The 111,983-nt window shown below is 61.2% G+C and carries 108 protein-coding genes and 2 pseudogenes (2 of these 110 running past the window's edge); 52 read left to right on the top strand and 58 right to left on the bottom strand.

The window, feature by feature from the left end:
• From ubiD to KHP07_RS10925, 4 genes are all read right to left on the bottom strand, one after another.
• A protein-coding gene (gene ubiD, locus KHP07_RS10940) for a 4-hydroxy-3-polyprenylbenzoate decarboxylase (RefSeq protein ID WP_003176824.1) crosses the window boundary here: on the bottom strand, positions 1 to 161 show its 5' portion. 1,306 nt of this gene lie to the left of the window's left edge; 161 of the gene's 1,467 nt are visible here — the first part of the coding sequence; the start codon lies at positions 159 to 161; the stop codon falls past the left edge of the window.
• Between the two features lie 156 nt (positions 162 to 317).
• Complete coding sequence (rho, locus tag KHP07_RS10935) at positions 318 to 1,577, bottom strand: transcription termination factor Rho (RefSeq protein WP_016973082.1); 1,260 nt, start codon at positions 1,575 to 1,577, stop codon at positions 318 to 320.
• Positions 1,578 to 1,811: 234 nt separating this feature from the next.
• Entirely contained in the window at positions 1,812 to 2,141 is a 330-nt protein-coding gene (trxA, locus tag KHP07_RS10930) for a thioredoxin TrxA (protein ID WP_015886460.1), read from the bottom strand.
• 121 nt (positions 2,142 to 2,262) lie between these two features.
• Entirely contained in the window at positions 2,263 to 2,958 is a 696-nt protein-coding gene (locus KHP07_RS10925) for a FadR/GntR family transcriptional regulator (protein ID WP_214497186.1), read from the bottom strand.
• A gap of 255 nt (positions 2,959 to 3,213) precedes the next feature.
• Between KHP07_RS10925 and KHP07_RS10920 the strand changes: the two genes are divergently transcribed.
• Genes KHP07_RS10920 through KHP07_RS10905 form a run of 4 tightly spaced genes read left to right on the top strand, consistent with a single transcriptional unit; the run spans position 3,214 to position 6,056 of the window.
• Positions 3,214 to 3,999 (top strand): transporter substrate-binding domain-containing protein, encoded by a 786-nt coding sequence (locus tag KHP07_RS10920; RefSeq protein ID WP_078050658.1) that lies wholly within the window; start codon positions 3,214 to 3,216, stop codon positions 3,997 to 3,999.
• Positions 4,000 to 4,016: 17 nt separating this feature from the next.
• A complete protein-coding gene (locus KHP07_RS10915) occupies positions 4,017 to 4,685 on the top strand; it encodes an amino acid ABC transporter permease (protein WP_017736949.1) in 669 nt (222 codons plus the stop codon).
• Entirely contained in the window at positions 4,682 to 5,332 is a 651-nt protein-coding gene (locus tag KHP07_RS10910; protein ID WP_099493185.1) for an amino acid ABC transporter permease, read from the top strand. The genes KHP07_RS10915 and KHP07_RS10910 overlap by 4 nt, the downstream gene beginning before the upstream one ends.
• Positions 5,319 to 6,056, top strand: coding sequence for an amino acid ABC transporter ATP-binding protein (locus KHP07_RS10905; RefSeq protein WP_065938032.1), 738 nt, complete (start codon positions 5,319 to 5,321; stop codon positions 6,054 to 6,056). The genes KHP07_RS10910 and KHP07_RS10905 overlap by 14 nt, the downstream gene beginning before the upstream one ends.
• On the opposite strand, the gene KHP07_RS10900 is transcribed toward KHP07_RS10905, so the two are convergent.
• The 4 genes from KHP07_RS10900 to KHP07_RS10885 all read right to left on the bottom strand — a co-directional run bounded on the left by KHP07_RS10900 (position 6,028) and on the right by KHP07_RS10885 (position 10,541).
• Positions 6,028 to 6,561, bottom strand: a complete 534-nt coding sequence (locus KHP07_RS10900; protein WP_078050661.1) for a DUF1120 domain-containing protein — start codon at positions 6,559 to 6,561, stop codon at positions 6,028 to 6,030. The two genes, KHP07_RS10905 and KHP07_RS10900, sit on opposite strands and share 29 nt — an antisense overlap.
• The gene (locus tag KHP07_RS10895; RefSeq protein WP_214497185.1) at positions 6,551 to 9,052 is read right to left on the bottom strand and encodes a fimbria/pilus outer membrane usher protein; all 2,502 of its coding nucleotides are present in this window, start codon (positions 9,050 to 9,052) and stop codon (positions 6,551 to 6,553) included. Before KHP07_RS10895 ends, KHP07_RS10900 begins: the two co-directional genes overlap by 11 nt.
• 7 nt (positions 9,053 to 9,059) lie before the next feature.
• A complete protein-coding gene (locus tag KHP07_RS10890; protein ID WP_352152399.1) occupies positions 9,060 to 9,749 on the bottom strand; it encodes a fimbria/pilus chaperone family protein in 690 nt (229 codons plus the stop codon).
• A 132-nt stretch (positions 9,750 to 9,881) separates the two neighbouring features.
• Positions 9,882 to 10,541: a DUF1120 domain-containing protein gene (locus tag KHP07_RS10885; RefSeq protein WP_214497183.1), complete on the bottom strand. Its 660-nt coding sequence runs from the start codon at positions 10,539 to 10,541 to the stop codon at positions 9,882 to 9,884.
• Positions 10,542 to 10,988: 447 nt separating this feature from the next.
• On the opposite strand from KHP07_RS10885, the gene ppx reads away from it, so the two are divergent.
• Complete coding sequence (gene ppx / locus KHP07_RS10880; protein ID WP_033897523.1) at positions 10,989 to 12,491, top strand: exopolyphosphatase; 1,503 nt, start codon at positions 10,989 to 10,991, stop codon at positions 12,489 to 12,491.
• 136 nt (positions 12,492 to 12,627) lie between these two features.
• Here the strand turns inward: ppx and ppk1 are convergent, their stop codons facing one another.
• Together ppk1 and hemB are read right to left on the bottom strand one after the other, a co-directional pair.
• A complete protein-coding gene (gene ppk1 / locus KHP07_RS10875; protein WP_078050664.1) occupies positions 12,628 to 14,850 on the bottom strand; it encodes a polyphosphate kinase 1 in 2,223 nt (740 codons plus the stop codon).
• An 18-nt stretch (positions 14,851 to 14,868) separates the two neighbouring features.
• Positions 14,869 to 15,882, bottom strand: coding sequence for a porphobilinogen synthase (gene hemB, locus KHP07_RS10870; protein WP_078050665.1), 1,014 nt, complete (start codon positions 15,880 to 15,882; stop codon positions 14,869 to 14,871).
• Between the two features lie 207 nt (positions 15,883 to 16,089).
• Here hemB and KHP07_RS10865 point away from each other — a divergent pair, with 207 nt between their 5' ends.
• Positions 16,090 to 16,740: a DedA family protein gene (locus KHP07_RS10865; protein WP_078050666.1), complete on the top strand. Its 651-nt coding sequence runs from the start codon at positions 16,090 to 16,092 to the stop codon at positions 16,738 to 16,740.
• On the opposite strand, the gene KHP07_RS10860 is transcribed toward KHP07_RS10865, so the two are convergent.
• Positions 16,721 to 17,956 (bottom strand): sterol desaturase family protein, encoded by a 1,236-nt coding sequence (locus KHP07_RS10860; protein WP_214497182.1) that lies wholly within the window; start codon positions 17,954 to 17,956, stop codon positions 16,721 to 16,723. The two genes, KHP07_RS10865 and KHP07_RS10860, sit on opposite strands and share 20 nt — an antisense overlap.
• Before the next feature lie 117 nt (positions 17,957 to 18,073).
• Here KHP07_RS10860 and elbB point away from each other — a divergent pair, with 117 nt between their 5' ends.
• On the top strand, positions 18,074 to 18,739 hold the full coding sequence (gene elbB / locus KHP07_RS10855) for an isoprenoid biosynthesis glyoxalase ElbB (protein WP_099493190.1): 666 nt from the start codon (positions 18,074 to 18,076) through the stop codon (positions 18,737 to 18,739).
• A gap of 233 nt (positions 18,740 to 18,972) precedes the next feature.
• Here the strand turns inward: elbB and KHP07_RS10850 are convergent, their stop codons facing one another.
• Positions 18,973 to 19,428 (bottom strand): YaiI/YqxD family protein, encoded by a 456-nt coding sequence (locus tag KHP07_RS10850; protein ID WP_214497181.1) that lies wholly within the window; start codon positions 19,426 to 19,428, stop codon positions 18,973 to 18,975.
• A 2-nt stretch (positions 19,429 to 19,430) separates the two neighbouring features.
• Complete coding sequence (locus KHP07_RS10845; RefSeq protein WP_100491902.1) at positions 19,431 to 21,326, bottom strand: FTR1 family protein; 1,896 nt, start codon at positions 21,324 to 21,326, stop codon at positions 19,431 to 19,433.
• Positions 21,327 to 21,591: 265 nt separating this feature from the next.
• On the opposite strand from KHP07_RS10845, the gene KHP07_RS10840 reads away from it, so the two are divergent.
• The 4 genes from KHP07_RS10840 to KHP07_RS10825 are packed head-to-tail and all read left to right on the top strand — an operon-like array spanning position 21,592 to position 24,735.
• On the top strand, positions 21,592 to 22,986 hold the full coding sequence (locus KHP07_RS10840; protein WP_078050671.1) for a COG3014 family protein: 1,395 nt from the start codon (positions 21,592 to 21,594) through the stop codon (positions 22,984 to 22,986).
• Between the two features lie 10 nt (positions 22,987 to 22,996).
• Positions 22,997 to 23,368, top strand: a complete 372-nt coding sequence (locus tag KHP07_RS10835; protein WP_099493192.1) for a YcfL family putative periplasmic lipoprotein — start codon at positions 22,997 to 22,999, stop codon at positions 23,366 to 23,368.
• Between the two features lie 35 nt (positions 23,369 to 23,403).
• Positions 23,404 to 23,991 carry a penicillin-binding protein activator LpoB gene (gene lpoB, locus KHP07_RS10830; RefSeq protein ID WP_214497180.1) on the top strand — a complete coding sequence of 196 codons (588 nt, stop codon included), beginning with the start codon at positions 23,404 to 23,406 and terminating at the stop codon, positions 23,989 to 23,991.
• Between the two features lie 3 nt (positions 23,992 to 23,994).
• Complete coding sequence (locus KHP07_RS10825) at positions 23,995 to 24,735, top strand: penicillin-binding protein activator LpoB (protein ID WP_078050673.1); 741 nt, start codon at positions 23,995 to 23,997, stop codon at positions 24,733 to 24,735.
• Between the two features lie 137 nt (positions 24,736 to 24,872).
• Here KHP07_RS10825 and KHP07_RS10820 read toward each other — a convergent pair whose 3' ends face one another.
• From KHP07_RS10820 to KHP07_RS10810, 3 genes are all read right to left on the bottom strand, one after another.
• Positions 24,873 to 25,505 carry a LysE family transporter gene (locus tag KHP07_RS10820; protein WP_028618426.1) on the bottom strand — a complete coding sequence of 211 codons (633 nt, stop codon included), beginning with the start codon at positions 25,503 to 25,505 and terminating at the stop codon, positions 24,873 to 24,875.
• A gap of 88 nt (positions 25,506 to 25,593) precedes the next feature.
• Complete coding sequence (locus KHP07_RS10815) at positions 25,594 to 26,166, bottom strand: mechanosensitive ion channel family protein (RefSeq protein WP_025857438.1); 573 nt, start codon at positions 26,164 to 26,166, stop codon at positions 25,594 to 25,596.
• Positions 26,166 to 28,076 carry an ATP-binding cassette domain-containing protein gene (locus KHP07_RS10810; protein ID WP_214497179.1) on the bottom strand — a complete coding sequence of 637 codons (1,911 nt, stop codon included), beginning with the start codon at positions 28,074 to 28,076 and terminating at the stop codon, positions 26,166 to 26,168. Before KHP07_RS10810 ends, KHP07_RS10815 begins: the two co-directional genes overlap by 1 nt.
• A 50-nt stretch (positions 28,077 to 28,126) precedes the next feature.
• Here KHP07_RS10810 and KHP07_RS10805 point away from each other — a divergent pair, with 50 nt between their 5' ends.
• Complete coding sequence (locus KHP07_RS10805) at positions 28,127 to 28,594, top strand: TIGR02444 family protein (RefSeq protein WP_078050675.1); 468 nt, start codon at positions 28,127 to 28,129, stop codon at positions 28,592 to 28,594.
• Between the two features lie 428 nt (positions 28,595 to 29,022).
• Here the strand turns inward: KHP07_RS10805 and KHP07_RS10800 are convergent.
• Positions 29,023 to 29,829, bottom strand: a pseudogene (locus KHP07_RS10800) (AlgP family protein); the annotation flags it as partial.
• A gap of 192 nt (positions 29,830 to 30,021) precedes the next feature.
• On the opposite strand from KHP07_RS10800, the gene KHP07_RS10795 reads away from it, so the two are divergent.
• Positions 30,022 to 30,699 carry an FKBP-type peptidyl-prolyl cis-trans isomerase gene (locus KHP07_RS10795; RefSeq protein WP_214497177.1) on the top strand — a complete coding sequence of 226 codons (678 nt, stop codon included), beginning with the start codon at positions 30,022 to 30,024 and terminating at the stop codon, positions 30,697 to 30,699.
• A gap of 54 nt (positions 30,700 to 30,753) precedes the next feature.
• On the opposite strand, the gene KHP07_RS10790 is transcribed toward KHP07_RS10795, so the two are convergent.
• The 7 genes from KHP07_RS10790 to KHP07_RS10760 form a co-directional block, all read right to left on the bottom strand.
• Positions 30,754 to 31,212: an Rsd/AlgQ family anti-sigma factor gene (locus KHP07_RS10790; protein WP_078050678.1), complete on the bottom strand. Its 459-nt coding sequence runs from the start codon at positions 31,210 to 31,212 to the stop codon at positions 30,754 to 30,756.
• Positions 31,213 to 31,421: 209 nt separating this feature from the next.
• Positions 31,422 to 31,943, bottom strand: coding sequence for a disulfide bond formation protein B (locus KHP07_RS10785; protein ID WP_099493195.1), 522 nt, complete (start codon positions 31,941 to 31,943; stop codon positions 31,422 to 31,424).
• A 236-nt stretch (positions 31,944 to 32,179) separates the two neighbouring features.
• Positions 32,180 to 33,421: a heme biosynthesis protein HemY gene (locus KHP07_RS10780; RefSeq protein WP_100491896.1), complete on the bottom strand. Its 1,242-nt coding sequence runs from the start codon at positions 33,419 to 33,421 to the stop codon at positions 32,180 to 32,182.
• Between the two features lie 5 nt (positions 33,422 to 33,426).
• Entirely contained in the window at positions 33,427 to 34,539 is a 1,113-nt protein-coding gene (locus KHP07_RS10775) for a uroporphyrinogen-III C-methyltransferase (protein WP_214497176.1), read from the bottom strand.
• An 18-nt stretch (positions 34,540 to 34,557) separates the two neighbouring features.
• Positions 34,558 to 35,316 carry a uroporphyrinogen-III synthase gene (locus KHP07_RS10770; RefSeq protein WP_214497175.1) on the bottom strand — a complete coding sequence of 253 codons (759 nt, stop codon included), beginning with the start codon at positions 35,314 to 35,316 and terminating at the stop codon, positions 34,558 to 34,560.
• Positions 35,313 to 36,254, bottom strand: coding sequence for a hydroxymethylbilane synthase (gene hemC, locus KHP07_RS10765; protein WP_214497174.1), 942 nt, complete (start codon positions 36,252 to 36,254; stop codon positions 35,313 to 35,315). Before hemC ends, KHP07_RS10770 begins: the two co-directional genes overlap by 4 nt.
• Before the next feature lie 138 nt (positions 36,255 to 36,392).
• Positions 36,393 to 37,139, bottom strand: coding sequence for a LytR/AlgR family response regulator transcription factor (locus tag KHP07_RS10760; RefSeq protein ID WP_078050682.1), 747 nt, complete (start codon positions 37,137 to 37,139; stop codon positions 36,393 to 36,395).
• A 505-nt stretch (positions 37,140 to 37,644) separates the two neighbouring features.
• Here KHP07_RS10760 and argH point away from each other — a divergent pair.
• Positions 37,645 to 39,039 (top strand): argininosuccinate lyase, encoded by a 1,395-nt coding sequence (argH, locus tag KHP07_RS10755; RefSeq protein ID WP_078050683.1) that lies wholly within the window; start codon positions 37,645 to 37,647, stop codon positions 39,037 to 39,039.
• A 93-nt stretch (positions 39,040 to 39,132) separates the two neighbouring features.
• Here the strand turns inward: argH and KHP07_RS10750 are convergent, their stop codons facing one another.
• Complete coding sequence (locus tag KHP07_RS10750; protein WP_078050684.1) at positions 39,133 to 39,792, bottom strand: glutathione S-transferase family protein; 660 nt, start codon at positions 39,790 to 39,792, stop codon at positions 39,133 to 39,135.
• A 125-nt stretch (positions 39,793 to 39,917) separates the two neighbouring features.
• Here KHP07_RS10750 and KHP07_RS10745 point away from each other — a divergent pair, with 125 nt between their 5' ends.
• From KHP07_RS10745 to KHP07_RS10735, 3 genes are all read left to right on the top strand, one after another.
• Positions 39,918 to 40,202: a hypothetical protein gene (locus KHP07_RS10745; RefSeq protein WP_010207441.1), complete on the top strand. Its 285-nt coding sequence runs from the start codon at positions 39,918 to 39,920 to the stop codon at positions 40,200 to 40,202.
• A gap of 96 nt (positions 40,203 to 40,298) precedes the next feature.
• Complete coding sequence (locus KHP07_RS10740) at positions 40,299 to 40,553, top strand: TIGR02647 family protein (protein WP_010207442.1); 255 nt, start codon at positions 40,299 to 40,301, stop codon at positions 40,551 to 40,553.
• Between the two features lie 167 nt (positions 40,554 to 40,720).
• Positions 40,721 to 43,561, top strand: a complete 2,841-nt coding sequence (locus tag KHP07_RS10735; RefSeq protein WP_214497173.1) for a class I adenylate cyclase — start codon at positions 40,721 to 40,723, stop codon at positions 43,559 to 43,561.
• On the opposite strand, the gene rnk is transcribed toward KHP07_RS10735, so the two are convergent.
• From rnk to cyaY, 3 genes are all read right to left on the bottom strand, one after another.
• On the bottom strand, positions 43,558 to 43,971 hold the full coding sequence (gene rnk / locus KHP07_RS10730; RefSeq protein ID WP_010207444.1) for a nucleoside diphosphate kinase regulator: 414 nt from the start codon (positions 43,969 to 43,971) through the stop codon (positions 43,558 to 43,560). The genes KHP07_RS10735 and rnk overlap by 4 nt on opposite strands.
• 131 nt (positions 43,972 to 44,102) lie before the next feature.
• Positions 44,103 to 44,321, bottom strand: coding sequence for a DUF1289 domain-containing protein (locus tag KHP07_RS10725; protein ID WP_015886498.1), 219 nt, complete (start codon positions 44,319 to 44,321; stop codon positions 44,103 to 44,105).
• 2 nt (positions 44,322 to 44,323) lie between these two features.
• Positions 44,324 to 44,656, bottom strand: a complete 333-nt coding sequence (gene cyaY / locus KHP07_RS10720; protein WP_033897501.1) for an iron donor protein CyaY — start codon at positions 44,654 to 44,656, stop codon at positions 44,324 to 44,326.
• Positions 44,657 to 44,894: 238 nt separating this feature from the next.
• Here cyaY and lptM point away from each other — a divergent pair, with 238 nt between their 5' ends.
• Genes lptM through KHP07_RS10690 form a run of 6 tightly spaced genes read left to right on the top strand, consistent with a single transcriptional unit; the run spans position 44,895 to position 49,480 of the window.
• The gene (gene lptM, locus KHP07_RS10715) at positions 44,895 to 45,065 is read left to right on the top strand and encodes an LPS translocon maturation chaperone LptM (protein WP_010207449.1); all 171 of its coding nucleotides are present in this window, start codon (positions 44,895 to 44,897) and stop codon (positions 45,063 to 45,065) included.
• Positions 45,066 to 45,074: 9 nt separating this feature from the next.
• Positions 45,075 to 46,322 (top strand): diaminopimelate decarboxylase, encoded by a 1,248-nt coding sequence (gene lysA / locus KHP07_RS10710; RefSeq protein WP_099493200.1) that lies wholly within the window; start codon positions 45,075 to 45,077, stop codon positions 46,320 to 46,322.
• A 3-nt stretch (positions 46,323 to 46,325) separates the two neighbouring features.
• Entirely contained in the window at positions 46,326 to 47,156 is an 831-nt protein-coding gene (gene dapF, locus KHP07_RS10705; RefSeq protein WP_099493201.1) for a diaminopimelate epimerase, read from the top strand.
• A 13-nt stretch (positions 47,157 to 47,169) separates the two neighbouring features.
• Positions 47,170 to 47,886, top strand: coding sequence for a DUF484 family protein (locus KHP07_RS10700; RefSeq protein ID WP_099493202.1), 717 nt, complete (start codon positions 47,170 to 47,172; stop codon positions 47,884 to 47,886).
• Positions 47,887 to 47,888: 2 nt separating this feature from the next.
• Entirely contained in the window at positions 47,889 to 48,788 is a 900-nt protein-coding gene (gene xerC, locus KHP07_RS10695) for a tyrosine recombinase XerC (RefSeq protein WP_214497172.1), read from the top strand.
• Positions 48,785 to 49,480: an HAD family hydrolase gene (locus KHP07_RS10690; protein WP_099493203.1), complete on the top strand. Its 696-nt coding sequence runs from the start codon at positions 48,785 to 48,787 to the stop codon at positions 49,478 to 49,480. Before xerC ends, KHP07_RS10690 begins: the two co-directional genes overlap by 4 nt.
• 169 nt (positions 49,481 to 49,649) lie before the next feature.
• On the opposite strand, the gene sutA is transcribed toward KHP07_RS10690, so the two are convergent.
• The 4 genes from sutA to glnK form a co-directional block, all read right to left on the bottom strand.
• Complete coding sequence (sutA, locus tag KHP07_RS10685; protein WP_015886504.1) at positions 49,650 to 49,976, bottom strand: dormancy-specific transcriptional regulator SutA; 327 nt, start codon at positions 49,974 to 49,976, stop codon at positions 49,650 to 49,652.
• A 103-nt stretch (positions 49,977 to 50,079) separates the two neighbouring features.
• Positions 50,080 to 50,505: a secondary thiamine-phosphate synthase enzyme YjbQ gene (locus KHP07_RS10680; protein WP_010567185.1), complete on the bottom strand. Its 426-nt coding sequence runs from the start codon at positions 50,503 to 50,505 to the stop codon at positions 50,080 to 50,082.
• Between the two features lie 211 nt (positions 50,506 to 50,716).
• Positions 50,717 to 52,054 (bottom strand): ammonium transporter, encoded by a 1,338-nt coding sequence (locus KHP07_RS10675; RefSeq protein WP_078050692.1) that lies wholly within the window; start codon positions 52,052 to 52,054, stop codon positions 50,717 to 50,719.
• A gap of 34 nt (positions 52,055 to 52,088) precedes the next feature.
• Positions 52,089 to 52,427: a P-II family nitrogen regulator gene (gene glnK, locus KHP07_RS10670; protein ID WP_002555808.1), complete on the bottom strand. Its 339-nt coding sequence runs from the start codon at positions 52,425 to 52,427 to the stop codon at positions 52,089 to 52,091.
• Positions 52,428 to 52,848: 421 nt separating this feature from the next.
• On the opposite strand from glnK, the gene KHP07_RS10665 reads away from it, so the two are divergent.
• The 3 genes from KHP07_RS10665 (at position 52,849) to KHP07_RS10655 (ending at position 55,999) form a co-directional block, all read left to right on the top strand.
• A complete protein-coding gene (locus tag KHP07_RS10665) occupies positions 52,849 to 53,109 on the top strand; it encodes an accessory factor UbiK family protein (RefSeq protein ID WP_078050693.1) in 261 nt (86 codons plus the stop codon).
• 77 nt (positions 53,110 to 53,186) lie between these two features.
• A complete protein-coding gene (locus KHP07_RS10660; RefSeq protein ID WP_352152401.1) occupies positions 53,187 to 54,428 on the top strand; it encodes an MFS transporter in 1,242 nt (413 codons plus the stop codon).
• A 74-nt stretch (positions 54,429 to 54,502) separates the two neighbouring features.
• On the top strand, positions 54,503 to 55,999 hold the full coding sequence (locus tag KHP07_RS10655; protein ID WP_214497171.1) for a YifB family Mg chelatase-like AAA ATPase: 1,497 nt from the start codon (positions 54,503 to 54,505) through the stop codon (positions 55,997 to 55,999).
• 47 nt (positions 56,000 to 56,046) lie between these two features.
• Here the strand turns inward: KHP07_RS10655 and KHP07_RS10650 are convergent, their stop codons facing one another.
• Positions 56,047 to 58,023 carry a methyl-accepting chemotaxis protein gene (locus KHP07_RS10650; RefSeq protein ID WP_099493206.1) on the bottom strand — a complete coding sequence of 659 codons (1,977 nt, stop codon included), beginning with the start codon at positions 58,021 to 58,023 and terminating at the stop codon, positions 56,047 to 56,049.
• 177 nt (positions 58,024 to 58,200) lie between these two features.
• Entirely contained in the window at positions 58,201 to 59,121 is a 921-nt protein-coding gene (locus KHP07_RS10645) for a LysR substrate-binding domain-containing protein (protein WP_078050717.1), read from the bottom strand.
• Between the two features lie 149 nt (positions 59,122 to 59,270).
• Between KHP07_RS10645 and KHP07_RS10640 the strand changes: the two genes are divergently transcribed.
• Entirely contained in the window at positions 59,271 to 60,674 is a 1,404-nt protein-coding gene (locus KHP07_RS10640) for a NorM family multidrug efflux MATE transporter (protein WP_214497170.1), read from the top strand.
• A gap of 125 nt (positions 60,675 to 60,799) precedes the next feature.
• Here the strand turns inward: KHP07_RS10640 and KHP07_RS10635 are convergent, their stop codons facing one another.
• Entirely contained in the window at positions 60,800 to 62,464 is a 1,665-nt protein-coding gene (locus KHP07_RS10635) for a putative bifunctional diguanylate cyclase/phosphodiesterase (RefSeq protein ID WP_078050719.1), read from the bottom strand.
• A gap of 255 nt (positions 62,465 to 62,719) precedes the next feature.
• Between KHP07_RS10635 and rep the strand changes: the two genes are divergently transcribed.
• Entirely contained in the window at positions 62,720 to 64,729 is a 2,010-nt protein-coding gene (gene rep / locus KHP07_RS10630; RefSeq protein ID WP_099493208.1) for a DNA helicase Rep, read from the top strand.
• A 58-nt stretch (positions 64,730 to 64,787) separates the two neighbouring features.
• Positions 64,788 to 65,360 carry a xanthine phosphoribosyltransferase gene (locus KHP07_RS10625; protein WP_025856334.1) on the top strand — a complete coding sequence of 191 codons (573 nt, stop codon included), beginning with the start codon at positions 64,788 to 64,790 and terminating at the stop codon, positions 65,358 to 65,360.
• Between the two features lie 83 nt (positions 65,361 to 65,443).
• Here KHP07_RS10625 and KHP07_RS10620 read toward each other — a convergent pair whose 3' ends face one another.
• From KHP07_RS10620 to dadA, 6 genes are all read right to left on the bottom strand, one after another.
• Positions 65,444 to 67,366, bottom strand: a complete 1,923-nt coding sequence (locus KHP07_RS10620) for an acetyl-CoA hydrolase/transferase C-terminal domain-containing protein (protein ID WP_214497169.1) — start codon at positions 67,364 to 67,366, stop codon at positions 65,444 to 65,446.
• 133 nt (positions 67,367 to 67,499) lie between these two features.
• Positions 67,500 to 67,913 carry a c-type cytochrome gene (locus tag KHP07_RS10615; RefSeq protein ID WP_078050722.1) on the bottom strand — a complete coding sequence of 138 codons (414 nt, stop codon included), beginning with the start codon at positions 67,911 to 67,913 and terminating at the stop codon, positions 67,500 to 67,502.
• Positions 67,914 to 68,094: 181 nt separating this feature from the next.
• Complete coding sequence (locus tag KHP07_RS10610; protein ID WP_003176893.1) at positions 68,095 to 68,643, bottom strand: cupin domain-containing protein; 549 nt, start codon at positions 68,641 to 68,643, stop codon at positions 68,095 to 68,097.
• Positions 68,644 to 68,759: 116 nt separating this feature from the next.
• The gene (alr, locus tag KHP07_RS10605; protein WP_099493211.1) at positions 68,760 to 69,833 is read right to left on the bottom strand and encodes an alanine racemase; all 1,074 of its coding nucleotides are present in this window, start codon (positions 69,831 to 69,833) and stop codon (positions 68,760 to 68,762) included.
• Between the two features lie 78 nt (positions 69,834 to 69,911).
• A complete protein-coding gene (locus tag KHP07_RS10600) occupies positions 69,912 to 70,265 on the bottom strand; it encodes a RidA family protein (protein ID WP_078050724.1) in 354 nt (117 codons plus the stop codon).
• Complete coding sequence (gene dadA, locus KHP07_RS10595) at positions 70,237 to 71,538, bottom strand: D-amino acid dehydrogenase (RefSeq protein WP_078050725.1); 1,302 nt, start codon at positions 71,536 to 71,538, stop codon at positions 70,237 to 70,239. The genes KHP07_RS10600 and dadA overlap by 29 nt, the downstream gene beginning before the upstream one ends.
• Positions 71,539 to 71,694: 156 nt before the next feature.
• Between dadA and KHP07_RS10590 the strand changes: the two genes are divergently transcribed.
• Positions 71,695 to 72,183, top strand: coding sequence for an Lrp/AsnC ligand binding domain-containing protein (locus KHP07_RS10590; protein ID WP_003176896.1), 489 nt, complete (start codon positions 71,695 to 71,697; stop codon positions 72,181 to 72,183).
• 6 nt (positions 72,184 to 72,189) lie between these two features.
• Here KHP07_RS10590 and KHP07_RS10585 read toward each other — a convergent pair whose 3' ends face one another.
• The gene (locus KHP07_RS10585; protein ID WP_028618464.1) at positions 72,190 to 72,543 is read right to left on the bottom strand and encodes a YkgJ family cysteine cluster protein; all 354 of its coding nucleotides are present in this window, start codon (positions 72,541 to 72,543) and stop codon (positions 72,190 to 72,192) included.
• A 115-nt stretch (positions 72,544 to 72,658) separates the two neighbouring features.
• On the opposite strand from KHP07_RS10585, the gene KHP07_RS10580 reads away from it, so the two are divergent.
• Positions 72,659 to 73,951: an NAD(P)/FAD-dependent oxidoreductase gene (locus tag KHP07_RS10580; RefSeq protein WP_078050726.1), complete on the top strand. Its 1,293-nt coding sequence runs from the start codon at positions 72,659 to 72,661 to the stop codon at positions 73,949 to 73,951.
• Here the strand turns inward: KHP07_RS10580 and KHP07_RS10575 are convergent, their stop codons facing one another.
• Complete coding sequence (locus tag KHP07_RS10575; RefSeq protein ID WP_100491886.1) at positions 73,952 to 74,176, bottom strand: DUF1127 domain-containing protein; 225 nt, start codon at positions 74,174 to 74,176, stop codon at positions 73,952 to 73,954. It abuts the gene before it with no gap.
• A 167-nt stretch (positions 74,177 to 74,343) separates the two neighbouring features.
• On the opposite strand from KHP07_RS10575, the gene KHP07_RS10570 reads away from it, so the two are divergent.
• Positions 74,344 to 75,768 carry an aminotransferase-like domain-containing protein gene (locus tag KHP07_RS10570; RefSeq protein WP_214497168.1) on the top strand — a complete coding sequence of 475 codons (1,425 nt, stop codon included), beginning with the start codon at positions 74,344 to 74,346 and terminating at the stop codon, positions 75,766 to 75,768.
• Positions 75,769 to 75,830: 62 nt separating this feature from the next.
• On the top strand, positions 75,831 to 77,399 hold the full coding sequence (locus KHP07_RS10565) for a phospholipase D family protein (protein ID WP_078050729.1): 1,569 nt from the start codon (positions 75,831 to 75,833) through the stop codon (positions 77,397 to 77,399).
• Positions 77,400 to 77,523: 124 nt separating this feature from the next.
• Here KHP07_RS10565 and KHP07_RS10560 read toward each other — a convergent pair whose 3' ends face one another.
• On the bottom strand, positions 77,524 to 78,666 hold the full coding sequence (locus KHP07_RS10560; protein WP_214497167.1) for an MFS transporter: 1,143 nt from the start codon (positions 78,664 to 78,666) through the stop codon (positions 77,524 to 77,526).
• 149 nt (positions 78,667 to 78,815) lie between these two features.
• Complete coding sequence (locus tag KHP07_RS10555; protein ID WP_078050731.1) at positions 78,816 to 80,309, bottom strand: aldehyde dehydrogenase; 1,494 nt, start codon at positions 80,307 to 80,309, stop codon at positions 78,816 to 78,818.
• A gap of 230 nt (positions 80,310 to 80,539) precedes the next feature.
• On the opposite strand from KHP07_RS10555, the gene KHP07_RS10550 reads away from it, so the two are divergent.
• A complete protein-coding gene (locus KHP07_RS10550; protein ID WP_015886527.1) occupies positions 80,540 to 80,902 on the top strand; it encodes a cupin domain-containing protein in 363 nt (120 codons plus the stop codon).
• Between the two features lie 72 nt (positions 80,903 to 80,974).
• On the opposite strand, the gene rpmG is transcribed toward KHP07_RS10550, so the two are convergent.
• Both rpmG and rpmB read right to left on the bottom strand, forming a co-directional pair.
• Positions 80,975 to 81,130 (bottom strand): 50S ribosomal protein L33, encoded by a 156-nt coding sequence (gene rpmG / locus KHP07_RS10545; protein WP_003176906.1) that lies wholly within the window; start codon positions 81,128 to 81,130, stop codon positions 80,975 to 80,977.
• Positions 81,131 to 81,141: 11 nt separating this feature from the next.
• Positions 81,142 to 81,375: a 50S ribosomal protein L28 gene (gene rpmB / locus KHP07_RS10540; RefSeq protein ID WP_010207494.1), complete on the bottom strand. Its 234-nt coding sequence runs from the start codon at positions 81,373 to 81,375 to the stop codon at positions 81,142 to 81,144.
• A 458-nt stretch (positions 81,376 to 81,833) separates the two neighbouring features.
• Here rpmB and KHP07_RS10535 point away from each other — a divergent pair, with 458 nt between their 5' ends.
• Positions 81,834 to 83,426 (top strand): ABC transporter substrate-binding protein, encoded by a 1,593-nt coding sequence (locus KHP07_RS10535; RefSeq protein WP_078050732.1) that lies wholly within the window; start codon positions 81,834 to 81,836, stop codon positions 83,424 to 83,426.
• Positions 83,427 to 83,894: 468 nt separating this feature from the next.
• Here KHP07_RS10535 and radC read toward each other — a convergent pair whose 3' ends face one another.
• A complete protein-coding gene (radC, locus tag KHP07_RS10530; RefSeq protein WP_078050733.1) occupies positions 83,895 to 84,569 on the bottom strand; it encodes a RadC family protein in 675 nt (224 codons plus the stop codon).
• A gap of 161 nt (positions 84,570 to 84,730) precedes the next feature.
• On the opposite strand from radC, the gene coaBC reads away from it, so the two are divergent.
• The 4 genes and pseudogenes from coaBC (at position 84,731) to argB (ending at position 88,987) form a co-directional block, all read left to right on the top strand.
• Positions 84,731 to 85,939 carry a bifunctional phosphopantothenoylcysteine decarboxylase/phosphopantothenate--cysteine ligase CoaBC gene (gene coaBC, locus KHP07_RS10525; protein WP_010207499.1) on the top strand — a complete coding sequence of 403 codons (1,209 nt, stop codon included), beginning with the start codon at positions 84,731 to 84,733 and terminating at the stop codon, positions 85,937 to 85,939.
• A gap of 5 nt (positions 85,940 to 85,944) precedes the next feature.
• Entirely contained in the window at positions 85,945 to 86,400 is a 456-nt protein-coding gene (gene dut / locus KHP07_RS10520) for a dUTP diphosphatase (RefSeq protein ID WP_078050734.1), read from the top strand.
• 246 nt (positions 86,401 to 86,646) lie between these two features.
• Positions 86,647 to 88,062, top strand: a pseudogene (locus tag KHP07_RS10515) (phosphomannomutase/phosphoglucomutase); the annotation flags it as partial.
• Between the two features lie 19 nt (positions 88,063 to 88,081).
• Positions 88,082 to 88,987: an acetylglutamate kinase gene (gene argB / locus KHP07_RS10510; RefSeq protein ID WP_016975925.1), complete on the top strand. Its 906-nt coding sequence runs from the start codon at positions 88,082 to 88,084 to the stop codon at positions 88,985 to 88,987.
• 100 nt (positions 88,988 to 89,087) lie between these two features.
• Here the strand turns inward: argB and pyrE are convergent, their stop codons facing one another.
• Positions 89,088 to 89,732 (bottom strand): orotate phosphoribosyltransferase, encoded by a 645-nt coding sequence (pyrE, locus tag KHP07_RS10505; RefSeq protein WP_028618476.1) that lies wholly within the window; start codon positions 89,730 to 89,732, stop codon positions 89,088 to 89,090.
• Between the two features lie 82 nt (positions 89,733 to 89,814).
• Here pyrE and crc point away from each other — a divergent pair, with 82 nt between their 5' ends.
• A complete protein-coding gene (gene crc, locus KHP07_RS10500) occupies positions 89,815 to 90,594 on the top strand; it encodes a catabolite repression control protein Crc (RefSeq protein ID WP_003195493.1) in 780 nt (259 codons plus the stop codon).
• Between the two features lie 58 nt (positions 90,595 to 90,652).
• On the opposite strand, the gene KHP07_RS10495 is transcribed toward crc, so the two are convergent.
• A complete protein-coding gene (locus KHP07_RS10495; RefSeq protein WP_025856354.1) occupies positions 90,653 to 91,024 on the bottom strand; it encodes a DUF4870 domain-containing protein in 372 nt (123 codons plus the stop codon).
• Positions 91,025 to 91,046: 22 nt separating this feature from the next.
• Positions 91,047 to 91,769 (bottom strand): ribonuclease PH, encoded by a 723-nt coding sequence (gene rph, locus KHP07_RS10490; RefSeq protein ID WP_010207511.1) that lies wholly within the window; start codon positions 91,767 to 91,769, stop codon positions 91,047 to 91,049.
• A 186-nt stretch (positions 91,770 to 91,955) separates the two neighbouring features.
• Here rph and KHP07_RS10485 point away from each other — a divergent pair, with 186 nt between their 5' ends.
• The 6 genes from KHP07_RS10485 (at position 91,956) to KHP07_RS10460 (ending at position 97,251) form a co-directional block, all read left to right on the top strand.
• Complete coding sequence (locus KHP07_RS10485; RefSeq protein ID WP_078050738.1) at positions 91,956 to 92,819, top strand: YicC/YloC family endoribonuclease; 864 nt, start codon at positions 91,956 to 91,958, stop codon at positions 92,817 to 92,819.
• 10 nt (positions 92,820 to 92,829) lie between these two features.
• Positions 92,830 to 93,450: a guanylate kinase gene (gene gmk, locus KHP07_RS10480; RefSeq protein ID WP_010168203.1), complete on the top strand. Its 621-nt coding sequence runs from the start codon at positions 92,830 to 92,832 to the stop codon at positions 93,448 to 93,450.
• 167 nt (positions 93,451 to 93,617) lie between these two features.
• Positions 93,618 to 93,881 (top strand): DNA-directed RNA polymerase subunit omega, encoded by a 264-nt coding sequence (rpoZ, locus tag KHP07_RS10475; protein ID WP_003176920.1) that lies wholly within the window; start codon positions 93,618 to 93,620, stop codon positions 93,879 to 93,881.
• Between the two features lie 60 nt (positions 93,882 to 93,941).
• Positions 93,942 to 96,047, top strand: a complete 2,106-nt coding sequence (spoT, locus tag KHP07_RS10470; RefSeq protein WP_078050739.1) for a bifunctional GTP diphosphokinase/guanosine-3',5'-bis pyrophosphate 3'-pyrophosphohydrolase — start codon at positions 93,942 to 93,944, stop codon at positions 96,045 to 96,047.
• A 22-nt stretch (positions 96,048 to 96,069) separates the two neighbouring features.
• The gene (ridA, locus tag KHP07_RS10465) at positions 96,070 to 96,450 is read left to right on the top strand and encodes a deaminase RidA (RefSeq protein WP_003176922.1); all 381 of its coding nucleotides are present in this window, start codon (positions 96,070 to 96,072) and stop codon (positions 96,448 to 96,450) included.
• A gap of 57 nt (positions 96,451 to 96,507) precedes the next feature.
• Positions 96,508 to 97,251, top strand: coding sequence for a hypothetical protein (locus KHP07_RS10460; RefSeq protein WP_078050740.1), 744 nt, complete (start codon positions 96,508 to 96,510; stop codon positions 97,249 to 97,251).
• A 123-nt stretch (positions 97,252 to 97,374) separates the two neighbouring features.
• Here the strand turns inward: KHP07_RS10460 and KHP07_RS10455 are convergent, their stop codons facing one another.
• The gene (locus KHP07_RS10455; RefSeq protein WP_099493221.1) at positions 97,375 to 98,226 is read right to left on the bottom strand and encodes an SDR family oxidoreductase; all 852 of its coding nucleotides are present in this window, start codon (positions 98,224 to 98,226) and stop codon (positions 97,375 to 97,377) included.
• Between the two features lie 186 nt (positions 98,227 to 98,412).
• On the opposite strand from KHP07_RS10455, the gene exbB reads away from it, so the two are divergent.
• The 6 genes from exbB (at position 98,413) to KHP07_RS10425 (ending at position 105,196) form a co-directional block, all read left to right on the top strand.
• Positions 98,413 to 99,393 (top strand): tonB-system energizer ExbB, encoded by a 981-nt coding sequence (exbB, locus tag KHP07_RS10450; RefSeq protein WP_214497166.1) that lies wholly within the window; start codon positions 98,413 to 98,415, stop codon positions 99,391 to 99,393.
• 6 nt (positions 99,394 to 99,399) lie between these two features.
• A complete protein-coding gene (exbD, locus tag KHP07_RS10445; RefSeq protein ID WP_003195519.1) occupies positions 99,400 to 99,825 on the top strand; it encodes a TonB system transport protein ExbD in 426 nt (141 codons plus the stop codon).
• A complete protein-coding gene (locus KHP07_RS10440) occupies positions 99,822 to 100,571 on the top strand; it encodes a TonB family protein (RefSeq protein WP_214497165.1) in 750 nt (249 codons plus the stop codon). Before exbD ends, KHP07_RS10440 begins: the two co-directional genes overlap by 4 nt.
• Positions 100,572 to 100,713: 142 nt before the next feature.
• Positions 100,714 to 101,634, top strand: coding sequence for a hydrogen peroxide-inducible genes activator (locus KHP07_RS10435; protein ID WP_015886540.1), 921 nt, complete (start codon positions 100,714 to 100,716; stop codon positions 101,632 to 101,634).
• Between the two features lie 8 nt (positions 101,635 to 101,642).
• A complete protein-coding gene (gene recG / locus KHP07_RS10430) occupies positions 101,643 to 103,718 on the top strand; it encodes an ATP-dependent DNA helicase RecG (RefSeq protein ID WP_214497164.1) in 2,076 nt (691 codons plus the stop codon).
• A gap of 77 nt (positions 103,719 to 103,795) precedes the next feature.
• Positions 103,796 to 105,196 (top strand): aminoacyl-tRNA deacylase and HDOD domain-containing protein, encoded by a 1,401-nt coding sequence (locus tag KHP07_RS10425; protein WP_078050743.1) that lies wholly within the window; start codon positions 103,796 to 103,798, stop codon positions 105,194 to 105,196.
• Positions 105,197 to 105,276: 80 nt separating this feature from the next.
• Here the strand turns inward: KHP07_RS10425 and KHP07_RS10420 are convergent, their stop codons facing one another.
• From KHP07_RS10420 to KHP07_RS10395, 6 genes are all read right to left on the bottom strand, one after another.
• Positions 105,277 to 105,654, bottom strand: a complete 378-nt coding sequence (locus tag KHP07_RS10420; protein ID WP_028618482.1) for a hypothetical protein — start codon at positions 105,652 to 105,654, stop codon at positions 105,277 to 105,279.
• 124 nt (positions 105,655 to 105,778) lie between these two features.
• The gene (gene tagQ / locus KHP07_RS10415) at positions 105,779 to 106,702 is read right to left on the bottom strand and encodes a type VI secretion system-associated lipoprotein TagQ (protein ID WP_078050744.1); all 924 of its coding nucleotides are present in this window, start codon (positions 106,700 to 106,702) and stop codon (positions 105,779 to 105,781) included.
• An 84-nt stretch (positions 106,703 to 106,786) separates the two neighbouring features.
• Entirely contained in the window at positions 106,787 to 108,496 is a 1,710-nt protein-coding gene (locus tag KHP07_RS10410) for an SUMF1/EgtB/PvdO family nonheme iron enzyme (RefSeq protein ID WP_078050745.1), read from the bottom strand.
• The gene (locus KHP07_RS10405) at positions 108,489 to 109,673 is read right to left on the bottom strand and encodes an ABC transporter permease family protein (RefSeq protein ID WP_078051008.1); all 1,185 of its coding nucleotides are present in this window, start codon (positions 109,671 to 109,673) and stop codon (positions 108,489 to 108,491) included. Before KHP07_RS10405 ends, KHP07_RS10410 begins: the two co-directional genes overlap by 8 nt.
• A complete protein-coding gene (locus KHP07_RS10400; protein WP_214497163.1) occupies positions 109,673 to 110,377 on the bottom strand; it encodes an ABC transporter ATP-binding protein in 705 nt (234 codons plus the stop codon). The genes KHP07_RS10405 and KHP07_RS10400 overlap by 1 nt, the downstream gene beginning before the upstream one ends.
• A protein-coding gene (locus KHP07_RS10395; protein ID WP_214497162.1) for a serine/threonine-protein kinase crosses the window boundary here: on the bottom strand, positions 110,377 to 111,983 show its 3' portion. The gene runs 1,375 nt beyond the window's last position; the window shows 1,607 of its 2,982 coding nt (coding positions 1,376-2,982); the start codon falls outside the window, past its right edge — the gene reads right to left on this strand; it ends in the stop codon at positions 110,377 to 110,379. The genes KHP07_RS10400 and KHP07_RS10395 overlap by 1 nt, the downstream gene beginning before the upstream one ends.

Genomic DNA, 111,983 nt, shown 5'->3' with positions numbered 1-111,983 from the left:
CCGGTCGGGTTCTCGAACAGCAGCGCCGGGCCCTTGTTACGCAGGGTACGGTCGCAAATCTCAGTCATTTCCAGCACCGGGGAAATCGGCATCTGGATACGTTTCAACTCTCCGCGCTGCTCAAGTTGCTGCACGAAATCCCGAAGATCCTTGAATTTCATTAACCATGCCACCCGTAAAATAGGCGTACATCCTACCTGCTATGACGGCGGCTGGCAGCTTATCGCGGTGCATTTGGGTGCCAACGGCGCTTAAAAAGCAGGCGAAAAAAAATGGCGCCCCTGAGGGCGCCATTCTTTCGGACCTGAAACGTCGTATTACTTACGCTTCATCGACAGGAAGAACTCGTCGTTGGTCTTGGTGGTTTTCAACTTGTCGACCAAGAACTCGATGGCAGCGACTTCATCCATCGGGTGCAGCAGCTTGCGCAGGATCCACATGCGCTGCAGTTCGTCGTCGGCGGTCAGCAACTCTTCGCGGCGGGTGCCGGAGCGGTTGATGTTGATGGCCGGGAATACGCGTTTTTCCGCGATGCGACGGTCCAGGGGCAGTTCCATGTTGCCAGTACCCTTGAACTCTTCGTAGATCACTTCGTCCATCTTCGAACCGGTTTCAACCAGTGCGGTGGCGATAATGGTCAGCGAGCCGCCTTCTTCGATGTTCCGCGCGGCGCCGAAGAAACGCTTCGGTTTCTCCAGGGCGTGGGCATCGACACCACCGGTCAGTACCTTGCCGGAGCTAGGGATCACGGTGTTGTAGGCACGGGCCAGACGGGTGATGGAGTCGAGCAGGATCACCACGTCTTTCTTGTGTTCGACCAGACGCTTGGCCTTCTCGATCACCATTTCGGCAACCTGCACGTGGCGGGTTGGCGGCTCATCGAACGTCGAGGCAACCACTTCGCCGCGCACGGTGCGCTGCATTTCGGTCACTTCTTCCGGACGTTCATCGATCAGCAATACGATCAGGTGAACTTCAGGGTTGTTACGTGCGATGTTCGCTGCAATGTTCTGCAGCATGATGGTCTTACCGGCTTTCGGCGGTGCGACGATCAGGCCGCGCTGGCCTTTGCCGATCGGGGCGCACAGGTCGATCACACGACCGGTCAAGTCTTCGGTGGAACCGTTACCGGCTTCCATCTTCATTCGCACGGTCGGGAACAGCGGGGTCAGGTTCTCGAAGAGAATCTTGTTTTTCGCGTTCTCGGGACGATCGAAGTTGATCGTGTCGACCTTGAGCAGGGCGAAATAACGCTCGCCTTCCTTCGGAGGTCGGATTTTGCCAACGATGGTGTCACCGGTGCGCAAGTTGAAGCGACGGATCTGGCTCGGCGAGACATAGATATCGTCTGGGCCGGCAAGATAGGAGGCGTCTGCAGAGCGGAGGAAGCCGAAGCCGTCCTGGAGAATCTCCAGCACGCCATCACCGGAGATTTCCTCGCCGCTTTTCGCGTGCTTTTTCAGCAAGGAGAAAATCACGTCCTGCTTGCGCGAACGGGCCATATTTTCTATGCCCATTTCTTCGGCCAGTTGGAGCAGGTCGGTAATCGGCTTTTGCTTGAGTTCAGTCAGATTCATATAGGAATGACGTAATCATTTATGGAGGGGGGAAATTAAGCTTTTGGCTTAATGAGGCCGCGCCGCAGAGAAGGCGACAGGATCGCGTACTAATCGAAAAGGAATGCGTCGGCGACGGCTTGCAGGGGGCAGTGGAGAAACCAGTGCGGGGCCGAATGTACCACCTGAGTTTCGGAGCGTCTAGCCCTGTTTCACGAAAAAGCCCCGCTATTTGCGGGGCTTTTTTGACGACGCTTAGATGTTCGCGTCGAGGAAAGCTTGCAGCTGAGACTTCGACAGCGCGCCTACTTTGGTCGCTTCGACGTTGCCGTTCTTGAACAGCATCAGGGTCGGGATACCACGCACGCCGTGCTTGGCCGGGGTTTCCTGATTGTCGTCGATGTTCAGCTTGGCAATGGTCAGCTTGCCTTCGTAGGTGGTCGCAATGTCGTCCAGGACTGGAGCGATCATTTTGCAAGGGCCACACCATTCAGCCCAGTAGTCAACCAGCACCGGGCCAGCAGCCTTGAGTACTTCGGCCTCAAAGGTCGCGTCGGTGACGTGCTTGATAAGATCGTTGCTCATGGATGTCTCCGGAATGTAAGCAAAAAAAACGTGGCCCATCATAGCCGCCCTTCCCCCGTTCAGGAAGCTGCCGCTGATTGAGTCTTGCTATGAAGGCGCATGAGTTTGGGTATAGCCCATCTCAGGGTGTTACGGGAGTCACAAAAGCGATGCCGGTGCGCAACGCCGCATTGCGCACGTGTTCCTGCATGGTTTTCTGCGCCGCCGCACTGGCACGCCGGGCCAGGGCGCGCAGGATTCTGCGGTGCTCCTGCCAGGTTTCCATGGCTCGCTCCGGCCGGATGAACGGTAGCTTCTGGCTCTCCAGGAACACCTCGGCACTCGCGCTGAGGATACTCACCATCGCTTGATTACCGCTGGCGAGCAGGATGCGCTGGTGAAATTCGAAGTCCAGCCGGGCAGCGCCTTCAAAGTCGCCCGCCTTGAGCACCTTGCGCATGGCTTCGACGTTATCTTCCAGGCTGTCCAGCTCATCGATAGTCAATGTGATCGCCGCCAACCCCGCCGCGAACCCTTCCAAGGCATAACGCAGTTGGAAGATATCCAGTGGCGTGGCCTGGGCCGCAAAAGGCCAGGCAAACCCTGGCGATTCCTCCGCGGCCTGCACGAACACGCCCTTGCCGGGCTGCACACTGACCACACCCAGCGCGCTGAGGGACGACAACGCCTCGCGCAACGACGCCCGGCTCACACCCAACTGCACCGCCAGGTCGCGTTGCGACGGCAGTGCATCGCCCGGCCCGAAGCCTTGCTCCTTGATCAGTTTGCGGATGGCCTGCAGGGCCGCTTCCGGTACGGCTTGGGCGATGGAATTCATAAAAAACTCAAGGTTGCGGTCAACGGACCCGCTAGTTGTAAAGCTATTCGCAGCTGACGGCAAGCCACGCCCCAAAGGGGCTCGCAGGGTTTTGTCGGCGCTCGAAAAGGGTGCGAAAAGTCCGCGAACTGTTCAGACCAGTCCGACCACAAAAACGCAATAGATCCCTGGCTTTCAGGCGTTATTGAGCGTGATGGCATGGGCTGTGCACTGAGCAAATCCAGAAAATTCCTTCGCCCTTCTCGGAGAGTTGCCATGACCAAGCGCTACAGCGCCCTGCTTACTGCCCTGTTTGCCAGCCTGATGCTGAGCCAGGCACCCGCCCAGGCCAATGGTCTGGACGACATCATTGCCCGTGGCACGCTCAAGGTCGCCGTGCCCCAGGACTTTCCGCCGTTCGGTTCGGTCGGCCCTGACATGAAGCCACGCGGCCTCGACATCGATACCGCCAAGCTGCTGGCCGACCAACTCAAGGTCAAGCTGGAACTCACCCCCGTCAACAGCACCAACCGTATTCCGTTCCTCACCACAGGCAAGGTCGACCTGGTGATCTCCAGCCTGGGCAAGAACGCCGAGCGCGAGAAAGTCATCGACTTCTCCAAGGCTTACGCGCCGTTCTACCTGGCCGTGTTCGGCCCGCCTGAAGCCGCCATCAGCAGCACCGACGACCTCAAGGGCAAGACGATCAGCGTGACCCGTGGCGCCATCGAAGACATCGAGCTGACCGCCGTTGCGCCCAAGGAAGCCACGATCAAGCGTTTCGAAGACAACAACTCGACCATCGCCGCCTACCTGGCCGGCCAGGTTGACCTGATCGCCAGCGGCAATGTGGTGATGGTCGCGATCAGCGAACGCAACCCGAAACGTGTGCCGGCGCTGAAAGTGAAGCTCAAGGATTCGCCGGTGTACGTGGGCGTGAACAAGAACGAGCCGGCGCTGCTGGAGAAGGTCAACCAGATCCTGGTCGCGGCCAAGGCCGATGGCAGCCTGGAAAAGAACGCTATGCAATGGCTGAAAGAGCCGCTGCCCGCCGATCTGTGAAGCGACGGAGCTGACTCATGGCGTATCAATTTGACTTTGTACCGGTCCTGGCCAACACCGACCTGCTGTTGCGCGGCGCGCTGTTCACCCTTGAGCTGACCGCCATCGGCGCCATCCTCGGCGTGGCCCTGGGCACCGTCGGCGCCGTGGTGCGGGCGTGGAAGATCCAGCCGTTCGCCTGGTTCTTTGGCGTGTATGTCGAGTTGATCCGCAACACGCCATTCCTGGTGCAGTTGTTCTTCATCTTCTTCGGCCTGCCGTCCCTGGGGCTGAAGATCACCGAGTGGCAAGCTGCCGTGCTGGCGATGGTGATCAACCTGGGCGCCTACTCCACGGAGATCATCCGCGCCGGCATCCAGGCCATTCCACGCGGGCAGCTGGAAGCCGCCGCCGCGCTGGCCATGACGCGCTTCGAAGCCTTTCGCCACGTGGTGCTGCTACCGGCGCTGGGTAAGGTGTGGCCGGCCCTGAGCAGCCAGATCATCATCGTGATGCTCGGTTCGGCGGTGTGCTCGCAGATCGCCACCGAAGAGTTGAGCTTTGCCGCCAACTTTATCCAGTCGCGCAATTTCCGTGCATTCGAAACCTATGCCCTGACCACCCTGGTGTACCTGTGCATGGCGCTGATGATTCGCCAGTTGCTCAACTGGATCGGCCGCCGCTTCGTGATGAGGAACAGCCGATGAGTGATTTTTCGTTCTGGGACATCGTGCGCAACCTGGCTACAGGCCTGCAGTGGACGCTGTTGCTTTCACTGGTGGCGTTTGTCGGTGGCGGCGTGATCGGCTTGCTGGTGATGACGATGCGCATCAGTCGCAAAGCCTTCCCGCGCAATGTCGCCCGCACCTACATTGAGCTGTTCCAGGGCACGCCGCTGTTGATGCAGCTGTTCCTGGTGTTTTTCGGCATTGCCCTGCTCGGTGTGGACATCTCGCCCTGGCTGGCAGCCGCCATTGCCCTGACCCTGTTTACCAGCGCCTACCTCGCCGAAATCTGGCGCGGCTGCGTCGACTCCATCGCCCACGGGCAATGGGAAGCCTCGGCCAGCCTGGCGCTCAACCCGCTGGAGCAGCTGCGCTACGTGATCTTGCCCCAGGCGCTGCGCATTGCCGTGGCGCCGACGGTGGGCTTCTCGGTGCAAGTGATCAAAGGCACCGCCGTAACCTCGATCATCGGTTTCACCGAGTTGACCAAGACCGGCGGCATGCTCGCCAACGCCACCTTCGAGCCCTTCATGGTCTACGGCCTGGTGGCCCTTGGTTACTTTTTGCTCTGCTACCCCCTGTCCCTCAGTGCTCGCTACCTGGAAAGGAGACTGCATGCCTCTGCTTAGAATTTCCGCCCTGCATAAGTATTACGGCGATCACCATGTACTCAAGGGCATTGACCTGACCGTTGAAGAAGGCCAGGTGGTGGCGATCATCGGCCGCAGCGGTTCGGGCAAGTCCACCTTGCTGCGCACCCTCAACGGCCTGGAGTCCATCAACGACGGCGTGATCGAAGTCGATGGCGAATACCTCGACGCCGCACGCGCCGACCTGCGCAGCCTGCGGCAGAAAGTCGGCATGGTGTTCCAGCAGTTCAACCTGTTCCCGCACCTGACCGTCGGTGAAAACGTGATGCTCGCGCCGCAAGTGGTGCAGAAAGTGCCCAAGGCCAAGGCCGCCCAATTGGCCAGGCAAATGCTTGAGCGTGTGGGGCTGGGCGAGAAGTTCGACGCCTTCCCTGATCGCCTGTCCGGCGGCCAGCAACAGCGTGTGGCCATCGCACGCGCCCTGGCGATGTCGCCCAAGGTGTTGCTGTGCGATGAAATCACCTCGGCCCTCGACCCGGAGCTGGTCAACGAAGTGCTCAGCGTGGTGCGCCAACTGGCCAAGGACGGCATGACCCTGATCATGGTGACCCACGAAATGCGCTTCGCCCGGGAAGTCGGCGACAAGCTGGTGTTCATGCACCAGGGCAAGGTGCATGAAGTGGGCGACCCCAAGGTGCTGTTCGCCAACCCGCAAACCCCCGAGTTCGCCAATTTCATCGGCTCCGTGGAGCAGCCGGACTGACCAGCTCGAAACTGCCCTGCCCCTCCAGCACCGCTTGATTGCGAACATGCAGCGCGTCAGCGGGCAGGTTGGTATCGATTTCTACCTGGGCGCTCAACCGCTGGCCAGCCCCTCGTGCCACCAGGACCTGGCCTGGCAATAACTGCCCGCTGGCGGTTTCGCCGGGCAAGTGTGCCTGCGTCCACTCGACCGCACGCCCATCCATCAGGGCATGCTTGAGGGTCAGGTTGAAGCGCCCCTGACGGCCGAACCGAAAACCTTGTCCATTGGCTGCGCCGGTAAATCGCAACGCGATGACCGAAGGCTCCTCGCACAGTACGTTCAGTTGCACCCTGCGTGTGCTGAGCGCTATTGAGGGAGTCTCAACCAGTGCCTCCCTGCGAATAACGCCATAATCGACGCGCGACTGGCTTACGGACACCCGGCAGTTTTGCGCCTGTGCTCCCTCGGCCATCCACACGATGCAGAGCAATGCGAAGCCCACGCTTTTCAACTTAACGGCCATGGCACACCGCCGAACTTGTCTCATAGAACCTGTCATTGTCGGCCTTCGACTCGGGGGTAAGGTTGAGCAGGCAAGAGGAAGAGTCCGGCATTAGGACCCGCAGTATTTGGGCGTCATTGGCGTCGTTGAGGAAGATCATGCCATCACCCACCACACTGGTCAGGAACCGATTGTTCTTGTCCAAAACCGAAGCGCCCTGAGGCAGCGGCCGCCCTTGTTGATCGCTGGCGCTCAGCAGCACACGGCGCACCGTCACGACCTCGAAAGCCACGTTATTGACGGAGCCCCGGCCTGCCGCAAGCACTTGGGTGCCGTTCTTCAGGTCGACCCGTTTTGGCAAGGACTGGGTCTGCACTTCGATGCGGCTGTTGGTGTAGGCGGGCAGATTGGCGAGCACCGCCTGCCCGGTGAAGTCGGTCCACACCGGACCTTGCGGGGTATCGACTTTTGCAGCGCCAATGTCACCCACCGAGACGATGCCAAACGTGTCCTGCACAGCATAAGGCGAGAAGGTCAAGCCACCCTGGTGCGCCACCATTCCACCCTGCACCTGCCCTGAATAGGTGGTGCCCTGCGGATCACGACTGACACCCAGCCCGGCTCGGGCATACCTTGGCAGCACGTCCACATTGGCTCGGATCGATTGCTCCCGATGGCTTAGATCGCGTTCGACACCCACCTCATAATTCACGTACTCATTGACCCGCTCACTGAATGCGCTACCTGCTCGTGACTGGCCCCCTTGGCGACTGATATAGCTGCTCACGCGCCGATCAGCCCCCAAGGGCACACGGACTTGCAGCCGCACGGACAGCTTATCTTCCTGAGCCGAATCGCGGCGCCGGTCTTCAAGCCGGGCATCACGGCGAGCCTGGGAGCCGCCCACCTGCGAGTCGCCGATCAGCGCAATGTCGGCATAGCGATATGACTTGTTCCACGCCGCAAACACATGCTCGGTCGTGTGCCCGTCGAATTGGGCGCTACGGGTGTAACCCACCGAAAAGCCCCCAAGTGTGGGGTCGACCCAGCTCATGCCCGCCGTGTATTGGTTCTTGAAGCGAGATTCCAGACCATCGGCGCTGGATGAGCGCCCGACTTCAAGCACCTCACGATAACCGCGGGTCTGAGTGGTTGCGCTCAGGCTGACCTCGATATCGGCAATCACCGGGCTGCTCATGGACACGCTGCTGCGTGAGCCGTAGCGCGCATCTCGACTGTCACGGGACAGGTTGTGACGCGCACCTACGGAGACGCGCTGGAAAAACACGCTGCTCAGCGTGCCGCCAGACGACCAGTATTCATCCGTGCTCAACAGACCAAAGCCCGCAGAGGAGTCACGTCCCAGTCCCCATGTGCCACTGCCCATGGCGACCACGGGCGACGGCCCGCTCTCGGATACGTTGCCCCGCACCTTGCCAAGGGAAAAGTAGTAACCGGGAGCCGCTGGAGCGGCGCCCGCGAACGATGCCGCCGGGACCACGAAACTGCGCTTGGCACCCCGCACATCGATGACGCTGACTTCCAGGTCGCTGGTGCCATTGAGCAAAGGCAGACCCGTCAGCCGGAAGGGGCCTTCAGGCACCAGCGTGCTGTGAATCAACACGCCGGACTGGCGCACTTCAATCCGCGATTGGCTCCGGGCCAAGCCCTCTACCACCGCATTGTTACTGCCCGCCGGCACCCGCGACTGGCCGTCCGGAGAAAACTGCACACCCGACAGTTGGAGACCACCGAACAACGGGTTGTTAGTGGAGATCTGCCCTACCTGGAAAGTGGACTGCATCGCAGCAATGTCGCGCTGGGCGTAGGCATAGAGGTGCTCAGTACGGGTGTCACCCTTGTCAGCGACATAGAACTGGTGACTGCGCACAATCCAGTCGCCCAAGTTGAAGCCTGCCTCGGTATAAGCCGACACGAACCGACTGGACCCACTGCGCGAATGGCTGTCAAAGCCCAGCACGTCATAGTTGAACAGGGCCGCCGTGCCGCCATGGGCGAAATGCCCAGCCTCCCATTGCGGCTCGCGAAACGACTGGGTCGGCACTACCAATGCCACCTCATCGACACCGGGCCGCAGTCGCACCATCGTCGTCGGGAACGCACCGAGGAAGTCGTGGCAGGCGTCATCGACGGTGGTGCCTTCACGGACGACTTCACGCGGCTGCACCAACCCGGCTTTTTCCAACAACCCTGGGGTGAAACACAACTGGCCTTCCGCGTCGAACCGCGCATCCACCAACCCGTGCGGATTGCCATTGACCCGTAGCCCCACCACCTGGGTGCCCTCGCGAAAACGCGCCGCAGTGCGAAAATAGTCCGAGACCTTGGGGTCGATGCCGTAGGTGGTCAGTGCCGCGACGTCGAAACCCTCCCCCAACTCCAGCGCAGAGACCAGGCCCGGCAAACTCCACAGCGTCGCAAACCCCATGAGCAACGAGGGTCGGCGCGACCAGCAAGAAGCTGAAAGGCTTCTATTCGACAAGTTAGCCATGCGCCGATCAACTCCCTTCGGTAGTGATCGGGGCTCGGTAGCGGTCTACCGAAAAACCGTAGACCGTGGCCGGCTGTATCTCCACCTCGGCCAAGCCGCCCAGGCTGCCCTCAACCTGTGCCGTCAGCACCTCCCCCGGCAAAATGTAGGTACGCGGCAAAGTGGCCAAGGCTTTTTGGGGAAGTAGCTGCACATCCGGCGCCAGGCGCACCACATAAGCGCTGTCGTTATGAACGGTCAGACGTTCTCCCGACCGGCTCCACGTCAACAATTCCCAAGGCGAATCATGCCGAGGCAAGCCTTCGGGATGCAGGATCAGCGGCAGGTTCTGTCGAACAGTGATACCAATGGTCGCACCCGTTCCGGCCCGCGCCTGCGGAATACCCTCAAAGGACACACGCTTCAAGCGCTGGGTCTTCAACGGTTCCTTCAAGGTGGCAATGAAGCGCACTAATTGGGTTTCACCCGCATCCACCCGCGTAATGGGGGGTGTCACTATCAATAAGGGCTCCACGTCCTCGGGCACGTTCTCCACGACCGAGTGAAGAAGAGCTGGCCTCGCCTCGGTATTCCTGATGTTTATCGTGGCCTCACCCTGCTCTTCATAAAGAATAACCACCGAAGTCTCCGGCAGCATCCCATCGGCCGTGGCCACACCGACAAAACATAGACACAGGCTTACACCGAACAACCGCACTTTATTTATTACTGAAAGACTACACACTCAGTGTTCCCCGCAGAACATGAGGTTAGCTATTACAGCCAAGCACTCATATGAAAACAGCCAATCAAAAAGCATCCGCTTTTTGATCGGCTATAGTTGAATCGCTTAGAGGTAAACCAATGTAAGCGTGGCGCGCCCATCAAGAGTAACATCGCGATTTAGCGTCAAGTCTTGAGCCTTATTGATAACCGCTCTAACAGCGATAGTCCCACTCATCTGGGAGAGTGACGCCGGGACAAGGACTACACCGCTGCGCCAGGAATATTGACTTGACTGCCATGCGACTTTGCCATCACTGTTCTGCCAGGCACCGGCGTTGGTACCACGCGTAATAAGAGAAAGCGTTTTACCTGTCGACTGCAGGTTTTTAAGCGTGATCGCATAACCACCCGTGTTTTTTTGTGCGACCGTACCCAAGCCAAAGTTGTGAATGTCCCTATGACCTTGGTTAAGCGCGCTCAGAATGTCTCTCACCCTGCTGTTCGGCTGCAGGTCGTCAAATGTCAGCCCGAACTGGGTGTAGCCTGCGCCGCAATTGATCGTCAAGGGCGTGGTCATCTCCCGCAGCGGTGTATAGGCCGTCTGGGATAACGAGCTCGAAGGAATATCCCCATAATTGATATTGCCCCCGCCGGTCATGCTGAGGTTGCAAGAAGCGGGTTTGATCGTGCCCCTGACGCTCAACTGGGCACTCGTTGTTGCCTGTGCACCAAAAGCCGCAGCCAGGCAAGCGATACCCAGAGTCAATCCAACAATCTTTTTCATGTTCGACCTGTCACTTAAAGTTAGCAGGCGCATTTATTTCTGTTTTGGATAACCGACGACAAATAAATAACGCCACGGCACAATTGCCGAGTGACAGTCTGTCTTGTCGATGCCCAATTAAAGAATAAGACAACACCTCAATTACTGTCGGAGGCATATAAACAAGCTGTCGGCAGTGCGTTTTTCGGCAGTAGTACTGAGTCAGGCACCAAAAAGAAAACCGGCACTGAATTTGTAGGCGACATCATAATCACCCCTCCAACAGTGCAAAGTTACATATTCCTACATACCTCGAATACATCGCTAACAGAAGCGCGAAAGCGCAACCTACATATCCCACAGGAATTACCTACAGACCACCTCAGGGAAATTCCCCAAGCACTACGCGTTGGCGTCAGCGGTCGATCGTGGCACGATGGTCAGGTTATCGACCGAGACCCCCAAACCATGCCGCAATCCCAAGCCAAGAATCTGTCCCTGATCGCCGCCATCGACCTGGGCTCCAACAGCTTTCACATGGTCGTGGCCAAGGCCCAGAACGGTGAAATCCGCATCCTTGAGCGACTTGGCGAGAAGGTGCAACTGGCTGCCGGGATCGACGATGAGCGCCAGCTCAATGAAGAATCCATGCAGCGCGGGCTCGATTGCCTGAAGCGGTTTGCCCAACTGATCAACGGCATGCCCCTCGGTGCCGTTCGAATCGTCGGCACCAACGCGTTGCGCGAAGCCCGCAACCGTGGCGAATTCATCCGCCGCGCCGAGGAGATCCTTGGGCACCCGGTAGAAGTCATCTCCGGTCGTGAGGAGGCACGTCTTATCTATCTGGGCGTGTCCCACACCCTGGCCGACACCCCCGGCAAACGCCTGGTCGCCGACATCGGCGGCGGCAGTACCGAATTCATCATCGGCCAGCGCTTTGAACCGCTGCTGCGCGAAAGCCTGCAGATGGGCTGCGTCAGCTACACCCAGCGCTATTTCAAGGACGGCAAGATCACCCCGGCGCGCTACGCCCAGGCCTACACGGCGGCGCGCCTGGAGATCATGAGCATCGAGCACGCCCTGCACCGCCTGACCTGGGATGAAGCCATCGGCTCGTCCGGCACCATTCGCGCCATCGGCCTGGCCCTCAAGGCTGGCGGCCATGGCACCGGCGAAGTCAACGCCGAAGGCCTGGCCTGGCTCAAGCGCAAACTGTTCAAGCTGGGGGACGCCGAGAAAATCGACTTCGACGGCATCAAGCCGGACCGTCGCACGATCTTCCCGGCGGGCCTGGCAATTCTCGAAGCGATCTTCGACGCCCTCGAACTGCAACGCATGGACCACTGCGACGGCGCCCTGCGCGAAGGCGTGCTCTACGACCTGCTGGGTCGCCATCACCACGAAGACGTGCGTGAGCGCACGCTCACCTCGTTGATGGAGCGCTACCACGTCGACCTGGAACAAGCCGCCCGTGTCGAGCGCAAAGCCCTGCACGCCTTCGACCAGGTGGCCGAGGACTGGGACCTGGAAGACGGCGTCTGGCGCGAACTGCTGGGCTGGGCCGCCAAGGTGCACGAAGTGGGCCTGGATATCGCCCACTATCATTACCACAAGCACGGCGCCTACCTGATCGAGCACTCGGACTTGGCCGGTTTCTCCCGCGAGGACCAGCAAATGCTCGCCCTGTTGGTGCGCGGCCATCGCCGTAACATCCCCAAGGACAAGTTCGCTGAATTCGGCGACGAAGGCATCAAGCTGATTCGCCTGTGCGTGTTGCTGCGCTTTGCGATCCTGTTCCACCACATCCGTGGCACCCAGGAAATGCCCCAGGTGACCCTGCGCGCCAACGGCGACAGCCTGGACGTGGTGTTTCCGAAAGGCTGGCTGGATGAGAACCAGCTGACCCAGGCGGACTTCGCCCAGGAAGCGGAGTGGCTGACGCGGGTGGGGTTCAGCCTGAACCTGCGCTGACCTGACCTGAAGAACTCTGCAAAACAAATGTGGGAGGGGGCTTGCCCCCGATGGCGGTGGACCAGTCAATGAATCTGTTGACTGACACCGTCATCGGGGGCAAGCCCCCTCCCACATTTTCAGACCGCGTCGGTTTTTAATTCACCGTCAGAATCGGGCTACCCAACTTCTCCAACAACGTCGCCTGCGCACTGCGCGGGTTCTGGTTGCCGGTCGGCGTGTTGCGCACGTAGCGGCCGTCCGACTGCAGGCTCCAGCTGTGGGTGTTGTCGGTCAGGTAGCTTTCCAGCTCCTTCTTGACCCGCATGATCAGCTTCTTGCCTTCCACCGGGAAGCAGGTCTCTACACGCTTATCGAGGTTGCGCTCCATCCAGTCGGCGCTGGAGAGGAACATCTGCTCTTCGCCACCGTTAAGGAAGTAAAACACCCGCGTGTGTTCCAGGAAGCGGCCGATGATCGAGCGCACATGAATGTTGTGCGACACCCCGACAATGCCAGGGCGCAGGCAGCACATGCCGCGCACCACCAGGTCGATACGCACGCCGGACTGGCTGGCCTTGTACAGCGCGCGGATGATCTTCGGATCGGTCAGCGAGTTGAACTTGGCGATGATGTGCGCCGGCTTGCCGTCCAGGGCGAACTGGGTCTCGCGGGCAATCATGTCGAGCATGCCCTTCTTTAGGGTGAACGGCGCGTGCAGCAGCTTCTTCATGCGCAAGGTCTTGCCCATGCCGATCAACTGGCTGAACAGCTTCCCGACGTCTTCACACAAGGCATCGTCGGAGGTCAGCAGACTGTAGTCGGTATAGAGCTTGGCGTTGCCGGCGTGGTAGTTGCCGGTGCCCAAGTGGGCGTAACGCACGATCTCACCGGCTTCGCGGCGCAGGATCAGCATCATCTTGGCGTGGGTCTTGAAGCCGACCACACCGTAGATCACCACCGCGCCCGCCGCCTGCAAACGGCTGGCCAGTTGCAGGTTGGACTCTTCATCGAAGCGTGCACGTAACTCGATCACCGCGGTGACTTCCTTGCCGTTACGCGCGGCGTCGACCAAGGCGTCGACGATTTCCGAGTTGGCGCCGGAACGGTACAGGGTCTGGCGTACGGCGAGTACGTGCGGGTCCTTGGCGGCCTGGCGCAGCAGGTCGACCACCGGGGTGAAGGACTCGAAGGGGTGCAGCAGCAGGATGTCCTGCTTGCTCACCACACTGAAAATGTTCTCGCTGTTCTGCAGCAGTTTGGGGATCTGCGGGGTGAACGGCGTGTATTGCAACTCCGGATGGCTGTCCAGGCCGGTGATGCTGAACAGACGCGTCAGGTTCACCGGACCATTGACCTGGTACAACTCGGTCTCGCCCAGGTTGAATTGCTTGAGCAGGTAGTCCGACAGGTGTTTCGGGCAGGTATCGGCCACTTCCAGGCGCACCGCATCACCGTAACGCCGCGAGAACAGCTCACCGCGCAGGGCACGGGCCAAGTCTTCGACGTCTTCGGAGTCCAGCGCCAGGTCGGCGTTACGGGTCAGGCGGAATTGGTAGCAGCCTTTTACCTTCATGCCCTGGAACAAGTCATCGGCGTGCGCATGGATCATCGACGACAGGAATACATAGTTATCGCCAGGCCCCCCCACCTCTTCCGGTACCTTGATGATCCGTGGCAGCAGGCGCGGCGCCGGGATGATCGCCAGGCCCGAATCGCGTCCGAAGGCGTCGATCCCTTCCAGTTCGACGATGAAGTTGAGGCTCTTGTTCACCAGCAGCGGGAACGGGTGAGTCGGGTCGAGGCCGATCGGCGTGATGATCGGCGCGATCTCGTCGCGAAAGTAGCGACGCACCCAGGTTTTGATCTTGGTGGTCCAGTGACGACGACGGATGAAGCGGACCTGATGTTTTTCCAGTTCCGGCAGCAGGATGTCGTTGAGAATCGCGTACTGGCGGTCCACATGGCCATGCACCAGCTCGCTGATGCGCGCCAGCGCCTGGTGCGGCTGCAGGCCATCGGCGCCGGCTTGCTCGCGGGCAAAGGTGATCTGCTTCTTGAGACCGGCGACGCGGATTTCGAAGAACTCATCCAGGTTGCTGGAGAAGATCAGCAGGAATTTGAGCCGCTCCAGCAGCGGATAGGACTCATCCAGCGCCTGCTCCAGCACGCGGATGTTGAATTGCAGTTGTGACAGCTCGCGATGGATGTACAGGCTGCTGTCATCCAGGTTGGTCACCGCGACCACCGGGGCCGCCACGGGCGGCTCGACCACCACCGCAGGTGCGGCGGGCTCGTGCTCCGGCGGGGTCTCGGTGACTTGTTCAACCACCGGGTGAGCGTCTTTTACGGCAACTTCTGTGAGTCCTTCGGTATTCATCGAATGTTCCTGTGAGGGCTATTGTTGCTCTCTAAGCAATTGGGCGGCGCGGGCGGCGAAGTAGGTCAGGATGCCATCGGCCCCGGCGCGTTTAAAGGCTGTCAGGGATTCAAGGATCACCCCTTCACTCAGCCATCCATTCTGTATTGCAGCCATGTGCATCGCGTATTCGCCGCTGACCTGGTAGACGAAAGTCGGCACCTTGAATTCTTCTTTGACCCGATAAAGGATGTCCAGGTACGGCATCCCCGGCTTGACCATCACCATGTCAGCGCCTTCGGCCAGGTCGGCCGCCACTTCGTGCAGGGCTTCATGGCTGTTGGCCGGGTCCATCTGGTACGAGGCCTTGTTGGCCTTGCCCAGGTTCAGCGCCGAGCCGACCGCATCGCGGAACGGGCCGTAATAGGCGCTGGCGTACTTGGCCGAGTAGGCCATGATCCGCACATTGACGTGCCCGGCCAGTTCCAGGGCCTCGCGGATCGCCTGGATGCGGCCGTCCATCATGTCCGACGGCGCAACCACCTGGGCGCCTGCCGCTGCGTGGGACAAGGCCTGCTTGACCAGCGCGTCGACAGTGATGTCGTTCTGAACATAGCCTTCTTCGTCAAGAATGCCATCCTGGCCGTGGGTGGTGAACGGGTCCAACGCCACGTCGGTGATCACCCCAAGCTCCGGGAAACGCTCGCGCAGGGCACGCGTGGCGCGCTGGGCGATCCCTTCCGGGTTCCAGGCTTCGGCAGCATCCAGGGACTTGAGTTCAGACGGCGTGACCGGAAACAGCGCCAATGCCGGAATCCCCAACTCGACCCAACCGGCGGCTTCTTCTAGCAGCAGGTCAATGGTCAAGCGCTCTACACCTGGCATCGAGGCCACCGTTTCGCGACGATTTTCACCGTCCAGCACAAACACCGGCAGAATCAGATCGTTGGTCGTCAGCACGTTTTCGCGAACCAGGCGGCGAGAAAAATCATCACGACGATTGCGACGCAGACGGGTGGCGGGGAACAGGCGATTGGCAGGGGTAAAGCTCACGACAGACTCCTGAGCCCGGGTTCACGGGCGAGCGTTGCAGTTATAAGCGGCCATTATGACGAAGGTATGACAGTTGTGCTTAACGATGCGACCTGTAGTCGCATTCGTCGTTTATGTAGGAATTGTTCACTTCGTGACACATCTCGATACTTTCATGAATGTTCACGAAGGCGTAGGCTGCGCGTTCATTTCGCCAGCACCCAGACCATGCTTCAACAATTTCTGCATGACTTCGGCTACTTTGCCCTCTTCCTTGGGACCTTCTTCGAAGGCGAGACCATCTTGGTGCTCGCAGGCTTCCTGGCGTTCCGTGGATACATGGATATCAACCTGGTGGTCGTGGTTGCGTTTTTCGGCAGCTACGCGGGCGACCAACTCTGGTACTACATGGGCCGCAAGCATGGCCGCAAGCTGTTGGCGCGCAAACCACGCTGGCAATTGATGGGCGACAAGGCCCTGGAGCACATCCGCAAGCACCCGGATATCTGGGTGCTGAGCTTCCGCTTTGTGTATGGGTTGCGCACCGTCATGCCGGTGGCGATTGGCCTTTCCGGTTACCCACCGATGCGCTACCTGATCCTCAATGGCATTGGTGCAGCGATATGGGCCGCCGCCCTGGGCGCGGCGGCTTATCACTTCGGCGCCGTGCTCGAAGGTATGCTTGGCAGCGTGAAGAAATACGAACTGTGGGTATTGGGCGCATTGCTGGTACTGGGCTTCGGCCTGTGGCTGCGCCGTCGCTTCAAGAATGCGCGTATCGCCCGTGAAGCCTGTGCCGAGGCCAAGGCCCGGCTTGCCGCCGAGCCCGTGCCGCTCGAAGCCCCTAAGACAGAAGCCCCTAAGACACCAGTCGAGTAAACCGGCTTCTGCAGCAGTAGAGGCCGATCACGCTGAGCAAGCTGTAGCTCAGCAGGCCCAGCCAGCCCAGGTTGCTGGCTGGCCATAGCCCGATCAACGGTGCCAGCCCTACCAGCGGCACGTTCAGTGCCAGCCGCAAAAGCTCGGCCTTCCACGCCCACGGCCGGTTCTCCAGGGCCACGCCCAACGTGAACAACCCCAGCGCCATCGCACTCCAGCCCAGGACCAGCGCCGCCACGGGCAAGCCTTCGCCGACATTCATCAAATAGCTGCCAAAACCCACATACGCCGCGAACTGCAGCGCGATGTAGACCTGTTGGCGCCCATCCAACGGTACTTCGAATTTGCGAAACTGGCTCAAGTCATGTTTGGCCAACGGGTACTTGGCCTTCACGTCTGCCGGGCGCCAGCCGGTGCGCATGAACCAGATGCGCAGCTTGTCCCATCCACTCTCGGTGCGCCGCGCGTCACTCCACAACTGAGCATAGAACTGCAGGTTCGCCCACAGCGGATTCCAGCTGGCCAAGGGCGTGGTCACGCCGAAAATCACCGGTTCGTTGTCGTCTTCCTCCTGGAAGGTGCCAAACAGCCGGTCCCAAATAATGAACACCCCGCCATAGTTGCGATCCATGTAGAGAGCGTTCTGTGCATGGTGGGCCCGATGATTGGACGGCGTGACGAAAAACCACTCATACCAGCCGAGCTTCGGCACATGCCGGGTGTGCACCCAGAATTGATACAGCAAGTTAAGGGACGCCACGCTGATAAACACCACCAATGGCACACCCAGTACGGCCAGGGGCAGGTAGAAGATCCAACTGAGCAGGAAGCCCGTGCTGGTCTGGCGCAGTGCGGTGCTGAGGTTGTAGTCCTCGCTCTGATGGTGCACCGAGTGCGCGGCCCACAGGATGTTGCGTTCGTGGCCCATGCGGTGCAGCCAGTAGTAGCAGAAGTCGTAGAACACAAACGCGAACACCCAGGTCCAGACGCTCTGGGCAGACAGTTCGATGACGGCAAGATGCTTGAGGGCGAATGCGTAGGTCAACAGCCCTACGCCCTTGGTCAGCAACCCCGTGGTCGTCGACAGCACACCGGTGCTGAGGCTGTTGATGGCATCCGCCACCCGGTAGTTGCGTTCACCGCGCCAACGGTCGGCAAGCAGCTCCACGACAATCAACGCAATGAAAAACGGTACCGCGTAAGGCACGAAGTCCATGGTCTGGTCCGGTCTATTTTTGTTACATCAAGATTAGGTGCAGCGGCGCGAGATCCCATTGGCAACAGATGACAAATTAGTAGACATTTAACGCCAAGAATCCCAGGAGAAATGCCCATGAGCAAAAAGATTGCAGTGATCCTTTCCGGCTGTGGCGTGTACGACGGCGCAGAGATCCACGAAAGCGTGATCACCTTGCTGCGCCTGGACCAGCGCGGCGCTCAGGTCCAATGTTTCGCACCGGACATCGCGCAATTGCATGTGATCAACCACCTCACCGGCGAAGAAATGCCCGAATCACGCAATGTGCTGGTGGAGTCGGCGCGGATCGCCCGAGGTGACGTGAAAGACATCCGCGAGGCCAACGTCGAAGACTTCGATGCACTGATCGTACCCGGCGGGTTTGGCGCGGCGAAAAACCTCTCGAACTTTGCCGTGGAAGGCGCCGGCTGCAGCGTCAACCCGCAAGTGCTGGAATTGGCCGAGGCGTTTGCCGAAGCGGGCAAGCCTGTGGGGCTGATCTGTATCTCCCCTGCCCTGGCGGCGAAGATCTACGGCCCGGGGGTGACCTGCACCATCGGCAACTGCGCCGACACCGCCGCCGCGCTGGACAAGATGGGCGCCACTCACCAGGAATGCGGGGTGGAAGATATCGTCGAAGACAAGGCACGCAAACTGGTGAGCACGCCGGCCTATATGCTCGGCAAGAACATCAGCGAGGTCGCTTCAGGGATCAACAAGCTGGTGGACCGGGTGCTGGAACTGACCCACGAGAACGACTGATAGCCTCCTCACTGTGGCAAGTCGCTAGTTGTGGTGAGCGGGCTTGCGTGGTGAGCGAGCTTGCCCCGCGCTGGGTGGCGACGCCGCCCCAATTCAGACGACGCGGTGCGTCAATTAGAACATGATTGCAGGGTTTGGGGCTGCTGCGCAGCCCAACGCGGGGTAAGCCCGCTCACCACTACAAGCCTGCTCAAAACAATAAGCCCGCTCAACACAACTCACCCACCACAGGCTCAGGCCTGGCGCATTAACCGCGTCAGGATCCGGTCCAGCGCATTGGCAAACGCCTGCTTCTCCTTCTCTCCATGAGGCGGTGGCCCACCCCCCATCTGGCCTTGCTCACGCAGATCAGTGAACAGGTTGCGCACCGCCAGGCGCTCGCTCATGTTCGCCGGGCTGAATTCCTTGCCGCGTGGATCGAGGGCCGTGACGCCGTTTTTCACCAAGCGGTCGGCCAGCGGCACATCGCTGCAGATCACCAGATCGCCGGGCACCGCGTGCTCCACCAGGTAGTCATCCGCCGCATCCGGGCCGCTGGGCACCACGATCAGCTTCACACAGGCAAAGCTCGGCTTGATCTGACTCTGCCCGGCCACAAGCACCACCTCGAACTGCCGCTTGAGGGCAAACTTCACCACCTGGTCCTTGGCTGCCCGAGGGCAGGCGTCGGCATCGATCCAGACCCGCATACTCAAGCCACCACCCGGCGCTTCTCAGCCAAGCGACTGCGGCCGTACAGCACCACAATCGCCAGGATTGCCACCGCCTGTGCACTCAACGAGTACGCATCGGCGTGGATGCCCAGCCAATCGAAATCAAAGAACGCCACCGGCCGCGTGCCGAAGATGCCGGCTTCCTGCAGCGCCTTCACGCCATGCCCGGCAAACACCACCGACAGCGCACACAGCAACGCCGCGTTGATCCCGAAGAACAACGCCAGCGGCAGCTTCGCCGAACCACGCAGGATCACCCACGCCAGGCCCACCAACAGCACCAGCGCCGTGGCGCCACCGGCCAGCACCGCGTTGTGCCCGGCCGGGCCGGCTTGCAGCCACAGGGTTTCGTAGAACAGGATCACTTCGAACAGCTCGCGGTACACCGAGAAGAACGCCAGCATCGCAAAGCCGAACCGCCCGCCGCCGCCCACCAGGCTGCTCTTGATGTAGTCCTGCCAGGCTGCTGCGTGGCGGCGGTCGTGCATCCACACGCCGAGCCACAGCACCATCACGCTGGCGAACAGGGCCGTGCAGCCTTCCAGCAGTTCGCGCTGGGCGCCGCTTACGTCAATCACATACGCGGCCAACGCCCAGGTCGCCAGACCGGCCAGCAACGCCAGGCCCCAACCCACGTTGACGCTACGCACCGCCGACTGTTGGCCAGTGTTGCGCAGGAACGCGAGGATCGCAGCCAGCACCAGGATCGCTTCGAGGCCCTCACGCAGCAGGATCAGCAAGCCGGAGATGTAACTCAACGACCAACTCAGGCCATCACTGCCCAGCAAGCCGGCGGATTCAGTGAGCTTGCCCTTGGCCACGTCCAGGCGTTGTTGCACCTGCTCGACCGGCAAACCGTCCTGCAACGACTGCCGGTAGGCCATCAGCGCCTTCTCAGTGTCCTTGCGCACGTTGGCGTCGACGTTGTCCAGGGAGCTTTCAACCAGCTCGAAACCTTCCAGGTACGCGGCCACCGACAGATCGTAGGCCTGCTCATGATCACCCTTTTGGAATGCCGCCAGGCTCTTGTCCAGGGTGGTGGCGGTGTAGTCGAGCAACTGCGCCGGGCCACGCTTGACCTGCGGCGGTTGCGCACGCTGGGCACGGAACGTCGCAGCGGCCGCCGGACCGCTTGCGGCCAGCACTTCATTGGGGGTCTGGCGAGCCAGGTCGGCGAGGTTGAACGGTTGCTCACTTTTCGCGGCGGCCGGGTCGGCGGTGAAGCTGGCAATGTAGGTGGCCAGGTCCCAGCGCTGACGGTCGTCCAGTTGGTCGGCGAAGGACGGCATGTCGGTGCCTTCGACACCCAGGCCGAGGGTGTTATAGATCGCGTAGAGGCTCAGGCGATCCAGGCGCACGGCATCCCGCAGGTTGGCGGGCGGCGGCGTCATGCCCACGCTGGCCGGGCCATCACCGGCACCGGCTGTGCCATGGCACACCGAGCAATGCTGGGCGTAAAGCGGCGCACCGCGCGTGGGATCAGGGGTGATCGCCGGGGCCTGGCTGACTTCATAGGCCACGGCCAACTGAGCGCCTAATTGACGGGCCTGGCGAGCGACTGTGGCGCCGTCCTGATGGGCAGTTACAGCCGCTAACAGTTCGTCGACGCCTTTGACCAACGCCGCGCGCTCCGGGCGTTGCGGCAGTTCGGCCACCAAGCCCTGTAACACGCCGAGAAACTCCAGTTGTTCGCGGTATTCGGATTCGTCGATAACCTTGCCCGCCTCCACCGTCGGAGGATAGTCAGCGCCAATGTAGTCCAGCAAATGCAGGGCTTGTGGGGCGCCCTCGGCAGTCGCGGCCAACAGGTTGAAGCTGCACGACATCAACGCCGGCAGCATCAGCCAGGCGAGAAAACGGAAGGGGGCAGTCATGAACGAATCTCAAAGGGAAATACGAAGTAACACATTGTTGAGGTTTAAGAGGTTTGACTCAAGGCGTAAGTGATTTGTCGGGGGTGAGTTCGGGGAAATCAGGCGCAGGTAGTGGCTTTTTGGTCGAATTGATCGAGGCAAAAAGCCATTGTTTTGCCAGTAATGACGCTTATAATGCCGCGCCCTGTTAGTGCGAAAGGGAATTTCGTTCCTCGTTTTCATGAGGAAAACCACATTGGTTGATACGTTCAGGGAAGAAGTCTGCATGGCATTTCGCGCCTTACCTTCGCTCGCGCTCGCAGCGGTAACCTTGTTGTCCGGCTGTTCGATGTTCCGCAGCTATGACACCGAGCTGCAAGCCACCAATCAGCAATTGGCCACCGGCAATGTCGATGCCGCCCTGACCCTGCTGGAAAAGAACAATACCGGCGATGACAAGGACTTGCTCTATTTCTTCGAAAAGGGCGAATTGCTGCGTGCCAAGGGCGACTTGACCGGCAGCCAGACCGCCTGGCGCAGCGCCGACCTGCAAGTCTACAAGTGGGAAGAGTCGGTCAAGTTTGACAGCGCCAAGTACCTGGCACAGTTCGGCAGTTTCCTGGCCAACGACAAGGTGCGCCGCTACGAAGGCTATGACTACGAAAAGGTCATGCTGACCACGCAGATGGCCCTGAACCTGCTGGCCCTGAACGACTTCGACGGCGCGCGCACCGAAATCAAGAAGACCCACGAGCGCGAAGCGGTGATCGCCGACCTGCGCGACAAGGAATACCTCAAGCGCGAGGACGAAGCCCAGCGTGAAGGCGTGACCACCCAGATCAAGGACCTGCGCGGCTACCCGGTGGAAGCCCTGGACGCGCCGGAAGTGGTCGGCCTCAAAAACAGCTACCAGAGTGCGTTCAGCCACTACCTGGCCGGCTTCGTCTACGAAGCCCTGGGTGAAAAAGACCTGGCAGCCCCCGGCTACCGCAAGGCCGCCGAACTGCGCCCCAACACGCCCTTACTGGAAAAGGCGCTGCTGGACCTGGACAAATCCAAGGTCGGCGCCGATGAAACCGACGTACTGATCGTGGTGCAGAGCGGCCTGGCACCGGCCCGCGACTCCATTCGCCTGCCGCTGCCGATCCCGATCAACGGCAATCTGGTGATCACTCCACTGTCGTTCCCGGTGATCAAGGCTGATACCTCAACCGCGCCCTTCACGCAGATTGGCGTCGACGGCCAGCAACAGAACCTCACCGCACTCAACAGCACCACGGCCATGTCCCGCCGCGCTCTGCGCGACGACATGCCAGGCATCATCTTGCGCACCACCGTGCGCGCAGTCACCCGTGGCGTAGCGCAGAACAACCTGAACAAGACCAACCCCATGGCGGGCTTGGTATTGGGGATCGCCTCGGCCGTCACCGAAGGCGCCGATACCCGCACCTGGCGCACCCTGCCGGACATGACCCAGGTGACTCGCCTGCGCCTCAAGCACGGCGAGCATCAGGTCAGCCTGCCCAACGCCCTGGGCGGCACGCTGGTGACGGTCAAGGCCGATCAGCGTTACCAGGTCATCACCCTGCGCGTGGTCGGCAACCAGGTATTCGCCGGCGGCCTGGCCGCCCATGTGGTGCCAAGCACCGCCAACCAGGCCATCGCCCTCAAACAACCTTAAGGAGCACGCTATGCGTCATTTCATCTTCGGCGCCCTCGCGCTGGTCCTGCTGACCGGCTGCGCCACCCCGCCGCCACCGGAACCCGGCAGCGCTGCAAGCAAAATCGTGGTGATGGGCAAGTTCAAGGGCATTGCCGTCGGTGCCATCCGTGTGGCCCGCGAAAACGGCTTCCTCACCGCCAAGGTGCAATTGAGCAACATCACCAGCAGTAACCAGATGATGTACTACCGCTTTGCCTGGCTGGGTGCCGACGGCTTCCCGGTGGGCGACGAAGAAACCTGGAAAGTGCTGAACCTGTACGCCAACCAGGCGACCTTCCTGCCTGCGATTGCCAATTTGCCGCAGGCGGCGGACTTCCGTCTTGAAGTGAAAACCCCTTGAGCCGTCCATCCTTTTCGCTGCTGAGAGATTTCCCAATGTTTGCACGCTTCTCGATCCTTGCCGTCGTCGCCGTCCTGGCCAGCGGCTGCGCCAACACCTCCCCGGTCCTGGGCGGTAAGAACATCAGCTACGGCGACACCAAGGCTGTGGAACTGGTAACCAACGAGTTCGGCTCCACCGACCTGCAGATGATCGCCGAAAGCATGACCCGCTCCCTCGCCCAGTCCGGCGTCCTGCAAGGCCGCCCGGTGGTGCAGGTGTACGACGTGAAGAACAAGACCAGCGAGTACATCGATACCCGCGAAATCACCACGTCGATCAAGACCCAGCTGATGAAGACCGGCACCGCACGCTTTGCCAGCGACAACACCGACATGCAGAGCCAGGTTGACCAGCTCAAGCTGCAGAACCAAAGCGGCCTGTACAAGAAGTCCACCGTCAGCAAGACCGGCAACATGGTCGCCGCCAAGTACCGCCTGGAAGGCTCCATCAGCTCCATCGTCAAGCGCAGCTCGGACTACAAGGACGTGTTCTACAAATTCAGCCTGCAGCTGATCGACGTCGAGAGCGGCCTGGCCGAATGGATGGACGAAAAAGAAATCCGCAAAACCACGGAGCGCTAAGCAATGCGTGCATGGATCGGCATGATCGGCCTACTGTGCGCCTTTGGCGCCTCGGCCGCCCCGAAGATCGCGGTAACCGACCTGGCCTACGAGGCGCGGGTCGAGGAATACATCCACCAGGTTTCGGCGAGCAACAACTTCCAGGCAAGCGCCTACCACGCCAGCGGTGCGTCGAACTACAGCGAGTACGAAAGCCGTACCAGCTACATCGAACAGACCGAGCTGCGTAAATTCAGCGGCGATATCAAGGGCGAGATTCTCAAGTCCCGGCAGTTCCAGCTGGTGCAAGGCACGCCTTACACCGCCGATGCCAAGGGTGACGTCTACGACGTGATCAAGCGCATCAAGGCCGGTAACTTCAAGGGTGCGGACTACGTGCTGTTCGGCACGCTGTCAGACATCGACTTTACCCAGGACATCAACGCCCTGGACCACACCAACAGTTACTCAGCCGTGCTGGGCCTCACGTTGGTGGCGGATTTCAGCCTGATCAATACCCGCACCTACGAAATCACCTCGGCGTTTACCGCCATGGGTGAAGGCCAGGACACCAAGCTGGTGAACAGCCGTGACGTACGCGTAAGCCTGAACCGGCCGCGCGTGGTCAAGGAAGTGTCGAAAGCCTTGGGTGAGGATGTGGCCAGGCAATTGGCGGAACAGTTGGGTGGCGGGTATCAAGAACCTGGCCAACCACCGCTGCGCAACAACCTGCCAAGGGATGAGGCGCCGAAGATCCTGCGCTGAAACCCGATTTCACAAGCAACACAAACCAATGTGGGAGCTGGCTTGCCTGCGATAGCATCACCGCGGCGTATCAGTTAAACCGCGGCGCTTGCATCGCAGGCAAGCCAGCTCCCACATTTTTGATCCGGTTTTGGCGGTTAAGCTGTTGCGCGATGCAAGCTGGCCAGGAAGCCCGCAGCGCCGACAAACAACCCGGCAAACGTGCGGTTCATACGCTTCTGCTGCTTAGGCGTACGCAACAGTCGCAACACCTTCGACGCCAGCCCTGTATACCCCGCCATCACGACCATATCGACGCAGATCATCGTTGCACCCAGGATCAGGTACTGGATCAGCAGCGGCGCCTGCGGGTTCACGAACTGCGGCAACACCGCCAGCATGAACACCAGTGCCTTGGGGTTACTGGCATTGACCAGAAAACCACGGAACATCATCGCCATCGGCTTGCCGATCGGGCGCACCGCCGCGTCATCGGTCATGTCCATGGGCAGGGCGCGCCATTGCTTGATGGCCAGGTACACCAGGTACGCCACGCCAAACCATTTGATCGCATAAAAGGCGGTAGAGGACGTCGCCAGAATGGCACCCAGGCCGCAAGCAACGACGGCAATCTGCATCGCCAGGCCCAATTGCAGGCCGATGGCATTCCAGTAACCGCGCAGGAAACCGTATTGCAGGCCGCTGGACATCGAGGCGATGGCGCCAGCACCAGGAGAAAGGGAGATGATCCAACTGGCCAGGAAAAAGGCCAGCCACGTATCGAGTGCCATTACACACCTCAGGAGGGAGTTTGCTGTTGTGCCTTAAGCTAACTCCGCCGACCAAAGGATGGCTATAGATTTTTACAAGATGTGAATGCTAGCGGTCGCCCGGAAACACGTGGGTACCTGGCCAACGCCGCACCGAGCGCTGGAAGAACAAGCTGTTGGGCACTTGCACCATCGCGCTGTCGGTACCGGCCTCTGCCACTTCAACCAGCGTGGTGTAGAGCAGGTTGATCGCCACGACTCGGCCCTTCACGCCCGGTTTGTCGACGGTATCTACCAGTTCGACGATATCGCCTAGGCGAAACGGCCCGACGGTGAAGATCAGAATGGCGCACAGCAGGTTGGACAGTACCGACCACATGGCGAAGAACGCCACTGCGGCGACCGCAACAAACCCCGACAGCGCCGTCCACAACACCGTGGCAGACACCCCCAGGCGGCCCAGCACAAAGATCAGCGCACTGCCCATGATCAACCAGCGCAGGCCACCGCGTAGCGGCATCAGCAGTTGTGGCGGGAAGGGGTAACGCTCACCCAGGCGCGTCAGGCCCTTGGCGACAAAGCGCTGGGCGAGATAGCCGGCCAGCAGGATCAGCAGGATTTGCACGCCAATCCACACGGGTTCGACCCACTGCGTCGGTATAGGCAGCTGCAACGCTTCCATCAGGACAGCGCCTCCAGCTCCGCTTGCAGGGTTTCGAGCAGCTCGAGGGCTTCCATCCAGGTTTCCTCCAATTGCCCTTCACGCACCTTGAGCTTGGCCTGTTCGGCCAGCAGATCGCGCAATTCATCCTTGCGGGCAGCTTCGTAGACGGCGCTGTCGCCCAGGCTGGTCTCGATCTTGGCCAGGCGCTCGTGCACCTTGCCCAACTCGGCTTCCAGCTTATCGGCTTCACGCTTGTGCGGCGCCAATTGTTGGCGCAACGCAGCGGCAGCCTGACGCTGGGCTTTCTTGTCGGTCTTGTCGGGGTTGACCGGGGTGTTGCTGACCGGCGCGTTGCGCAGGCGGTAATCCGTCAGCCAGCGCGCGTAGTCATCCAGGTCACCGTCGAATTCTTCGACTTTACCGTCGGCCACCAACAGGAAGTTATCCGTGGTGCTCTTGAGCAAGTGGCGGTCGTGAGACACCACCAGCACCGCACCGCTGAACTCCTGCAAGGCCATGGTCAGCGCCAGGCGCATTTCCAGGTCCAGGTGGTTGGTCGGTTCATCAAGCAGCAGCAGGTTCGGGCGGTCCCAGGCGATCAGCGCCAGGGCCAGGCGGGCTTTTTCGCCGCCAGAGAAGTTCAGCACCGGCTCATCGATGCGCGCGCCACGGAAGTCGAAGCCACCCAGGAAGTCGCGCAGGGTCTGCTCGCGCTCGGTCGGCGCCAGGCGCTGCAAGTGCAGCAATGGGCTGGCCTTGGAGTCCAGGGAGTCCAGCTGGTGTTGGGCGAAGTAGCCCACCACGGTGTTCTCGCCACGGGTCAGGCGGCCGGACAGGGGCGAAAGCTCGCCGGACAGGTTCTTGATCAGCGTCGACTTACCCGCACCGTTAGGCCCGAGCAATCCAATGCGTGCACCTGGCGTGAGTTGCAGCTTCACTTTTTCCAGGATGGTTTTTTCGCCATACCCCAGGCGCGCATCGGAAAGGTCCAGCAAGGGGCTGGAGATCTTCACCGACTCGCGGAACACGAAGTCGAACGGCGAATCAACGTGAGCCGCCGACAGTTCCTCCATGCGCTCCAGGGCCTTGATCCGGCTCTGGGCCTGACGGGCCTTGGTGGCCTGGGCCTTGAAGCGGGCGATGTAGCTTTCCATGTGCGCGCGCTGCGCCTGCTGCTTCTCGTAGGCCTGTTGTTGCTGGGCCAGGCGTTCGGCACGGGCGCGTTCGAATGCGGTGTAGCCGCCACGGTAGAGCGTGATTTTCTTCTGTTCGACGTGGGCAATGTTGTCGACCACGGCGTCGAGGAAATCCCGGTCGTGGGAGATCAGCAGCAAAGTGCCCTGATAATTCTTGAGGAAGTCTTCCAGCCACAGGATCGCATCGAGGTCCAAGTGGTTGGTCGGTTCGTCGAGCAGCAACAAGTCCGACGGGCACATCAGCGCCTGCGCAAGGTTCAAGCGCATGCGCCAGCCGCCGGAGAAGTCGGCGACCGGGCGGTCCATTTGTTCGTTGGTAAAGCCAAGGCCGGCGAGCATCTTGCGGGCGCGGGCGTCGGCGGTGTAGCCGTCGGCGCTGTCCAACTCGGAATGCAGGCGGGCCTGGGCGGCGCCGTCCTGGGCTTTCTCGGCCTCGGCCAGGTCATGTTGCACCTGGCGCAGGCGCAGGTCGCCATCGAGCACGTAATCGATCGCGATGCGGTCCAGGGTGTCGATCTCCTGGCGCATATGGGCGATGCGCCAGTCGGCCGGCAGCAAGCAATCCCCGGAGTCCGGAGTCAGCTCTCCCAGCAACAAGGCGAACAACGTGGATTTGCCGGCGCCGTTGGCACCGATCAGGCCGGCTTTGTGACCGGCGTGCAGGGTCAGCTCGGCGTCTTCGAGAAGACGTTGCGGGCCACGCTGTAATGTTAGGCTTTGAAGTCGGATCATAATGGCGGCGGAGTCTACCAGCTTCGTTGGCCGCTGGCTTGGGTGTGAATATGTACGCTGACCTGTGGAGCTTTGCCCTCACGACTTATGCCCGCCCGGGCGTCGAATCCGCTTGCCTGCGCTTGCAGGAAGACGGCGCGGACGTGTGCCTGTTGCTGTGTGGTGCCTGGTTGGAGCAGCGCGCTGTGGCAGCAACCTCCGAGCGCCTGCAAGCGCTGAAACAGATTGCCCGGCCTTGGCAGACACAGGTGATCGAACCGTTACGTCAAATACGCACGCACTGGCGCGGCATGGCGCAGCAGGATGAAGCTCTGGCGGGGTTACGCGAGCGGGTCAAGGCCCTGGAGTTGGATGCCGAACGACAGTTGCTGACGCGACTGGAAGCACTGGCGCAAACTTGGCCGACTGGCGATGCGATGGATCAGCGGCGGTGGCTGGAAGGACTGACGGCTGAGGATGCCGCCAACCTTGACCCCGGCGCGCTGCAGCAGCTGCGCGCCGGGGTCACCAGCACTTAGGAAGCGCTGGCTGGGGTGGTGCTTGGCGCTACCGGAGCAGGCGTGCTGCTGGCCGGCGCAGTGGGTGCGGTGGACGCTGCCGGGGCGGCAGCAGGTGTTGCTGGCTTGGCCGGTGCTGGTTTTACGGCAGCCGGCTTTGCAGCAGCAGGTTTAGCAGCTGGCTTGGCGGCCGGCTTTGCAGCGGCAGGTTTGGCAGCTGGCTTAACGGCTGGTTTGGCAGCAGCAGGTTTAGCGGCTGGCTTAACGGCTGGTTTGGCAGCAGCAGGTTTAGCGGCTGGCTTGGCGGCTGGTTTCGCAGCAGCGGTTTTAGCAGCTGGCTTGGCGGCTGGTTTCGCAGCAGCAGGTTTAGCAGCTGGCTTGGCGGCTGGTTTGGCAGCAGCGGTTTTAGCAGCTGGCTTGGCGGCTGGTTTGGCAGCAGCAGGTTTAGCAGCTGGCTTGGCGGCTGGTTTTGCAGCAGCGGTTTTAGCCGCTGGCTTGGCGGCTGGTTTCGCAGCAGCGGTTTTAGCAGCTGGCTTGGCGGCTGGTTTTGCAGCAGCAGTTTTAGCAGCTGGCTTGGCGGCTGGTTTTGCGGCAGCAGTTTTGGCAGCTGGCTTGGCGGCTGGTTTTGCAGCAGCAGTTTTGGCCGCTGGCTTGGCGGCTGGTTTTGCAGCAGCAGTTTTGGCCGCTGGCTTGGCGGCTGGTTTCGCAGCAACAGTTTTGGCCGCTGGCTTGGCGGCTGGTTTTGCAGCAGCAGTTTTGGCAGCAGGTTTTGCTGCGGCTTTAGCCGGTGACTTGGCAGCAACCGCTTTGCTCGCGGGCTTCTTCGCCGCGCTCGCTGCAACAGCTTTCGCAGGGGTACGAGCGCCCAGCACTTTAGCCACGGCTTCTTTCACACGACCAACGCCCTGGGCCAGTTTCAGGCTTTCCTGAGCATCTTTTTTGAGTTGGGAAATATAGGCGCGGGTTTCAGCTTGGCGATCCTTGAGGGCGTCCAGCAGGTCCTCAAGCTCTTTGACAGCATCTTTGGCTTTGGCTTGTGCCTTGGCCTTGCCGGCAGTAGCGGCGTCTTGCAGTTTGGTGCGGGATTTGTGCAGCTTTTCTTGCGCTTTACCGCGTTGTTTTTCCAGCTTGGCGAGCAGTTTTTCTGCATCGGCCAACGCTTGGGAACAGGCGCTTTCCAGATGTTCGAGCAAGCTGCCCGAAAGTTGTTGGAGTAAATGCAACGGGGTATTAACAGGCTTCTGTTTGGCCGACATGGTTTACCTCCTGGCTGACGTGGGTGCGGCTCATACTAGCCCTCTGCTCTTACCGCCGCTAGGGCATGTTGACAGTATCGTTTGCCTTGCGTTGCACCGCGCGAAAATTCTTATCGATATAACGAAAACACGCGGCACTTTTTACCCGTTCACACTGGCATAATCCGTCGCACTTTCGGCGGGAGAATACCCATGTCGCGTTACCTTTTTCTTGTGCTTGGTCTAGCAATATCAGTGACCAATGCGAGCGAGCAATCGCCGGCAAAAACCACTGAACAAAACCAACATGACCTCGCCTACAGCCTGGGCGCGAGCCTTGGTGAACGCTTGCGCCAGGAGGTTCCGGACCTGCAGCTACAAGCGTTGATCGACGGCCTCAAGCAAGCGTATCAAGGCAAGCCGTTGGCATTGGACAACGCACGCATCGAGCAGATTCTTGCCCAGCACGAAGCACAGAACGAAGCCGATGCGCAGGCACCGCAAAGCGAAAAAGCACTCGCGGCCGAACAACAATTCCTGAGCAAGGAAAAAGCCGTAAAAGGCGTGCGCGAATTGGCGGATGGAATCCTGCTTACCGAACTCACACCCGGCAATGGCGAGAAGCCAACGGCCAGCGATCAAGTCCAAGTGAAGTACGTGGGACGATTGCCCGATGGGACGGTGTTCGACCAAAGCACGCAACCCCAGTGGTTCCGTCTGGACAGCGTGATCAGCGGCTGGAGCAGTGCATTGCAGCAAATGCCAGTGGGCGCGAAATGGCGCCTGGTGATCCCCTCAGCCCAGGCCTATGGTGCCGACGGGGCCGGCGAATTGATCCCGCCCTATACCCCTTTGGTGTTCGAGATCGAGTTGCTCGGAACCCGACACTGAGGCCATAAAAAACGGTGCGTCATGCGCACCGTTTTTTTGTATCGCGATCGAGCTTCAAGCCTGAGTAGCAGACTCTTCCTTGTGAGCGTTATGCAGCACTTCGATCAAGCAATCTTCCAGCTCGAATCGCTCATGCAGCAGCGCACCCAATTCTTTGAATTTTGCTGCAACACAGTTTCCGGCATCACACAGGTCGGTGAAGGCCAGCAGCTTCTCGGTGATGACATCGATGCGTGGGTAAATGGTCTCAGCCAAGTCCAGGCCACGCTGATCGTCGAAGGCTTCGGCCTCCTTGGTCAGCTGTTCGTAGACGCCAAAATGGCCGGCTGACACGTAGTCCACCAACACACCGCAGAAATCCTGCAACGGTTCACGGTTCTCCGCCAGTGCCTCGGGCTTGGCGCCGAGAGCATCAAAGGCCCGAACCAGTTCGTGACGTGCCTTCAGCCAGCTGTCGATCAGCTTGTGCACCCCACCCCAGCGTTCCTGAGCATTCTGACAACTTTCCAGCATGATGATCTCTCTTCCCTATAGGGGCGCTGCCGCCTGGTGCCCGCGCAACACTTCAAGGATAAAGCAGCAACCGGACAAGGCCGCATCTGACAAACGGTTTCAATAACACGTGCGGGCCAGATTATGCCCGCATGACTATGGCTTCAAGGTACGCAGGAGAGAAAGTTCATACAAGTGTTTAATCCCGTCCTACAAACTGCAACCGGCGTTCAGTGCCTCGCCGGGCGCAAACGTTGGCTCAACAACAGCCGTGAAAACTGCATGGCGCCCAGGATCAACATCGCGACGAAGAACAGCAGGCTCCACTCCGGCAGGCTCAAGTCAAACAGCGTCCAGTTGATCTCCACGCAATCAACGGTGCCTTTGACCGTCAATTGCAGGGCCTGCCAAAACGACAGGTTTTCGATCATGAAGTGCAGGCTCGGCCAGCAATCCGCTGCCTGGTCCGGTGCGGCGTTTTGTAGCAATACCTGACGCACGGCAGTCATCGCACCGAGCAACGCAAAGCCCATGCTTGCCAGCCCGTACAGGCAAAGAATAGAGCGCTTGGGGTTATGCAGGGCAGCGACCAGGTTGATCAAGGTGAAAGCGGCGAGGAATACCCGTTGCATTTGGCACAGGAAGCAAGGACGCAGCGAGGCGCCGAATTCCAGGTAGAAGGACGCGCCCAACGTCAGCGCACCTGCCAGGAACGCAAGGAAAAACAAGGAGCGTGAGGGGGCCAAAGACATGCTTTATCCGCATCGCGAAAGATAGGTCGCTACGGTAGAGGAAAGGCCTGACCGCTTTCAATACATGCTGGAGCAGACGATTCCGCGAGAGGGTAAGGACTTCCCACCAGAAGATGGAGGACTTTGGGCCATCCAGCGTCGGACTTTGCCCACAAACCCTCTAACGCAACGTTTTTAGAGCTCATGAAGGTTGGCGGTCGGATATATCCGCGCCAACCCTCGTCCGCCTTCCTACATCAAGCGCGAGCCGGGACAGGCAGCGGTGAAGCCAGCAAACGGTTATCCAGCAGCCCAAGGCCCTCTTGGAACAGCTGATTACTGCGCTCGGTATCGCCAAGCTGAGCCAACAAACGTGCGAGCTCGGCACAGGCTTCAGGATTGCGTTGCACCTGCAAACTGCTTTCCAGGTAATCCCGCGCCTTGCCCCACAAGCTGTTTTGCAGGCACAGGCGACCCAGTGTCAGCAGCAGGCTGGCATCGCCTGGATGGTCCTTGAGCCAACCCTCGGCAAACTTCAATTGCCGGGCCGGGTCACTGCCACGCAACAGGCCATATAGCCGGATCAGGTGGCTGTCGTAGCCGCGCTTGAGCGCGACACGCAACGCTTCTTCAGCCTTGGCATCGGCGCCCAGTTGGCGCAATTGCTCGGCGTAGGCCAGCACCAATTGCGGCTCCTGGCGCTGGGCAGACGTGAGCTGCTGCCAGGCCCGCTCAAGCGACTGCAAGCCGGCTTCGCCCTGCTCTTCGCGTTGGGCAGCGAGGCTCAGGTTCTCACCCCAGGCGCGGCGCTCAAGCTCGGCCAGTTCACTGGCGGGCAGCACTTTGTCCTTGCGCAGTTCCGGCAGCAGGCGAATCACTGACGACCAATCACCGCGCTGCTGATGCAGGCGCTGCAATTGGCGCAATACTTGCGCGTTATGGGGATGACGTTCGTGCATTGCCTGCAAGGTGATCAGTGCACCGTCGCTGTCGCCACGGTCCAATTGCAGTTGCGCATGGCTCAAGGCAACCGCCAGCTCGGCCTGGGGTTGACGCTCCAGGGCGCGCTCCAGCAAGCCGTCGGACTCTTCATACCGCCCCTGCTCATTCGCGGCACGGGCCGCGCCGAGGTAGTACAGCAGTGGCTGGCGCTCGGCTTCGGCGGCTCGGTGCAGGTGGCGCTCGGCGCTGGCCCAGCGGCCTTCAGCGAGGTCCATCTGGCCTTGCTCGATGGCGATCTGCACGCGGCGACTGCGATTACGTCGCGACCACGGGTTGACCACACCACCGGACGTGGTAACCAGGCTCACCAGTACGCGGATCAGATAGATGGCCAAACCGAAGGCAAATACCGCCACCACGGTTGCCCAAAGGCTCGACTCGTAATGCAGCACATGCGGGTAGGTAATCAGCACGTAGCCGGTGTGTTTCGAAATGCCTACAGCCAGCGCCAGCGCGATTGCAATCGCCAGCACCAGGATCACATAGAAACGTTTCATCGGCTCTACTCCTGCTTCACCGACGTCGCCGCCGCCTTGGCTTCGTCGGCAGACAGATGACGACGCTCAAGGTACGCCTGCACGGCAGCCAGGCTTGCGGCCAGGTCCGGTGTCACCACCGACACGGCCTTGGGCTCAAGCTCGGCGATACGCGCCAGCATCGCCTTGCTCTGCGGGTTGTCCTGGTTGAAGTTGTCCTGCAACACGCTGCGCGCTTCGCCCAGCGAGCGGCTGTAGACGGCCGCTTCACCATTGAGCGCCGCCCATTGCGCTTGCTCCAGGGCCAGGCTCAGGGCCAGGCGCACTTGGTTCAGACCTTGGCCGGCCAGCAGTGGACGGATGTTGTCGTCGGGGTTGAAGTCGATGCGGAAGTAACGGGAAATCTGCTCCCACCACTGGCTCCAGCGGCTTTGCGTATCGGTGGTCGGGCGCCCTTCGGAAGCGGGGTCGGTCAATTGATACTCAGGGGCAATGGCCGCCAATTGCACGACTTGGTCACGCAGGGCCGCCAGTTGCAGGTATAGCCCGGTACGGTCCGGCTGCTCGGTGCTGCGCAGCGCGGCAAGGCTCTTGGCCAATTGTTCGCGGGCAGCGTAAGAGCCTGGATCGCTTTGCTCGCGTAGGATCTCGTCGGCACCCTGCACCAGCGCCTGGGCGCTGTTGATATCTTGAAGGGCGGACAAGCGCAGGCTCGCCAGGCGGATCAAGTGTTCGGCCTCGGCCAGTCGCCAATCCTTGCGGCTGGAGCCCAGTACGGTTTCCAGGCGCTGGCTCAGCTTCTGCTGGTCACCCTGCAACTGGGCCACCAAGCGACGGCGTTCCTCCAGCTCATCCGCACCCGGCAATTGCGCCAGGCGCGCGGCCAGTTGTTGCTGGCTCTGCTTGAGGGACTGGGACTGGTCATCGAGGGTCTGCACCTGGCCCAACTGTTGTTGGCTGCTGGCCTGCAGGGCGCGGACCTGCCAGATACCCCAGCCGCCGGCGGCAACACCGGCTACGCCGAGCAGCAGGGCGACGATTGCCAGGCCATTGCCACGGCGCGGCACGGTGACCGGTGACTCAACCGGCGCATCAAGTGCGGGTTGGGTTTCATCTTTAGGCAAGGCTGTTTCGCTCACGTATCCGTCCTTTGCGTTTCAGAGAGTGGGAACGGGATAGCTCCGTATCGCCACTAACAAAGCCGCGGCACTCGCACCGCGACAATCCACAACTTTTTCTGCGCCAGCGGCCCGCGCCATTTCCTGGACTCGCGGGCTCGGCACGAACAACGGCAGCTGTGCCACCTGTGGCCAATCGGCTCCGGCCAGGGCTTGCAGGTGCAAAAAACCCTGCCCACTGCTGACCACTAGGCCGTTCAAGCGTTCCAACTGGATGCGTTGCATCAGCACACCGGCGTCGTAGGCCGGCAGGAAACGGCGATACAACTCCAGATAGTCGACACTAGCACCTTGCTCACGCAAACGCTCCGCCAGCAGTTCGCGACCGCCCTCGCCCCGCAGGATCAACACCTGGGCATCGGGGCGTGCGATAGCCTCGCGCAACGCAGGCAATTGAAGCAAGGCCTCGCTGTCATCGCCAGTCGGTGGGTAGTGAACATTGAGGCCGTGATCAGCCAGGACCTGCGCGGTGGCGGCGCCGACACTGAACCACGGCAGTTGCTTCCCCGCCCGCCCCAGCTGCTGCACGGCCAGGCGCGCGGCAGGTTTGCTGACGACGATCACCGCACAGTAGCGGTCCAGATCACAGAAGACGGCCTGCTGTTCAGGGGTGACAGGCAGCGGCTCAATGTCCAGCAACGGCAAGCTGCTGCTGAAGATACCCGCTTCGGACAACGTGGCCGCCAGGGCCATCGAGTCCTCGGCAGGCCGCGTCAACAGCACGCGCCATTCGGTCACTGCGGACCGGCCTCGCCATAGACTTTTTGCAGAATGGCGCCGGCGCCCTTTTCCAGCAGCTCTTCAGCCACCTGGATACCCAGGGCTGTGGCGTCACGCTGCGGACCACGCACTTCAGCAGTCAGCAGGGTGCCGCCTTCCGGGTCGCCGACCAAGCCACGCAACCATAGGTTTTCACCTTCAATCACGGCGTAGCAGGCGATCGGCACCTGGCAGCCACCGTTGAGGTGCTTGTTCAGGGCGCGCTCGGCCGTGACGCGCACTTCGGTGTCCTGGTGATCCAGGGGTTCGAGCAGGGCGTGGATTTCTGTGTCGGCGGTACGGCATTCAATGCCAACCGCGCCTTGCCCACCGGCGGGCAGGCTGTCCTCGACGCTGATGGCTGAGGTGATACGGTCTTCGAAGCCCAGGCGGATCAGGCCCGCCGCCGCGAGGATGATCGCGTCATATTCGCCGGCATCCAGCTTCGCCAGACGGGTGTTGACGTTGCCGCGCAGGAAGCGGATCTGCAGGTCCGGGCGGCGGGTGAGCAGTTGTGCCTGGCGGCGCAAGCTCGACGTACCGACGATGCTGCCCAGGGGCAGCTCATCCAAAGAGGCATACGTGTTGGAAACGAAGGCATCACGCGGGTCTTCGCGCTCGCAGATGCAAAACAGACCCAGGCCTTCCGGGAAGTCCATGGGCACGTCTTTCATCGAATGCACGGCGATGTCAGCTTCGTTTTCGAGCAGTGCGGTTTCCAGTTCCTTGACGAACAAACCCTTGCCGCCGATTTTCGACAGTGGCGAGTCGAGCAGCTTGTCGCCGCGACTGACCATGGGCACCAGGGTCACCGTGAGACCTGGATGGGCCTGCTCCAGACGTGCTTTGACGTATTCGGCCTGCCACAAGGCCAGGGCACTTTTACGGGTGGCGATGCGGATTTCGCGAGAGGACATGGATCAATCCGTACTGAATAGATACGGCAGATAATAACAGCTCAGGCAAATACGCTTTGATTTGAATCAGCAAGTGCGGGGCCTCCCTGGCCTCGTCGCACCGGGATATGGAATGCAAGCCTCGCCACAGCCCTGGGACTAAAGCTGCTGCATCATCTTGCGCACACCGGCGACGTGCCGTCGGCTGACGATCAACGCGTCACCGTTAAGGCCTTTCAGGAATAGCTGAAAGTGCCCCAGGGGCGTGCGTTGCAGGCGTTCGATTCGCTCGCGGGCTACCAGCGCGTTGCGGTGGATACGCACGAAGCGGTCGCCGAACTCGTCTTCAAGTGCCTTGAGCGGCTCATCGAGCAGTACTTCGCCACCTTGGTGACGCAGGGTCACGTACTTGTGGTCGGCAATAAAATAGACCACTTCACCCAACGGGATTAGCTCTATGCCTTTGCGGGTTCGGGCGCTGATATGGCTGCGCGGCCCGTTACCACTTTGGGCGGCAGGCTGAGTCAGGGCGGCAAGCTGGACGCGGGTTGGGCGCTCAGCCTTTTTCAGGGCCTTGAGCAATGCGTCGCCGGCCACCGGTTTGGTGAGGAAGCTGACACCGCTGGCTTCCAGCGTTTCCGCAGAAAACTCTTCGCCGGTTGCGCAAAACACCACGGCGGGTGGTGACTCTCGCTCGCTCAGTCGGGCGGCAACTTGCAGGCCATCGAGGCCTGGCATACGGATATCGAGCAGCACCACATCCGGCTTGAGGCTGTCGATCAGCGTCAACGCCTCTTCGCCCGTGGTGGCGCTCGGTTCTAATACTGCGTAACCCTCGAGTTCACTGATCAAACGGCTCAGTCGCTCGCGGGCTTGGGGTTCGTCATCAACGATCAGGACATTCATATTGCGCTGGATTCCTGCGTGAGTCTCGCACAAGGATAGCGTAGACAGGTGCGGTGACTTGCGTCACAGCGATCCACGCTAAGACTAGCGCGAGCGGCAAAAAGTGCCCTGAGAGTGGCACCCATATTTACCCGGACCTGTTCAATTACGCCCAAGACCTGCTGCCTTCGGGCATCGTCATAGGGTTTGCTGATACACAATCCGAATACCCCCCTTTTTTAATGGATAGTCTGGGCTCTGACCGCATCACCCGACTTTGGTGCATTCACACACTATCAGTCCAACTGTAGACGCTCACTGAGACGACATTGCTCAATCGTCAAATATCGTTTCAATAAGCCTCTGTACTCAGTCTCGTCCTGGACGCGGTCGGCGGCAAGGCACTTAGCCATCCTTTGCACAAATAAAAATGCCGACGACCCACAGCACCGCCTCCACGGGCAACCCTGTTATTATCGCCGGCACACTTCCATGCCTCTTTATTAAGCAGATCACGAGCGAATCCATGAGCACCGACAAGACCAACCAGTCCTGGGGCGGCCGCTTCAGTGAACCCGTCGACGCCTTCGTCGCCCGCTTCACCGCCTCCGTCACCTTCGACCAGCGCCTGTACCGCCACGACATCATGGGCTCCATCGCCCACGCGACGATGCTGGCCAAGGTCGGCGTGCTGACCGATGCCGAGCGCGACAGCATCATCGACGGCCTGACCACCATCCGTGGCGAGATCGAAGCCGGCACGTTCGACTGGCGCGTCGACCTGGAAGACGTGCACATGAACATCGAAGCCCGCCTCACCGACCGCATCGGTGTGACCGGCAAGAAGCTGCACACCGGCCGTAGCCGCAACGACCAGGTGGCCACCGATATCCGCTTGTGGCTGCGTGATGAAATCGACCTGATCCTGGCAGAAATCACCCGCCTGCAGAAAGGCCTGCTGGAACAGGCCGAGCGTGAGTCGGACACCATCATGCCGGGTTTCACTCACCTGCAAACCGCGCAACCGGTGACGTTCGGCCACCACCTGCTGGCCTGGTTCGAAATGCTCAGCCGCGACTACGAGCGCCTGGTGGACTGCCGCAAACGCGCCAACCGCATGCCACTGGGCAGCGCTGCACTGGCCGGCACCACTTACCCGATCGACCGCGAGTACACCGCGCAATTGCTGGGCTTCGACGCTGTCGGCGGCAACTCGCTGGATGGCGTGTCGGACCGTGATTTCGCCATCGAATTCTGCGCCGCCGCCAGTATCGCGATGATGCACCTGTCGCGCTTCTCGGAAGAGCTGGTGCTGTGGACCAGCGCGCAATTCCAGTTCATCGACCTGCCGGACCGCTTCTGCACCGGCAGCTCGATCATGCCGCAAAAGAAAAACCCCGACGTGCCCGAGCTGGTGCGTGGCAAGAGCGGCCGCGTGTTCGGCGCCTTGATGGGCCTGCTGACCTTGATGAAAGGCCAACCCCTGGCCTACAACAAGGACAACCAGGAAGACAAGGAACCGCTGTTCGACGCTGCCGACACCCTGCGCGACTCACTGCGCGCGTTTGCCGACATGATCCCGGCGATCAAGCCCAAGCACGCGATCATGCGTGAAGCGGCGCTGCGCGGGTTCTCTACCGCGACCGACCTGGCGGACTACCTGGTACGCCGTGGCCTGCCGTTCCGCGACTGCCACGAAATCGTCGGCCACGCAGTTAAGTACGGCGTGGACACCGGCAAGGACTTGGCGGAAATGAGCCTGGAAGAACTGCGTCAGTTCAGTGACCAGATCGAGCAGGACGTGTTTGCCGTGCTGACCCTGGAAGGCTCGGTAAATGCCCGTAATCACATCGGCGGTACTGCGCCGGCGCAGGTGAAAGCAGCTGTGTTGCGCGGCCAGGAATTGCTCGCCAGCCGCTAAAAGCATCGCAGGCAAGCCAGCTCCCACAGGAAATCGCATTCCAATGTGGGAGCCGGGCTTGCCCGCGACAGTGTCCTGCCAGACGCCAAAAATCTATTTCTTGGCCGCGATCATCGCCATAAACGCCGGCATCGCCGCCTCTCTGTCCGCCGCCACTTTCTGAGCGTTGGGCATGGCGTGCAACCTTTCCAGCAACGCCTTGGCTGCCGGCATTTCAGCCAGCAGATCCAGGCCAAACAGCTTCTCGCCCACCGCGCAGGCGAGGTTCACGCTGTACATGAAATACAGATCGGCAATGGTGAAACTCTCCCCCGCCACATAGGGTGCGAACTTGCCGTGCCTTCCCAACGACCCGAAACCCAACAGCAACTCGGCCTTGGACTTCTCCTTGATCGCCTCCGCCACCGGCATTCCAAAGAACGCCTCGGCGAAACATGCACGGGCAGGCAGTTCGATATACAGCTCAATCTCGCGACATAACGCCAGCACCTGAGCACGCTGAAACGGCTCGGCCGGAAGCAGCGCAGGGCCCTCATGGGTGTGCTCGATGTATTCGAGGATCACGCTGGTCTCGTTGATATACCCCTGCTTCACGCCCAGCACCGGCACCTTGCCGCGCGGACTGACGGCCAAGGCCTCCGGGGTTTGCCCGGCATAAAAGGGCACCTCTTCGAATGGCAGCCCTTTCTCCAGCAGCGCCAGCTTGACCATGTTGTAGTAGTTGCTGACCGAAAATCCGTAAAGCTTGAGCATCGCAAAGCCTCCAGGCCGTGTGCGGGGTTGGCTGCAAGCGTTATAGCGCCCCCGGCCTGGCCGTGCCAGCAGCATCACCTGCCTGAATGGGGGTAGACTGGCGCCCTTTCCTTGAGGAGCCTGCCATGAGCGAGCCGACCGATATCGACAACGACGAAGAAGAATTCGCCGAAACCACCCTGATCGAGGCGATCGAGAACCAGATCGAAAGCGAAAACCCACCGGCTGCCAAGGCTACCTTCAACAAGCTGACCCTGGTCGGTTACGAGCGTGAAGAGATCCTCCAACTGATGGCCCACGTGCTGGCTGTCGAGATCGATGCGTTGCTGGAAGAAGACCGCGCCTTCAATACCGAATGGTATGAAACTGCACTGCGTGCCCTGCCGGAATTGCCTCCGGAAAAGCAATAATCCCAGGGTGCAGCAACACGCTGGACAGTTCGGCAAAGTGCGTTCACCTTATGGCCTGCTAGCCTCTAATAAATTCTTAGAAAGTCTGGAGTCCTTATGTCGTATACCCCTGAGTTGGTTGCCGAACTGGAAATCCTTGTACTCTTCCCATTGGACAGCACTAAAGAAGGCCTGAAAGTCCATCAGACCGCCGCTCCTACTGCCATCGCTGCTGCTAAACGCCTCCACGCGAAAGGACTTATCGACCAACCGGACGGGGGCTACCTGACCAGCCTTGGCCGGGACGCCGCAGAGCAGGCCCAGACCCTGCTGACTATCTTGACCACTGCCACGACCAAAGAAGCCGCCTGATATCGGATACGCCCATGGAGTCCGCCTCTTGCGGATTCCGAGGGCGTTGCTGTGGAAGTGCGAAAATTCTGACGTCAAAATCCATTTCCCTCTAAACCTCCTACGCTACTGGCTGTAAACTCCTACACGGCCGCCCACGTCGGGCCCTGCGAGCCACCGAGTTCGACATGACCCGCACCCATGAAATCCGCCCCGACCTGGACGAAGGCATCGACCGCAAGGTGCTGGCCCAATTGCGCGCGCGTTTCATGGCCCTCAATGACGGCCGCATGGCCCGTGCCGTCGAGGGGCTGACGCCGCGCCAGCAAAGCGTGCTGAACCTGTTGCCGCTGTTCTTCCACGTCAACCACCCGCTGCTGCCCGGCTATGTGTCGGGCAGTACGCCAGCCGGCTTGTCGAATTTCGAACCGGATGCCCAGGCCCTGGCAGAAGCCCAGCGCCTGACCCGCTCTTTCTCCTACAAGCCGCGCCACGGCAACCCGCCGCGGCCTATCCACGGCCTGTACCTGATGGGCAGCCTCGGCACTCTGGCCCAGGCCGACCAGAGCGATATGGACGTGTGGGTCTGCCACGCCGCCGACCTGAGTGAGAGCGAACTGGCCGAACTGCGCAAAAAATGCCAGTTGCTGGAAGCCTGGGCCCTGACCATGGGCGCCGAGGCGCACTTCTTCCTGATCGAACCGACACGCTTTGTGCTCGGTGAGCGCGACACGCAACTGAGTTCCGATGATTGCGGCACGACCCAGCATTACCTGCTGCTCGATGAGTTCTACCGCACCGCCATCTGGCTGGCCGGGCGCACGCCGATCTGGTGGCTGGTGCCGGTGTATGAAGAGACGCGCTATGCCGAGTTCACCCACACGCTGATTTCCAAGCGTTTTATCCGCGCCGATGAAACCCTGGACCTCGGCCACCTGGCGCGCATCCCGCCGGGCGAATTCATCGGCGCCGGGCTGTGGCAGCTATTCAAGGGCATCGAGTCGCCCTACAAATCCGTGCTCAAGCTGCTGCTGACCGAGGTCTACGCCAGCGAACACCCGAAGGTGCACTGCCTGAGCCTACGCTTCAAGCGTGCGGTATTCGCCAACCAAATGGACCTGGACGAACTCGACCCCTACATCGTGGTGTACCGCCGCATCGAGGAATACCTCAAGGCCCGCAACGAGCCCGAGCGCCTGGAGTTGGTGCGGCGCGCGCTGTACCTGAAGGTCAATCGCAAACTCAGCGCCGGGCAGCGCACCACCAGCTGGCAACGGCTGCTGCTGGAGCGCCTGGCCCATGAATGGGGCTGGGACCAGCGCCAATTGGCGCTGCTGGACAGCCGCAGCCAATGGAAGGTGCGCCAGGTAGCCTCCGAGCGCCGCGCGCTGGTCAGCGAGCTCAATTACAGTTATCGCTTCCTGACCCAGTTCGCCCGCACCGAACAGACCGTCAGCCTGATCAACAAGCGCGACCTCAATGTGCTCGGACGACGCCTATACGCCGCGTTCGAGCGCAAGGCCGGCAAAGTCGAGTTCATCAACCCCGGCATCGCCCCGGACCTGGCCGAAGACACCCTGACATTGGTGCAATCGCCCAACCGCAAGGAGCCCGGCCAGCACCACTGGGGCCTGTACAACGGCAACCTTACGGCTCTGGAATGGGAGCACTTCGCGCCGATCAAGCGCAGCCGCGACCTGCTCGAGATGCTCACCTGGTGCCACCGCAACGGCGTGATCGACAGCAGCACGCGCCTGGCCTTGCACCCCGGCACCAGCGACATGACCGAATTCGAGCTGTTCAACCTGCTGGGCAGCCTGCAACAGACCATCGCCCTGCCCCTGGCCAGCGTGGATGAAGACCGCCTGCTGCGCTCGGCCGTGCCGGAGGAAGTGTTGTTGCTGATCAACGTCGGCGTCGACCCGCTCAAGCATCACCGCGACCTGAATATCCTGATGACCACCGAGCGCACCGACTCCCTGAGTTACGCCGGGGTGCGCGACAACCTGGTGCTGACCCTGGACCAGGTCACGCTCAATAGCTGGAACGAGGTGATGGTCAGCCGCTTTGACGGCCCCCACGCGTTGCTCGACTGCCTGCGCGACTACCTCAACCAGTTACCACCCGACCATCTGCCCCGCCTGCGAGTGCGCTGCTTCTGTCACAACCGTGCGCAGTTCATTGCCCAGCGTGTGGAAGAAATCTTCGACACCGCTCAGAACCTGCTGTTGGGCCAAGGCAATCACCGCTATCTGCTCCAGGTGCAGCAGCATTATCACGTGATGGAACTGATGCCAGGCCAGGCTACCCATGTATCCCTGCCGACCCAGGATGCGCTGATCGCCTACCTCAGCGAGGAGCTGGCCAGCTACAGCCCACTGCACCTGGACGCCATGGCCCTGGAAGACCACGACCTGGCCCTGCTGCTGCCCATGGGCATGGCCGATTGCGTACAGGTGTTCTACCGGGTCAACGAAGGTTTCGCCGAGCTGTATGTGCTGGATGAATTCAATGCGCTCTGGCAACAGCGCCTGCCGTTTCATGATGAACAGAGCCTGTTGGCGCCCTTGCAGCGCTTCTTGCAGTCGATCATTTACCGCCGGGACGCGTTGTCCCCGCTGGACCCGCAACAGCCGCTGGGTGCAGTGCACGTCTTGTATTACCAGCTATTGCCGTCGGGCAGTGGACGCGCACGCGGCATCGAACCTCGGCCAGCGCCAACGAACCCGGCGAACAAGCCGTTTTACGATGTGCAGGCGATTATCGGCAAGGCAGCGCCAGGCCAAGTGGGAATTACCCTGTATTGCAATCAGCGGGAGTTTTCCGAACTGGAATTTGGCGACCAGCTGTTTGCAGTGGTCGCCCTGGAGATCGTCGGGCAACGCCGGGAAGCCGAACGTTACCGCTGCTACATCACGGACCTGGACCTGTCCGGCCTGCTCGGCGATGTGCAAAGCCCAAGCAACCTGTACTTGCGTTACAAGGCCGAACTTGAGCTGTCGCTCAACGAGGCGCTGAGCCAGATTTAAAGGGGAAAGGCTCCACCGTCTTTGGGTTGGCCTTCAACGCTGAGCAGCTCCAGCTTGAGCGTCTTGCCGCCCGGTGCTGGCCAGTCAATGTGCTGACCCACCTGCAGGCCGAGCAAGGCGCTGCCCACGGGCGCCAGGATCGAGATCTTGCCTTCGTCGGCGTTCGCGTCTTTCGGGTAGACCAGAGTCAGGTGGTAGTCCTTGCCGCTGCCTTGCTCACGGCAATGCACGCTGGAGTTCATGGTCACGACACCCGCAGGCACTTCATCGTGACCAACCACGTCTTCGGCGCGGTCGAGTTCGGCTTGCAACGCTTCGACGCCGGGAGATTCGTCGCCCAAGCGGTCGATCAGTTGCTCCAGACGCTGCACGTCAAGACGGGTGAGGATGATGGACGGTGCGGTGGTCATGATTCAGGCAGACTCCTTTTTTCTGCACAAAAAAGCAAAACCCCGCCAGGAAAAGGCGGGGTTCTCACGGGCCTCGATGAGTTGAGGCGTACCCGGACACTACCACAGCGTCACAAATAAACAAGACGGCCTCAGGCGTGGGCCCGGCGCTGCTCGGCCTCGGCGCAGATCACGCGGCGCCGGGCATCGTCGGCAGAGCGCCATTCACGGATATCTTCCACGTGACGGAAGCAGCCGAGGCAGACTTTCTGCTCGTCCAGGCGACACAAACTGATACAAGGTGAGGGCACCGCGGGGCTGACATTACTGAACAGCGGCTTCGGCGGGCGAACGGGTGCAGGCTGGGTCACGGTCAGATCTCGTCGAAATCCAGGTCGGCGCCGGTGTACTCGCTGACCAGGCGCGCGAGCATTTCACTCAGCAGCTCTTCACTCTTGTCGCACTGCCATTTGCCGCTTTCTTCGTCGTAGTCGAAGTGCACGCCACCGGAGCGCGCCGCCAGCCACAGTTGGCGCAGCGGTTCCTGGCGACTGAAGATCAGTTGCTGGCCGCTGTCGAACTTGACGGTCAGCACGCCGGCCGAGTTTTCCAGGTCCACGTCCAGGCCGCTGTCGTCGAAAATATCCTCCAGCGCCTGCTGGGTCGAATCCACCAGGTCGTGAAAACGGGCTTCGGTCAAACTCATTGTGGCAACCTCAAAAGTGTCTGGTTTTGCTCAAGCGCCGCACGATACGGGCGCGCCCCGCCGATTGCAAAGGATACCGATTTCAATACGATTGACGGTGTGAAATATCCTCAACCAGCGTAGTCCGCATCCTAACCGTCTCGGCAAACCCCCGCCGGACGGGTATTCCAGCGCATAGGCAAGCTGGCGGGTGGTCGGTATACTCGGGCGCAATTAATGCATATTCAAGGATTTCGCCATGAAGCGCCTGATCTCTTCCCTTGCTGCGCTCGTCGCGGTCGCTTGCCTCGTTAGTGCCTGTGGTCAGAAAGGCCCGCTGTACCTGCCCGATGACAGCAAAGACCCGAATGAACAGGCGCAGTCGTCGCAAAAACCATCCAAAGCGCATAAGCACGACACCTACGAATAAGGGTACTCCATGGACGCTTTTAACTACCGGGACGGCGAGCTGTTCGCGGAAGGCGTGGCGTTGTCCGCGATTGCCGAGCGCTTTGGCACCCCGACCTATGTGTATTCCCGTGCGCATATCGAAGCCCAGTACCGCTCGTTCACCGACGCGCTCGACGGCGTACCGCACCTGGTGTGCTACGCGGTCAAGGCCAACTCCAACCTGGGTGTCCTGAATGTCCTGGCACGCCTCGGCGCTGGTTTCGACATCGTTTCCCGTGGCGAGCTGGAACGTGTACTGGCTGCCGGCGGCAAGGCTGAAAAGATCGTCTTCTCCGGCGTCGGCAAGACCCGCGAAGACATGCGCCGCGCCCTGGAAGTCGGCGTGCATTGCTTCAACATCGAATCCACCGACGAACTCGAGCGCCTGCAAGTCGTGGCCGCCGAGATGGGCGTTCGCGCGCCGATCTCCCTGCGCGTCAACCCGGACGTCGACGCCGGCACCCACCCGTACATTTCCACCGGTCTCAAAGAGAACAAGTTCGGCATCGCCATCGCCGACGCCGAAGACGTGTACATCCGCGCTGCCCAACTGCCAAACCTGGAAGTGCTGGGCGTCGACTGCCACATCGGCTCGCAACTGACCAGCCTGCCTCCGTTCCTGGACGCGCTCGACCGCCTGTTGGCACTGATCGATCGTCTCGGCGAATGCGGCATTTACCTGCACCACATCGATCTGGGTGGTGGCGTGGGCGTGCGCTATCGCGACGAAGAGCCGCCGCTGATTGCCGACTATATCCAAGCCGTGCGCGAGCGCATCGAAGGCCGTGACCTGACGCTGATGTTCGAGCCGGGCCGCTATATCGTCGCCAACGCGGGCGTGCTGCTGACCCAGGTCGAGTACCTCAAGCACACCGAGCACAAGGACTTCGCCATCGTCGACGCGGCGATGAACGACCTGATCCGCCCGGCGCTGTACCAGGCCTGGATGAATGTCACCGCCGTGACGCCTCGCGACAGCGAAGCCCGCGCCTACGACATCGTCGGCCCGATCTGCGAGACCGGCGACTTCCTGGCCAAGGATCGTCAGTTGGCCCTGGAAGAAGGCGATCTGCTGGCCGTGCATTCGGCCGGTGCCTACGGGTTTGTCATGAGTTCCAACTACAACACCCGCGGACGTACCGCCGAGGTGCTGGTGGACGGTGATCAAGCGTTTGAAGTGCGTCGCCGCGAGACGGTAGCCGAGTTGTATGCTGGCGAAAGCCTGCTGCCGGAGTAAGCCATGCTGCTGCGTTTTACCAAGATGCACGGGCTGGGCAATGATTTCATGGTCCTCGACCTGGTCAGCCAGCACGCGCATATCCTGCCCAAACACGCCAAACAGTGGGGCGATCGCCACACCGGCATTGGTTTCGACCAGTTGCTGATCGTCGAGGCGCCGAGCAACCCGGAGGTGGATTTCCGTTATCGGATCTTCAACTCCGACGGTTCCGAAGTGGAACAGTGCGGCAACGGTGCGCGCTGCTTCGCACGCTTTGTGCTGGACAAGCGCCTGACCGCCAAGCGGCAGATCCGTGTCGAGACCAAGAGCGGCGTGATCGACCTGGACATCCGCAGCGACGGCCAGATCAGCGTCAACATGGGCGCGCCACGCCTGGTGCCGGCGGATATTCCATTCCAGGCCACCGAGCAGGCCGTCAGCTATGCGTTGGACGTTGACGGCAAGACCGTCGACATTGCTGCCGTGTCCATGGGCAACCCCCACGCGGTGCTGCGGGTCAACGACATCAACAACGCGCCCGTGCATGAATTGGGGCCGAAGATCGAACACCACCCGCGCTTTCCGGCTCGGGTCAACGTGGGCTTCCTGCAGGTGATCGACCGTTCCCGCGCGCAATTGCGTGTGTGGGAACGCGGCGCCGGCGAAACCCAGGCCTGCGGTACCGGTGCATGCGCCGCTGCCGTGGCCGCGATCAGCCAGGGGTGGATGGATTCGCCGCTGCTGATCGACCTGCCCGGTGGACGCTTGTCCATCGAGTGGGCAGGCCCTGGCCACCCGGTGATGATGACCGGGCCGGCCTCGCGCGTATACGAAGGACAGGTCCGTCTATGAGTGAGTCAAGCCAATGACCGATAAGCCTCAAGTACCCGCACAAGCAACCCCGAGCGACAGCCTGGAGGCCGCTACCGTCGCGGCGTACCTTGAGGCTAATCCGGACTTCTTCGTCGAACACGAAGAGTTGCTGCCGGCACTGCGCATCCCCCATCAACGCGGGGATACCGTGTCGCTGGTGGAGCGGCAGATGAAGATCCTGCGTGAGCGCAATATCGAAATGCGCCACAAGCTCTCGCACCTGATGGACGTCGCCCGCGACAACGACCGCCTGTTCGAGAAAACCCGCCGCCTGATCCTGACGCTGATGGACGCCACCAGCCTGGAAGAAACGGTGATCGCCGTCGAAGACAGCCTGCGCCAGGACTTCCAGGTGCCGTTCGTGAGCCTGATCCTGTTCAGCGACAACCCGATGCCGGTGGGTCGCTGGGTCAGCGGCAGCGACGCACAAACCGCCATCGGCGGCCTGTTGTCCGAAGGCAAGACCATCAGCGGCACCTTGCGTGAGCATGAGTTGGACTTTCTGTTTGGCGCCGAGCAACGCAAACAGATCGGCTCCACCGCCGTGGTCGCCCTCAGCCATCAAGGCCTGCACGGCGTATTGGCCATCGCCAGCCGCGATCCTCAGCACTACAAGAGCTCCGTGGGCACCTTGTTCCTGACCTACATCGCCGAAGTGCTGGGCCGCGTCTTGCCGCGCTTTACCACCGCCCTGCGCGCGGTGCGCTAGCCATGGAACGGCAACTGGACGCTTACTGCGCTCACCTGCGCAACGAGCGCCAGGTGTCGCCCCACACCCTGGAAGCCTATCGACGGGACCTGAAAAAGGTCCTGGCGTACTGCGAAAAACAACAGATCAGCAGCTGGAAGGCCCTGGATATCCAGAGCCTGCGCAGCCTGATCGCGCGCCTGCACCAGGCCGGCCAATCCTCGCGTAGCCTGTCGCGCCTGCTCTCGGCGGTGCGTGGGCTCTATCACTACCTGAACCGCGAAGGCCTGTGCGACCACGACCCGGCCAACGGCCTGTCGCCGCCCAAGGGTGAGCGGCGCCTGCCCAAGACCCTGGACACCGATCGCGCCTTGCAATTGCTGGATGGCGCCGTCGAGGAGGACTTCCTGGCTCATCGCGACCAGGCGATCCTGGAGCTGTTCTACTCATCGGGTTTGCGCCTGTCAGAACTGACCGGCCTGAACCTGGAGCACCTGGACCTGGCGGACGGCTTGGTGCAGGTGCTCGGCAAGGGCAGCAAGACCCGCGTCCTGCCGGTAGGCCGCAAAGCCCGGGACGCCCTGCAGTTGTGGCTGCCGCTGCGCCTGCTGACCAACCCGGCGGATGATGCCGTGTTTGTCAGCCAGCAAGGCCGGCGCCTGGGGCCGCGCGCGATCCAGTTGCGGGTCAAGGCCGCCGGCGAGCGCGAGCTGGGGCAGAACCTGCACCCACACATGCTGCGACACTCCTTTGCCAGCCACCTGCTGGAGTCGTCGCAGGACCTGCGCGCGGTTCAAGAGCTGCTCGGCCACTCCGACATCAAGACCACACAGATCTACACCCACCTGGATTTCCAACACCTGGCAACGGTCTACGACAGCGCCCATCCACGGGCCAAACGCATCAAGGGCGGCGACTCATGAGTATCAAGCTGATCACCTTCGACCTGGACGACACACTCTGGGACAACGTACCCGTCATCATCAGCGCCGAAGCGTCGATGCGCGAATGGCTGGCCACCCATGCGACCAAGGTCGGCGACCTGCCCCTCGAGCACTTCGCCAGCCTGCGCCAGCAGGTGCTGCAACGTCATCCCGAGCTCAAACACCGTATCAGCATCCTGCGCCACCGGGTGTTGATGCATGCGTTTGAAGAGGCGGGTTATCCGCAGCCCGAAGCCACGGAAATGGCGGATGTGTGCTTTGAAGCGTTCATCCATGCGCGCCACCAGCTCACGGTGTTCCCGGAAGCCGAGCCGATGCTGCAAGCCCTGCGCCAGCACTTTTTGCTGGGGGTGATCACCAATGGCAATGCCGACGTGCAGCGCGTGGGCCTGGCGGATTACTTTCATTTTGCCTTGCGCGCCGAAGATATCGGCATTGCCAAGCCGGATGCGCGATTGTTTCAGGAGGCGTTGCAGCGTGGTGGGGTGGATGCCAATGCGGCGGTGCATGTTGGCGATCACCCAGGGGATGACATTGCTGGGGCGCAGCAGGCGGGGCTTCGAGCGGTGTGGTTTAACCCGACGGGCAAGGCGTGGGATGCGGATAAGCGTCCGGATGCCGAGATTCGCAACCTGGCGGAGCTGCCAGAATTGCTCCGCAGCTGGAACTGACACCGAACCCAATGTGGGAGCTGGCTTGCCTGCGATAGCGGTCTATCAGGCACATTTTTACTGGCTGACACTGCGCCATCGCGGGCAAGCCAGCTCCCGCAGGGTATTGCGCCAGGCATGAAAAAGCCCGCAGCGACGGCGGGCTTTTCCTACAAGCGGATGACTGACCTTAGATAGGTCGGCTGCCGTACTTGTTGTCTGGCTTCTTCGGTGGGTCTGCCACCACGTTAGCCTCGACTTCCTGCACTTTGCCGCCTTTAGCGAGGAATTCTTCCATCGCACGGGCCAGGGCATCACGCTCTTTGTTCTTGGCTTCAACGCTCGGCAATTCGTCTACCGACACCGCTGCCTTGGCTTTGCCTTTGGCAGCCGGGACAGGTGCATCATCGCCACCGTCGTCGTCAGCAACGTCTTCCGCCGCCGCTTCAAGACCTTCTTCGGTGTCGTCTTCGTCACCTACTTCGAGTTCGTCGTTTTCCAGATCATCGTCGCTCATGTTCTACCTCATGACTTGCGAAAAGCAGATTAGTTATAGCCCAGCTTCACCCTCTGTCGATGGCTGCTGGAAAAAAATCAACATCCACTGGATAACCAGTGGCTTATGCCCCATCACCGTGCAAGGTGGCGAGGACTTTACGAGCACCGCCATGATCACGGTGCTCGCCCAGATAAACACCTTGCCAGGTCCCCATCGCCAAGCGGCCGGCCTTCACCGGCAAACTCAGCTGGCAGCCCAGGAGACTGGCCTTGAAGTGCGCCGGCAAGTCATCCGGACCTTCGTCGTTGTGTTCAAACCCTGCAAGGCCTTGGGGCACCAGCGAGTTGAAATAACGCTCGAAGTCACGGCGAACCGCCGGGTCGGCATTCTCGTTGACGGTCAACGAGGCCGAGGTGTGCTGCAGCCACAGATGCAACAAGCCCACGCGGCAGGCCTTCAATTCAGGCAAGCCGGCCAGCAACTCATCGGTTACCAGGTGAAAGCCCCGGGGCTTGGCCCGCAGGGTAATCAGGGTCTGTTGCCACATACAGTTCTCCGCCCATCGGCGCGCATTCTAGCGCGCTCTGGGAAAAAACAAAGTGCCGAATACGCCCACATGCCTGTAAGACATTGGCACGCAGAAAAGTGCCGTGTGCATCCCATCACAAACACTGGATAAAAACCGGTACAGCTCGTTATGACTGACAAACAACAGACAAAAAAATGCCCGGCAAGCCGGGCATCTTTTTTTCACACTATTACAAGTTGTAGCCGCGTTCGTTGTGTTGCGCCAGGTCGAGGCCGACAGCCTCTTCCTCTTCGGTAACCCGCAGGCCCATGACCATGTCCAGCACCTTGAGGATGATGTAGGTCACGATTGCGGTATAGATCACTGTGAAGCCAACACCTTTGGCCTGGATCCAGACCTGTGCCGCCACATCAGTCACGGTGCCGAAACCGCCCAGTGCAGGGGCTGCGAACACACCGGTGAGGATCGCACCGACGATACCGCCGATACCGTGCACGCCGAATGCGTCCAGGGAGTCGTCATAGCCCAGCTTGCGCTTGAGGCTGGTGGCGCAGAAGAAGCAGATCACACCGGCCACCAGGCCGATCACCAGGGCGCCCATCGGGCCCACGGTGCCAGCGGCTGGGGTGATGGCAACCAGGCCCGCCACCACACCCGAGGCAATGCCCAGTGCGCTTGGCTTACCGTGGGTGATCCACTCGGCGAACATCCAGCCCAGCGCCGCAGCAGCGGTAGCGATCTGGGTGACCAGCATCGCCATGCCGGCAGTGCCATTGGCCGCAGCAGCGGAACCGGCGTTGAAACCGAACCAGCCCACCCACAGCATGGCCGCGCCGATCAGGGTGTAACCCAGGTTATGCGGTGCCATCGGCGTGGTCGGGAAGCCTTTGCGCTTGCCGAGCACGATGCACGCCACCAGGCCAGCCACACCGGCGTTGATGTGCACCACGGTGCCGCCCGCGAAGTCCAGCACGCCCCAGTCCCACAGCAGGCCACCGTTACCACTCCAGACCATGTGCGCGATTGGCGCATAGACGAGGGTGAACCAGATAGCCATGAAGATCAGCATCGCGGAGAACTTCATACGCTCAGCGAACGCACCGACGATCAGCGCCGGGGTGATGATGGCGAAGGTCATCTGGAAGGTGATGAACACCGCTTCCGGGAACAACGCTGCAGGCCCGGTGATGCTGGCCGGGGTAACGCCCGCCAGGAACGCCTTGCCCATGCCGCCGAAGAAGGAGTTGAAGTTGACGACGCCCTGTTCCATACCGGTGGTATCGAACGCGATGCTGTAGCCGTAGATGACCCACAACACGCTGATCAGGCCAGTGATGGCGAAGCACTGCATCATCACCGAAAGAATGTTTTTGGAGCGCACCATGCCGCCGTAGAACAGCGCCAGGCCTGGGATGGTCATGAACAGCACCAGCGCGGTGGATGTGAGCATCCACGCGGTGTCGCCGGAATTGAGGACTGGAGCAGCCACTTCGTCTGCCGCCATGGCCAGGCTTGGCATTACGATGGACAACAGGGCTCCGAGCCCTGCGAATTTACGCAGAGTCATATTGTTTTCTCCTGGGGCGTTGGGGTTTGGCGGCTTAGATAGCGTCGGTATCGGTTTCGCCGGTACGGATGCGAATAGCCTGTTCCAGATTGACCACGAAGATCTTGCCGTCACCGATCTTGCCGGTGTTGGCTGCCTTGGTTATCGCCTCGATAACCCGGTCAAGATCCTTGTCGTCAATGGCGACATCAATCTTCACCTTTGGCAGGAAATCGACCACGTATTCCGCGCCGCGATACAGCTCGGTGTGACCCTTCTGCCGACCGAAGCCTTTGACCTCAGTAACGGTAATGCCCTGCACGCCGATCTCGGACAACGACTCGCGTACATCGTCCAACTTGAACGGCTTGATGATGGCAGTGACTAGCTTCATGAAAACTCTCTCCCGAATTGGTGGACTTGCCCCAGGAAAACAAACCCGTCTCAAGTCTAAGCGCAGTGCCTGGCTTTGTAACGCGTCGTCGCAAGAGCAGATGCCGTTGCGACGCCAGCGAACCACTGGTGACGAAACCTGTACCCCTGATCCGTCGGCGCACTGCATTCGTCACAGCGACTGCATCAGTGCATGGGTCATGATCGTCTAAGCAGAAACCTTGCCAGCTCCGTAAAAATCACTGAAATCAGTCCTTTGCCCACTTATGCCCACCTACTGGGCTTTTCGGCGGTGCCAATGCGCACAAAAACAGTGCGCCGCCGCCCGACCCCCTGCGCGAAAACCGTGCGCCAAGGACGTCAAAAAGACTATAGACGCTGCGTGATACACTGCCGGCCAACAGTTTTCCGGAATATTTCCCATGCTCGCGCCCAAAGACCTCCTCGACGCCCTGAGCGGCCACGCCTCTCGCCTGTTCAGCGGCGACACCCCCCTGCCCCGCAATGAAATCGAAAGCCAATTCAAGGCATTGCTGCAAAGCGGTTTCAGCAAACTCGACCTGGTGAGCCGGGAAGAATTCGACAGCCAGATGGTCGTGCTGGCCCGCACACGTGCACGCCTGGAAAGCCTGGAAGCAAAAGTCGCTGAGCTCGAAGCGCGGTTGAATCCACCGAGCGAATAACCGATATCAAGCGCTCTACGTGGGCCCTGCCGGCCCTCGACCGGCGCCTGCTGAAAATACAATTCAGCTTTTTGCTGGTGGTGCTTGGTGGCCGCTGCAACCAATTGGCCGTGGCCTGGTGGGCCTTGCAGCAAACCGGTTCAGCCCTCGCCTTCGCCAACATGATCGCCTGCTCCATCGCAGCGGAGGTACTGGCCCGCCCCCTGCTGGGGTGGCTGGGCGATAAGCACAACAAGATCCTGATCCTCAAACTCGCCTCTCTTACCAGCCTGCTGACCGCGCTGTTGATGGTGGTGCTCTCTGCCACGCAACTGTTCAACCCCTGGACCGTCGGCGCCCTGATGCTGGTCAGCAGTGCCGTCGCGGGCGTCCGCGACCCGCTGCAATCCTCGATTATTCCGTTGTTTGCGCGCGACGATCAGGTCTCACTGGCCGTGCGCACCAAAAGCATGCTCTCGTCCATTTCCAACCTGCTTGGGCCAATCATGGCCAGCGCGTTGATTTTCAGTTTCGGCACCACGCTGGCGTTTACCGTCGACTTCTTTGCGATGCTTGGCGCGGCAGCCTTGATTGCATCGGTCCCCCGCCACCTCGGTGCCAGCCCCCCGGATGAACAAGCCCCGACCGCCAACGGCTGGCGCATGATTTACTCGGGCTTCAAGGCGGTCTATGGCGTGAAGGTCGAGTTCTACCTGGCCCTGGTGGCGATGCTCGTCAACTTTGCGCTATTTCCATTCTTTACCATCCTGTTGCCGCTCTACGTCAAGACCGTTATCCACTATCCGGTCACCTACCTCGGCCTGCTGGATACTTGCTTTGGCCTGGGCATCCTGCTGGGCAGCTACAGGATCACCGGCTGGCTGACCGAACGAGTGCCCCGTGACTTCTGTGTCGCGCTGGGTTTTGCACTGTTGGGGGGCAACCTGTGGCTGGCCGGCACACTTTCATCAGTGGTCGTCGTGCCGCTGGCATTTTTCTGCGGTGGGGTGGGCCTGATGCTGATCAATATCCCGACCTCTGCCGTCAGGTTGCTGGCGACCCCCAAGTCGCATCGCAATCGGATCTTTGCCACCGTGTCGTTCCTGTCCGCTGCAGCCAGCCCGCTGGGTAGTTTTGCCATGAACGGCTTAATTGCTCATCTCGGCGTTGCACTGACCATCACGTCGCTGGGGGTGATGGTGCTGGGATTGTCACTGCTGGTGTTCCTGATCCCGGATTTCCGCACCTTCATGCGCGCCCCCGATACGCAGCTCAACGATGCCTACCTGGATAAATATCCCGACGCCTTTGCACGTTTGATACGTCCTGTAAAAGTCTGATCCGCCGCCCCGGCAATCCCTCGACTACCTTTGAAAAACCGCAGGAAGCGGCCTCTATTTTTCAAGGAATGTGCATGTCCCTCGCCATCGTCCACAGCCGCGCCCAGATCGGCGTCGAAGCGCCTGCCGTCACTGTCGAAGTGCACATGGCCAATGGTTTGCCGTCCCTGACGCTGGTGGGTTTGCCGGAAACGGCGGTCAAGGAGAGCAAGGACCGCGTGCGCAGCGCCATCCTCAACTCCGCGCTGCAATACCCCGCCCGTCGCATCACCCTCAACCTCGCGCCTGCCGACCTGCCCAAGGACGGCGGGCGCTTTGACTTGGCGATTGCCCTGGGGATTCTCGCGGCCAGCGTGCAGGTACCGGCGTTGATGCTCGACGATGTGGAGTGCCTCGGGGAGTTGGCGCTCTCAGGTGAAGTGCGCGCGGTGAAAGGCGTATTGCCAGCGGCACTGGCGGCACGCAAAGCCGGGCGCACCGTGATAGTGCCGCGGGCGAATGCGGAGGAAGCGTGCCTGGCGTCAGGGTTGAAGGTCATTGCGGTGGATCACTTGCTGCAGGTGGTGGCGCACCTGAATGGGCACCAGCCTATCGAGCCTTATAAATCCGATGGCTTGCTGTATCTGAACAAGCCATACCCGGACCTGAGTGAAGTCCAGGGCCAACTGTCGGCCAAGCGCGCGCTGCTGATAGCAGCGGCGGGCGCACACAATGTGCTGTTCAGCGGGCCCCCAGGAACGGGCAAGACGCTGCTCGCAAGCCGCCTACCGGGTTTGCTGCCGCCGCTGAGCGAGCAGGAAGCCTTGGAAGTCGCAGCAATTCAGTCGGTCGTCAGCCTGGCACCACTGAGCCATTGGCCGCACCGACCATTCCGCCAGCCACATCACTCGGCATCAGGCCCTGCATTGGTGGGCGGCGGGTCGAAACCGCAGCCAGGGGAAATTACCCTGGCTCATCACGGTGTGCTGTTCCTGGATGAATTGCCGGAGTTTGATCGCAAGGTGCTGGAGGTACTGTGTGAACCCCTGGAGTCAGGGCATATCGTGATTTCCCGCGCCCGTGACCGGGTGAGATTCCCGGCGCGCTTTCAACTGGTGGCCGCGATGAACCCCTGCCCTTGCGGCTATCTGGGCGAACCCAGCGGGCGCTGTCGTTGTACGCCGGAGCAGATCCAGCGGTATCGCAACAAGCTGTCCGGACCGCTGATGGACCGGATCGACCTGCACCTGACCGTCGCTCGGGAAACCACTGCACTAAACCCCACCCACCAGGCTGGCGATAACACTGCAAAGGCTTCGGCCGAGGTTGCCGAGGCCCGGGAGCGCCAGTTAAAGCGCCAGGGTTGTGCGAATGCTTTCCTGGATCTGCCTGGGCTTCGCCAGCACTGCACGCTGGCGAAGGTCGATGAAGGCTGGCTGGAGACTGCCTGCGAGCGGCTGACACTGTCGCTGCGCGCGGCCCACCGGCTGCTCAAGGTGGCGCGCACCCTGGCAGATCTGGAGCAAACGGACGCTATCGCTCGCCATCATCTGCAAGAGGCCCTGCAATATCGCCCGGCAGCAATCACCTGACAGCCCGACATTACAGGAGCCGGCTTGCCGGCGCCTACAAAGGGGGATCAGCGGAAGCGATCCACCTCATGGCGCAAGCCTGCCGCCAGGGTTTCCAGCTCCTTGGCGGTAATCGCCAGGTTCGACACCACTTCACGCTGCTCGCTGTTGGCCAGCGCAATGCTCTGCAGGTTGCTGCTGAGCAGCGTAGCGGTGCTGCTCTGCTCCTGAGTGGCGGTGGTGATCGCGGCGAACTGCTGGCCAGCCGAGCGGCTTTGCTCGTCGATACGCGCCAGGGCCGAGGCCACGTCGGCGTTGCGCGACAGCCCTTCCTGCATCAACACATTGCCGTGTTCCATGGTGCTGATCGCGTTGCCGGTTTCCTGCTGGATGCTCTGGATCATCCCGGAGATTTCGTCAGTGGCCTGTCGGGTGCGCGACGCCAGGTTGCGCACTTCGTCGGCGACCACGGCAAACCCGCGGCCTTGCTCACCCGCCCGTGCGGCTTCAATGGCGGCGTTGAGCGCCAGCAGGTTGGTCTGTTCGGCGATAGAAGTGATCACGCCGACGATCCCGCCGATCTCCTGGGAGCGCTGGCCGAGGGTGTTGATCACCGTGGCCGTGCTGTTCAACGCAGCGGCGATGTGCTCCAGCGACGAAGACGCCTCTTGCATCGAGGTACGACCGATACGGGTTTGCTGGGCGTTTTCCTGGGCCAGGCGCTCGGTGTTGCCCATGTTGTCGGCGATGTTCAGCGAGGTGGCGCTGAATTCTTCCACCGCGCCGGCCATGCTGGTGATCTCGCCGGACTGCTGCTCCATGCCTTCATAGGCGCCACCGGACAAACCGGACAACGCCTGGGCACGGCTGTTGACCTCTTCGGCCGCCTTGCGGATATGCGAGACCATGGTCGACAGCGCTTCACCCATCTGGTTGAAACTGCGCGCCAGCTGGCCGATTTCGTCATGGCTGGATACGTTGAGACGTGCGCTCAAATCACCGGCGCCCAGGGCCTCGGCCTGACGCACCAGGTCACTCAGGGGCTGCAACTTGCTGCGCAGCAGCCACACCGCCGCGCCGACCGCGAACAGCATCGCCAGCACACTGCCAATCACCAGGCGGATCCCCACAGCCCAGGTGACTTCGCGGATTTCCGCCTTCGGCATGCTCGCCACTACCGACCACGGTCCGCCTTCGAATGGCACCGCGACGCTGTAGAAGTCTTCGTTCTTGTCACTCCAGAAGCGGCCCTCACCCGGTTTTTTCGCCAGGTCGAGCACCACCGGAATCGACTGGTCCAGTGCCTGTACACCGGCCGGCGGTACCAGCCAGCGTTTCTGTTCATCCAGCAAGGCCAGGGAACCGGTGGAGCCGATACGGAAGCGCTTGAGGTTTTCGAACTGGGCGTTCTGCGCATCGGTGTAATCGAAGCCGACAAACAGCACCGCAATCACCTTGCCGGCCGCATCGCGCACCGGGGTGTATTGGGTCATGTAGGAACGTTCAAACAGCACCGCACGGCCAACGTAGCTCTGCCCGGCAAGCAGGCGCTGATACGCCGGATGCTGATGGTCCAGGGCGGTACCAATGGCACGACTGCCATCCTGCTTGGTCAGCGACGTACTGATGCGGATGAAGTCTTCGCCGCTGCGCACAAATACCGTGGCCACGCCGCCGGAGGTGTCCTTGAACTCATCGACCTCATCGAAATCGTTGTTCAGCAGGTCGCTGCCCAGGAACAGGCTCGGGGTCTGCACACCGGCCACGGTAATGGGCTGGTCCCCACGCACACTCAAGCCCGCGCCGAAGCGCTTTTCAAACAGCCCGCTCAACCGCTGGGTACTTTCGCGCAACGTGCTGTGGAAGGTATTGAGTTGGTCGGCGAGCAAGCGCGCCTCGCTGGCCAGGTGTTCCTCACGGGTGGCGAGGTTGGCGGAGTCGAGGGAACGCAAGGCAAACACGGTACTGCCGCTGATGACGACAGCCAGTATCACGGCGAGTGCGAGGCCTAGCTGTGAGGCTATCCGGGCGCGAGGTTGAGACATGAAGGCTCCTGGCCGAGGCCAGGATCATCCTGATCTCATAGCGCTGCTCGGCAAATTATCTGGTGGAAAACGTTGGTGCACGATGGTTCCAACACACCTACTTCGGCGGGCAGAGCCAATACTTGAGCGAATCACAGGGGTATCACGCAAACGATTGCACGAACGGTCTTGCACCACTCAATCGAATCGCTCGACCACAGGCAATTCCATGGCCTTGACTTCAGCCTGGAGAAACTCCGCCAAGCGCCGCAAACGCTCGCCGCCGGGGCGGGTTTTCGGCCACACCAGGTAATAATTTTCACCACTGGCGACGGCAGTGGGCCATGGCAGGCTCAACCGTCCCTGGGCCACGTCTTCGGCCACCATCAGTAAGTCGCCCATCGACACGCCATAGCCCCGCGCGGCGGCGATCATGCCCAGTTCGAGGGTATCGAACACCTGCCCGCCCTTGAGCGAGACCTGGGATGACAACCCCATGCGCTCCAGCCAATTGCGCCAATCGCGTCGGTCGGGCGTTGGGTGCAACAGCTCGGCAGTGGCCAAGCGTGCGGCGTCCCAGGGACCATCCGCCAACAGGTTGGGTGCGCCAACCGGAATCAGCAATTCCGGGAACAGGTAACTGGCCTCCCAGTCCGCGGGAAAATGTCCGTAGCTCAGCAGCACTGCACAGTCGAACGGCTCCTGGTTGAAATCCACCTCGTCCACGCTCATCCAGGCGCTGGTCAACTGCACTTCATTGCCAGGCTGTAGCGCCCGGAAGCGACTGAGTCGCGCCAGCAGCCAACGCATGGTCAGGGTCGACGGTGCCTTCATGCGCAGGATGTCGTCCTCGGCGTTCAGCGTATGGCAGGCCCGCTCCAGCGCGGCGAAACCTTCGCGCACGCCAGGCAACAGCAAGCGCGCGGCTTCAGTGAGCTGCAGAGTACGGCCACTGCGTTGAAACAGTCGACAGGCGAAATGCTCTTCCAGTGTGCGGATATGTCGGCTCACCGCACTCTGCGTAATGGACAGCTCCTCCGCCGCACGCGTGAAGGAGTTGTGCCGGGAAGCCGCCTCAAACGCACGGAGGGCATACAGCGGCGGTAGGCGACGTGGCATCTGGAAAACTCCTACAGGCAATACCCTAAGCTACCAGATTCATTAGGCATGAGTTTTAGTCATGCGAGCGATCGCATTTATCCCTTTGTGCAATGGGTTGGGAGCGCCGAGAATCAACCCTTCCCCACCCCTCCGACATTTCGAGTGTGATGATCATGCAGCATCCGGCACGTACCGAGCTCTGGGCCATTCTGCGGCTGTCGGGGCCGTTGATTGCCTCACAGCTGGCACACATGCTGATGGTGCTGACCGACACCCTGATGATGGCCCGCCTGAGCCCCGAAGCTCTGGCCGGTGGCGGCCTGGGCGCAGCGAGTTATTCGTTCGTGTCGATTTTTTGCATCGGCGTGATTGCCGCCGTGGGTACTCTCGTGGCCATTCGTCACGGCGCGGGCGATATCGAAGGCGCTACCCGCCTGACCCAGGCCGGGCTGTGGCTGGCATGGCTGATGGCGTTGGCTGCGGGCCTGCTGCTGTGGAACCTCAAGCCACTGCTGTTGATGTTTGGCCAGACCGAGACCAACGTGCACTCGGCGGGGCAATTCCTGACGATCCTGCCGTTCGCCTTGCCGGGCTTCCTGAGCTTCATGGCCTTGCGCGGCTTCACCAGCGCGATTGGCAAGGCCCAGCCGGTGATGGTGATCAGCCTCGGTGGTGCGGTGGCCAACTACCTGCTCAACCACGCGTTGATCGAAGGCATGTTCGGCCTGCCTAAACCGGGCCTGATGGGCATTGGGCTGGTCACCGCCATCGTCGCCAACGGCATGGCATTGACGTTGATGTGGTACATCCACCGCAACCGTACCTATGCGGCCTACCCGCTGAGCAGCGGCCTGCTGCGCCTCAATACGCAGTACCTGCGCGAGTTGTGGCGCCTGGGCCTGCCAATCGGCGGCACCTACGCAGTGGAAGTCGGGCTGTTTGCCTTTGCGGCGCTGTGCATGGGCACCATGGGCAGCACGCAGTTGGCGGCGCATCAGGTCGCGCTGCAGATCGTCTCGGTGGCGTTCATGGTGCCTGCGGGGATGTCCTACGCGGTGACCATGCGCATCGGCCAGCATTACGGCGCCGGGCAGTTACTGCAGGCGCGCCTGGCCGGGCGCGTGGGCATAGGCTTTGGCGCGGCGGTAATGCTGGGATTTGCCGTAGTACTGTGGCTGTTTTCCGACCCGCTGATCGGGCTGCTCATCGACCATAACGACCCGGCGTTCCACGACGTGATCGTCCTGGCCGTCAGCCTGCTGGCCGTGGCGGCGTGGTTCGAGTTGTTCGACGGCGTGCAAACCATCGCCATGGGCTGCATTCGCGGGCTCAAGGACGCCAAGACCACCTTCCTGATCGGGGCGGGCTGCTATTGGTTGATTGGGGCACCGTCGGCCTGGTTGATGGCCTTCACCCTCGGCTGGGGGCCAACCGGTGTGTGGTGGGGGTTGGCGCTGGGCCTGGCGTGCGCGGCGGTGAGCTTGACCTGGGCGTTCGAGGCGAAGATGAAGCGGATGATTCGGCGAGAGCCCGAAGTTCGCGCTGAATTCCAGGCAATGCAACCTGACTAGGGATTGTACAAGGTCAATGTGGGAGCGGGCTTGCTCGCGAATGCTAAGTGTCAGTCACCACATTTATTGACTGATCTACCGCATTCGCGAGCAAGCCCGCTCCCACAGTTGATTGGGTTTGCAGCTCAACCCAGCAGCGCCTGCTGGCTTTTCCCGAAAGTCAGGTACTCCACCAACTCCGGCAACGGCAGCGGCTTGCTGATCAGGTAACCCTGGGCCTGGTCGCAGCCAAACAACCTCAACAACGCCAACTGCTCCGGCGTTTCCACGCCTTCGGCGACCACTTCCAGGTTGAGGTTGTGCGCCAGATTGATCATGGCATGCACCAGCTTGCGGTTCTCTTCGCGCTCTTCCATGCCACCGACAAAGCTCTTGTCGATTTTCAGCAAGGCAATCGGCAGGCTGTTGAGGTGCACGAAGGATGAGAAGCCGGTACCAAAATCATCCAGGGAAAACCGCACGCCCAGGCGGCCGAGGGCGTCCATGGTCTGTTTGACCAGGTCACTGCGGCGCATCACGGCGGTTTCGGTCAGTTCGAACTCCAGCCATTGCGCCTCCACGCCACGCTCGGCAATCAGCCGGCTGAGGGTCGAGAGCAACTGGCTGTCCTGGAACTGGCGGAACGACAGGTTGACCGCCATGTGCAGCGGCGGCAGGCCGCGTTCGCGCAGGTCTTGCATGTCACGCAGGGCCCGGGAGATCACCCAGTAGCCCAACGGCACGATCAGGCCGCTTTGCTCGGCCAGGGGCACGAATTCACTCGGCGGTAACAGGCCACGCTCGCCATGGCGCCAGCGCACCAGGGCCTCCAGGCCGACGATATGCCCGTCGTCCAGGTCCAGGCGCGGCTGGTAGTGCAGCTCCAGTTCATCACGCCGCAAAGCGCGGCGCAGTTCGCTTTCCAGGTCGGCCAGGCTGCGCGCGTTGCGATTGATACGTTCGTTGAAGATATGGAAGGTGCAGCCCTGGGTGCTCTTGGCCTGCTGCATGGCGATATGCGCGTGCCACATCAGCGGGTCGGCACCGGCGCGGGCACGGGCATGCGCCACGCCCAGGCTGCAACCGATCAGTAGGCTTTCGCCATCCACCCAATAAGGTTCGGCCATGACTTCGGTGATGCGCTCGGCCATCCATTCGGCACGCTGGGGCGCGCGGCGGGTGTCGATGAGCAGGGCGAATTCGTCGCTGCCCAGGCGCGCCAGTTGGTCCCCAACCTCGAGCTGGCTCTTGAGCCGCGAGACCACTTGCAGGATCAACCGGTCGCCGGCCTGGTGGCCGAGGGCGTCGTTGGCGTGGCGGAAGTTATCAAGGTCCAGGTGCCCGAGGGCCAGGCCACGGCCTTCGTTCTCGGCCAGGCGCGCGGTCAACAGGGTCTGGAAGCCCTGGCGGTTGGCGATACCGGTGAGCGGGTCTTGTTCGGCCAGGCGTTGCAGGGTGTTTTCCAGCACGCCACGCTCGCGGACGTGGCGCAGGCAGCGGCGCACTGTATCGGCATCCAATACATCACGCACCAGCCAATCGCTGACGCCCAGCGGCGAAACCAGCGGTTCCTGCTCCAGCAGCAAGACGCACGGCAGGCTGCATCGCCCAGGGCCGGGTTGCAGGCTGGGCGTGGTGAGCAGCACGGCGCTTTGGTCGTCATCGAACAGACGGCTCACGGAATCCCAGTTTGGCGCGCTGATCAGCACAGCCCCATCGCCCATCGGCGCCAGGCACTCGCGCAATAACGCTGCCCACGCGGGCTCATCGGCCAGCAGCAGCAAACGCAAGGGTTCGACAGGCGTAGACAAGCTAGCTCCCTAGACTCTGCAAAAAATCGTGGCGGCGGGCATTATGACGTGCGGCCTGAGAATCACCAATGATAGGGGTTATCAAACACGCGAACTGTAAACAATAGTCTCAAACAACCCCGACATCCTGCGGCAAAGTATCAAAACCGGCAAATTTAGATCGAGTGGTACGTCACACTGTCGTTCTGACAGGGCAGAATCCTGCCAGCCTGTTAAAATGCCCGCCCTTTTGAATAACGACTCCCTGAATTCCTTATGTCCCGACTCAATCCCCGGCAGCAAGAAGCCGTGAACTACGTCGGCGGCCCTCTATTGGTGCTCGCCGGTGCAGGCTCCGGCAAGACCAGCGTGATCACCCGCAAGATCGCGCACCTGATCCAGCAGTGCGGCATCCGCGCCCAATACATTGTTGCCATGACGTTTACCAACAAGGCGGCGCGGGAAATGAAAGAGCGCGTCGGCACCCTGCTCAAGGGTGGCGAAGGCCGTGGCCTCACCGTGTGCACCTTCCACAACCTGGGGCTGAACATCATCCGCAAGGAGCATGCGCGGTTAGGCTACAAGCCGGGCTTCTCGATCTTCGACGAGACCGACGTGAAGTCGCTGATGACCGACATCATGCAAAAGGAATACGCAGGCGACGACGGCGTGGATGAGATCAAGAACATGATCGGCGCCTGGAAAAACGACCTGATCCTGCCCGCCCAGGCCCTGGAAAACGCACGCAACCCCAAGGAACAGACCGCCGCCATCGTCTACACCCACTACCAGCGCACGCTCAAGGCGTTCAACGCGGTGGACTTCGACGACCTGATCCTGCTGCCGGTGAAATTGTTCGAGGAACACGCCGACATCCTCGAAAAATGGCAGAACAAGGTGCGCTACCTGCTGGTGGACGAATACCAGGACACCAACGCCAGCCAATACCTGCTGGTGAAGATGCTGATCGGCAAGCGCAACCAGTTCACCGTAGTAGGCGACGACGACCAATCGATCTACGCCTGGCGCGGCGCCCGCCCGGAAAACCTGATGCTGCTCAAGGACGACTACCCGTCCCTGAAAGTGGTGATGCTGGAGCAGAACTACCGCTCCACCAGCCGCATCCTGCGCTGCGCGAACGTGCTGATCTCGAACAACCCCCACGAGTTTGAAAAACAGCTGTGGAGCGAGATGGGCCATGGCGATGAAATCCGTGTGATCCGCTGCCGCAACGAAGACGCCGAAGCCGAGCGCGTGGCCGTGGAAATCCTCAGCCTGCACTTGCGCACCGACCGGCCCTACAGCGACTTCGCGATCCTGTACCGCGGCAACTACCAGGCCAAGCTGATCGAGCTGAAGTTGCAGCACCACCAGGTGCCGTATCGCCTCTCGGGCGGCAACAGCTTTTTCGGACGCCAGGAAGTCAAGGACCTGATGGCCTACTTCCGGCTGATCGTGAACCCGGACGACGACAACGCCTTCCTGCGCGTGATCAACGTGCCGCGCCGCGAAATCGGCTCGACCACCCTGGAAAAGCTCGGCAACTACGCCACTGAACGCAAGATCTCGATGTACGCCGCCACCGACGAAATCGGCCTGGGCGAACATTTGGATTCGCGCTTCACCGATCGCCTGTCGCGCTTCAAGCGCTTCATGGACAAGGTGCGCGAGCAGTGCGCCGGCGAAGACCCGATCAGTGCGCTGCGCAGCATGGTCATGGACATCGACTACGAAAACTGGCTGCGCACCAACAGTTCCAGCGACAAGGCCGCGGATTACCGCATGAGCAACGTCTGGTTCCTGATCGAAGCGCTGAAGAACACCCTGGAAAAAGACGAAGACGGCGAAATGACCGTCGAAGACGCCATCGGCAAGCTGGTGCTGCGCGACATGCTCGAGCGCCAGCAGGAAGAGGAAGACGGCGCCGAAGGCGTGCAGATGATGACCTTGCATGCGTCCAAGGGTCTGGAATTCCCCTACGTGTTCATCATGGGCATGGAAGAGGAAATCCTCCCGCACCGCTCCAGCATTGAAGCCGACACTATCGAAGAAGAACGCCGCCTGGCCTACGTGGGCATTACCCGCGCGCGTCAGACCCTGGCCTTCACCTTTGCCGCCAAGCGCAAGCAATACGGCGAAATCATCGATTGTGCCCCCAGCCGGTTCCTGGATGAACTGCCGCCGGATGACCTGGCCTGGGAAGGCAATGACGACACCCCGACCGAGGTGAAGGCCGTTCGCGGCAACACCGCCTTGGCGGATATACGCGCGATGTTAAAGCGCTAGAATCGACTACTTTTTAATCTACTTTCGGCGCGCACCGCGCCATTAGAGGAAGCTTTCCGTGGAAGCACTGCACAAGAAAATTCGCGAAGAAGGCATCGTGCTTTCCGATCAGGTACTCAAGGTCGACGCCTTTCTGAACCACCAGATCGACCCGGCACTGATGAAACTGATCGGCGACGAATTCGCCGCACTGTTCAAGGATTCGGGCATCACCAAGATCGTCACCATCGAAGCCTCGGGCATCGCCCCGGCGATCATGACCGGCCTGAACCTGGGCGTACCGGTGATCTTTGCACGCAAGCAGCAATCCCTGACCCTCACGGAAAACCTGCTGTCGGCGACGGTGTATTCCTTCACCAAGAAGGTCGAAAGCACCGTGGCGATTTCCCCTCGCCACCTGACCAGCAGCGACCGCGTGCTGGTCATTGATGACTTCCTGGCCAATGGCAAGGCGTCCCAGGCGCTGATCTCGATCATCAAGCAGGCCGGCGCGACCGTTGCCGGTTTGGGGATCGTGATCGAGAAGTCGTTCCAGGGCGGCCGTGCGGAGTTGGACGCGCAGGGATACCGAGTGGAATCCCTGGCACGGGTGAAATCGTTGGAAGGCGGCGTAGTGACCTTCATCGAATAATCACGCCTGGCGGTATTTTTGTAGTGAGCGAGCTTGCCTCGCGCGGGGCAAGTCCGCTCACCACAAAAGCCCGGCGCTGCTGGCTAATTCGCGGTGGCCTGCAGGCCAGCGAGCAACAGCCGCTGATACAAATCTTCTTTCAGCCCATCGGGCTTGTTCAATCCCATGCGTTCCAGATGCTTGGGAAACGCCTCCGGCTCCGGCGCGTCCAACGCTGCCTTGCCCAACTCCAGAATCTCCGTGAGCTTGAATTTGCTCTTGAGCCAGTTCAGCGCCCGCAGCAAATCCCGCTCCTCGTCCGTGAAATCGCTGCCCAGCGGATACTCCGGGAACAGTCGACGATGACGCGCTTGAATCGCCTGTAACCGTTCCGGCGTGTTATCGGCAAAGCGTGGATCCAGCTTGAAATCCTTGGGCAACTTGCCGGCCTTCTGCGCCTGTTCGATCAAATCATCCTGGAACCGTGAGTCAGTGATATTGAGCAACGCCTCGATCACCTTGGCATCCGTCTGCCCACGCAAATCGGCAATGCCATACTCGGTGATGACAATGTCCCGCAGGTGCCGAGGAATCGTGCAGTGGCCGTATTCCCACACAATGTTGGAACTGACCTCCCCCGCCGACTCGCGCCAACTGCGCAAGATCAGGATCGACCGCGCACCCTCCAACGCATGGCCCTGGGCTACGAAGTTGTATTGCCCGCCCACACCGCTGAGCACGCGGCCGTCGTCCAGTTGGTCGGCGACACCCGCGCCGAGCAGCGTCACCATGATCGCGCTGTTGATAAACCGCGCGTCCAGGCGCTGCAGGCGCTTGAGCTCTTCCTGGCCATACAGCTCGTTGATGTAGCTGATGCGGGTCATGTTGAATTCGAGGCGCTTGGCGTGAGTCATCTCCTGCAGGCGCTGGTAAAAACTGCTCGGGCCCAGGAAGAATCCGCCGTGGATCGAGATACCGTCGGGCTGCGCGGCATCGTCGAGCGTACCGGCGTTAGCCTGTTCCTGCGTGACCACATCCGGGTAGACCTTGCGGCGGATAATCCCCGCGTCTGCCAGTACCAGCAGGCCGTTGACGAACATTTCGCTGCAACCGTAGAGGCCACGGGCGAAGGGGTCGACGCCGCCTTCTCGGCTGATCAATGGCGCCCATTGGTACACATCGAGGTCTGTCAGCAGCAGTCGATAGGATTCATTGTCCGCCTGGCGGGCCAACAGCGCGGCCGTCAGCGCATCACCCATGGAGCCGATGCCGATCTGCAAAGTGCCGCCGTCGCGCACAAGGGTGCTGGCATGCAGGCCGATAAAGTGGTCCTGGAAACCCACCGGCATATTCGGCGTGGAGAACAACGTGGTGCTGTCTTTTTCATCGATCAGGTAATCGAAAGCATCCATGCCCAATTCAGCGTCCCCGGGCATATAGGGCAAGTCGCTGTGAACCTGGCCGACCACCAGAATGGTTTCGCCAGCCTCACGACGCTTGGCAATCATGGGCAACAGGTCAAGGGTGATATCCGGGTTGCAGCTCAGGCTCAGGCGATCAGGATGATCGGCGCTGCTGGCGACCAGCTGCGCCACCAGGTTCAGGCCAGCGGCGTTGATGTCGCGCGCGGCATGGCTGTAATTGCTGCTGACATAGTCCTGCTGGGCCGACTCGCTGTGGAGCAAGCTGCCGGGCTGCATGAAAAATTGCTGGACGTGGATATTTTTCGGAAGGTTGTCCTTGTGCAGGGCGGCGAGGAAATCCAGCTCGGGATAGTCGCCAAACACCCGCTCGATAAAGGGCTCGAGAAAGCGTTTCTGCAAGCCATCGCCCAGCGTTGGCCGGCCCAGGCTCAAGGCGGTATAGATCGTCAGCGACCGCTCCGGCAGTTTGGCGATGCGCCGGTACAGCGCGTTGGCAAACAGGTTCGGCTTGCCCAGGCCAAGCGGCATGCCCATGTGGATATGCGCCGGCAACCGTTCCAGTACATCGTCAACTGCTTGCTCGATTGAACACAACTGCACCATCCGACCCTCCTGAACATTCCATGATTAGGGGTTGGACCGAGCTTGCCGGGTCTTTGCTGCAAAGAACAGCTCTGAAACATAAATCGCCGGCACAAAAAAGCCGCTCGTAAGCGGCTTTTTGGCGAAGATCGGTTTATTTCAACCCGGACATCTTCTGGATCGCACCTTTGAGGTCGTCATCCGAGCAATCGGCGCAGGTGCCTTTTGGCGGCATGGCATTGATGCCCGTAATCGCCTTGGCCAGGATGCCATCCAGGCCGCCTTGATGGTCGGCGCGTTCTTTCCAGGCAGCGGTGTCGCCGATTTTTGGCGCACCTAATAGGCCGGTGCCGTGGCAAGCGTTGCAATGCTTGGCGATGATCTCATCCGGCGTCTTCGCCGCGCCGCCGCCTGCGGCTACCGCCACTTCCATCCCCTTGCATTCCTGGCCCTGGACGCAGACTTGGCCGACAGGCTCCAGACGCTTGGCAATGTCATCATTGGTCGCAGCTTGAGCGCTGACAGCCCATAGGGCCAGTACGGTTGCTGGTGCAGCCAGCATTTTCATAATTAGGTTCACGCGTTCACCCTCAATGGTGGCTATTCACGCCTGCGGCCACGGTTTCGCAGGCGGCGAAAGTATAACGGTTAGCCCGCCTGGCCGAAACAACCCTATTAAATAAAGGGAGATTCGGCTTCACGGAATACTGCCTGGGTGTCTCTGCAACGCTGGCAGGACGCCTCTTTTCTTAAAAGTTCGCGGGTGTGGCTGCGCTGATTAGTCGCGCCGGCACGTCGAACGGGTTGCGAAAACGATGAGGCTTGGTGCTTTCAAAGTAGTAGCTATCGCCCGCTTCGAGCACAAAAGTTTCAAGACCGACCACCAACTCCAGGCGACCTTCCACCAGAATCCCGGTTTCTTCGCCTTCGTGGGTGAGCATTTCTTCGCCCGTGTCGGCGCCCGGCGGGTAGATCTCGTTGAGAAACGCAATCGCCCGGCTGGGGTGCGCGCGACCCACCAGTTTCATGGTGACGGCACCGTCAGAGATATCGATAAGCTCATTGGCTTTATAGACGATCTGCGTCGGTATTTCCTGGAGGATCTCCTCGGAAAAGAACTCGACCATGGACATGGGGATGCCGCCCAGCACCTTGCGCAAGGAGCTGATCGAGGGGCTGACGCTGTTTTTTTCGATCATCGAAATGGTGCTGTTGGTGACACCCGCGCGCTTGGCGAGCTCGCGCTGGGAAAGACCCTTCAGTTTACGGATGGATTGCAGTCGTTCGCCGACGTCCAATGCAGGAGCCTCCTAGGATTCAGGCTTTGTTGTAATTGAGCGTTATCATGGCGACAGCGTTCAGTATTTACAACACTTGGGCCTAAATCCCAGGCGCTTGCGTTCGTACCGGGCGGTCAAGCCCCGGAATAGAGCCTTGGCACGCGGCGCAGGTTGCAGAACAGCTGGTAGGGAATGGTCTCGGCAGCGACCGCGATGTCACTGGCCAGGATGTTTTTGCCCCACAGCTCTACCGTGGAACCGAGGCCCGCCTGCGGCACGTCCGTCAGGTCGATGCACAGCATGTCCATGGACACACGCCCCAGCAACTGGCTGCGTTGCCCCGCCACCAGCACTGGCGTGCCGGTCGGTGCGTGGCGCGGGTAACCATCGGCGTAGCCCATGGCAACCACGCCGATACGCATCGGTTTTGGCGTAATGAACTTGGCGCCATAACCCACCGGCTCACCGGCCGGCAGTTCACGTACGCAGATAACCTTGGACTCCAGGGTCATCACCGGCTGCAAACGCGCGGCCACGCTCTGGTCTTCGCCGAAGGGCGTGGCCCCGTAGAGCATGATGCCAGGACGGACCCAATCGCTGGACACACCTGGCCAGCCCATCACTGACGGTGAATTGCGCAGGCTGACCTCGGCTGATAAGCCCTGGCGCGCCGCTTCAAATACCGCCACCTGCTCATCACTGCGCACGCAATCGAGTTCATCGGCGCGGGCGAAGTGGCTCATCAGCACAATCTTGGCCACTTTGCCGCTGGCCAGCAGGCGCTGGTACGCCTCGTGATAATCCTTGGGATGCAGGCCAACGCGATGCATGCCTGAGTCAAGCTTGAGCCAAATTGTCAGCGGCTTGCTCAACCTGGCTTGCTCAATCGCATCCAACTGCCACAGCGAATGCACCACGCACCAGAAATCATGCTCGATGATCAGCGGCAGCTCGTCAGCCTCGAAAAAGCCTTCCAGCAGCAGCACTGGCGCGCGAATTCCGGCAGCGCGCAGTTCCAGTGCCTCCTCGATGCAGGCCACTGCAAACCCGTCCGCCTCGGCTTCCAGCGCCTGGGCCACGCGCACGGCGCCGTGGCCGTAGGCATCGGCCTTGACCACGGCAAGGGCCTTGGCCCCCGTGACTTCACGGGCCAATTGGTAATTGTGGCGCAGGGCTTGGAGATCGATCAGGGCACGGGCAGGACGCATGGCGGCAGGCTTCTAGGCGGCAAGTGAAGAAAAAACCGGCACCGACCAACCGCTTCGGCACCGGGAGAGGGATCGTTGTTAAGGCAGGGCCGCCACGACGGACAGCTCTACCAGAATTTGCGGCTCGCACAGCTTGGCTTCAACCGTGGCACGGGCCGGGGCAACGCCTTTTGGCAGCCACTTGTCCCACACCGCGTTCATGCCGGCGAAATCCGCGTCGATGTCTTTCAGGTAGATCGTCACCGACAGCAGCTTGGTCTTGTCAGTGCCGGCCAGGTCCAGCAAACGCTCGATATTGGCCAGGGTTTCACGGGTCTGCTGTTCAATCCCGGCGCTCATGTCGTCGCCGACTTGCCCGGCCAGATACACGGTACCGCTGTGGACAACGATCTGGCTCATGCGCTCATTGGTGAGCTGGCGCTGGATTGACATGTTTTGCGGACTCCTGGTGGTTGCCATAACGGGAAATATCGAGGCCTTCGGCACTGATCTGCGGCGTTTTCTTCGCCATCAGGTCGGCCAGCAAACGACCGGAGCCACACGCCATGGTCCAACCGAGGGTGCCGTGGCCGGTATTCAGGAACAGGTTCTTGAACGGAGTGGCACCGACAATCGGCGTGCCATCGGGTGTGGTCGGACGCAAGCCGGTCCAGAAGCTGGCTTCGTTCAAATCGCCACCCTGAGGATAAAGGTCGTTGACGATCATCTCCAGGGTTTCGCGCCGGCGCGGGTTCAGCGACAGGTCAAAACCGGCTATTTCAGCCATGCCACCCACGCGGATGCGGTTATCGAAACGGGTGATCGCGACCTTATAGGTCTCGTCGAGAATGGTCGAAGTCGGCGCCATGGCCGGGTTGGTGATCGGTACGGTCAGCGAGTAACCCTTGAGCGGGTACACCGGCGCCTTGATCCCCAGCGGCTTGAGCAATTTCGGCGAATAACTGCCCAGGGCCAGCACGTAGCGGTCGGCGGTTTCCAGCTTGCCGTCGATCCACACGCCGTTGATGCGGTCACCGGCATAGTCAAGGCGTTGGATGTCCTGCTCGAAGCGGAACTCCACGCCCAATTGCGTGCACATGTCGGCCAGGCGGGTGGTGAACATCTGGCAGTCGCCCGTCTGGTCGTTGGGTAGGCGCAGGGCACCGGCAAGTATATCGGTGACGCTGGCCAGGGCCGGCTCGACGCGGGCAATGCCAGCGCGGTCGAGCAGTTCGAACGGCACGCCGGACTCTTTCAGCACGGCGATGTCCTTCGCGGCACCATCCAGCTGCGCCTGGGTGCGGAACAACTGCGTGGTCCCGAGGCTGCGGCCTTCGTAGGCAATGCCGGTCTCGGCGCGCAGTTCGTCGAGGCAGTCGCGGCTGTACTCGGACAGGCGCACCATGCGCTCCTTATTCACTGCATAGCGGCTGGCGGTGCAGTTGCGCAGCATCTGCGCCATCCACAGGTATTGGTCGATATCGGCGGTGGCCTTGATCGCCAGCGGCGCGTGGCGTTGCAGCAGCCACTTGATGGCCTTGAGCGGCACGCCTGGTGCGGCCCATGGCGAGGCGTAGCCTGGGGACACCTGGCCGGCGTTGGCGAAACTGGTTTCCATGGCAGCAGCAGGCTGACGGTCGACTACGACGACTTCAAAGCCGGCCCGAGCCAAATAGTAGGCACTGGTCACACCAATGACGCCGCTACCCAAGACCAGAACGCGCATTTTTTTATCCTCATCGCGGGCATGGCCGCTGACGTGTGTTATTCGAGCAATGATGAGCGCAGTGTAAAAAACAATTGCCAGTGCATTTCACTATATAACTGCCTATATTTGGCGACAATTCTCGGCAAAAACCCTTTTCACAGAGGCGTATCCCCTATGCGTACCAACACCCAGACCAAGCGGGAGCTGGACAAGATCGACCGCAACATCCTGCGCATCCTGCAAACCGACGGGCGTATTTCGTTCACGGAGCTGGGGGAGAAGGTTGGGCTGTCGACCACGCCGTGCACCGAACGGGTCCGTCGGCTTGAGCGTGAAGGGATCATCATGGGCTACAACGCGCGGCTCAATCCCCAGCATTTGAAGGGCAGTTTGCTGGTATTTGTCGAGATCAGCCTCGATTACAAATCCGGGGACACCTTTGAGGAATTCCGCCGCGCCGTGCTGAAACTGCCCCATGTGCTGGAGTGCCACTTGGTGTCAGGCGACTTCGATTACCTGGTAAAGGCACGGATTTCCGAGATGGCGTCGTACCGCAAACTGTTGGGGGATATCCTGCTCAAGCTGCCCCATGTACGGGAGTCCAAGAGCTATATCGTGATGGAAGAGGTGAAGGAGAGCCTTAACCTGCCGATTCCGGACTGAAGAGGGCTAAACCAAAACCTGCCGCGTGCTCGCCATGTACTCATGGATCTGCTTCTCCACTCGCGGATGAATCAGCTCCACCGGGCGCCGCCCATTCGGGCACGGCAAGGCCTTGGTGGTGCCAAACAGCCGGCAGATCAACGGTCGCTCGTCGTACACCGTGCAGCCGTTGGGGCCCAGGTGCACACAGTTCAGCTCATCCATGGCCGCGTCTTGCTCGGCGGCGGTCTTGCGCGGCAGACGCGACATTTCCTCGGGCGACGTGGTCACCGGCCCACAGCAGTCGTGGCAACCGGGGACGCACTCGAACGAAGGAATCTGCCGACGCAGCGCGCTGATTTTCTGACTGTTGCAACTCATCGAAACACATACCGAACGGCGAATAGGTGTGGATTCTGCCGCAAAACGTCCTGCGCAGACAGCTTCATCCGACCACTGTATCCTGCGTCAAATTTTCCAAACAGGGATGCTCCCCATGACTGCCAGCGCCCGGCACACCCCGTCCTATTACGCCGCCAGCAGCGTGCCGCAACCCGATTATCCGGTGCTGATCGGCGAAGTGACGGCCGATGTCTGCGTGGTGGGCGGCGGTTTTTCCGGGCTGAACACGGCGCTTGAGCTGGCCCAGCAAGGTTTCAGCGTGGTGTTGCTGGAAGCGCGCAAGATCGCCTGGGGCGCCAGCGGACGCAACGGCGGCCAGCTGATCCGTGGCGTCGGCCATGGCCTGGACCAGTTCGCCAATGTGATCGGCACCGATGGTGTGCGCCAGATGAAGCTGATGGGACTGGAAGCCGTGGAGATTGTGCGCGAACGCGTCGAGCGCTATCAGATTCCCTGCGACCTGACCTGGGGTTACTGCGACCTCGCCAACAAGCCTCGCGACCTGCAAGGCCTGGCCGAAGACGCCGAAGAGCTGCGTGGCCTGGGTTATCGCCACGAAGTACGCCTGTTGCAAGCCAACGAGATGAGCAGCGTAATCGGTTCGGACCGCTACGTGGGCGGCATGATCGACATGGGTTCCGGCCACCTGCACCCGCTGAACCTGGCCCTTGGCGAAGCCGCCGCCGCGCAGCAATTGGGCGTGAAGCTGTTCGAGCAGTCTGAAGTCACCCGTATCGACTACGGTCCCGAAGTCAACGTGCACACCCCCCAAGGCAACGTACGCGCCAAGACCCTGGTACTGGCCTGCAATGCCTACCTCAATGGCCTCAACCCACACTTGAGCGGCAAAGTACTGCCCGCCGGCAGCTACATCATCGCCACGGAGCCGTTGAGCCAAGCCCAGGCCGCCAACCTGCTACCGCAGAACATGGCGGTGTGCGACCAGCGTGTCACGGTGGATTACTTCCGACTGTCCGCCGACCGCCGCCTGCTGTTCGGCGGTGCCTGCCACTACTCCGGTCGCGACCCCAAGGACATCGGCGCCTATATGCGTCCGAAAATGCTCAAGGTGTTCCCGCAATTGGCCGACGTGAAAATCGATTACCAATGGGGCGGCATGATCGGCATCGGTGCCAACCGCTTGCCGCAGATTGGCCGCTTGGCCGACCAACCCAATGTGTATTACGCCCAGGCCTACGCCGGCCATGGCCTTAACGCCACCCACCTGGCGGGCAAGTTGCTGGCCGAAGCCATCAGTGGCCAGCAACAGGGGCGCTTCGACCTGTTCGCCCAAGTGCCGCACATCACCTTCCCCGGCGGCAAGCACCTGCGCTCGCCGCTGCTGGCGCTGGGGATGCTCTGGCACCGGCTCAAAGAACTGGTGTGATCAATCGCGCCAGAAGGGTTTGAGGCCTTCCTGGCGCGCCTGTTCGGCGGTCAGCCCCACATCGCGCAACTGCTCGCGGGTCAAATGCAGTAACGCCTTGCGCGTGTGGCGACGGCGCCAGAACAAGCTCCAGCGGCTGATATCACGCGGCGCCGTCGCACGCGCTTGTTCTGCCTCCAATTCCAGACTGTGTAGCGTCAGCCGCACATCGCTTAGACCGTTCATTTTGCTGCCCCTCATTTACCGTGTTGCCTTGAGTGACAAGCATGGGCGGGCGGCCGAAACCATTACAGATTCAACCCATCTTTATTAAATCCATACAGATACTGCCCAGGACGGGCTGAATCCTGTATTTTCCGGCTATCTGTACTGGTCTCCTGGGAGCGAGCGCCATGACTCTTTACGTGAATCTCGCCGAATTGCTGGGCACGCGCATCGAACAGGGCTTCTATCGCCCAGGTGATCGCTTGCCGTCTGTACGGGCCTTGAGCGTGGAACACGGGGTCAGCCTGAGCACCGTGCAGCAGGCCTACCGCTTGCTTGAAGACAACGGCCTGGCGATGCCCAAGCCAAAATCCGGGTACTTCGTGCCGGTCGGACGCGAGTTGCCGGCCCTGCCCGAAGTCGGCCGCCCGGCCCAACGACCGGTAGAGATATCCCAGTGGGACCTGGTGCTGGAATTGATACGCGCAGTGCCGCGCAAGGATGTCATACAGATGGGTCGCGGCATGCCAGATGTATTGTCGCCCACCCTCAAGCCGCTGCTACGCAGCCTGGCCCGCGTGAGTCGCCGCCAGGACCTGCCAGGCCTGTATTACGACAATATCCTCGGCTGTATGGAATTGCGCGAGCAGATCGCCCGCCTGTGCTTGGATTCCGGTTGCCAACTGACGGCCGAGGACATCGTGATCACCACCGGCTGCCATGAGGCGCTGTCCGCCAGCATCCATGCCATTTGTGAGCCGGGCGATATCGTCGCGGTGGACTCGCCGAGCTTTCACGGCGCCATGCAGACACTCAAGGGCCTGGGGATGAAAGCCCTGGAAATTCCCACCGACCCCATCACCGGCATCAGCCTCGAAGCCTTGGAACTGGCGCTTGAACAGTGGCCGATCAAGGTCATCCAGCTCACACCCAACTGCAACAACCCCCTGGGCTACATCATGCCGGAGGCCCGCAAGCGCGCGCTGCTGACCCTGGCCCAGCGCTTTGACGTGGCGATCATCGAGGACGATGTGTATGGCGAACTGGCCTACAGCTACCCGCGCCCGCGCACCATTAAGTCGTTCGACGAAGACGGCCGTGTATTGCTGTGCAGCTCGTTTTCCAAAACCCTGGCACCCGGATTGCGCATCGGCTGGGTGGCGCCCGGTCGCTACCTGGAACGGGTGCTGCACATGAAATACATCAGCACCGGCTCTACCGCCACGCAGCCGCAGATCGCGATTGCCGAATTCCTCAAGGGTGGCCACTTCGAACCCCATTTGCGGCGGATGCGCACGCAATACCAGCGCAATCGCGACTTGATGCTCGATTGGGTCAGCCGCTACTTCCCGGCAGGCACCCGCGCCAGCCGGCCCCAGGGCAGTTTCATGCTGTGGGTCGAGCTGCCTGAGGGCTTCGATACACTCAAGCTCAACCGCGTCCTGATTGAGCAAGGTGTGCAGGTAGCGGTAGGCAGCATCTTTTCTGCATCGGGCAAATACCGGAACTGCCTGCGCATGAACTACGCTGCCAAGCCAACCGCACAGATTGAAGAAGCCGTGCGCAAGGTCGGGGCCGCCGCAATCAAGATGCTCGCAGAGACCGCCGACTGACCTTTCGCGGGAAATTGCCGTCATATGCCGACAACCGCCCTGATCTGGAAGCAACTCCCTTGATGATTCAACGGCTATTACCGTTTTTCCTGTTGGGAGCCCTGACCCTGGGTGGCTGCGCCAGCGTGAGCACGCCGCGCGTCCCCAGTGACGCCCTGCCCGCCGCACAGTCATCGTTCGGGCGCTCTATCCAGGCCCAGGCCGCGCCATATCAGGGGCGCTCGGGCTTTCGCCTGTTACCCAACAGCAGCGAAGCGTTCATGGCCCGCGCCGAATTGATCCGCAACGCCCAGACCAGCCTCGACCTGCAGTACTACATCGTGCATGACGGCATCAGCACCCGCATGCTCGTGGACGAACTGCTCAAGGCTGCCGACCGTGGCGTGCGGGTGCGCATCCTGCTGGATGACACCACCAGCGACGGCCTCGACCAGATCATTGCCACCCTCGCCGCCCATCCCAAGATCGAGATCCGCCTGTTCAACCCTTTGCACCTGGGCCGCAGCACAGGCGTCACGCGGGCCATGGGGCGGTTGTTCAACCTCTCGCTGCAACATCGGCGCATGCACAACAAGCTGTGGCTGGCGGACAACAGCGTGGCCATCGTCGGAGGGCGCAACCTGGGGGATGAGTATTTCGACGCCGAGCCCAACCTGAACTTCACCGACATCGACATGCTTAGCGTGGGGCCGGTGGCGGAGCAACTGGGCCACAGTTTCGACCAATACTGGAACAGTGCCCTCAGCAAGCCCATCGACGACTTCGTTTCAAACACCCCATCCAAAGGCGACCTGGCCGCTGCCCGCGTACGCCTGGAAGCGTCGCTGGCCGAGTCGCGCCAGCAGAACCACGCGCTGTACAACCGCTTGCGCACCTACCAGACCCAACCGCGCATGGACACCTGGCGCCGCGAACTGATCTGGGCCTGGAACCAGGCGCTGTGGGATGCGCCGAGCAAGGTACTGGCCAAGGCCGATCCGGACCCTCGCCTGCTGCTCACCACCCAGCTCGCGCCGGAACTGGAAGGGGTCAATCACGAGCTGATGATGATCTCGGCCTACTTCGTGCCGGGGCAACCGGGGCTGCTGTACCTGACCGGGCGCGCCGATGCAGGCGTGTCGGTCAGCTTGCTGACCAATTCCCTGGAGGCAACCGACGTGCCTGCCGTGCACGGCGGTTATGCGCCCTATCGCAAGGCGCTGCTGGAGCACGGAGTGAAACTCTATGAATTGCGCCGCCAACCGGGCGACCCCAGCGCTGGCAGCGGACCGCACCTGTTCCGGCGCGGCACCTTCCGTGGCTCGGACTCCAGCCTGCACAGCAAGGCGATGATCTTTGATCGGGAAAAGTCGTTTATCGGCTCGTTCAACTTCGACCCACGCTCGGTGCTGTGGAACACCGAAGTGGGTGTGCTGGTCGACAGCCCGGAGCTGGCGGAGCACGTGCGCAACCTGGCCCTGCAAGGCATGGCGCCGGCCTTGAGCTATGAGGCGAAGTTGCAGGATGGCCAGGTGGTATGGGTGACGGAGGACAACGGCCAATTGCACACCCTGACCCGCGAGCCGGGCAGTTGGTGGCGACGGTTCAATGCCTGGTTCGCCACCTCCGTCGGCCTGGAACGCATGCTCTAAAAACGACACAGAGCAACTGTAGGAGCCGGCTTGCCGGCGATGGCGGCGTTTCAGTTGATCAACTCGCGGGCTGACACACTGCCATCACTGGCAAGCCAGTGCCTACAGGGGATGCATTTTCAGATCAGGCCGGCTGTGCTGTGCCGAATGCACCTTGGCGCAGCAACAACAGCACCAGGCCCAGCGCACCGGCTGCCATCAGCAGCGGCAGCGCATGGCCGCTGATCCACTGGCTGCCAGCACCGGCCACCAAGGGACCGACCAGGCAGCCGATACCCCACAATTGCGCCACGTGGGCATTGGCGCGCACCAGCGCGTCGTCGCGGTAACGCTCGCCGATCAGGATCAGCGACAAGGTGAACAGGCCTCCAGCACTTGCACCGAACACCACCCAGATCGGCCAGATCAACGGCGTGTGCATCAGCAGAGGAATCGCCAGGCTCGATGCCAGCAACAACACAGCACAGCTCAGGAACAACGTGCGCCGAGGCAGGTAGTCGGCCAGCGCCCCAATGGGCAGTTGCAGCAGCGCATCGCCGACCACCACTGTGCTGACCATGGCCAGGGCCATTTCGGCGGTGAATCCCTGCTGCAGGCAGTACACCGGCAGCAACGTGAGGATCATCGCCTCAAAGGCAGCGAACAAAGCCACCGCCCAGGCGATCGCGGGGAGGCTCAGGCAGAAGCGCCACAGTTGCGCGAAGGTTACGCTGAACGACTCGGCGCTTGGCGCGCCGGAGCGCCCCAGCAGCAACAGCGGCGCAACCATCAGCAGGCCTACGCCCACCCAGAAACCGTAGTCATGGTCGGTGCCGATCAGCCCCAGCAACAACGGGCCCGACAGCTGGCTCAAGGCATAGCTGCAGCCGTACAGCGCCACCAGCCGGCCGCGCCACTGCTCCACCACCAACTGGTTGATCCAGCTTTCGCCGAGGATAAACACGATGGTGAGGATCACGCCGATCATCAGCCGCAATACGAGCCAGACCGGATAGCTGGGCAAGACCGCCAGCAAACCGATGGAGACCGCGCCCGCCCACAGGCACAGGCGCATGAGGTTGGCGGTGCCGAGCCATGAAGCCAGGCGACTCGACACCTTCGCGCCGAGCAGCACGCCAAAGGCCGGCATCGCCGCCATCACACCGATGGCGAAACTGCCATAACCCCAGCTTTCAAGGCGCAGGGACACCAGCGGCATGCTGACACCCAGCGCCAGGCCGACGCTGAGCACCGAGGCCAGGACGGCGAAATAAGTCGCCCAACGCATGTCCACGCTCCTGTGGATAGTTTTTAAGATCACACAAAACAGTGTGGGAGCGGGCTTGCTCGCGAAAGCGGCGTACCAGTCAATACATACGTGACTGTCATACCGCATTCGCGAGCAAGCCCGCTCCCACATTTGGCCTGCGGTGTTGCTTAGAGCTTGATCCAGGTCGCCTTCAGCTCGGTGTACTTGTCGAACGCATGCAGCGACTTGTCGCGACCGTTACCCGACTGCTTGAAGCCACCGAACGGCGCAGTCATGTCGCCGCCGTCGTACTGGTTGACCCACACGCTACCGGCGCGCAGGGCCTTGGCAGTCAGGTGCGCCTTGGAGATATCCGCCGTCCACACCGCTGCGGCCAGGCCGTATTGGGTGTCGTTGGCAATGGCGACCGCTTCCTCGGCACTGTCGAACGTGATCACCGACAGGACCGGACCAAAGATCTCTTCCTGGGCGATCTTCATCGCGTTGGTCACACCGTCGAAAATCGTCGGCTCGACGTAAGTGCCGCCAGTTTCTTCCAGGGTGCGCTTGCCACCGGCGACCAACTTGGCGCCGTCGGCATGCCCGGCTTCGATGTACGAGAGCACGGTGTTCATCTGCTGGGTGTCTACCAATGCGCCCACATTGGTGGCCGGGTCCAGTGGGTTGCCGGGCTTCCAGCCTTTGAGGGCCTCGATCACCAGTGGCAGGAATTTGTCCTTGATGGAGCGCTCCACCAGCAGACGCGAACCTGCGGTGCAGACCTCACCCTGGTTGAAGGCAATGGCACCGGCGGCGGATTCGGCTGCGGCTTGCAGGTCCGGCGCGTCGGCAAACACGATGTTCGGGCTCTTGCCGCCCGCTTCCAGCCAGACACGCTTCATGTTCGATTCGCCGGAGCGGATCAACAGTTGCTTGGCGATTTTGGTGGAACCGGTGAACACCAGGGTGTCGACGTCCATGTGCAGTGCCAGCGCGTTGCCGACCGTGTGGCCGTAGCCCGGCAGCACGTTGAACACGCCTTTTGGAATACCAGCCTCAACGGCCAGGGCCGCGATGCGGATGGCAGTCAGCGGGGATTTTTCGGACGGCTTGAGGATCACCGAGTTACCAGTGGACAGCGCCGGGCCCAGTTTCCAGCAGGCCATCATCAGCGGGAAGTTCCACGGCACGATGGCGCCGACGACGCCAACCGGCTCACGGGTCACCAGGCCCAGTTGGTCGTGCGGGGTAGCCGCGACTTCGTCGTAGATCTTATCGATCGCTTCGCCGCTCCAGCTCAGGGCATTCGCCGCGCCGGGTACATCGATGTTCAGGGAGTCGCTGATCGGCTTGCCCATGTCCAGGGTTTCGAGCAGCGCCAGCTCTTCGGCATTGGCCTTGAGCAACGCGGCGAAACGGATCATGGCGGACTTGCGTTTGGCCGGCGCCAGGCGCGACCACACGCCGGAATTGAACGTGGCACGCGCGTTTTCCACGGCGCGCTGGGCATCGGCGGCGTCACAGCTGGCAACAGTGGCCAGCAGGCGGCCATCGACCGGGCTGATGCATTCGAAGGTATCACCGGAAGCGGCGGCGGTGTACTCGCCATTGATGTAGGCACGGCCTTCGATCTTGAGATCCTTGGCGCGTTGTTCCCAGTCGGCACGGGTCAGGGTGGTCATGCGAGTGTCCTCCTCTTATTGAATACAAGGGCCAGGCGATGTGCCCCGGCAGCCTCAAAGAATGCTTGCCCCGCCAGCCAGCTGTTCGGCTCAAGGCAGCTGCCACCCTAAACCAGCGGCTGGGGGTGTTTCAATATATTTGACATAACGCCAGTAAACGCCCTTGCGATGTTCATTTTAATAAACATAGACTTTGGGCTCTCCAACCGCAGGCCAGACGGGACACGCACATGAGCATCCAGGACATCGTCGACTTCAGCCAAGCCAGCACCGCCCCAGACCGCTACCGCCCCGCTGCCGAAAAAATCCTCAAGGGCGATCCCGAGCAAACGATCTACAACCACTACAACAGCCCGTGCGGCCAGATGAGTGCCGGCGTTTGGGAAGGCGAGGTCGGGCAGTGGAAGGTCAATTACACCGAGCATGAGTACTGCGAGATTGTGCAAGGCGTGTCCGTGCTGCGTGATGCCGATGGCAATGCCAAGACCTTGCGCGCCGGCGACCGCTTTGTGATCCCTGCCGGGTTCAGTGGCACTTGGGAAGTGCTGGAGCCTTGCCGCAAGATCTACGTGGTGTTCGAACAGAAAGCCTGATCAGCCAAATCGCAGGCAAAAAAAAGCCCGGATCGTGAGATACGGGCTTTTTTTCACAAGGAGGAAAATCAATTACTTGATTTTGCCTTCTTTGTAGATCACGTGCTTGCGAACGCGCGGGTCGAACATTTTCTTTTCGAGCTTGTCCGGAGTAGTACGCTTGTTCTTGTCGGTAGTGTAGAAGTGACCAGTACCGGCGCTAGAGATCATTCGAATCAATTCACGCATGATATAGCTCCTTAGATTGTGCCAGCGCGGCGCAATTCAGCCAGCACGACAGTGATGCCACGCTTGTCGATGATGCGCATGCCTTTAGCAGATACGCGCAGACGGACGAAACGTTTCTCTTCTTCAACCCAGAAGCGGTGATGCTGCAGGTTCGGCAGGAAACGACGACGGGTTTTGTTATTTGCGTGGGAAATGTTATTCCCAGTCACCGGACCCTTACCGGTAACTTGACAGACTCTCGACATGCCTCAGCCCTCTAAAACCACATGCCCAACCCGGCATGGGTTGGCCGCTTAATCTCTCAGTCATTTGGCGCCAGGCGCCGCGTTTCTTTAGGGTCTTACCGGCTACACCTACAAGCGAAGGAACCGGGCCCCTAGAAAAGAGCGCTGCTTTATACCAGAAAGACCCCAGCGCAACAACAGCCCGCGTGTTTTTACTGGCGTAAATCTTGGCGGAAGGCGCCTGAACCGTTGCCAGGAGGGGCCGCTGTCACAGCCGACCGCTCGTCGCACAGAATGATTTTCAGCGCTCGCGGGCACGGTGAAGTGCACGACAAAACGCGCTGAGGTGCCATCAAAACAGCATTTGGCGCAAAAGCACAGGCAAAAATGGGCTAGTCATTTACCTATCAGACCACTACGGTAGGACTTTTCCAGACTGCACTCGCAGATGGGCCTTCGATCTGCAAAGGAAACCGAACATGCGCCTCGCTGCCCTACCGCTATTGCTAGCCCCTCTCTTTATCGCCCCGCTGGCCTCTGCCGCCAGCAACCTGAGCGTCTGCACCGAGGCCAGCCCCGAAGGGTTCGATGTGGTGCAATACAACTCGCTGACCACTACCAACGCTTCGGCCGACGTGCTGATGAACCGCCTGGTGGACTACGATGCGGCCAGCGGCAAACTGGTGCCAAGCCTGGCGGACAGTTGGGAAGTTTCGCCGGATGGCCTGACCTATACCTTCAAGCTGCACCCGGAGGTGAAATTCCACCGCACCGATTACTTCACCCCAAGCCGTACCCTGACCGCCGAAGACGTGCGCTTCAGCTTCGAGCGCATGCTCGATCCGGCCAACCCATGGCACAAAATCGCCCAGAGCGGCTTCCCCCACGCCCAGTCGCTGCAACTGCCGACGCTGGTGAAGAAAATCGACGCCCTCGATCCGCTGACCGTGCGCTTTACCCTGGATCACGCCGACTCCACCTTCCTCGCCGCCCTGAGCATGGGTTTTGCCTCGATCTACCCGGCGGAATACGCCGACAAACTGCTCAAGGCCGGCACGCCGGAGAAGCTCAACAGCCAGCCGATCGGCACCGGGCCGTTCATCTTCAGCCGTTTCCAGAAGGATGCCGTGGTGCGCTACAAGGCCAACCCTGACTACTTCGCTGGCAAACCGTCTGTGGATAACTTGATCTTCGCCATCACGCCGGACGCCAACGTGCGCTTGCAGAAGTTGCATCGCGATGAGTGCCAGATTGCCCTGTCGCCCAAGCCGCTGGATGTGGGCGAGGCCGAGAAGGACCCGGCACTCAAAGTGGAAAAAACCGCTGCATTCATGACCGCCTTCGTGGCCATCAACAGCCAGCATCCGCCCCTGGACAAGCCGGAAGTGCGCCAGGCGATCAACCTGGCCTTCGACAAAGGCAGCTACCTCAAAGCCGTGTTTGAAGGCACCGCCGAAGCCGCCAACGGCCCTTACCCGCCCAACACCTGGAGCTACGCCAAGGACCTGCCCGGTTATCCACAAGACCTTGCCAAGGCCAAGGCACTGCTCGACCGCGCCGGGCTCAAGGACGGTTTCAAGACCACCATTTGGACCCGCCCTACCGGTAGCCTGCTGAACCCCAACCCCAACCTCGGCGCACAACTGCTGCAAGCGGACCTGGCCAAGGTCGGCATCCAGGCCGAGATCCGCGTGATCGAATGGGGCGAGCTGATTCGCCGCGCCAAAGCTGGGGAGCACGACCTGCTGTTCATGGGCTGGGCCGGCGACAACGGCGACCCGGATAACTTCCTGACCCCGCAGTTCTCCTGCGCAGCGGTGAAATCCGGCACCAACTTCGCCCGCTACTGCGACCCAGCGCTGGACAAGCTGATCAGCGCCGGCAAGACCACCAGCGAACAAGGTGTACGCAGCAAGCTGTACCAGCAGGCCCAAGCGCAGATCCAGCAGCAGGCACTGTGGCTGCCGCTTGCACACCCAACCGCGTTTGCCCTGGCCCGCAAAAACATCGAAGGCTACCAAGTGAGCCCGTTCGGCCGGCAGGACTTCTCCAAAGTCAGCGTTAAACCGTAACCGCCCCGTACGAAGGCCGTAGGTATCTAGACCAAGCTAACCAAGATGCGAAGCGAGTCGTTCTTGATCCTGCTCTTGATCCGCTTTTGATCTAAAGCGCCCCATCAAACACGCTGGCCGGAGTTCGACAGGGATTTGGGGGTAAACCGGCAGGGATGCCGGTTTAGCCGCCAAAATACCTGTCGGATTACGGGTACACCGAGCCTAGGCGAGGTGCCGAGTGTTGGGGCAAGAACCCTTTGCTTACTTTGGGCTGGGCCGGCATTCCGGCTTTTCCAAAGTGAGCCGCCGTAAGGGCGGAACCCATAGCAGCCTTCCTCCAAATAACGGATATGTACCCGGTCTGATCCACTATCCAGGTCGGCTGTCAGGCCGCCTTCGCAGGCAAGCTGGCTCCCACATCTGGATCGCGGGGCAACAGATAGACAGTGGTCGTCTTTCAGGCCAACTTTCCGAGCAAGCCAGTTCCTACATCCAACCATATTCCGCCATCGACAACGGGTCACCATCCCCGACAATGATGTGGTCCAGCACCCGCACGTCCACCACTTCCAGGGCTTTCTGCAGCAATTTGGTCAATTTTCGATCAGCTGCGCTCGGCTCAAGGCTGCCGGAAGGATGGTTATGGCACAGGATCAACGCCGCGGCGTTGTAGGCCAAAGCGCGCTTGACCACCTGCCGGGGATACACCATCGCCGTGTCGATGGTGCCTTGGGACAACGCCTCGAAGCCCAGCACCCTGTGCCTTGAATCAAGAAACAGGCAGCCGAAGATCTCATGAGGCTCATGGCGCAGCATGGCCTTCAGGTAGTCCCGCACGGCCACGGGGCTTTCCAGCACCGAGTCGCTTCGCAGGCGCTCGGCCATGTGCCGCTTGGCCATTTCCAGCACCGCCTGCAACTGGGCAAACTTCGCCGGCCCCAGACCCAATTGTTGGTTGAACAATGTCTGGCTGGCCTCCAGCAGTGGGCGCAAGCCGCCGAACTGCGCCAACAAATGGCGCGCAAGGTCCACCGCGCTCCTGCCGGAAACCCCGGTACGCAGGAAGATCGCCAACAACTCGGCATCCGACAGGCTTGCGGCGCCCCACTCCAAAAGCTTCTCTCGCGGCCGCTCTGCTGCTGGCCAATCGCGAATACTCATCCCACCTCCCTGTCCCTATGCGCGCTATGCGCCATGTGCGCCGCTGTTGCCAAGCGGACGCTGTGTTATCGTAGGCCCTCTTTTTTGCAGGCGATTTCCCCTGGGGAGGGGGCATCGCAGGCGTCACTGAACTGGCATCACTGAACTGGAAAGGCAAACCAATGCAGCGTCTGTATCGGAAACGCATCGTTCTCGGCGTTGGCGGCGGCATTGCCGCCTACAAGAGCGCAGAGCTGGTCCGCAGGCTCTTGGACCAAGGCGCCGAAGTGCGCGTGGTCATGACGCGCGGTGGCAGTGAATTCATCACCCCGCTGACCATGCAGGCATTGTCCGGGCACCCGGTTCACCTGGATCTGCTGGACCCCGCGGCCGAAGCCGCCATGGGTCACATCGAGCTGGCCAAATGGGCCGACCTGGTGCTGATCGCGCCGGCCACTGCCGACCTGATCGCCCGCCTGGCCCAGGGCATTGCCGATGACCTGCTGACCACCCTGGTACTGGCCACCGACGCTACCGTTGCCATCGCCCCGGCCATGAACCAGGCCATGTGGCGCGACCCAGCCACCCAAGCCAACACCCAACTCCTGCAAAGCCGTGGCCTCAAGGTGTTCGGCCCGGCCTCCGGCAGCCAGGCCTGTGGCGACGTCGGCATGGGCCGCATGCTCGAAGCCACCGACCTGGCGCTGTGTGCCGCCGAGTGTTTCCAGCACCTGGCCCTGACCGGCAAGCACGTGCTGATCACGGCAGGCCCGACTCAGGAAAATATCGACCCGGTGCGCTACATCACCAACCATAGCTCAGGGAAAATGGGCTTTGCCTTGGCCGAAGCGGCGGTCGAGGCAGGCGCACGTGTCACCTTGATCACCGGCCCTGTGCATTTGCCGACCCCTGATCGGGTCACGCGAATCGACGTAGTCAGCGCCCGCGACATGCTGGCGGCCTGTGAGGCAGCCATTCCGTGCGACCTGTTTATCGCCTCGGCAGCGGTGGCGGACTACCGCCCGGAAGTCGTCGCCCCGCAAAAACTCAAGAAAGACCCTACAAGCGGTGACGGCCTGCTCCTGCAAATGGTGCGCAACCCGGACATCCTGGCGACCATCGCCACCCGTGCGGACCGACCGTTCAGTGTTGGCTTTGCCGCCGAGACCGAGCACCTGCTGGACTACGCAGCACGCAAATTGAAAGACAAAAACCTCGATCTGATCGTTGCCAATGATGTCGCCAACCCGAGCATTGGCTTCAACAGCGAGGAAAATGCCATCAGCGTGATCGACCGCGAGTTGCACGCCACCGTTTTCGCCCAGACCAGCAAAGGCAAGATTGCCCGCCAACTGATCTCTTTTATCGCCCAACGGCTGAACCAGGTTTAATTTCCATGCACGCTTTGCAAGCCAAGATCCTCGACCCACGCATCGGCAACGAATTCCCACTGCCGGCCTACGCCACACCGGGCTCCGCCGGCCTTGACCTGCGCGCCATGCTCAAGCAAGACACCGTCCTTGAGCCGGGCCAGACCCTCCTGATTCCGACCGGCCTGTCGATCTATATCGGTGATCCTGGCTTGGCGGCGCTGATCCTGCCGCGCTCCGGCCTGGGCCACAAACACGGCATCGTGCTGGGCAACCTGGTGGGGCTGATCGACTCGGACTATCAGGGCGAGTTGATGGTGTCGTGCTGGAACCGTGGCCAGACCGCGTTCAACATCGCCGTCGGCGAGCGCATTGCCCAGTTGGTACTGGTGCCGGTGGTGCAGGCGCACTTCGAACTGGTCGAGGAATTCGATGAAACCCAGCGCGGCGCAGGTGGTTTCGGGCATTCCGGCAGTCACTGACTAAGCTGAATCTGGCCGGGCACCCTTGCCCGGCCCGACGCCACCGCAAGGCTTTTCAGGACGAAGAATGCGCGGACTTTATGAGCGAGATTTCCCCATAGAAATCAAAGCATTACGCAGACAGCAAGGTGGAGCCAGTGCTCCGATGGCATTTTTGCACCACGAACTCTCTGCCGAAAACGTCGTCATACCCTTCAGTTTGAGCCTGCCGGTCAGCCACATTAAGGCCAGCCTTGCCCCTTTCAGATGGAGTTTCCCCCCGCGATGAGTACCGCAGCCCGAGTAGCCCCGACATTCCCCGACAGCATCTTTCGCGCCTATGACATTCGTGGCGTGGTGCCCAAGACCCTGACTGCCGAAACCGCCTATTGGATTGGCCGCGCCATCGGCTCCCAGAGCCTGGCCCAGGATGAGCCCAACGTTTCGGTCGGCCGTGACGGTCGCCTGTCCGGCCCGGAACTGGTGGAGCAGTTGATCCAGGGCCTGGCCGACAGCGGTTGCCATGTGAGCGACGTCGGCCTGGTGCCGACGCCTGCGCTGTACTACGCAGCCAACGTACTGGCCGGCAAGTCCGGGGTGATGCTCACCGGCAGCCATAACCCGTCGGACTACAACGGTTTCAAGATCGTCATTGCTGGCGACACCCTGGCCAACGAACAGATTCAGGCCCTGCACGAGCGCCTGAAAAATAACGACCTGACCAGCGGTAAGGGCACCATTACCAAAGTCGACATACTGCAGCGCTACTCTGACGAAATCACCCGTGACGTCAAACTCGCGCGCCGCCTCAAAGTGGTTGTGGACTGCGGCAACGGCGCGGCCGGCGTGATCGCCCCGCAGTTGCTCGAAGCCTTGAACTGCGAAGTGATTCCGTTGTTCTGCGAGGTCGACGGCAACTTCCCCAACCACCACCCGGACCCGGGCAAGCCTGAGAACCTGGTGGACCTGATCGCCAAGGTCAAGGAAACCGGGGCTGATGTGGGCCTGGCCTTCGACGGGGACGGCGACCGCGTGGGTGTGGTGACCGAGACCGGCGAAATCGTGTTCCCGGATCGCCTGCTGATGCTGTTTGCCCGTGACGTGGTGGCGCGCAATGCCAACGCCGAAATCATCTTCGACGTGAAGTGCACTCGCCGCCTCACCCCGCTGATCAAGGAATATGGCGGTCGCCCGCTAATGTGGAAGACCGGTCACTCGTTGATCAAAAAGAAAATGAAGGAAACCGGCGCGCTATTGGCTGGCGAAATGAGCGGTCACGTGTTCTTCAAGGAGCGCTGGTTCGGCTTTGATGACGGTATTTACAGCGCTGCGCGCCTGCTGGAGATCCTCAGCAAGGAAAAATCCACCGCCGAAGAGCTGTTCCAGACCTTCCCGAACGATATTTCTACGCCAGAGATCAATATCCATGTGACCGAGGAGAGCAAATTCAGCATCATTGACGCACTGCACGATGCGCAATGGGGTGAAGGCGCCAACCTGACCACCATTGATGGTGTGCGAGTCGATTACGCCAAAGGCTGGGGCCTGGTTCGCGCGTCCAACACCACACCGGTGCTGGTCCTGCGTTTCGAGGCGGATACCGAGGCTGAGTTGCAGCGCATCAAGGACGTGTTCCACGCCCAGTTGAAACGTGTTGCCCCTGATCTCCAATTACCGTTCTGATTTTTTACCGGAGCCCTGAATGACCCTCGAACGCGAAGCCGCTGCCAACACTGCCAAGGTCCTTTCCGAAGCGTTGCCTTACATCCGGCGCTATGTCGGCAAGACGCTGGTGATCAAGTACGGCGGCAATGCCATGGAAAGCGACGAGCTGAAAACCGGCTTTGCCCGCGACATCGTGTTGATGAAAGCCGTCGGGATCAACCCGGTGGTGGTCCACGGTGGCGGCCCGCAAATCGGCGATCTGCTCAAACGCTTGTCGATCGAGAGTCACTTCATCGATGGCATGCGCGTCACTGACGCGCAGACCATGGACGTGGTGGAAATGGTGCTCGGCGGCCAGGTCAACAAGGACATCGTCAACCTGATCAACCGCCATGGCGGCAGCGCCATCGGTCTGACCGGCAAGGATGCGGAGCTGATCCGTGCGAAAAAACTGACCGTGACCCGCCAGACGCCGGAGATGACCCAGCCGGAAATCATCGACATCGGCCAAGTGGGCGAAGTGGTTGGCGTTAACACCGACCTGCTGAACCTGCTGGTCAAGGGCGATTTCATTCCGGTGATTGCGCCGATCGGCGTGGGCGCCAATGGCGAGTCCTACAACATCAACGCCGACCTGGTGGCCGGCAAGGTGGCCGAAGCATTGAAGGCTGAAAAGCTGATGCTGCTGACCAACATCGCCGGCTTGATGGACAAGGAAGGCAAGGTGTTGACCGGCCTGACGACCCAACAGGTCGACGAACTGATCGCCGACGGCACCATCTACGGTGGCATGCTGCCGAAGATCCGTTGCGCGCTGGAAGCGGTGCAAGGCGGTGTGGGCAGCTCGCTGATCATCGATGGCCGGGTACCGAATGCGGTACTGCTGGAGATCTTCACGGATACCGGCATGGGCACGTTGATCAGTAACCGCAAGCGCCCCTAAACGCTGAAAACAAAAAGGCCCCGCTCAATATGATTGAGCGGGGCCTTTTTTATGCACGCTGCTCCCCTGTGGGAGCGGGCTTGCCCGCGAAGGCGGTGGGTCAGACGCCAAACTGCTCGCGATATGCACGCACCGCCGGCAGGTGCTGCTTGAGCTGTGGATCATCTTCCAGGAACTGCAGCACCTGGTTCAGTGACACGATGCTGACCACGGGAATGCCGAAATCGCGTTCCACTTCCTGGATCGCGGACAACTCACCGTTGCCACGCTCCTGGCGGTTCAGCGCGATCAGCACACCGGCAGCCTTGGCGCCGTCCTGGGAAGCGATGATCTGCATCACTTCACGGATGGCGGTACCAGCAGTGATCACGTCGTCAATGATCAGCACATCGCCCTTGAGCGGAGCCCCGACCAGGCTGCCGCCTTCACCATGCGCCTTGGCCTCTTTACGGTTGAAGCACCATGGCAAATCCTGCCCGTGATGTTCAGCCAGGGCCACAGCTGTGGCCGCGGCCAGGGGGATGCCCTTGTAGGCCGGGCCAAACAGGACGTCGAAGGAAATACCACTTTCAACGATGGCGGCCGCATAGAAACGACCCAGCTGAGCCAGGGCCGAACCCGAGTTGAACAAGCCCGCATTAAAGAAGTACGGGCTGGTGCGCCCGGACTTCAGAGTGAACTCACCGAAGCGCAAAACGCCGCGATCGATGGCAAAACGAATGAAATCGCGTTGATACGCCTGCATGAAAAAAGCCTCAGATACCACGGATTTAGCTAATTAGGTAGACGGCGTGTATCATACACGCACGCGATTTTTGGGGCCATTTATGCGGATCATCAGTGTGAACGTTAATGGTATTCAGGCTGCAGTCGAGCGTGGTTTGCTCAGTTGGCTGCAAGCCCAGAATGCCGACGTCATCTGCCTGCAGGATACCCGCGCCTCCGCCTTTGAACTGGACGACCCAGCCTTCCAACTGGATGGCTACTTCCTTTATGCCTGCGATGCCGAAGTGCCCACCCAAGGTGGCGTGGCTTTGTATTCGCGGTTGCAACCCAAGGCGGTCATCAGCGGCCTCGGCTTCGAGACAGCCGACCGCTACGGGCGCTACCTGCAAGCCGATTTCGACAAGGTCAGCATCGCGACCTTGCTGCTTCCTTCGGGGCAGAACGGCGATGAAGACTTGAACCAGAAGTTCAAGCTAATGGACGATTTCGCCCGTTATCTGGATAAACAGCGGCGCAAACGTCGCGAGTACATTTATTGTGGCTCGCTGTACGTGGCGCAACAGAAGCTGGATATCAAGAACTGGCGCGACAGCCAGCAATCCCCGGGCTTCCTGGCGCCGGAACGCGCCTGGATGGACGAGATTGTCGGCAACATGGGCTATGTGGATGCACTGCGTGAAGTCAGCCGCGAAGGCGACCAGTACAGCTGGTGGCCAGATAACGAACAGGCTGAGATGCTCAACCTGGGCTGGCGTTTCGATTATCAGTTGCTGACCCCTGGTCTGCGCCGGTTCGTGCGCAGCGCACGCCTGCCGCGGCAGCCACGCTTCTCGCAGCACGCGCCGCTGATCGTGGACTACGACTGGACATTGACCATCTAAGGTCTTTTTCCAGGCACAAAAAAACCGACATCGCTGTCGGTTTTTTTGTGGGTGCTCATTATTTGATCAGGCGCCAGGTCAAGGGGTAGCGATAAACAATCCCCTTGTTGGCCTTGATGCTGCCAATGATAGTCAGCACCACCGTGGCGATCGCCAGGGCAACCATCAGGAAAAAGCCAATCACTGCAAAAGCCAGCACGATGCAAGCGATCCAGGCGATGGCCACGGTGATCTGGAAGTTCAGCGCTTCCTTGCCCTGATCATCAATGAACGGGTCCACTTCTTTCTTCATCTGCCACAGGATCAGTGGCCCCACGACGCTACCGAAGGGAAACACGAAGCCCAGAAACGCCGCGAGATGGCACAACATTGCCCCCTGGCGCACTTCGTAGGAAGGCGTAGGCACCGGCATTTGGCTGTTGTCATTCATGGCGTTTCTCCTTGAAACGGGCTCAGTCAGCCAGGGCGGCGTTCTGCAGCTCGAAGATTTCGGTCATGCCTTTCTGGGCCAGGGCCAGCATGGCGTTCAGGTCGGCCGGCTGGAAGGGCGCGCCTTCGGCGGTGCCCTGCACTTCGATGAAACCACCGGTGCTGGTCATGACCACGTTCAGGTCGGTCTCGGCGGCCGAGTCTTCCAGGTAGTCCAGGTCCAGCACTGGCTCGCCCTGGTACATGCCTACCGACACAGCTGCGATCATTTGCTTGAGCGGGTCGCCTGCTTTCAGGCCGCCACGTTTCTTGATCACTTTCAGCGCGTCAACCAGGGCCACCATGGCGCCGGTGATAGACGCGGTACGGGTACCGCCGTCGGCCTGGATCACGTCACAGTCGACATACAGGGTCACGTCGCCCAGCTTGGACATGTCCAGGGCTGCGCGCAGGGAGCGGCCGATAAGACGCTGGATTTCCAGGGTGCGGCCGCCTTGCTTGCCACGACTGGCTTCACGCTGATTACGTTCGCCAGTGGCGCGCGGCAGCATGCCGTACTCGGCGGTCAACCAACCCTGGCCCTGGCCTTTGAGGAAGCGCGGCACGCCGTTTTCGACGCTGACGGTGCAGATGACCTTGGTATCGCCAAACTCGACCAGTACAGAACCCTCGGCGTGTTTGGTGTAGTTGCGGGTGATGCGGATCGAGCGGAGCTGATCGGCAGCGCGACCACTTGGACGTTTCATAGGGAGACACCTGTACTGAGGACGAAAAACTGCCGAGCATTATAGAGCCGCGAGCCGGTTCGGGGCACTGCTAAAAAATCCAGTTACGAATGCTCGGGTTTGGGCGCGCTCGTTCCACTGCGCTACAATCCTGCGCCTTCTTAACCATCAGCCCGTGTTTGCGGGACTGCAACGCGAGGTACCTCCATGGTGCACAGCATGACCGCCTTCGCCCGCGTCGAAAAAGCCGGCGTACAAGGCACCCTGAGCTGGGAACTGCGCTCGGTCAACAGCCGTTACCTGGAGCCGCACCTGCGTCTGCCGGAGTCGTTCCGCGACCTCGAAGGCGCCGTGCGTGAAGCGTTGCGCCAAGGTATTTCCCGCGGCAAGCTGGAATGCACCCTGCGTTTTACCGAAGAAACCACCGGCAAGCCGCTGCAGGTCGACCGCGACCGCGCCGCACAGCTGGTGGCCGCCGCCGAAACCATCGCCGGCCTGATCAAGCAGCCGGCCGCGCTCAACCCCCTGGAAGTGCTGGCCTGGCCCGGCGTGCTGGTGGCCGACGCCACCGACCCGCAAGCCCTCAACGCCGAAGCCTTGGCCCTGTTCAACCAAGGCCTCAAGGAGCTCAAGGCCGGCCGCGAGCGCGAAGGCGCCGAGCTGGCTCGCCTGATCAATGAGCGCCTGACCTCGATCGAAGAAGACGTAGTGACCCTGCGCGAGCTGGTCCCACAGATGCTCGCCACCCAGCGCCAGAAGGTGCTCGACCGTTTCACCGACATGAAGGCCGACCTTGACCCGGTGCGTCTGGAGCAGGAAATGGTCCTGCTGGCGCAAAAGAGCGACGTCGCCGAAGAGCTGGACCGCCTGAGCACCCACATCCTCGAAGTGCGCCGCGTGCTCAAGTCCGGCGGTGCCGCCGGTCGGCGCCTGGACTTCCTGATGCAGGAACTCAACCGCGAAGCCAATACACTGGGCTCCAAGGCGTTCGATCCGCGCAGCACCACGGCTGCGGTCAACCTCAAGGTGTTGATCGAGCAGATGCGCGAACAAGTACAGAATATTGAGTAAGGCAACCCCCATGACCCACAGCACCGGCACCCTTTACATCATTTCCGCCCCTTCGGGCGCGGGCAAGAGCAGCCTGGTCAAGGCCTTGACCGACGCTGACGAGCAGATCCGCATCTCGGTCTCCCACACCACCCGCGCCATGCGTCCGGGCGAGGTGAACGGCGTGCACTACCACTTCGTCGAGCGCACCGAGTTCGTCAAGATGATCGAACACGGCGACTTCCTGGAGCGCGCCGAAGTGTTCGGCAACCTCTACGGCACGTCGCAGAGCCACTTGCAGCAAACCCTGGACGAAGGCCACGACCTCATTCTGGAAATCGACTGGCAGGGCGCCGAGCAAGTGCGCCAGTTGATGCCCAAGGCGCGTTCGATCTTCATCTTGCCGCCGTCGCTGGAGGCGTTGCACCAGCGCCTGACCAATCGCGGCCAGGACAGCGACGAGATCATCGAAGGCCGCATGCGTGAAGCCGTCAGCGAAATGAGCCACTACGTCGACTACGACTACCTGATCATCAATGACGATTTTGCCCACGCGCTGGACGATTTGAAGGCGATTTTCCGCACCAACCAGCTCCAGCAAAAGCGTCAGCAACAGCGTTTCGGCAAATTACTGGCCGAACTGCTCGGTTGATTGGCTCTTCCCAAAACGGCTGCAAGGGCTTTACATTGGCACTTGTAGCGGTTTTGCGAGGGCCTGCGAGAAATCAGCGCTTCCCTAAACGCTGGTGATTTTTTAAACTGTTGAGTCCGCTCGCCCAACCGGGCAGCGCGCATCTTGCATTCGCTCCGAGGAATACCATGGCCCGCGTAACCGTTGAAGACTGCCTAGAACACGTGGATAACCGCTTTGAGCTGGTCATGCTCTCTACCAAGCGTGCCCGTCAACTGGCCACTGGCGGCAAAGAGCCCCTGGTCCAGTGGGAAAACGACAAGCCTACCGTTGTAGCCCTGCGTGAAATCGCTGAAGGCCTGATGAGCTACGAGTTCATCGCCAACGCCGAAATCGTTGAAGACGAACCGCTGTTTGCAGCGTTCGAGGACGAGTCCAACGAGGCCGTCTAAGCCTATGCCTGGTCGACGTAGCACGGCGCGGGGTCACAGCCAACGGCAGGAGTTCTTCCTTTGCCGAGCATAGACGCCCTCGCCGATCGCTTATCGACCTACCTCGGCCCAGACCAGGTCAACCTGGTCCGCCGAGCGTATTTCTACGCCGAACAAGCCCACGACGGCCAACGCCGCCGCAGTGGCGAGGCGTATGTCACCCATCCTCTTGCGGTGGCAAATATCCTGGCCGACATGCACATGGACCATCAGAGCCTGATGGCCGCGATGCTGCATGACGTGATCGAAGACACCGGTATTGCCAAGGAAGCGCTCAGCGCGCAATTTGGCGAAACCGTGGCCGAACTGGTCGACGGGGTCAGCAAACTGACCCAGATGAACTTCGAGACCAAGGCCGAAGCCCAGGCGGAAAACTTCCAGAAAATGGCCATGGCCATGGCACGCGACATTCGCGTGATCCTGGTCAAGCTGGCCGACCGGCTGCACAACATGCGCACGCTGGAGGTGCTGTCCGGCGAAAAACGCCGACGCATCGCCAAGGAAACCCTGGAAATCTACGCGCCCATCGCCAACCGGCTGGGCATGCACGCCATTCGTATCGAATTCGAAGACCTCGGCTTCAAAGCCATGCATCCGATGCGTTCGGCGCGCATCTACCAGGCGGTCAAGCGCGCCCGTGGCAACCGCAAGGAAATCGTCAACAAGATCGAAGAGTCCCTGAGCCATTGCCTGGCGATCGATGAGATCGAGGGCGAGGTCAGCGGCCGGCAGAAACACATCTACGGCATCTACAAGAAGATGCGCGGCAAGCGCCGGGCCTTCAACGAGATCATGGATGTGTATGCATTCCGGATCATCGTCGACAAGGTCGACACCTGCTACCGCGTGCTGGGCGCTGTACATAATTTGTACAAACCCCTGCCAGGCCGTTTCAAGGATTACATCGCGATCCCCAAGGCCAACGGCTACCAGTCGCTGCATACCACGCTGTTCGGCATGCACGGGGTGCCGATCGAGATCCAGATTCGCACCCGCGAAATGGAAGAGATGGCCAACAACGGCATCGCCGCCCATTGGCTGTATAAATCCAGCGGCGACGAGCAGCCCAAAGGCACCCATGCCCGCGCCCGCCAGTGGGTCAAGGGCGTGCTGGAAATGCAGCAACGGGCCGGCAACTCCCTGGAATTCATCGAAAGCGTGAAGATCGACCTGTTTCCGGACGAGGTCTACGTGTTCACGCCCAAAGGCCGGATCATGGAGCTGCCCAAAGGCTCCACGGCGGTCGACTTCGCCTACGCCGTGCACACCGATGTGGGCAACAGCTGCATCGCCTGTCGGATCAATCGTCGTCTCGCGCCGCTGTCCGAACCACTGCAAAGCGGCTCCACGGTCGAGATCGTCAGTGCACCGGGCGCACGCCCGAACCCGGCCTGGCTCAACTTCGTGGTCACCGGCAAGGCGCGCACGCACATTCGTCACGCACTGAAACTGCAGCGTCGTTCCGAGTCCATCAGCCTGGGCGAACGCCTGCTGAACAAGGTGCTCAACGGTTTCGACAGTGCCCTCGACAAGATTCCTACAGAGCGCGTGCAAGCGATGCTCCACGAGTATCGCCAGGAAACCATCGAAGACCTGCTGGAAGATATCGGCCTGGGCAACCGCATGGCCTACGTGGTCGCCCGCCGCCTGCTCGGCGAAGGCGAACAATTGCCAAGCCCCGAAGGTCCGCTGGCGATTCGCGGCACCGAGGGCCTGGTACTCAGCTACGCCAAGTGCTGTACGCCAATCCCGGGCGACCCGATTGTCGGCCATTTGTCGGCGGGCAAAGGCATGGTGGTGCACCTGGACAACTGCCGCAACATCACCGAAATCCGCCACAACCCCGAAAAATGCATCCAGCTCTCGTGGGCCAAGGATGTCACCGGCGAATTCAACGTCGAGTTGCGGGTGGAGCTGGAACACCAGCGCGGCCTGATCGCCCTGCTCGCCAGCAGCGTCAACGCGGCCGACGGCAATATCGAGAAGATCAGCATGGACGAACGCGATGGTCGCATCAGCGTGGTCCAGCTGGTGGTCAGCGTCCACGACCGCGTGCACCTGGCCCGCGTGATCAAGAAACTGCGTGCCTTGACGGGTGTGATCCGCATCACTCGCATGCGCGCCTAAGCCACATTACAAGGAGTCATTCATGACCAAGACTGTTATCACCAGCGATAAAGCCCCGGCCGCCATTGGCACTTACTCCCAGGCGATCAAGGCAGGCAACACCGTCTACATGTCCGGCCAGATCCCGCTGGACCCAAAGACCATGGAACTGGTGGAAGGCTTTGAAGCACAGACCGTACAGGTCTTCGAGAACCTCAAGTCGGTGGCCGAAGCTGCTGGCGGCTCGTTCAAGGACATCGTCAAGCTCAACATCTTCCTCACCGACCTGAGCCACTTCGCCAAGGTCAACGAGATCATGGGCAAGTACTTCGAACAGCCTTACCCAGCTCGCGCCGCCATCGGCGTTGCTGCCCTGCCAAAGGGTGCGCAGGTAGAGATGGACGCGATTCTGGTCATCGAGTAAAACACCCGGCGCAGCCCCCCACAGGCTGCGCCGACTTCGTTTCAGAAGGATTTCATGATGCGCAAAGCGCTTGTAGCCTCATCAATGCTCGCCCTGTTGCTCGGCGGCTGTGCCAGCAACCCCGCCGACCTGGATGTGAGCGGCACCTGGATCAACCAGGTCGCCATTGATGCGGCAGCCAAAGGCGGCCCTTTGCGTGAAGCCTTGCAGAGCTTCGGCCCGAACCTCGAATGGGAGGTCAACACCAAGGCCTCGCAAGCCCGCTACTACAACGGTTTTGAAGTAGCGGAAGGCAAGTTGCTGGGAGAAAAGTCCGGCGCCTGGAGTGTGGACTTCTACGGCAGCTCCGCCACCGAACTCAAGCGCAAAGGCAAGCAACTGTTGCAAGTGGCCAACGACAACGAGCCTGAACAGCTGTTTGCCCGCGCCAAAGAACCCGCGCCGGACGGTGCGCCCATCGGCGCCAACTTCGAACGTGCGCTGTACGCGGCCTACATGGGCGGCGACTGGAAAATCGCCGACGGCTTCGGCAGCGGCGCCATCGTGCAGTTCCAGGCTAATGGCAAGGTCGCCGGCTTGCCCAATGTCGATCAGTACTCGCTGTGCCTGGCGGGCGATTGCGCGTCCATGAGCGGCGGCTACGACAGCATCTGGCTGCAACTCAATGGCCAGGGCAACCCGTGGATCTTTACCCGCAAGGGCAAACAGCTGGAGATCTTCCAGGCGATCAATACCGCACAGGCGGATGAAGTCCCCTCGTTCACGCCAGGTCCACGCCAATGGCTGCTTGAAAAGCAATAAGCAGCCTAACGCGTATCCAAATGTGGGAGCGGGCTTGCTCGCGAAAGCGGTTTATCAGAAGCACATTCAGTGACTGACACAGCGCTTTCGCGAGCAAGCCCGCTCCCACATTTTCAGCGCATTTCAGCCTTTCAGGATCGCCGCGTAGCCTTCGCGGTAAGTCGGGTAAGTCGGCACCCAACCCAACGCTTTGATTCGCGCATTGCTGCATTGCTTGCTGCCAGCGCGCCGAACACTCGCATCATCGGCCCACTCGGTCACACCCAGGTACTCGCGTAACCAGCCCACCACCTCCGCCAGTGGCGCAGGCGCGTTGTCGACGCCGATGTAGATCGTGTCCAGCGAGCCGCCCTTTTCTACATGCCGCAACAAAAATGCCAGCAGACCCGCTGCGTCGTCCGCGTGAATGCGGTTGCCATATAAAGGTGGGTCGGTTGCCACGCGATAACCTTGGCGCACCTGGGTCAGCAGCCATTCGCGGCCGGGGCCGTAAATACCGGTCAGGCGGACAATGCTGGCCGGGATGCCGCTGTTGAGCGCCACTTGCTCAGCCTCCAGCATGACTTGCCCGGAATATCCCTTCGCCTGAGTCTGCGACGTTTCATCGACCCACTCGCCGTTCTGTTGCCCGTAGACACTGCTGCTCGATACAAACAGCAGGTGCTTGGGCGTCTGGCCGTAGTCGCCCAGCCACTCCAGCACATGCTTGAGCCCTTGTACGTAGGCGGCGCGATAGCCGGCTTCGTCGTGGTCCGTCGCAGCCGCGCAGTACACCAGGTAATCCACCCCGCCGATCGGCCAGGTGTCAGGGCAATCTTTCTTGAACAGGTCGCCGGCGATGCCGATCACCCCCTCGGGGAGCCGCGAAATATCGCGGCGCAGGCCATGGACCTCCCATTCCGAGGCCAGCAACTGGCTGGCCAGCCGACTACCCACGTCGCCACAACCGGCAATCACAACAGAAGGCGCAGACATCACAAAACTCCGTACTGAAAGGTCTAGGTTAGCCCTCGCGAGTGACCGACGGCCAGAAAAAGGGCAAATAAAGTAACTGTATTACTTTAGTTAACAAGAATTACTTGCAATAATAACCGCCCATTTGTCCTCGACCTCAGGGTCTGGAAGGACGATCACTCATTTTTTTACTTAGGTCCGGCCAGCATGACACGTAATACAACCCCCGCTTCGCCAACCAAGCTTCACAGCCCATCCCGCGCCTGGCGTGCGATTGCTGCGCTGCTGTTCAGCGTACTGCTGGCACCGACCGCTGCCTTCGCTGACGCCACCGCGCCAGCCACCCCGGCTGCCGCCGAGCACAATGCCGCGGCACCGGCAGCACCAAGCGCAGCGCCCGCTGCCACCGACCCGGCCCAGGCTGCTGACCCTGCCGCCGCTGACGACACTGGCGTGGTGCTGGAAGAAGACAACACCCTGGGCATGGCCCACGACCTGTCGCCGTGGGGCATGTACCAGAACGCTGACGTGGTGGTTAAAGCGGTCATGATCGGCCTGGCCATCGCCTCGATCATCACTTGGACCATCTGGATCGCCAAAGGCTTCGAGCTGCTGGGCGCCAAACGTCGTCTGCGCACTGAAATCGTCCACCTGAAAAAGGCCACCACCCTCAAGGAAGCCAGCGAAAGCGCGACCAAGAAAGGCACCCTGGCCAACACCCTGGTGCACGACGCGCTGGAAGAAATGCGCCTGTCGGCCAACACCCGCGAAAAAGAAGGCATCAAGGAACGTGTGGCCTTCCGCCTGGAGCGCCTGGTAGCGGCCTGCGGTCGTAACATGAGCAGCGGCACCGGCGTGCTGGCGACCATTGGTTCCACCGCGCCCTTCGTCGGCCTGTTCGGTACCGTGTGGGGCATCATGAACAGCTTCATCGGCATCGCCAAAACCCAGACCACCAACCTCGCCGTCGTTGCCCCAGGCATCGCAGAGGCCCTGCTGGCGACTGCCCTGGGCCTGGTTGCAGCGATTCCTGCGGTAGTGATCTACAACGTCTTCGCCCGTTCGATTGCCGGCTACAAGGCTCAGGTATCGGACGCGTCGGCGGAAGTCCTGCTGCTGGTCAGCCGCGACCTCGATCACCTGCCTACCGAGCGCAGCTCGCAACCGCACATGGTGAAAGTGGGGTAATCGGCCATGGGCCTGCATTTGAATCAAGGCGACGACGAACTCGTCGAGAACCACGAAATCAACGTCACGCCGTTTATCGACGTGATGCTGGTGCTGCTGATCATCTTCATGGTGGCGGCACCGTTGGCGACCGTGGACATTAAGGTTGACCTGCCCGCGTCCAGCGCCAAACCTGCGCCACGGCCAGAGAAACCGATCTTCCTCAGCGTCAAGGCGGACCAACGTCTGTTCCTGGGCGAAGAAGAAGTCAAGGCTGAAACCCTGGGCCCGGTGCTCGACGCCAAGACCCAAGGCAAGAAAGACACGACGATCTTCTTCCAGGCTGACAAGGGCGTGGACTACGGCGACCTGATGAGCGTGATGGATGCCCTGCGGGCAGCCGGCTACCTCAAGGTAGGCCTGGTCGGACTTGAGACGGCAGCCAAGAAATGATCACGACGCGCCACAAACTGACGCGTTATGGCACCAGCCTCGCCGTCGTACTGGGCGTGCATGCCGTCGCGATCGCTATCGCGCTTCATTGGTCCGCGCCGCGCACGGTGCAATTGCCACCGGCTGCCATGGTCATCGACCTGGCACCGATGCCAGCCCCGCCGCAGCCAGCGCCGCCCAAGGTGGTAACGCCGCCGCAACCGCCTGCACCGGTGGAAGAGCTGCCCCTGCCGAAACTGGCCGAGGCACCCAAGCCGACGATCCAGGTGCCCAAGCCGGTCAAGCCCAAGCCTAAACCGCAGCCGCCGAAGCCTGTGGAGAAGAAGATCGAGCCGCCCAAGGAGAAACCCTCCGAGGATCCGCCGAGCGACGCTCCGCCGACCCAGGCACCGGCTGAGAAATCGGCCCAACCTGTACCAGGCCCTTCGCCGCAACAGATCGCTGCCAAGGCATCCTGGGAAGGCACCCTGCTGGCCCACTTGCAGAAGTACAAGAAGTACCCGCCAGGTGCCCAGGCCCGTGGCAAGGAGGGCCTGAACCGCCTGAAGTTCGTGGTGGATGCCGACGGCAATGTGCTGTCCTACGAGTTGGTGGGCCGCTCCGGCAACGCCGACCTGGACCGCGCCACACTGGACATGATCCGTCGTGCCCAGCCGCTGCCAAAACCGCCAGCGGACATGCTCAAGGGTGGCAGCATCGAGATCGTTGCACCGTTCGTGTACAACATCGAGAAGCGTCGTCGCTGAAAATGAAGGTGGTGAGGGGCAACCCTCACCACCTTCAGCAAAATCTGCGTAACTCCCCGCTCAATCCCCACCAAAGTTCTGATAACGTGCGTCTATCGATTGCAGCCGGTATGCTTGGCCCGCAACCTCATGGACGCCCGCTATGACTCTTACAGAATTACGCTACATCGTTACCCTCGCCCAAGAGCAGCACTTCGGCCACGCGGCCGAGCGTTGCCACGTCAGCCAGCCGACGCTGTCGGTGGGCGTGAAAAAGCTTGAAGACGAACTCGGTGTGCTGATTTTCGAGCGCAGCAAGAGCGCCGTGCGCCTGACGCCTGTGGGCGAAGGTATTGTTGCCCAGGCCCAAAAGGTACTGGAGCAAGCGCAGAGCATTCGCGAACTGGCCCAGGCCGGCAAGAACCAGCTGACCGCACCGCTTAAAGTCGGCGCCATCTACACCGTCGGCCCGTACCTGTTCCCGCACCTGATCCCGCAACTGCACCGCGTCGCGCCGCAGATGCCGCTGTATATCGAAGAGAACTTCACTCACGTGCTGCGCGACAAACTGCGCAACGGCGAGCTGGACGCGATCATCATTGCCCTGCCGTTCAATGAGGCCGACGTACTGACCCTGCCGCTCTACGACGAGCCGTTCTACGTGCTGATGCCGGCCTCCCACCCGTGGACGCAAAAAGACACCATCGACGCCGGCCTGCTCAACGATAAGAGCCTGCTGCTGCTCGGCGAAGGTCACTGCTTCCGCGACCAGGTGCTCGAAGCCTGCCCGACCCTGACCAAGGGCAACGACGGCGCCAAGCACACCACCGTGGAGTCCAGCTCCCTGGAAACCATTCGCCACATGGTCGCTTCCGGCCTGGGCATCTCGATCCTGCCGCTGTCGGCAGTAGACAGCCATCACTACGCCCCCGGCGTGATCGAAGTACGCCCGCTCACGCCGCCGGTGCCGTTCCGCACCGTGGCGATCGCCTGGCGCGCCAGCTTTCCACGGCCCAAGGCCATTGAGATCCTCGCTGACTCGATCCGCCTGTGTTCGGTGGCCAAGCCGCCTGCCGCGAGCTAAGCAAGGGTATGACTGAGCTGTCGCAGGTGTCGGTGACGGCACTCAAGGGTGTCGGTGAAGCCATGGCCGAGAAGCTGGCCAAGGTGGGCCTGGAGAACCTCCAGGACGTGTTGTTCCACTTGCCCCTGCGCTATCAGGACCGCACCCGCGTGGTGCCCATCGGCCAGTTGCGTCCAGGCCAGGATGCGGTGGTCGAAGGCACCGTCAGCGGTGCCGACGTGGTCATGGGCAAGCGCCGCAGCCTGGTGGTACGCCTGCAGGACGGCACCGGTGGCCTGAGCCTGCGCTTCTACCATTTCAGCAACGCGCAGAAGGAAGGCCTCAAGCGCGGCACCCGCGTGCGCTGCTACGGCGAAGCGCGACCCGGCGCATCCGGCCTTGAGATCTATCACCCGGAATACCGCGCCATTACCGGTGACGAACCGCCGCCGGTCGACACCACGCTCACGCCGATCTACCCGCTCACCGAAGGCCTGACCCAGCAACGCCTGCGCCAACTGTGCATGCAGACGTTGACCATGCTCGGCCCGAAAAGCCTGCCTGATTGGCTGCCCCAGGAACTCGCCCGCGACTATCAACTGGCGCCGCTGGACGATGCGATTCGCTACCTGCATCACCCACCCGCCGATGCCGATGTCGACGAACTGGCCCTCGGTCATCACTGGGCCCAGCACCGCCTGGCCTTTGAAGAGCTGCTGACCCACCAGCTGTCCCAGCAACGCCTGCGCGAAAGCATGCGCTCGCTGCGCGCGCCAGCGATGCCCAAGGCCACGCGCTTGCCTGCCCAATACCTGGCCAACCTGGGCTTTGCGCCGACCGGCGCCCAGCAACGCGTCGGCAATGAAATCGCCTACGACCTCAGCCAGCAAGAGCCCATGCTGCGGCTGATCCAGGGCGACGTGGGCGCGGGCAAGACCGTGGTCGCCGCCCTCGCCGCCCTGCAAGCCCTCGAAGCCGGTTACCAGGTGGCGCTGATGGCGCCCACCGAAATCCTCGCCGAGCAGCACTTCATCACCTTCAAGCGTTGGCTCGAACCGCTGGGCCTGGAAGTGGCGTGGCTGGCCGGCAAGCTCAAGGGCAAGAATCGCACAGCCGCACTGGAGCAGATCGCCGGCGGCGCGCCGATGGTGGTCGGCACCCACGCGCTGTTCCAGGACGAAGTGCGGTTCAAGAACCTGGCCCTGGTGATCATCGACGAGCAGCACCGTTTCGGCGTGCAACAGCGCCTGGCCCTGCGCCAGAAAGGCGTGGGCGGGCGGATGAACCCGCATCAGTTGATCATGACCGCCACGCCGATCCCGCGCACCCTGGCCATGAGCGCCTACGCCGACCTCGACACCTCGATCCTCGACGAACTGCCGCCCGGCCGTACCCCGGTCAACACCGTACTGGTCACCGACACCCGGCGTGTCGAAGTGATCGAACGCGTACGTGGCGCCTGCGCCGAAGGCCGCCAGGCGTACTGGGTGTGCACGCTGATCGAAGAGTCCGAAGAGCTGACCTGCCAGGCCGCCGAGACGACATTTGAGGACCTCACTAGCGCCCTCGGTGAACTCAAGGTCGGCCTGATCCACGGGCGCATGAAGCCCGCTGAAAAAGCTGCGGTGATGGCCGAATTCAAGGCCGGCAACCTGCAACTGCTGGTGGCCACTACCGTGATCGAGGTCGGTGTGGACGTGCCCAATGCCAGCCTGATGATCATTGAAAACCCCGAGCGCCTCGGCCTGGCGCAGTTGCACCAGTTGCGCGGGCGTGTTGGCCGAGGCAGCGCCGCCAGCCATTGCGTGCTGCTCTACCACCCGCCACTGTCGCAGATCGGCCGCCAGCGCCTGGGCATCATGCGCGAAACCAACGACGGTTTTGTCATCGCCGAAAAAGACCTCGAACTGCGCGGCCCCGGCGAAATGCTCGGCACCCGCCAGACCGGCCTGCTGCAATTCAAGGTCGCCGACCTGATGCGCGACGCCGATCTGCTGCCAGCCGTGCGCGATGCGGCGCAGGCTTTGCTGGAGCGCTGGCCGGACCACGTCAGCCCGCTGCTCAATCGCTGGCTCAGGCACGGACAGCAATACGGCCAAGTGTGACGCCTGACGCACTTAAGCGACCAACAGTTGTATCAAGCTGGTTATACTTCGTTGACTGTAAGAAATTGGATCAGGCCATGTCAGAAGTTGCCCTCGCCACAGCCCCACTGACCGCCCCGCCGGTCATTCGGGCTCTGCTCGCAAAACTCGCCATCCCCTACACGGAAGTCGCCGATCTACCGGGCCTGAATCCTGCGCAAAAGGTCCAAGCGGTATTGCTGGAAGACGCGGTGGGCGCACTGATGGTGCTGTTCCCGCAGAATCAGTTGCTCGACCTCAACCGCCTCGCCGAACTCACCGGTCGCCGCCTCACCGCGGTGTCGCCGGATCGCGTCGAACGCATGCTGGGCAAACATGACCTGAGCCTGCTGCCGGGCCTACCGCCTCTCACCAGCTCGCCGTGCCTGTACGAAGGCAGCCTGCTGGATGAACCGAGCCTGCTGGTGCATTCGGGTGAAGCCGGTTTGCTGCTGGAAATCGCCACCGACGCCTTCAAGACCCTGCTCACCAAGGCCAGCGCCGGCCACTTTGGCGAGCCGCTGAGCAACATTCGCCCCAACCTCGACCGCCCCAATGATGACCGCGAGGAAATCACCCAGGCGATGCAGGCGTTCACCGCCCGCCGCATCCAGCAACGCCTGGAAGCGACCATCGAGATTCCACCGCTGGCGGACACCGCACAGAAGATCATCAAACTGCGTGTCGACCCGAACGCCACCATTGATGACATCACTGGCGTGGTCGAGACCGACCCGGCCCTGGCCGCCCAAGTCGTGAGCTGGGCCGCATCGCCGTACTATGCCTCGCCGGGCAAGATTCGTTCAGTGGAAGACGCCATCGTGCGGGTGCTGGGCTTTGACCTGGTGATCAACCTGGCGCTGGGCCTGGCCCTGGGCAAGACCCTGAGCCTGCCCAAGGACCATCCACACCAGTCCACACCGTATTGGCACCAGTCGATCTACACCGCCGCCGTGATCGAGGGCCTGACCCGCGCCATGCCCCGCGCCCAGCGCCCGGAAGCCGGCCTGACCTACCTGGCGGGCCTGCTGCACAACTTCGGCTACCTGCTGCTGGCCCATGTGTTCCCGCCGCACTTCTCGCTGATCTGCCGCCACCTGGAGGTCAACCCGCACCTGTGCCACAGCTATGTCGAGCAACACCTGCTGGGCATCAGCCGCGAGCAAATCGGTGCGTGGCTGATGCGCTACTGGGACATGCCGGATGAACTGTCCACTGCCCTGCGCTTCCAGCACGATCCGACCTACGATGGTCAGTACGCTGAATACCCGAACCTGGTGTGTCTGGCGGTACGCTTGTTGCGCAGCCGTGGTATTGGCTCCGGGCCGGATGAGGCGATTCCGGATGCGCTGCTTGAGCGTCTGGGCTTGAGCCGTGACAAGGCTGAGGAAGTGGTGGGCAAAGTGCTGGATGCTGAAGTGCTGTTGCGCGAGTTGGCGTCCCAGTTCAGCCAGGGCTAACCTACCACCTGTTACATCGCCATCGCCGGCAAGCCGGCGCCTACAGAGTTTGTTTAGGAGCCGGCTTGCCGGCGATGAATTCAACCCTTCTTTTTCTTCGGCTTCAAATACTTGGTTAACCCCTGGAACCAGATCACCAGCGCCGGGTTGCCCTTGATCTGGATCGACTTGTCCTGAATTCCCGTCATGAACGCCAATTGCTTGTTCTTCGCCTGCATCGTGGCGAAGCCGTAGGCCGCATCTTTAAAGGCGATGGCGAACGCCGGCGACGGGTGAACACCCGAACGGCTGGTGATGCGCTGGTCTTTGACGATGAAGTGACGGGCAACCTTGCCGTCGAGGGTCTGCAGCTGGAAGGCCAGGTCTTTGTCACCCAGTTGCTGCTGGAAGGCGGGATTGGTGCGGCTGGCTTTGCCCATCATCAGGCCAAGCACCCACAGGAGAAGACGAAATTTCATGCACACGGCCTCGGTGTAATTATTGAGTGGCCGCAGCAGTTTAACGATTTGCTAAAAGAACGCCACCGATCTAGCGCATTAGCGGAAGATCGGCTGGCGTTTGACGCTTATAGCAGCATGTTACTTAAACGTTAGGGCAAGGTACCGGTGCCCAGTCGGCCAGGTTCGGATCGCGGCAGCTGCCTTCGAGCTGAGCCTTGCCGGCGCTGGCGACCTGCTTGCTTTCAGCTTGCTTGGCCTGCACGGTCTGGATGCTCTTCTCGGTGGTGACAGCTTCTTTCGGCACGACTGGCAGAGCCTGCTTTTTCGCAGCCTTGACCGGCTTCTTGCCCTTGGCCGGAGCGACCACAGGAGCCGTATCGGCGGTCGCCACGGTCACCACGTCGTTACGCTGCACGCCCACTTGCTGCAGGTCTTTCTCGTAGGCCTGGGTGTAGTTGTTCAGGTCTTCGCTGGCCTTGCCGTTGACCGCAACGATCAGGTCATTGGACTCTTTGAGGCCCGCGACGATTTCTGCCAGGCGCTTGCGGCCTTCGGTGTCGTTGACGGTCTTGGCCTTGCGGTCGGCCACCAGCTTGGTGAACGCGCTCTGGTAGCACTGTTGCGACGCTTTGGCGTACGCGGTGCTGCGGTCGATGTCGGACGCGCTTTTGTTGAAGTCGGTGGAGTAGGACGCAATGCGCTGGTTGTCATCGCTGATCTGCTTCTGGCGCTCGGTGTAGTAACCCGCCGCGCCGCCGGCCAGGGCGCCGCCCGCTGCACCGATGGCGGCGTTACGGCCGCGCTTGTCGGAGTCGCCGGTCAGGGCGCCCAGCAGTGCACCGCCGGCCGCGCCGATGGCTGCGCCGGTGACGACTGACTTGGTCATGTCCGAGTCAGTCGCACGCAGGTGCTGCACCGGCTCGTAGCAGTTCGGGTAATACTCGACCTTGGTGCTCGACGCGACCTTGGAGGCCGGCGACGTGGCGCAACCGGTCAACACGGTGCTGAAACCAGCTGCGATCAGCAGCAAGTGACGCTTGGAAACCGCCTTACGGGAAAAAAGCATAGGTGTGTTCTCTTTTAAGTTTGACTTGCCCAGCACGGCCCACCGCCGCCTGAGTCCCTTCCAAGCTCGCCATACAGCCAGCGATCATCGCTGACCGCTCGCTGCGAGCAATTCCTTCAAGATCGTTGCCGGGTCGGCCCGCTGTTGTTTGCGGTAGTTGCCAACATGGCGAACGAACAGTGTTGCGCGCGTCACCAGGCTCTTGCCGAGCACTGGCTTGCGATCCAACTCTTCCTTGATCCGTTGAAACTGCGCCTGGATCACCGCATCGGTATAGCGCGTGCCGGTGGCCAGGTTGTCGATATAGATCGCCACGGCGCCATCGAGCGCGCTGCGGCCATTGGTGATGGCCATCTCAAACAGTTGCGCGCTGGCCTCGTCCTTGTTGTCCAGGGCCTGCTGGCGACTCTTCTGCAGGTTGGCCAGGCGGATGTTGTAGTTGGCGATGGTCTCGGCCACCAGGGCGGCCGACTGAATCAGGTTGCCCGCGGCTTCTTCGCGTTGCTGGGCGATCAGCGAGACATTGCGCTTGAGCTCTTCGTTGACCAGCCCCAGCTCGGCTTGCAGCTTGGGGTCGGCGCTGGCGGCGATGATGCTGTCCAGGCGCTTGGTCGGGTCCTGGGCGTCGTCAATGGCGTCGGTCAGCGAGGCCAGGCGGCCCTCTTTCTGCCACTGCGCGAACAGCTCCTTATAGCGCGAGCGCGGTGCCGACAGCGCGCCAATCGCTACGCGGAAACCGGTGGTCTCGTTGCTTTGCTCGGTGCCGTCGGCGGCGAACAGCGGGTACTCACGGCGCATGCCGGTGAACAGCGTGCCCTCGCCTTCCAGGTAGTTGCCACCCTTGACCACAAAGCCGCCATAAGTGCCCTGGCGACGCCCGGCGTGCACCAGTTGAAAAGACTCTTGGACCATTTCTGCGGCGTTGCCGATCACATCGAACAGGCCGATCGGGTTGGGTAATTTGGTGCCGATGGGCATCAGGCGTGCGGCCTGGCCGGTGCCGCCAGCCACCTGGTTGAACACGGCGTAATCGCCGAGCGGGCCGTCGCTGTCACTGCCTTCGACGCGGCGGGGGAACAGGCGCCCTTCCAGGTCTTGGCGACTCACGGCATGGCCACCGCGTGCGGCGAATTCCCACTCCACTTCGGTGGGCAGGCGCACAAAACCGAGGCCACCGTCATCCGCCGAAGAACCGCGACCACTGACCGGCAGCAACTCACGGTGGTATTTCATCAACCAGGCGCTGTACACCGCCGAGAAGCGCTCGGCTTCAAACCGCGACAGCTTGACCTTGGGCAAGCGCCCGGCCATGCCAGTAGGTGCGTCGCACGCAGGCGCGGGTTCACCACTGGCCAACGACTGCGCCTGGGACATCACCTGGGCGTACTGGCGTGCGGTCACTTCGTACTTGCCGATGAAGTACAGCATCGGCTTGAGCGGGGTCTTGGCGTCGGTCTTCGGCATCAACGGCGCGATGACCTTGCTCCAGTCTTTGGGCAGGTCCTTGAGGGTGAACTGGCCGTTGATGAAGTCGCGACGGTAGCCGGAAATAAATGACTGCTGATAACCCGCCTCGCCTTCGGCAAAGGGGTAGCCGAGGCTGATTTCGCGGTCATCCAGGGTGCCCTGGGCCAGCACATAGGCATAGCGGAACACCATGTTGCCTTCGCACGGCAGCGGCAGGCTGACGTCGCCTTCCAGCGGCTTGGGGTTATCGAGTTTGTCACTCGCCTCATCGGCCCAGGCCATCGAGGCCAGGGTCAGCGCCACACAGGCGCCCAGTAACTTATACATCTCTGATTCCTTCAGAAGCCTGGATCCGCGCCACTCGCCAACCGCCACAGGCCGCCGCCACGGCGCTGACGCCGAGCACAGCAGCCAGGGCCAGGCCGTAATGGCGCGCCAGCAGGTGACTGGCGTGTTCGCCCGGCACCTGCACAAATAACTGATTCAACGCTGCCTCGGCCAGGCCATACAGCCCGGCACTGAGTACGGCAGCAAAGCCTGCGCTATACAACGCCTGCACCACCACGAATAACAGCAGCCCGCCCGTGGAAAACCCCAGCAGGCGCAGCACCGACAATTCCCGCCGCTTGCGTGCCACGGCGGCCAGGGCCCCGGCAAATATCGCCGCAAACGCCCCCGCCAACGCCAACCCGCAGATCACCCAGAACACGATCGACAGGTTGCGGCTCAACGACTGCACCTGCGCGATGGTCTGTGCCTGGGTCGACACCAGTAAATTCTGCGCCGCGAAGTACACCCGCAGCGGCTCCACGTCGGTGAGGGTGCGCGCGTATAAGCGAAACGCCGGGTAGACCCGCTGCTCATTCGTCCCCTCCACCTCACCACTCCATCCCAACGCCGGCACTGCGCGACCGTCGCGGTAATCTTCCGCCGCTTCCAGCACTTTCAGATCGGCAAACAAGCCGTCACGGGCAAACGCTTCCAACGGCAGTACCGCCAGCACCTGCAAGCGTGTGCGCTGGGCTTCCACGCGTCCCGCCACTTGCCGTGCAAAGCTGGTTTCCAGCCAATCCCCAGGCCGCGCCGCAAGCTTCTCGGCGGCAGTGTGGCTCAGCACGATCTGGTCCAGGCCCTGTGGCACCGGCAGGCCGGCGAGCAACGGATCACCCGACGCGGTCGGCAGCATCTCCAGCACCAGCGTGCCCACCTGCGCGGTCGCCGCAATCTGCCGCGTACGCGGCAACGCAAACGCCACATCACTGCGCTGGCCGAGCTGCTCGATGAATGCGCTGCTGAATCGACCACCGCCTAACGGAATAATTTCACGGGTGGCGGGGTCGGTCTCCAAACGTTCGGTCAAACTGCTAACCAGTCCAAATTTCAGGCCGAATAACACCAGCAACGGTGCGATCACCGCCACCAGCGCGAGCACCGAGCAGGCGGACAGCCAGGCATCGTTGCGATAATCCTGCCAGGCCAGCGACGTCACCAGACCGAGGCGCATCAGCATGCCTCCCCAAGGGTCGCCGTCACACCGCCGTCGGTGTCGCGACGGCAACTGATGCGCCGCACCTGCAAGCCACTGGCGCGGGCCAGGGCTTCGTCATGGGTGGCGATCACACAGGCGGCACGGTGTTCGCGCGCCTGGGCCAGCAGCGCTTGCATCACGCGCTCGGCATTCAAGGGGTCGAGGGACGCCGTCGGTTCGTCCGCCAGCACCAGGTGCGGTGCATGGGCCAAGGCACGGGCACAGCTGACGCGCTGGCGCTGGCCCACCGAGAGCGCCGCCGGCTTCTTGGCCAACTGATCGCTGATCTCCAACTGTTCGGCCAGGCGCACCACGCTGCCATCGTCCTTCAAGCCCAGCAGTTGCCGGGACAAGGCGATATTGCCGCGCACATCGAGAAAACCCAGCAGGCCACCGGTTTGCAGCACATACCCCAGATGCTGGCTACGCAGCGCGGCCAAGGTAGATTGCTGATCACCGCGCCATAGCCCGGCAATGTCGTGCTGATGGAATTCGAACTGCCCGACCTGGTCCGGCGCCAACACCAGCGCCAGCAGGTCCAGCAAGGTGCTTTTGCCGCAACCGCTGGGCCCGACAATCGCCAGTTGCTCACCCGCACGCAGCGCCAGCGCCGGGATCACCAGGCTATAGCGCTGGCTACCGACGCCCCGGCTCTTGTGCACCGCGTTCAGGTTCAGCATCACGGCAATGTCGACAACGGCACGCGGTACAACGCATCACCCGGCTCGGCATCGCCAAAACGGACCCAGTTGGCCACGTCATTGTGGAAGGTTTCGTAGAGACGGATCTTCGAATCCAGCTCGTCGATAAAGTCTTCCTGCTCGGCCACGCTCAACGACAACCACAGGTCCTGGGTCATGTTCAGCGACTTGCTGCGGTACGGCAGGCCTTCCAGGTATTCACCCAGAATGCCGCCGTCGGCCAGGTTGCCGCCCTTGCGCAAGGCTTGCGGGTCGCGGCTCATGTAGGCCGACGCGCTGGCAATTTCCTGGAAGAAGTCCTTGGGCGAGGTCTGGGTCTTGCGCGCCGCGTCGACGATCAGTTTCAGCGACTGCTGCAGGTCGTTGAGCTGCAGCTTGGTCAGCATCACGCACACCTGGAAGGCCGGCAGCGCCGGGTTGGTCAGGTCGCGGTCGGCGGTCCAGGCGCTGACCAGTTGCGGCGCCTGGCTCGCGGCTTTGCGCCCGAGGAAATCCATGTGCATGGCATAACCGACGGCTGCGGATTTGTCCGCCAGGCTCGGTGCGCTGTTCAGCAATGGCACCGGCTGTGGCGTGTTGCTGCGCACTTGATGCACAAGATTGGCGAACACCGTACCGATCTCATCCACACGCTCTCCGAGCTTGCGCACATCACCACCGGGCACCGCCGTGTAGAGGTCGCCGATCTGAGGGTTGGCGTCGGCGGTGAGGACGCGGTACTGGCTCTCGGCGCCGGCATGGGTTTTCTTGCCGGCGTCGGTGCGCAGGTGCAAGGCGTAGATCTTGATCTGCTTGCCCAGCGCGGCCTGACGCACTTCGGCTTCGTTCATCTGGGTGGCGGCAAACGGATCGTTCTTGCGCAGCGCGCCGGCGTCGGTGACCAGCAGGATGATGCGCCCGCCGTAGCCGGACCAATCCATGCCATCCACCGCCTGCATCACCCCGGCGAACGCGTCTTCGTTGAAGGAATGGCTGGACACGGTGGACGCCTTGACCTGGCGCGCCATGTCGAGAAACCGCTGCGGGTCGCGGCCCTGGTCAAGGGTGATCAGGGTCTTGGCCACGTATTCCAGGCCGGGGGTTTTCTTGATGCTGCTGCGAAACCCCACCATGCCGAAGCTGACGCTGTCCAACTCGCCCCGCTCGGCGATGCGAGTTTGCAGTTCGTGCACCACGTCGCGAACCTGGTCGATATAGGGCTGCATCGACACGGTGGTGTCCACCACCAGCACCACGGCCGTGCGGAAGGCATCGGCGTTGGCCTTGAGCACCGGCGTCGAGGGCTTGGCCGCTGCGCTGCTGCCGGGGTCGATGGAGGCCACGTTGAGCAACTGCACAGGCTGGCCGTTCTCGTCGAAGCTCTCTTTGGAATCGAAGATTGGTAGCAGGTAGAACTGATTCTGCGGCACTGCGCTGGCGCTCGGTTCCAAGGCCAGGACCTGGCTGTTGTCTTCACTGTTTTTCTGCGCCTTGGCCAGGACGCCTTGGGCGGCGGCGGGATCGGCCAGCAGTTTTTCCACTTCGCCGGATTGGCGCAGGAACATCACCGGCGCCCGGCCCGAACGCTCGGTGAACTTGAGCACCA

This window comes from Pseudomonas sp. VS40 (assembly GCF_018587885.1).
In the GTDB taxonomy this organism is placed as follows: domain Bacteria; phylum Pseudomonadota; class Gammaproteobacteria; order Pseudomonadales; family Pseudomonadaceae; genus Aquipseudomonas; species Aquipseudomonas pergaminensis.
This window is presented reverse-complemented; position numbering and strand designations above follow the sequence as displayed.

What these genes read in the sequence shown, in the direction of transcription:
- KHP07_RS10810 (WP_214497179.1), bottom strand. Translation starts at nt 28,076, where the DNA reads ATGATCCGACTTCAAAGCCTAACATTACAGCGTGGCCCGCAACGTCTT.
- KHP07_RS10495 (WP_025856354.1), bottom strand. Translation starts at nt 91,024, where the DNA reads ATGAATGACAACAGCCAAATGCCGGTGCCTACGCCTTCCTACGAAGTG.
- KHP07_RS10805 (WP_078050675.1), top strand. Translation starts at nt 28,127, where the DNA reads ATGTACGCTGACCTGTGGAGCTTTGCCCTCACGACTTATGCCCGCCCG.
- argH (WP_078050683.1), top strand. Translation starts at nt 37,645, where the DNA reads ATGAGCACCGACAAGACCAACCAGTCCTGGGGCGGCCGCTTCAGTGAA.
- KHP07_RS10440 (WP_214497165.1), top strand. Translation starts at nt 99,822, where the DNA reads ATGATCACGACGCGCCACAAACTGACGCGTTATGGCACCAGCCTCGCC.
- sutA (WP_015886504.1), bottom strand. Translation starts at nt 49,976, where the DNA reads ATGAGCGACGATGATCTGGAAAACGACGAACTCGAAGTAGGTGACGAA.
- KHP07_RS10675 (WP_078050692.1), bottom strand. Translation starts at nt 52,054, where the DNA reads ATGACTCTGCGTAAATTCGCAGGGCTCGGAGCCCTGTTGTCCATCGTA.
- KHP07_RS10485 (WP_078050738.1), top strand. Translation starts at nt 91,956, where the DNA reads ATGGTGCACAGCATGACCGCCTTCGCCCGCGTCGAAAAAGCCGGCGTA.
- KHP07_RS10405 (WP_078051008.1), bottom strand. Translation starts at nt 109,673, where the DNA reads ATGCGCCTCGGTCTGGTGACGTCGCTGGCCTGGCAGGATTATCGCAAC.
- KHP07_RS10910 (WP_099493185.1), top strand. Translation starts at nt 4,682, where the DNA reads ATGAGTGATTTTTCGTTCTGGGACATCGTGCGCAACCTGGCTACAGGC.
- glnK (WP_002555808.1), bottom strand. Translation starts at nt 52,427, where the DNA reads ATGAAGCTAGTCACTGCCATCATCAAGCCGTTCAAGTTGGACGATGTA.
- KHP07_RS10600 (WP_078050724.1), bottom strand. Translation starts at nt 70,265, where the DNA reads ATGTCAATCCAGCGCCAGCTCACCAATGAGCGCATGAGCCAGATCGTT.
- rpmG (WP_003176906.1), bottom strand. Translation starts at nt 81,130, where the DNA reads ATGCGTGAATTGATTCGAATGATCTCTAGCGCCGGTACTGGTCACTTC.
- dut (WP_078050734.1), top strand. Translation starts at nt 85,945, where the DNA reads ATGCACGCTTTGCAAGCCAAGATCCTCGACCCACGCATCGGCAACGAA.
- KHP07_RS10425 (WP_078050743.1), top strand. Translation starts at nt 103,796, where the DNA reads ATGTCAGAAGTTGCCCTCGCCACAGCCCCACTGACCGCCCCGCCGGTC.
- KHP07_RS10780 (WP_100491896.1), bottom strand. Translation starts at nt 33,421, where the DNA reads ATGAAACGTTTCTATGTGATCCTGGTGCTGGCGATTGCAATCGCGCTG.
- ridA (WP_003176922.1), top strand. Translation starts at nt 96,070, where the DNA reads ATGACCAAGACTGTTATCACCAGCGATAAAGCCCCGGCCGCCATTGGC.
- recG (WP_214497164.1), top strand. Translation starts at nt 101,643, where the DNA reads ATGACTGAGCTGTCGCAGGTGTCGGTGACGGCACTCAAGGGTGTCGGT.
- KHP07_RS10680 (WP_010567185.1), bottom strand. Translation starts at nt 50,505, where the DNA reads ATGTGGCAACAGACCCTGATTACCCTGCGGGCCAAGCCCCGGGGCTTT.
- xerC (WP_214497172.1), top strand. Translation starts at nt 47,889, where the DNA reads ATGGAACGGCAACTGGACGCTTACTGCGCTCACCTGCGCAACGAGCGC.
- KHP07_RS10640 (WP_214497170.1), top strand. Translation starts at nt 59,271, where the DNA reads ATGATCATGCAGCATCCGGCACGTACCGAGCTCTGGGCCATTCTGCGG.
- lysA (WP_099493200.1), top strand. Translation starts at nt 45,075, where the DNA reads ATGGACGCTTTTAACTACCGGGACGGCGAGCTGTTCGCGGAAGGCGTG.
- rpoZ (WP_003176920.1), top strand. Translation starts at nt 93,618, where the DNA reads ATGGCCCGCGTAACCGTTGAAGACTGCCTAGAACACGTGGATAACCGC.
- pyrE (WP_028618476.1), bottom strand. Translation starts at nt 89,732, where the DNA reads ATGCAGGCGTATCAACGCGATTTCATTCGTTTTGCCATCGATCGCGGC.
- KHP07_RS10850 (WP_214497181.1), bottom strand. Translation starts at nt 19,428, where the DNA reads ATGCGGGTCTGGATCGATGCCGACGCCTGCCCTCGGGCAGCCAAGGAC.
- KHP07_RS10865 (WP_078050666.1), top strand. Translation starts at nt 16,090, where the DNA reads ATGCTTCAACAATTTCTGCATGACTTCGGCTACTTTGCCCTCTTCCTT.
- KHP07_RS10790 (WP_078050678.1), bottom strand. Translation starts at nt 31,212, where the DNA reads ATGCTGGAAAGTTGTCAGAATGCTCAGGAACGCTGGGGTGGGGTGCAC.
- dadA (WP_078050725.1), bottom strand. Translation starts at nt 71,538, where the DNA reads ATGCGCGTTCTGGTCTTGGGTAGCGGCGTCATTGGTGTGACCAGTGCC.
- KHP07_RS10420 (WP_028618482.1), bottom strand. Translation starts at nt 105,654, where the DNA reads ATGAAATTTCGTCTTCTCCTGTGGGTGCTTGGCCTGATGATGGGCAAA.
- KHP07_RS10455 (WP_099493221.1), bottom strand. Translation starts at nt 98,226, where the DNA reads ATGTCTGCGCCTTCTGTTGTGATTGCCGGTTGTGGCGACGTGGGTAGT.
- KHP07_RS10820 (WP_028618426.1), bottom strand. Translation starts at nt 25,505, where the DNA reads ATGGCACTCGATACGTGGCTGGCCTTTTTCCTGGCCAGTTGGATCATC.
- lpoB (WP_214497180.1), top strand. Translation starts at nt 23,404, where the DNA reads ATGTTTGCACGCTTCTCGATCCTTGCCGTCGTCGCCGTCCTGGCCAGC.
- KHP07_RS10925 (WP_214497186.1), bottom strand. Translation starts at nt 2,958, where the DNA reads ATGAATTCCATCGCCCAAGCCGTACCGGAAGCGGCCCTGCAGGCCATC.
- KHP07_RS10655 (WP_214497171.1), top strand. Translation starts at nt 54,503, where the DNA reads ATGTCCCTCGCCATCGTCCACAGCCGCGCCCAGATCGGCGTCGAAGCG.
- KHP07_RS10560 (WP_214497167.1), bottom strand. Translation starts at nt 78,666, where the DNA reads ATGCGTTGGGCGACTTATTTCGCCGTCCTGGCCTCGGTGCTCAGCGTC.
- KHP07_RS10400 (WP_214497163.1), bottom strand. Translation starts at nt 110,377, where the DNA reads ATGCTGAACCTGAACGCGGTGCACAAGAGCCGGGGCGTCGGTAGCCAG.
- ppx (WP_033897523.1), top strand. Translation starts at nt 10,989, where the DNA reads ATGCCGCAATCCCAAGCCAAGAATCTGTCCCTGATCGCCGCCATCGAC.
- rnk (WP_010207444.1), bottom strand. Translation starts at nt 43,971, where the DNA reads ATGACCACCGCACCGTCCATCATCCTCACCCGTCTTGACGTGCAGCGT.
- KHP07_RS10565 (WP_078050729.1), top strand. Translation starts at nt 75,831, where the DNA reads ATGATTCAACGGCTATTACCGTTTTTCCTGTTGGGAGCCCTGACCCTG.
- KHP07_RS10900 (WP_078050661.1), bottom strand. Translation starts at nt 6,561, where the DNA reads ATGGCCGTTAAGTTGAAAAGCGTGGGCTTCGCATTGCTCTGCATCGTG.
- KHP07_RS10555 (WP_078050731.1), bottom strand. Translation starts at nt 80,309, where the DNA reads ATGACCACCCTGACCCGTGCCGACTGGGAACAACGCGCCAAGGATCTC.
- KHP07_RS10795 (WP_214497177.1), top strand. Translation starts at nt 30,022, where the DNA reads ATGTCGCGTTACCTTTTTCTTGTGCTTGGTCTAGCAATATCAGTGACC.
- KHP07_RS10840 (WP_078050671.1), top strand. Translation starts at nt 21,592, where the DNA reads ATGGCATTTCGCGCCTTACCTTCGCTCGCGCTCGCAGCGGTAACCTTG.
- rpmB (WP_010207494.1), bottom strand. Translation starts at nt 81,375, where the DNA reads ATGTCGAGAGTCTGTCAAGTTACCGGTAAGGGTCCGGTGACTGGGAAT.
- KHP07_RS10620 (WP_214497169.1), bottom strand. Translation starts at nt 67,366, where the DNA reads ATGGTGCAGTTGTGTTCAATCGAGCAAGCAGTTGACGATGTACTGGAA.
- coaBC (WP_010207499.1), top strand. Translation starts at nt 84,731, where the DNA reads ATGCAGCGTCTGTATCGGAAACGCATCGTTCTCGGCGTTGGCGGCGGC.
- elbB (WP_099493190.1), top strand. Translation starts at nt 18,074, where the DNA reads ATGAGCAAAAAGATTGCAGTGATCCTTTCCGGCTGTGGCGTGTACGAC.
- exbD (WP_003195519.1), top strand. Translation starts at nt 99,400, where the DNA reads ATGGGCCTGCATTTGAATCAAGGCGACGACGAACTCGTCGAGAACCAC.
- alr (WP_099493211.1), bottom strand. Translation starts at nt 69,833, where the DNA reads ATGCGTCCTGCCCGTGCCCTGATCGATCTCCAAGCCCTGCGCCACAAT.
- rep (WP_099493208.1), top strand. Translation starts at nt 62,720, where the DNA reads ATGTCCCGACTCAATCCCCGGCAGCAAGAAGCCGTGAACTACGTCGGC.
- cyaY (WP_033897501.1), bottom strand. Translation starts at nt 44,656, where the DNA reads ATGAGTTTGACCGAAGCCCGTTTTCACGACCTGGTGGATTCGACCCAG.
- KHP07_RS10815 (WP_025857438.1), bottom strand. Translation starts at nt 26,166, where the DNA reads ATGGAAGCGTTGCAGCTGCCTATACCGACGCAGTGGGTCGAACCCGTG.
- KHP07_RS10435 (WP_015886540.1), top strand. Translation starts at nt 100,714, where the DNA reads ATGACTCTTACAGAATTACGCTACATCGTTACCCTCGCCCAAGAGCAG.
- KHP07_RS10535 (WP_078050732.1), top strand. Translation starts at nt 81,834, where the DNA reads ATGCGCCTCGCTGCCCTACCGCTATTGCTAGCCCCTCTCTTTATCGCC.
- argB (WP_016975925.1), top strand. Translation starts at nt 88,082, where the DNA reads ATGACCCTCGAACGCGAAGCCGCTGCCAACACTGCCAAGGTCCTTTCC.
- KHP07_RS10460 (WP_078050740.1), top strand. Translation starts at nt 96,508, where the DNA reads ATGCGCAAAGCGCTTGTAGCCTCATCAATGCTCGCCCTGTTGCTCGGC.
- KHP07_RS10860 (WP_214497182.1), bottom strand. Translation starts at nt 17,956, where the DNA reads ATGGACTTCGTGCCTTACGCGGTACCGTTTTTCATTGCGTTGATTGTC.
- crc (WP_003195493.1), top strand. Translation starts at nt 89,815, where the DNA reads ATGCGGATCATCAGTGTGAACGTTAATGGTATTCAGGCTGCAGTCGAG.
- KHP07_RS10885 (WP_214497183.1), bottom strand. Translation starts at nt 10,541, where the DNA reads ATGAAAAAGATTGTTGGATTGACTCTGGGTATCGCTTGCCTGGCTGCG.
- KHP07_RS10575 (WP_100491886.1), bottom strand. Translation starts at nt 74,176, where the DNA reads ATGAACGGTCTAAGCGATGTGCGGCTGACGCTACACAGTCTGGAATTG.
- KHP07_RS10585 (WP_028618464.1), bottom strand. Translation starts at nt 72,543, where the DNA reads ATGAGTTGCAACAGTCAGAAAATCAGCGCGCTGCGTCGGCAGATTCCT.
- KHP07_RS10750 (WP_078050684.1), bottom strand. Translation starts at nt 39,792, where the DNA reads ATGCTCAAGCTTTACGGATTTTCGGTCAGCAACTACTACAACATGGTC.
- rph (WP_010207511.1), bottom strand. Translation starts at nt 91,769, where the DNA reads ATGAAACGTCCAAGTGGTCGCGCTGCCGATCAGCTCCGCTCGATCCGC.
- KHP07_RS10905 (WP_065938032.1), top strand. Translation starts at nt 5,319, where the DNA reads ATGCCTCTGCTTAGAATTTCCGCCCTGCATAAGTATTACGGCGATCAC.
- KHP07_RS10550 (WP_015886527.1), top strand. Translation starts at nt 80,540, where the DNA reads ATGAGCATCCAGGACATCGTCGACTTCAGCCAAGCCAGCACCGCCCCA.
- KHP07_RS10735 (WP_214497173.1), top strand. Translation starts at nt 40,721, where the DNA reads ATGACCCGCACCCATGAAATCCGCCCCGACCTGGACGAAGGCATCGAC.
- KHP07_RS10760 (WP_078050682.1), bottom strand. Translation starts at nt 37,139, where the DNA reads ATGAATGTCCTGATCGTTGATGACGAACCCCAAGCCCGCGAGCGACTG.
- KHP07_RS10740 (WP_010207442.1), top strand. Translation starts at nt 40,299, where the DNA reads ATGTCGTATACCCCTGAGTTGGTTGCCGAACTGGAAATCCTTGTACTC.
- exbB (WP_214497166.1), top strand. Translation starts at nt 98,413, where the DNA reads ATGACACGTAATACAACCCCCGCTTCGCCAACCAAGCTTCACAGCCCA.
- ppk1 (WP_078050664.1), bottom strand. Translation starts at nt 14,850, where the DNA reads ATGAATACCGAAGGACTCACAGAAGTTGCCGTAAAAGACGCTCACCCG.
- KHP07_RS10700 (WP_099493202.1), top strand. Translation starts at nt 47,170, where the DNA reads ATGACCGATAAGCCTCAAGTACCCGCACAAGCAACCCCGAGCGACAGC.
- KHP07_RS10580 (WP_078050726.1), top strand. Translation starts at nt 72,659, where the DNA reads ATGACTGCCAGCGCCCGGCACACCCCGTCCTATTACGCCGCCAGCAGC.
- KHP07_RS10785 (WP_099493195.1), bottom strand. Translation starts at nt 31,943, where the DNA reads ATGTCTTTGGCCCCCTCACGCTCCTTGTTTTTCCTTGCGTTCCTGGCA.
- gmk (WP_010168203.1), top strand. Translation starts at nt 92,830, where the DNA reads ATGACCCACAGCACCGGCACCCTTTACATCATTTCCGCCCCTTCGGGC.
- KHP07_RS10690 (WP_099493203.1), top strand. Translation starts at nt 48,785, where the DNA reads ATGAGTATCAAGCTGATCACCTTCGACCTGGACGACACACTCTGGGAC.
- KHP07_RS10915 (WP_017736949.1), top strand. Translation starts at nt 4,017, where the DNA reads ATGGCGTATCAATTTGACTTTGTACCGGTCCTGGCCAACACCGACCTG.
- KHP07_RS10570 (WP_214497168.1), top strand. Translation starts at nt 74,344, where the DNA reads ATGACTCTTTACGTGAATCTCGCCGAATTGCTGGGCACGCGCATCGAA.
- hemC (WP_214497174.1), bottom strand. Translation starts at nt 36,254, where the DNA reads ATGTCCTCTCGCGAAATCCGCATCGCCACCCGTAAAAGTGCCCTGGCC.
- dapF (WP_099493201.1), top strand. Translation starts at nt 46,326, where the DNA reads ATGCTGCTGCGTTTTACCAAGATGCACGGGCTGGGCAATGATTTCATG.
- rho (WP_016973082.1), bottom strand. Translation starts at nt 1,577, where the DNA reads ATGAATCTGACTGAACTCAAGCAAAAGCCGATTACCGACCTGCTCCAA.
- KHP07_RS10745 (WP_010207441.1), top strand. Translation starts at nt 39,918, where the DNA reads ATGAGCGAGCCGACCGATATCGACAACGACGAAGAAGAATTCGCCGAA.
- KHP07_RS10410 (WP_078050745.1), bottom strand. Translation starts at nt 108,496, where the DNA reads ATGTATAAGTTACTGGGCGCCTGTGTGGCGCTGACCCTGGCCTCGATG.
- KHP07_RS10645 (WP_078050717.1), bottom strand. Translation starts at nt 59,121, where the DNA reads ATGCCACGTCGCCTACCGCCGCTGTATGCCCTCCGTGCGTTTGAGGCG.
- KHP07_RS10825 (WP_078050673.1), top strand. Translation starts at nt 23,995, where the DNA reads ATGCGTGCATGGATCGGCATGATCGGCCTACTGTGCGCCTTTGGCGCC.
- tagQ (WP_078050744.1), bottom strand. Translation starts at nt 106,702, where the DNA reads ATGCTTTTTTCCCGTAAGGCGGTTTCCAAGCGTCACTTGCTGCTGATC.
- KHP07_RS10920 (WP_078050658.1), top strand. Translation starts at nt 3,214, where the DNA reads ATGACCAAGCGCTACAGCGCCCTGCTTACTGCCCTGTTTGCCAGCCTG.
- KHP07_RS10615 (WP_078050722.1), bottom strand. Translation starts at nt 67,913, where the DNA reads ATGAAAATGCTGGCTGCACCAGCAACCGTACTGGCCCTATGGGCTGTC.
- lptM (WP_010207449.1), top strand. Translation starts at nt 44,895, where the DNA reads ATGAAGCGCCTGATCTCTTCCCTTGCTGCGCTCGTCGCGGTCGCTTGC.
- KHP07_RS10665 (WP_078050693.1), top strand. Translation starts at nt 52,849, where the DNA reads ATGCTCGCGCCCAAAGACCTCCTCGACGCCCTGAGCGGCCACGCCTCT.
- KHP07_RS10845 (WP_100491902.1), bottom strand. Translation starts at nt 21,326, where the DNA reads ATGACTGCCCCCTTCCGTTTTCTCGCCTGGCTGATGCTGCCGGCGTTG.
- KHP07_RS10650 (WP_099493206.1), bottom strand. Translation starts at nt 58,023, where the DNA reads ATGTCTCAACCTCGCGCCCGGATAGCCTCACAGCTAGGCCTCGCACTC.
- trxA (WP_015886460.1), bottom strand. Translation starts at nt 2,141, where the DNA reads ATGAGCAACGATCTTATCAAGCACGTCACCGACGCGACCTTTGAGGCC.
- KHP07_RS10895 (WP_214497185.1), bottom strand. Translation starts at nt 9,052, where the DNA reads ATGGCTAACTTGTCGAATAGAAGCCTTTCAGCTTCTTGCTGGTCGCGC.
- radC (WP_078050733.1), bottom strand. Translation starts at nt 84,569, where the DNA reads ATGAGTATTCGCGATTGGCCAGCAGCAGAGCGGCCGCGAGAGAAGCTT.
- KHP07_RS10590 (WP_003176896.1), top strand. Translation starts at nt 71,695, where the DNA reads ATGCGTACCAACACCCAGACCAAGCGGGAGCTGGACAAGATCGACCGC.
- KHP07_RS10835 (WP_099493192.1), top strand. Translation starts at nt 22,997, where the DNA reads ATGCGTCATTTCATCTTCGGCGCCCTCGCGCTGGTCCTGCTGACCGGC.